This window comes from Planomonospora sp. ID82291, assembly GCF_015711645.1.
In the GTDB taxonomy this organism is placed as follows: Bacteria; Actinomycetota; Actinomycetes; order Streptosporangiales; family Streptosporangiaceae; genus Planomonospora.
Window position 1 is genome coordinate 1,829,414 of the sequence record NZ_JABTEX010000001.1, and the last position, 113,580, is coordinate 1,942,993.

A 113,580-nucleotide genomic window follows, 5' to 3' on the forward strand; every position below is an offset into this window, starting at 1 on the left:
CGACCCCGTCCCATCCCCGGAACCGCGCACCGGCCCCGCCTCATCCCCCGAACCGCGCACCGGCCCCGCCTCGCCTCCGGAACCGCCCGCCATCGCCCCCTCCTCATCCCCGGAACCGTTCATCCGACCCGCCCCGGTTCGAGAGCCGCCACCCGCACTCTGAGCTTGTCGAGCGCGCGGGCGGCCTGGCTGCGCACCGTGCCCCGGGAGACGCCGAGCAGCGCGGCGATCTCCTGGTCCGGGAGGTCCTCGTAGTAGCGCAGGACCAGGACCGCCCGCTGCTTGGGCGGCAGGCCCTTCAGCTCGTTCCACAGGCCCGTGTCGTCGCCCGCGCCGTCGGTGTACGCCGCCTCGGGCACCTGCGGGACCAGCCGCTCCCGGCGCAGCCGCCGCCAGGCGCTGATGTGCAGGCGCGCCATGGTCGTGCGGGCGTACCCCTCCGGGTCGTCGCGTCTTCGCACCCGCGGCCAGGCGTCGCCCAGACGCATCAGCGCCTCCTGCGTCAGGTCGGCCGCGTCCTCGGCGTTTCCGGTGAGCACGTAGCCGTACCGGTACAGCGCGCTTCCCCGCGCGGCGACGAAATCTGCGAACTCCACAGCACCAGGGACGCGGCGGGGCCCCGTTCTGTTGCACGACATTCGGGTACGGCTCGCAAACGGACATCCGGTGTTGTCCGGCGCTTCATCCCCTACTCCTAGCGTTCCCGGCATGAAACGACGTTTTGCCACCGCGGTCGGCGCAGCCGTACTCTCTCTCGCCCTCACCGCCCCGGCCTCAGCCGACCCCGGTGCCGGCCCCGACTCCGGTGCCGATTCCGGTGCCGGTGCCGACGCGGCGGCACGCGGGCACGGCGGTTCCGGCGGGTCCGGCGGGTTCGGCCGCGCCACGCTGACCGGCTTCGCCGCGCTGCCCGCGCTGACGTTCGTGCCGGGCAGCGAGGCCTCCGGCGCCCGGCTCGGCACCGCCCCGGTCAACGGCGTCACCCCGCCGTTCACCGGGCAGCCGGTGCAGGGCTTCAGCGGCATCGTGCGGCGGCACGACGGCACCTTCGACGTGCTGTCCGACAACGGCTACGGCTCCAAGGCCAACAGCGCAGACTTCCTGCTGCGCGTGCACCGGATCAAACCGGACTTCCGGCGGGGCGCGGTCCGGGTGCTGGGCGGGTTCGACCTGAGCGACCCGGACGGCCACGTGACCTGGCCGCTGACCCGGGCGGACCGGAAGCTGACCGGCGCCGACTTCGACGTGGAGTCGATCGTGCGGACCGCCGACGGCACCTACTGGATCGGTGACGAGTTCGGTCCCTTCCTGCTGCACGTCTCGCCCTCCGGCAGGCTCCTGGAGGCGCCGGTCCCGCTGCCGGACGTCAAGGCCCCGGAGAACCCGACCCTGGAGGGCGCCGAGCCCACCCTGGGCCGGAGCAAGGGCTTCGAGGGCATGGCCCGCTCGGTCGACGGCCGCACGCTGTACCCCCTGCTGGAGGGCACCGTGGCCGGCGACCCGGCCGGGACCCTGCGGATCAACGAGTTCGACCTGCGCAGGCAGGCCTACACCGGCAGGCGCTGGAACTACACGCTGGACGGCGCCGACCACGCGATCGGCGACATGATCGCGGTGGACCGGCACCGGTTCCTGGTCATCGAGCGGGACAACCTCCAGGGCGACGCGGCGAAAACGAAGAAGATCTATCTGATCGACCTGCGGAGGCCGGACCTGGGCAAGACCCTCGTCGCGGACCTGCTCGACCTGGCGAACCCGCGCCGCCTGGGCGGCTTCGGGGAGACCTTCCGGTTCCCGTTCCAGACGATCGAGGACGTGGTGATCCTCGACGACCGGACCCTCGGCGTCCTGGACGACAACAACTTCCCGTTCTCCTCGGGCCGCACCCCGGGCGCGCCCGACGACAACGAGTTCATCACCGTACGGCTGGCGCGCCCCCTCGGCGCCGACCCGCGCGTCCACCGCTGAGGCGTCCCCTCGGCGCCGACCCGCGCGTCCACCGCCGAGGCGCCCCACCGGCGGATGCGGACCCCCGCCATCGGCGACCGGGTGGCGGATGCGGACCCCCGCCATCGGTGACCGGGTGGCGGGGCACCGATCCGGAGGGCGAGACCTGTTATTCCCCTATCGGGACCGTCCTGAAGCCGGAGACGCTTATCCTTCGGAGGAAGCTCCGGAAACCGACAAAGGGAACGCTGACCTTCATGTGGCCTCCATCATCCCCTCAGGACCCGCACGGCCAGCAGCCCTCTGCCGGGCACGGGCAACCCCCTCCCGCGGACCCCTGGCAGCAGCCCCGGCACGGCGGCCCCCAGGAGCCGCAGCCGCCGTACGGCCAGGGCGCGCAGCCGCCGTACGGCCAGGGCCAGCAGCCGCCGTACGCTCCCCAGGGCCAGCAGCCCCCCTACGGCCAGGCCCAGCAGCCGCCGTACGGCCAGGGCGCGCAGCCGCCGTACGGCCAGGGCCAGCAGCCGCCGTACGCTCCCCAGGGCCAGCAGCCCCCCTACGGCCAGGCCCCGCAGCCCCCCTACGGCCAGCCTCCCTACGGCGGGCAGCAGGCTCCCGGCGGCTGGTCCCAGCCGCCGGCGGGACCGCCCGGACGCAAGTCCCTCTGGCCCTGGACCCTGGGCGGGGCCGTCGTGGTCCTCGTCGCCCTGGCGGTGGTGTTCGCCCTGCTCCCCGACGACCCGGCCTCCACCCGCACCGCCTCGGGCCCGACGCCCCGCGCCTCCTCGTCCGCGCCGGCCACACCGCAGGCGGACCCGACCGAGGAGCCCTCGCAGGCCCCCGCCTCGGACGAACCGACCGTTCCGGCCGCCGACGGCCGGCTCGTCAAGGCCGCCGACGGCAAGAGTTCGATCACCGTCCCGAGTGACTGGAAGAAGCTGGCCCTTCTGGACAGCGCCGGGATCCAGCAGGGCAACACGGTCAAAGAGCAGTACCTGATGGTGATCAGCGAGAACAAGTCCGGCTTCGACTTCGATCTGAGCGGTTACGCCGAGGCCATCACCGGCAAGATGCAGGAGAGCCTGACCGACCCCGTCCTCGGCGAGCAGCGGTCGCTCTTCGTCAACGGCGCCCCGGCCCGCCAGTACGAGCTGCGGGGCACGACCCAGGGCCTCGACCTCGTCTACTGGGTGACGTTCGTGGAGGGCGAGCAGAGCTTCCACCAGGTCGTCGCCTGGACCCTGGCGAACCGGGGCGACGCCCACGGCCCGCTGCTCCGTCAGGTCTCGGAGACCTTCAAGGAACTCGGCGGCGCATAGCCGGACAGTCTTGACGATCTTTAAATGCTTAACTAAATTCAGGCGAGACATGGAGAACGGCTACTCCCTGCTGGACAGCACGATGTACGCGTTGATCGTGCGACTCGGCTCCCACAAGCGCCAGATCGCCGCAGGCCTGGAGAGACTGGGCCTGCGGCTGGGCCAGGAGGTCTACCTGGCCCAGCTCTGGCGCCGGGACGGGCTGTGCCAGGGCGAGCTGGCCGAGCGCACGAAGGTGACCGCGGCCAACATCACGCAGGTGCTGCGCGGCCTGGAGAAGCAGGGCCTGGTGGTGCGGCGCCGTGACGACGCGGACGCCCGGGTCCAGCGGGTCTGGCTGACCGACGCCGGGCGCGCGCTGGAGCGGCCGGTGACGGAGGTCTGGCACGACGCGGAGACCGCCTGGCTGGCGAGCCTGACCCCGACCCAGCGCAAGGCCGTCGCCCGGCTGCTCTGACCCCTGCCCCTCCATGCCGGAGCACGCCCATTAAGTTAAGCACTTAAGGAGTTTCGATGGATCTGGGACTGAAGGACCGCACCGTCGTCGTGACCGGGGCCTCCGGCGGCATCGGGCGGGAGATCGCCCGCGGCTACGCGGCCGAAGGAGCCCGCGTGGTCCTCACCTACCGGAACGCCCCCGAGGAGGCCGAGGTCCTCGCCCGGGAGCTCGGCGGACTCGCGCTGCCGTACGACCTCGGCGACCCCGGCTCGGCGGAGGCGCTGGTCGCCGAGGTGCGGGAGCGGACGGGCGGGATCGACGTGCTGGTCAACAACGCCGTGCGCTGGGGCGACCGCCCGCCGGGGCCGGACGGCTCCTTCGAGGACGTGCCCGACGCCGAGTGGACGGAGGTGCTCAGGCACAACGTCGAGGGAGCCCTGCGGCTCAGCCGCCTGGTCGCCCCCGGCATGCGGGAACGCGGCTTCGGCCGGTTCGTCCACGTCTCCTCGGGCGCCGTCGCCGAGGGCATGATCGGCGGCGAGTACTACGCGGCGGCCAAGGCCGCGCTGCACGGTTTCAGCCGTTCGGCCGCCTTCAGCCTCGGCCGTGACGGCGACATCCTGTCCAACGTCGTCATGCCGGGCTTCACCCGCACCGCCCGCAACGAGGCGATGGCCGAGGCCGTGGGCCACCATTACAGCACCCGTGCTCCGATCGGCCGCCTGCTGGACGCCGCCGAGGTCGCCAACGCCGTCGTCTACCTGGGCTCGGCCGCCAACACCGGCATCACCGGCCAGGTCATCGCGGTGACCGGCGGCGTGTGACCCGCACACCACCGAACGACGTGTGACCCGCACACCACCGAACGACGTGTGACCCGCACACCACCAAACGGCGTGTGACCCGCACACCACCGGACGCCCGCCGAGCCGCGAAAACGCTTTGCCTGGCCCGTGGAACGCTGCGAGGATGCGCGCGTGATCCGCTACACCGACGCCGTCGGCGCCGTCCGCGCCGAGCAGTTGCAGGGCTTCTTCGTCGGCTGGCCCCGGGCCGCCTCCCCCGAGCAGCATCTGGCGGTCCTCCGCGGCAGCCACCGCGCCGTCGTCGCGATCGACGACGGCACGGACCGAGTCGTCGGATTCGTCAACATGATCAGCGACGGGGTCCTGACCGCCTACATCCCCTGGCTGGAGGTCCTGCCCGCGTACCAGGGCCGGGGGATCGGCACGGAGCTGATGCGGCGGATCCTCGCGGCGGCCGACCACCTCTACTCGGTCGACCTGCTCTGCGAGGCCTCGCTCCAGCCGTACTACGAGCGGTTCGGCATGCTCCCGGTCCCGGGGATGAGCCGCCTGCGCCGCTCCGCCCTGGACGGCCCGCCCGCCTCCGATGGCGGCTCCGCCCTCGGCTGACCGGTCTCCATTCGACCGGCCTCTTACGGAGCACGGCGTACGGAGCGTCATACGTCCGCCGATGCGAACTGCCCCCCGCCGACGACGCGGAGCAGGTCGAGCCGGTCGGCGTCGGCGCTCCCCGGCGGCGGGGTGAAGACGACCAGACGCTGGTCCTCCTCCGGAGCGAGCAGGACTTCGCAGTCCAGTTCGACCGGCCCGACCAGCGGGTGGAGGAGCCGCACGCGGCTGCGGCGGCGGACGGCGACCTCGTGCAACCCCCAGAGCGCGCGGAACTCCTCGCTGGCCTCACCGAGCCGCCGGACCAGGCGGGCCGCCACGGGGTCGCCCGGCCTGCGGGCGACGGCTGCGCGCAGGTCCGCGACGTGCATCCGGCCGTAGTGCTCGTGCTCGTCCGCCGGGTACGGCGTGCGCGCCCCGGGATCGGTGAACCAGCGCCAGACCAGGTTGCGGCCGTGCTCCGAGACCGTGCACACCCCGCCGAGCAGGGCCCGGGCCATCGCGTTCTGGGCGAGCACGTCTCCCAGGTCACCGACCACCTGCGCCGGGGTGTCGGTGAGCCGGTCGAGCAGGCGGAGGAGCCCCGGCCGGACGTGCTCACCCGCATGGCGGCCGGCCGGCGGGCGGTGCCCCGCCAGCAGGTAGAGATGATCCCCCTCGTCGGCGTCCAGCCGGAGCGCGCGGGCGAGCGCGGCCAGCGTCTGCACCGACGGCTGCGGGCTGCGGCTCTGCTCCATGCGGACGTAGTAGTCGACCGACATCCCGGCCAGCTGCGCCACCTCCTCGCGCCGCAGGCCGGGCGTGCGGCGCCTGGGGCCACGGGGCAGTCCGGCCTCCTCCGGCCGCAGCCTCTCGCGCGAGCGACGCAGGAACCCGGCGAGTTCCCGGCGGTTCATGGACATGCAGCGATCATCCCAAATCGGACAGGCCTCAGCCAGGGACCGCCGATCCCCCGGAAAGACGGTCCTCTTCTCAACCCGCTCCGGCCGCGGCAGTGTCTGCGGCGTCCCCGGTGTTCCGGGTGCGGAGCCGCCTCTCGGCCGACCCTCGTCCGGGTCCTCGTCCGGGTCCCGTCCGGGTCCTCGACCGGTCCCGGCCGGGCCCCGGCCTGACCTCGGCCGGGCCCGGCCTGACCTCGGCCGGGCCCGCCGGTCCTCGGCCGCCTCCGCATCGGAACCCCCGAACCGCGCACAAGGAGTCGATCAGCATGCCCGTCGTCACCGTCGGAAACGCCCAGGTCCACTACACCCGTACCGGCACCGGCCCGATCCTCGTCCTGGTGCACGGCACCGGGTCCGCAGGTGCCGAGCTGACGTGGGGCGGGATCGCCCACCGGTTCGCCGACCGGCACACGGTGATCACGCCCGACCTGTCCGGAACCGACCGCACCTCCGACGACGGGGCGCCGCTCACCGTCGAGGGCCTGGCCGAGCAGGTCGCGGCCGTCATCGAGGACGCCGCGCACGCCCCGGACACCGCGCACGCCACGGGCACCGGAGCGGGCCCGGCGGCCGACGTCCTCGGCTTCTCGATGGGCGCGCCGGTGGCCGCCGCACTCGCCGCCTCCCGCCCCGACCTGGTGCGCCGGTTGATCCTGGTCGCCGGCTGGATCCGTACGGACGCCGACGAGTACCTGCGGAACCTGTTCACCCTGTGGCGGCGGCTGGGGGCCGTGGACGCCGAGGCGTTCGGCCGGAGCGTCACGATGACGGGCTTCAGCCGGGACTTCCTCAACGCACTCGGCAGGGACGAGGTCGAGAAGCTGGTGCCCAACCTGCCGCCGACACCCGGAACCCTGCGCCACGTCGACCTGGACGCACGCGTGGACATCCGCCGCCTGCTGCCCCTGGTCCAGGCGGAGACCCTGGTCGTGGGCTGCTCCCAGGACGCCACCGTCCCGGTGGGCAACAGCCGGGACCTGCACGCGGCGATCCCGGGCAGCGCCTACGCCGAGATCGACGCGGGGCACGTCGTCTTCTTCGAGAAGCCGGACGAGTTCGTCGGACTCGTCCGGGACTTCGTCTCCGCGCCATGACTCCGGCCCGGCCCCGCGACCTCCGTCCCCGCCCCGTGACCCCGACCCGGCCCCGTGACCTCCGTCCCCGCCCCGTGACCCCGACCCGGCCCCGTGACCTCCGTCCCCGCCCCGTGACCCCGACCCGGCCCCGTGACCTCCGTCCCCGCCCCGTGACCCCGACCCGGCCCCGTGACCTCCGTCCCCGCCCCGTGACCCCGACCCGGCCCCGTGACCTCCGTCCCCGCCCCGTGACCCCGACCCGGCCCCGTGACCTCCGTCCCCGCCCCGTGACCCCGTCCCGGCCGCCCCGCCCGCCGGATGTCCCTAGACTCCCGCCATGGACTTGCGGCAGCTCACGGACGAGGTCGAGGCGGTCTCCGATGCCTACGCGCTCAGACACGGCATCACCCGGGACGCCACCTGGTTCCTGCTGAAGCTCCAGGAGGAGGTGGGCGAGCTGACGCAGGTCTTCCTCATGCGCGCCGGCCAGGCCCGGGACAAGGGGTACTCCCGGGAGGAACTGGAGTCCGGCTTCCGCTCCGAGCTCGCCGACGTCCTCGCCCACGTCCTGCTGCTGGCCCGGCACCACGGCGTCGAGCTGGAGGCCGAGGTCGCCCGCAAGTGGCTGTCCCGGCTCCCGGGCCGTCACTCCCCGCAGGACGGGAGCGGGGAGTGACGGCTGGCCGTACGGCGTTCACGCTCCGAGCCGGCGTCCGCCACCCGCTTTCCGGCGAGGCCACCCGGCCGCCTCTCGGTGATCACTGAACCGGGAGGGCGCCGCCTCCCGGAGCGCGCCGGGCGCGATGGTCAGGCGACGGCGGCGCGGGTCACGTCGTACGGGTCCCAGTCGAGGTCCCAGAAGGCGTCGAGGCCGTTGTCCTGGATGAAGCGGCGCTCGCTGGAGTGGATGGGGTAGCAACCGGTGATGCTGACGGGCAGGTCGTCACCGACGTCGATGCTGGCGAAGTCCTCCCGGTCGAGCCCGGGGGGAGTGAAGAGCAGGAAGGCGTCCATGTCGCTCTCCCGGGAGACGCGCTCCCCGAAACCGAGGGTGTCGCCGTAGGCGAAGTGGCAGTCGCCGCCGCGAAGCCGCTCGGCGAGGTAGGCGACCGCCCAGGCCCAGGCCTCGTCGGTGGAGCGCACGCTGATGCACAGCTCCGGTGTGCTGCGGGTCCAGGAGGGGTGGCCGGACAGCGACAACCCGTAGGTCAGGCCGGTGACGAACCCGGGTTCCGGAAGATCGCGGTAGACGATCGCGGTGACGTCGCGCATTCCCGGCGTGGTCGAACGGAACGGGGTGAACTTCGGTTCCCGTCCTCCGGAGAGGCGGTCCAGATGCGCCAGGTAGCGCTCGACACGGGTCTGCATATGCTGATTCTGCCGCGAGATCACCGTTCCGAATGATTCCGCACCCCTGTCGGGAACAGGTCCGGGAAAGGGGGGACGGAGCGGGGAGGCGCCGCCGGGACCGGCCCGGTACGGCGTGGGCCCTTGCCGGATCACCGGTGCTCCTCCGGCCCGCGGTGAGGTCGTACGGCCGGCGACAGCGCGCCTTCATCGGAACCGGGAGTTCCGATCGGTTCAACCTGGACCAACGGGCGCGGCCGTCGCTCGTACCGGTCGGCATCCTCCTTGAGCCATGGCAGGCGTGCTGCCTCGACCAGCGGATCCCGGAACTCGGGCGGCTGCGGGTGAGCACCGCCGAGATCTCCGAAGAATCACCGTCTCCCAGCCGTCGTCCAGGCACTCCATGACCTCGGCGGCCCTGGCAGCGACCTCCTCGGTGCGGGTGCCGGCGAGATAGAGGCGGGCGGCCTTGTGAAGCGGGGAGTCCTGGGGAGTCACGGCCTGATTGTGGCAGCTCTCGAACCCGAAGCCACGGGTTGAAAGAGGAGGGCTTCCTATGCGGTGCCTGGTGCCGTGACCTGAAGTTTCGCACCGCATCGGACATGGCGGGCCGGGATCGTTCCGCGCATGTTCCAGATCTTCATGAGCCGAGGGCGTCAGCGGCCATGAGGTAGATATGGTCGGTGGATCCGATCAGAGCCGGACCGGTGAACCGGGCCGCAGACAGGCGGACGCCTGTGGCGCGTTCGGCAAGGGCCAGAGCGCTGGAGACGGGATCGTCGGAGAACCCGAGCTGGTCGCCGTCGATGTCCATGCCGAGGTCTTCGACATCCGCCTGGAGCCGGTCGGGATCGAAGCCCTTCCGCAGAGAATAGGCGTACAGGCTGAACGTGGTGATCCGGCGGCCATCGACGCAGTAGGTGAAGCCGTCGTTGTTGATGTTCACGTACACCGCTGCCGCGGTGGTGCCCGCTGACAGCAGATGGGCCTTGTCGTAGACGGTTCTCGGCGAGCCGTATTCGATCAGGACGGTTCCACCGCCGGCCGCGTAGGCCGCGACGCCCTGTCCCGACTCGCCCAGAGAGCCCGGGGTGACGTGGATCCGCCGCAGGGCTTCCCGAGGGGACAGGTCCCGCACGAAGCCGGCGCAGAGCCAGGTCTCATCGGCGCCGTCGGTGAACTCCGCGCAGAGCCACTCATAGGTCGCAGCCGTGGCGCTGCCCATTCGCCTGCCTTCCTGGAAGCCGTATCGCGGTGATCATGGCAGAGAGGGCCGACAACTTCACTCGTTGTCTGTGCACTGTCAGATTGGGGACCATCTACTGATCTTGCCGTGCTGAGCCGGGAAAACGGGGTGCAGGCCAGAGCGGGTCGAACGATCGTGAGTATCCGTGACGGACCTCGGCCGACCGTCCGTTCTGACACGGATCCGCCACGTGGATCATGCTGTTTCAGCGAAGAGGGAGCGCGCGGACGCGGATACCTCCGGTGGCGAAAGCCACGATTGCGCCTGTCTGCAGATGCTGTTCGAGAACCTCGAGATTAGCCACGATGGTGTTGACCAGGTCGGGTGGACGAAGCTCCACCAGCTCTCGTACGAGGATTACGGAGGATTCGGTCGCGCGGGCGTGGGCCGGCCCTCTGCGTCAAGCTCACCAGCCCGCTGATCGAGGTCCTCGCCGAGGGCATCAAGACCGTGGCGTCCATGCACGACTTCACCTGCGACCTGACGCACGCGGGCTCACCCTCGGCCACCGTCGTCATGCTGCGCCACAACGCCGACACCCTGGACTGGCTGATCCTCGCCGACTCCGCCCTCGTCCTGGACACGGCCGACACGACAGAACCCATGGTCATCTGCGACGACCGGGAAGCCCTCGTCGGCGCGGCCCACCGCACGACCATGGACGCCCTGCCCTCCGGCAGCCCCGAACACGTCGCCGCCCACCGGGCGTACGTGGAGACCCTGCGCGGCCACCGCAACCGCGACGGCGGCTTCTGGGTCGCCTCCGCCGACCCCCTCGCCGCCGACCAGGCCCTCACCGGCACCGTCCCCGCCCACCAGGTCCGCGCCGCCGCCCTGCTCAGCGACGGCGCCTCCCGCCTGGTCGACCGCTTCGCCCTGACCACCTGGCGGCAGACCCTCGACCTCCTCGACCAGCACGGCCCCGCCGAACTGATCCGCCGGGTCCGCGAAGCCGAGCACTCCGACTCGCACGGCGAACGCTGGCCACGCGGCAAGGCCCTCGACGACGCCACAGCCGCCTACTGCCTCCTGCCTGCGACCTCCTGATCCACGCTCCCGCTTCACGTCCTGCCTCGAACCCGAGAGACGGGCGTCTTGGCGTACCGCCACGTCGTTCAGGAGGTCCCCGACCACCGAGGGTCACCACGACCGAGCGGTACACCCACGTGTCCACCCCCCTCATGCGCGACGCCGGCGAACGGCCCGCCTCGGCGCTGTGGGGAGACTCCTGGGTCCTCACCGGGTACCCGTTGCAACGGGAACGGCGACCACGAGCCCTCCGAAGATCAGAAAAGGCCCTCTCCCCGAACTCGGGAGAGGGCCTCTGACCTGCGGAGGCTCGGGGATTTGAACCCCGGATGGGCGGTAAACCCAAACCGCATTAGCAGTGCGGCGCCATAGACCTGACTAGGCGAAGCCTCCTGGTAGCCGTGTGGCTCAGCACAGAGTACCGGCGATCGGGCAGGGCGGCAAAGCGATTGCCTGGCGCGTCGGCCAGTCCTCCCTGGGCCGGTTATCCACCTTATGTGGATAACTTCGTCCACGCCTGTGGACGGAGTCGTGAACGAGCAGATGAGATCCAGGACAAACCTGTGGATTCTCTATATATGAGACAAGAAGTCTCGCCTGCCGAACATGCAGAGGGCTCCTCGCCGACACGGGAGGAGCCCTCCACGGATCACGGATCACAGAGATCGGATCACGGAGATCAGGCGGCGGGGTTGGCCTCGCCCTCGATCTCGATCTTGATCTTCTTGCCGACGAGCACGCCGCCGGTCTCCAGCGCCTGGTTCCAGGTGAGGCCGAACTCCTCACGGTCGATCTCGGTCGTGATGGAGAAGCCCCAGACCTCCTGGCCCCACGGGTTGGTGCCGGCGCCGCCGTACTCGACGGTGAGCTCGACCGGCCGGGTGACGTCGCGGATCGTCAGGTCGCCGGAGAGGGTGAACTCGTCACCGGAGTGGCCGACGACGCGCGTGCTGCGGAAGGTCAGCTCGGGGAACTTCTCGACGGCGAGGAAGTCGTCGCTGCGCAGGTGGCCGTCGCGGTCGGCCACGCCGGTGCTGATGCTCGCGGTCTTGATCGTGAGCTCGGCGGAGGACTCCAGGGGGTTCTCCGCGATCGTCACGGTGCCGGCGAAGTCGCCGAAGCCGCCGCGGACCTTGCTCACCATCATGTGCTTGACGACGAAGCCGACGGTGGTGTGGGCGGTGTCGAGCGTGTAGGTGCCGGCGGCGGGGATCTGGAGGTTCTCCCAGGTGCGCGTGCTCATCATGTTCTCCCGAGGGGGTGCTTGCTGCGTGGACGTTTGCGTAAACATATTTCTACACGAGGAATATTCCTCTCGTCAACTATCGTCGGATACAGTGGGAACGTGCTTCCCCTAGACGACCCCCGGCTGACCGCGATGGGCCTCCTCGCCGAGGTCTCCACCGGACTGTCGGCCAAGACGCTCCCCACCCTCGCGGCGGCGGGGCTCTCCGAGATCGACTTCGAGACCCTGATCCGCCTGGCGCGCTCACCCGGGCAACGCCTGCGGATGAGCGACCTGGCCGCGCAGACCACCCTCTCCACCAGCGGCGTGACCAGGGTCGTGGACCGGCTGGAACGCGAGGGCCTGGTCGCGCGGGAGGCGTGCGCCACGGACCGCCGGACGTCGTACGCGGTGATCACCGAGACGGGCCTGGCGCGGCTCGGCGAGGTCCTGCCGCAGCACCTGGCGGACATCGAGACCTGGCTCACCGGCCTGCTCTCCTCCGAACGCCTCTCGGCCCTCCTCGACGCCCTCAGAACCGTCCGCGACGCCGTACGGCCCTGCGCCACGGCGGGCGCCCAGACCCGATCCCCCGGGGAACCGGGGTCCTGCGGGCGCCCTTCCCCACGGCCACCCTCCGAACAGGCGTCTCCTGACCGGCCGCCCTCCGCCCGGCCGCCCTCCCGACGCCCTCCCGACGGGTTCGGCCGATGACCCGGAACGCTCCAGGAGAGGCGCGGAGGACGGTCAGGGCTGGGGTTCGAGTCGCCGCTCCGGGGCCTCCAGGGCGCAGCGGAGCTTGGCCATCCCGCGGGAGACCGTGCTCTTGACCGTGCCGACGCTGACGCCCAGGGCCCGGGCGACCTCCGGCTCGGTCATGTCCTCGTAGTACCGCAGCACGATCGCGGCCCGCATCCGGGCGGGCAGCCCGTCGAGCGCCTGCTCCACCCGCTCGGGGAGCTGCCGCCGGCCGCTGGGGACGATCGGCTCGGGAACCTGCTCCGACGGATACTCCTGCAGCTTGCGCCGCCGCCACCACGAGATGTTGATGTTGACCATCGTCCGGCGCACGTAGCCGTCCAGGGCCGCGCGGTCCTCGATGCGCTCCCAGGCCAGGTAGGTCCTGGCCAGCGCCGCCTGGAGCAGGTCCTCGGCGTCGTCCGGGTTCCCGGCGACCTGTCGGGCGGCGCGCAGCAGCGCCGGTCCGCGAGCAACGACGTACTCGCGGAACTCGTCGTGGGTCCCCCCGGTCACCGCGATCACCCGCCCTGTGGTCAAGGTGTCTCCCGTGGCCAGAATCGCAGCCGGAGCCCCTGATCCGGCTGAACCGCCATCCAGGTTTCATCCCGCCGGCCGTAAAGATCGTTCCAACCTCCCCGTCGGCTCCGGAAAGACCGTTAGGCGCTGTTTTGCCCAGTCATGGGGGAGAGGGGTTCCACTGGGGAGGGAAATCCTGATACCTGGTCGGATACCTGACGGGATTATCGGGGGAAGCCGAGCACGGGACGCCTCCGAGCATGTGACGCTGGCGGGACGTCCCGCCGAGAAGCCGAGAACAGGAGAACCACGATGCCCCAGCGGAGCATCGCCCGCCGCCGGGCGCTGGCCTCGGCCGCGCTCGGCCGTCCCCTCGCGGCCCCCGGTCCCGCTCCCGGGAACGGAACAGGGAACGGGCCCGGCGACGGATCCGGCGACGGATCCGGGGACGGGCCCGGCGGCGGTGAGCTCCTGCACGCCGTCACCGGCACGGTCATGGACGCCAGCCCGCACCTGCTCGTCATCGAGACCCCGGACGGCAGGGAGGAACGGCTCGTCATCGCCCCCTGGGCGACCGCCTGGCGCGGCGACGCCGTCGCCCCGGCGGACCTGCCGCCGGGCGCCAACGTGGTCGTCAGGGCATTGAGGGCCGGCCGGGTCGTCGACCGGATCTGGGCGGACACCACCCGGATCACCGGGGTGATCCAGGAGGTCGGCCCCGGCACCGGGGACCGCACGATCGAGCTCTACTGCGGACCGCACCGGGGCCGGCGGACGGTCGTCATCCCCTACGCGGTCTCGGGGCGGCTCCGGGTCCGGCACCCCAAGCTCGAACCCGGCTACCTGTTCGACGCCGTCGGCGTCGTCGAGGACGGCCTGGCCCACGTCCGGCTGCCCACGACCTCGCAGCCGCCCTACCGGTGGACGTCCGTGCCCGAGCCGCCCCTGGCCTACGGCGGCGCGCAGGCGCACGTCTCGGGGGCCGCGAGCTGGTCCGACGGCTTCGACTTCGGCGAGCGGGGAGCCGCCTATCCGATGCTGGAGTCCTCCGACGCCGAGTGCGACGAGGTGGGGAGATCGTGTGCGCGGCTGCCGTACCTCGCCCTGGGGTCGGTGCTCGACGTGCGCAACGTGTGCTCCGGCCGTACCGCGGTCGTACCGGTCGTGACCTGCGGCTGCCTCGCCGGCCGGTTCTGCGACCGGTGCCTGGAGTGCGGCACCTCCCCGCGCGGCCGGATCGTGGAACTGTCGCCGGCCTCTTTCGTGGAACTCGGCGGGGAGCTGACCAAGGGTTGCTTCAACGCCCGGATCGCTTTGGGATGACACAGGTGACGACGCAGACGGCTTCGGGATGACACAGGTGACGACGCAGATGGCAGAGACGTTGAGGACGATCGCCGCCGCCCAGCTCCCGGTGCTGGGCGTGCTGCTGGCCCTCGGTACGGTGGCCAAGTTCCGGACCGCCCGAGGCGACAAAGGGCTGGACGGGATGAGCGGGCTGGGACCGGCCGTGCTGGTGCCCGAGCAGTGGCGCGCGCCGGTGATGCTCGGTTGCGCGGTCGGGGAGGCGATGCTGCTGGTCGGGCTGATGGCCACCGGTCATCCCGTCTTCCGGTGGGGGACGACCGCGTTCTTCGCGGTGGCCACCTACGTCCTGTGGGAACTGCGCCGTCGCCGTCCCGACGTGGGCTGCGGCTGCTTCGGCGAGGCCAGCACGGTGCCGGTGGGCTTCCGCTCGTTCGCCCGCACCGTCGTCCTGACGGCCATGGCGGCCGGGACCGTGTGGGCCGGAACGGTACCGGGGTGGTCCGTGCTGTCCGGGATCTCCTGGACCGAGGCGCTGGCGGTGGCCGGAGGGCTGCTGCTGGTCGCCGCCTTCTCCCCCGAAATCGAGGAGACCGCCGCCCGGCTCCGGCACCGCGCACCGTGCGAGGAGCGTCCCGCGGACGCGGCGACGGCCGCCGCCCGGCTCCGTTCCAGTACGGCCTGGCGGACCCACGCGGCGTCGCTGACGAGCACCGAGCCGGTCGACAGCTGGCGGGAGCTCTGCTGGCGGTTCTTCGTCCACGAGGGGCGGGGCCCGGACGGCGAGCCGGTGGACGTGGTCTTCGCCGTCTACCTGAGCGGTCGCAAGCCCGCGGTCCGGGTGGCGCTGGTCGGCCCGGACGGGCGGGCCGTCGGAGCCGTCCCGGTGCCGGAGCCCGTGGCGGTCCCGGACGGGGCCGGCGGCTCCCCCGCGCTCGCGACGCGCGATCTCTGATCTCCGTACGGCCGTCCAGGGCAGGCGCCGGAGAGCCCGGTAAAGGCCGGGACGGGGCCGGGCTCCGATGGACCGGACCCGGCCGCCGCCGCGGGACCTCTGCCCGCCGGATCCGCACGCCCCGTCACGTGGACTCCACCAGGGGGAGCCGCGCGCCCCGTCACGTGGGCTCCACCAGGGGGAGCCGCGCGCCCGGGTCGGCCGCCGCCACCGCGGAGAGCCGCTGACGGGAGAGGGCGGGCCAGGCCTGGACGGCGCAGAACGGGGCGCACTGGTCCTGGTCCGCACGGGTGCCGACGTGCACGCAGCACTGGACCAGGCGCTCCTCCAGCATCGTCGCCATGTCCATGAACGGCTTCACGGTGATCCGGACCACGCGCTCGCCGAGCATCCGGCGGAGCCTCTCGCGCCGGCCGGGCAGCGCCGAGGAGGCCAGCGCCAGCAGGGTGGACACGCCCAGGTCGCAGTTCTCGCCGATGTTCCGCCACAGGTCGCCGATCTGCGGGTGCGAGAGGGACGACTGCTCCGACAGCAGTCCGAGCAGCGACTCCTGTACGGCCCGGCGCAGCTCGCGGGGGATCTCCCGGTCGGCGATCCGGTTGGCCACCAGGCCGAGGTGCTCCTTGAGCCGGTCGTGGCCGATCAGGGCCGTCAGCGACCGCCACGCGCCGGAGTCGTCGCGGATCATGTAACCGACCGAGCAGCAGTGCGGGTGCGAGCACGGCAGCGCCGTCAGGTCGCGCCAGGTGACGGTGCCGCCGGTCTGCGGTCCGAGGCGGGCGAGCACCCCGGTGTGGGTCAGCCGGTCGAGCGGGTCGATCGCCGCCGACCGGCCGGAGCCGAACTGCGGCTGCAGGGAGACGCCGCCCACGTAGGGGGTGTCGAGCGCGAGCCGTACCACGTCGCCGATCTCGCCGTCGTTGACGCCGAGGGCCGCGGTCATGACCAGGGTCGTGAAGATCCCCCGCTCCGACAGCCGCCGTACGGCCTCCGCCTTGAGGGCGCGCAGGTCCCCGCCCCGGTGGTGGCGCGAGGCCGCGGCGGAGGTCCCGTCGTACTGCAGGTAGACCTCCACCCGCTCGCGGTGCGCGGTGAGCAGGTCGAGCAGCGCGTCGTCGCGGGCCACGGCGAGGCCGTTGGTGTTGACCAGGATCCGGGTGACCGGCCGGGCGGCGAGCCCGGCCAGGAGCGTCCCCAGCTCCGGGTGGAGGGTGGGCTCGCCGCCGCTCAGCATGAGCACGTCCAGGCGGCCGTTCTCCCTGGCCAGGCGCTGGTCGACGTTGGCCAGGACGTCGGCGACCGGGACCACCCCGCGCAGGTCGGGCGAGGAGCCGGCGAAGCAGGTCGGGCAGCGCAGGTTGCAGGTCTCGGCGATGTCCTCCAGCAGGATGCAGGTGTGCTGGGTCTGCGTCTCCGGGAGCCCCCGCAGGTACGCCGCGGGGACCGGGTCGAAGTTCCCGGGGGTGTCGGGGACGTGGGCCTTGGTGGGGGCGGTCCACTCCTCCAGGTAGGCGAGGATCTCGGGGTCCTCGTCGTAGAGGGTGCGCACCAGGCCGTGCACGCGGCAGCCGCGCTCCAGGAACACCCGGCCGTCGCGGGCGGCGAGGTAGCCGGTCAGGCGGGGTACGTCGTGCAGCGGGCGCTCGGGGTCCCCGTCGTGGCAGTGCGGGCAGAAGGCGTTGACGTAGCGGAGGATGCGGTCGCCCCGCAGCCCCATCCCGCCGGTCCCGGTCACGGGTAGAGCCCGGGGTTGAGGCCGGTGCAGAACCCGGCGCTGAAGATCGAGACCAGTGCCCAGCCGAGCATGAGGCCGATCCCCAGTCCTTTGGACCACGCCTCTCTCCTGCGGACCAGCGCGACCCCGGTGCCGAAGGTCCCCAGCGCCAGGATCACCGCCGCCACGCCGATGCCCACGGACGATTCGGTCGAGATCGCCAGGAGCCCGATCAGCACGTCGAGGGCGACGAAGGCGAGGATGCCGACGAACGTCAGCCCCACGACCACTCCCGTGGAGCCGCCGGATGGGGGCCGCCCGCTCCACTGCGGCGGCGGACCCGGCGGACCGGACGGGGCGCCGTACGGTCCCCGGGGCGGTTCCCCCGGCGGACCCGGAGGCCCCGGCGGACCGGGCGGGCCGGGCGGTCCCTGGGGCGGTTCCCCCGGCGGACCCGGCGGGCCGGGCGGTCCCTGGGGCGGCGGCGTGGTCATGCGCGGGCCTCCTGCCTGCGGACGAGCGCGTCGTAGAAGCCCCGGCGGTAGCCGTACCGGAGCCTGAGGGCGACCAGCAGCAGGCCCGGGACGAGGAACCACTGCGGGCGGGTGAGGTCCAGCCAGACCGTCTCGTTGGCCCGGGTGAACTCCACGAGGAACCGGAAGACGGCGTAGGCCGCGACGTAGAGGGTGAACAGCTCGCCCGGCCGGGTGATCCGGCTCCGCAGCCACCAGAGCGCACCGAAGGCCGCCAGCTGGAAGGCGGCCTCGTACAGGAACGACGGGTGCATGGCCTGCCCGGCCAGGCAGCCGGGGCAGGCGGGCGTGGCGGCGGGGGCGTGCACGCCCCACGGCAGGTCCGTGGGACGGCCGGGGGCCTCGGTGAGGTGGCAGCCGATCCGGCCGACCGCCATGCCGAGCGCGACCGCGGGCGCGAACAGGTCGCCGGTCCGCTCCCGGTACCCGATCAGCCGCTTGGCGAGGAGCACGCCCGCGTAGGCGCCGGTCAGCCCACCCAGGATGCTCCGGGAGCCGAACATCCAGGCTTCCAGCAGGCTCGGGTTGAGCGCCGGGTCGAGGTGCTCGGCCCAGCCGGACAGCCGCATGCCGACCGCCCCGCCGACCAGTGCCCCGGTGACCGCCACCAGCGACTGCTCGGCCGGCGCGCCCCGGCGGCGGGCCTCGGCGACGAAGACCGCCGCGGCGGCCAGCACCCCCAGGACGACGAAGAGGCCGTGCACCGGCACGGACCGCCCCCCGACCCCGATCACCGGCTCCATCCCGCCACAGTAGATGCGGGAGCGCCTCCGGACCATCACCTCCGCCCGGCCGGAGACCGTTGCCGGGCACGGGCCCGGAAGGGACGCCCGCGAGGACTGCCGCCACCCGGCGCGTCCGGTCGGCCACGCGGATGACGTACCGTGTCGGCCCGTTGTGAGACGGCTGCAGGTGGGAAGCTCCCTTCCATGACACGCGTCCGGACCGTCCTCGCCATGACCGTCGTCTACCTCGCGGTGAGCGCCTGCGGCGGTTCCGAGCCCGTCACCGCACCCACGACACCGCCCGTGCCGCCCGGCCCGCGCTCCCCGTCCCCGTCCCCGTCCCCGTCTCCGACGGGCTCGCCGTCCGCGGTCCCGTCGGCCTCCCCGTTCCCCTCACCCGAGGGGACGGACGGGCCGGGCGAAACGGCCTCTCCGGAGGCCTCGCCGTCCGCCGAGGCCGCATCGCCCCTCCCGTCGCAGACGCGGCCCCCGGCCGCGCCTCCCGAGTTCGCCGCGAAGGTCTCCCGCGTCACCCGTGAGCGCCTGCCGTACTCCTGGCGCAGGGGCTGCCCCGTCCCGGTCCGGGACCTGCGGTTGATCACGATGACCTACTGGGGCTTCGACGACCGGCCGCACACCGGCGAACTGGTCGTGCACGAGGACGTCACCGACGACGTCGTCACGGTCTTCGGCCGACTGTACGACCGGCGCTGGCCGATCTACCGGATGGTGCTCGTCGACGTCTACAAGGGCGACGACTTCGACTCGATCGAGGCCGACAACACCTCGGCCTTCAACTGCCGCCCGGCGACCGGCTCCAGCAGCTGGTCCCGGCACGCGTACGGCAAGGCCATCGACATCAACCCCCGGGAGAACCCCTACGTCTCCGCGGACGGCTCGATCGCCCACAAGAACGCCCGCAGGTTCGCCGAGCGCCCGGTGAAGGCCCCCGGCGTGATCAACCCCGGCGACAAGGTGGTCCGGGCCTTCGAGGCGCTCGGCTGGGAGTGGGGCGGATCGTGGTCCGGCGTCAAGGACTACCAGCACTTCAGCAAGGGCGGCGGCTGAGACCTGGGCCGGTCATCGCGCCGATCCCGGGTGGGATCCGTGCCAGGGGCCTGACGCTGTCGTCAGCATCGTCGTCAGCCCGCACCGTGCGTGCAGGCGGCGCTCAAGCCGCCGGTAAGCGGCATGCCGTACCACTGAGGCACCGGCGATACGCCGGGTCCCGCCCTCCAGGAGGCCGTCATGAGCCGTCGCACGATCCTCCCGGTCACCGCCGCCCTCGCCTCGGCCGCGGTCCTGTCCCTCACCGTCCTGCCCGCCCATGCCGTCACCACCGTCGCGAGCGGCTGCGCCATCCGGCCGTACGGCCTCATCGGCGCCCGCTGGGTCCAGCTCGGCGGCGCGGACGGCAAGCTGGGTTGCCCGACCACGACCGAGCGGGACGTCCACCAGAACGGCGTCGGCTGGGCCGGCCGCCGCCAGACGTTCGCCCGCGGCCAGATCGCCTGGTCCCCCAAGAACGGTTCCACGATGGTGGTGGCCGCCTGGTCGGAGAAGGGCCGCGCCTACTTCGACTGGCATCGGACCGAACGCGCCTTCGACACGTTCATCGTCCTGCAGACCAGCGCCGCCGACCCGGGCGGTGACCAGGTGGACTTCCGCGGCGGTTTCCGAGGCCGCGCATACACCCCCATGCGCACCAACGGCGGCTACCGCTGGAACGTCAAGGGCTGCGACACCGGCGTCTTCGGCTCCCGCTGCCAGAAGACCTGGACCGTCTCCGTGACCGGCTGACCTTTGCGCGGACCGCGCAGCGGAGACGTTCCGTCTCGTCGCACCTGAGGCAATGCGTGTCTCTCACCTGCGACGCCTCGGATCGGACGAGACGGCGCCGAGCGAGAAACGCCCTTCGCCGCACCCGTACGGCCGCCGTGCTCCAGTGCCCGCCAGTGGATCTCCAGGGAAAAGCAAGTCGTCGAGGCCATCGTCTGTCCAGGGCCTTGAACTCCTCTCCGGCCTGAAGGCCGGAGATTCTCCCGTCACGTCGCGGTCAAGCGGCGCGCGGGGGTTGACGCTTCGCAGACCGGGTGACCCCTGAGTCTCCACGTCCTGCCACCACAGTTCCTGCGGCGGTTTCGATATTGATCGCGGCGTTGGTGTCGGCGTGACCGGTCCACCCGCATGCGTGGTCGGTGCAGGAGAACCTGATCCCGTCGCGGGCGGCCGGGTCGCGGTGACGGCATCGGTGGCAGGTCTGCGACGTGCCTGCCGCCGGGACTTTCACCACCCGGCCGCCGCGATCAGCGGTCTTGTACTCCAGCATGGTGACGGTTCGGCCCCAGGCTTGGCCGCTGATCGCCCGGTTCAGCCCGGCTTTCTGCGCGACGTTACGGCCGGGCTGCTCGGTGGTGCCGCGTGCTGAGCGGATCATGTTGGTGATCTGCAGGTCTTCCACCCCGATCTCGCTGAACGCTTCGGCGAGTTCGGTGCTGGTCCGGTGCTGCCAGCAGACGGCCCGGCGCTTGGCTGTCGCGCGGAGCCTGCCGATCTGGCGGTAGGTGCGGGCCTGCCGGTTCGAGATCGGCCGGCCCTTGCGATGGGCGGCCCGCTGCCGGGCGGCCTTCTTCTCCAACCGGCGCAGCCGTTCCTTCTCCCCCTCGCTCAGCCACGGCCCGTGTTCACGGGTGGTGCCGTCCGACAGGGCCAGGGCGACGTTGATGCCCCGGTCGATACCGATCCTGCCACCCGGATGCGGTGGCGGGATCACGGCTGGGGTTTCGGTACGGAAGACGATCTGCCAGCCGTAGGCGTCCTTGACCAGCCGGGCCCCGGTGATCCGCCCGGCCGGCCCGCCTCGGGTGACGCCGGGCAGGTCTTTGGTCCACCGGAACCGGACCCGGCCGGCTTTGGGCAGGTTGACCGCTCCCCACCGCCGGTTGATCCTCCCGATGTGCAGGTCACGGGCTTGGGGGACGTCCACCGCCATCCGGGAGCGCCGGGACTTGAACGTCGGACGCATCGCCGGATGGTCGGGGTTGAAGAAGTTCGCCCATGCTTGCCGGTAGGTCTTCAGCACCGCCTGGGCGGCCTGGGCGGGAAGCCGGGCCATCCAGTCGATCTGGTGGCGGGCGGCCCGGATCGCCTCGTCGCACGCTTTCAGCGGAGCCAGGCGGCCCTGGCGGAACGTGGTGTACTCGTGCAGCAGGTTCCATAGCGCGCGGGCGGTGTGCGCCTGGCCGTCCAGCAGCGCGCTTTGCGCGGCGGTCAGGTCGAGACGCGCCACGTGCGCCCGGGCCCGCTTCTGCTGTTTCACCCGCTGATCGTATCATTTGGTTTATGTCACCGCGATGGGAACCGAATCCCGAGGTCCGTACCGGGCGCCATGTCGTCTACAGCCTTCACGCTCATTTGGTGTTCGTCACAAAATACCGGCGTGGGGTGTTCACCGACGCGATGCTGACCCGCTGCGAGGAGATCATGCGGGAGGTGTGTGCGGACTTCGAGACCGAACTGCGCGAGTTCAACGGCGAACACGACCATGTCCACCTGCTCATCCACTACCCGCCCAAGGTGGCCCTCTCGAAACTGGTCAACAGCCTCAAAGGCGTCTCGGCGCGCCTGCTCCGCAAGGAATACGCCTGCCACGTCCGCCGATATCTGTGGGGCGGACATTTCTGGTCCGGCTCCTACTTCGCCGGGTCGGTGGGTGGAGCACCGCTGACGGTCCTGCGCCAGTACATCGAGCAGCAGCAACGACCACTCTGAGCAAGGCGGACGCCGGTTCGCCTGGCGGCGAATCGGCTGTTCCTGCCCCGCTATGCGGGGCGGTCGGCTTCACCCCGGCCTGAAGGCCGGAGCACTGCCGACGAACCCGGTAGATCGCGGTCCTGCACGACCAGAGGGGAGGAATGCCATGCGCGGCATTCTCACGATCGAAGATCTTCCTGCGGGCGTCTCCGAGCTCGCGGGCGAGGAACTGGAGACCGTCGCCGGCATCGACATCGTCCTGGACGACGGCACCGTGATCCAGGCGGGCATGAACCCCGGATCGGGCTACGTCTGCACCGCCAGCGCGGCAGGCGACTGCCGCCAGGCCTGATCGCCGCGGTGACCCGGCCGCGCTGACCGCGGCCGGGTTCCGGCGGTGGCCGGGGCCGGGCGTGGGGAAGCGTTGTGCCCGGCCCCGGTCGCGGAGCGGACAGCGGGGGGTCGGCGTCCGCGGGCGCCGACCCCCCGCGTATGACGGCGAAGGAGCACCTGACCGTGTTATTGATCATCAGCAGTGCCCGCGACGACTTGGTGCACGCCGTACTGCCGCGGTTGAGGGAGCGCGGCGTGCCGCTGCTGTGGTGGGACGAGGCCGACTACCCCGGGGCCTCCACCCTCACCACCGGCTTCGTCGACGGCCGCTGGCGCCAGACGCTGACCTGCCGGAGCGGGACATACGACCTGTCGGAGATCACCGCGGTCTGGCACCGCCGCCCCGACCGGCCGTCCGCCCCCGGGGTCCGCGAACCGTCGCAGCGGGAGTTCGCCGAACACGCGGCCCGGGCCGCGCTCACCGGAGCGTACGACCTGATGGCGGGGGCCCGGTGGATGCCGGCGACGCCGCAGCACGCCCTGGCGGTCGACAACAAGCTGCTGCACCTGTACCGGGCCACCGGGCTCGGCTTCACCGTGGCCGACACGGTCGTGACGAACGATCCCGGCGAGCTCGTCCCGGCCTGGAACCGCTCCGGCGGCCGGCTCATCACCAAGGCGCTCGGCTACCGCGCGTTCACCGTCGACGGCGAGGCCCGTCATCTCTTCACCGCGACGGTGCCCCGGCGGCGGCTGTCCGGCCGGCACCGGCTCCGGTACGGCCCGGCGATGCTGCAGCCCAATGTGCCCAAGGCGTACGAGCTGCGGGTGACGGTCGTCGGCGAGCGGGTGTTCGCCGCCCGCATCGACTCCCAGGCCTCCCGGCTGACCGCCGTCGACTGGCGGCACTACGAGGATCCCAAGGTGGGCTACACCCCCTACGACCTGCCGCGGGACGTCACCGAGCGGTGCGTGCGGCTGGTCGCGGGACTCGGCCTGAGTTACGGCGCGCTGGACTTCATCGTGACGCCGGACGGCCGGTACGTCTTCCTGGAGCTCAACGTCGACGGCCAGTGGGCCTTCGTCGAGCTGCTGACCGGCATGCCCATCGGTGACGCGATCGCCGACTGGCTCGCCGACGCCACCACCCGTTCCCACCCCGAGGGTCCCGTCGATGTCCGCTGACCGGAGCACGCGTTCCGCCACCCCCGCCTCCACTCCCACCCGCATCGCCGTACCCGCGCCCGTACCCGCGTCCGCACCCGCACCCGCACCCGCACCCGCACCCGCACCCGCGTCCGCCGCCTTCGCGGCGGACCTCGCCGACGCGGTCGCGCTCCTGCGCGACCTGCCCACCGCCCCAGGCGAGGTGGACCGGGCGCACCGGCGGGTGCGGGAGTGGAGCGAGCGGCGGCCGTGGCTGCGCGCCCAGCTCGCGGTCGACGAGCCGCCGGGCACGAACCGGGTCGGCTACGACCTGCTGCTGGACCATCCCGAGGGCGGGTCCGTCGCGCTGTCGGCCGAGACGGACGACGGCGTCCCCTGGCTGGTCGACCACTCCACCCACTGGGCCGCGGCGAACATCCTCAGCGTGGACGGGGTGGGACTGTCGATCGCGGCCGCGCTGTCGGCCATCCGGTCCCTCGGCGCCCGCGACCGGCGGTTGCACGAGCGGCTGATCGATTACCGCATCCTCCTCAGCGAGCTGTCGGACGCCATGCAGCCGCCGACGCCCGCGGAGATGCAGCGGGCCGCCGAGGAGTTCCGGCGCCGGCGCGGGCTCACCACCCGTGCGCAGACGCTGGACTGGCTGGCCGAGACCGGCACGTCCGAGGAGGCGTTCTGGGACCAGGTCAGGACCCGGGCGCGCATCGCCCGGATCCGCGAGCGCTTCGCCGGGGAGCCCGCCCGGCGCCACCTCGCCGAGCACCCGGAGCAGTTCACCCTGCGCCGGGCCGCCTGGGTGACCGCGGCTCGGCCGGACGCCCTGCACACCCTGCTCGACGGACCGGCGGCGGAGTTCACCGACCGGGTCACCGCGGCCCTGCTGCCCGGACGCGACGCCGACCGCGACGCCGACCGCCCGGCGGCGGCCGGGGAGAACGGGCAGAAGAGGGAGAACGGGGAGAAGGGGCGGGGACTGCGCCTGGAGGTCGCCGCGACGCTCACTCCCCGGCTGCCGGAGCCCCTGCGGACCGTGCCCGCGGGGACGGCCGTCGGACCGGTCCCCCACGACGGCGGCCATCTGGCCGGGGTCGTCTACGAGGTCGTCCCGCCCGACCCCGACGCGCCGCAGGTGCTCGACGCGGCCCGCGACGCGGCGTTCCAGGCGTGGCTGGACGAACGGCGGCGCACCTCGGAGATCCGGTGGTTCTGGCTGTGAGACGGCGCGTTCCGCTGCGGATGCAGCTCACCCGCAGTGACTGCGGCGCCGCCTGCCTGGCCATGGTCCTCGGCGGGCTGGGCCGCCGCACCGGTCTCGGTGAGGTGCGCGAGCATCTCGCCGAGGGCGTCGACGGTGTGAGCCTGCGCGAGATGATCCGGGCCGGGGCCCGCTTCGGACTGCGGCTGCGCGCCTGCCGCGCCCCGATGAGCACCGTCGCCGAGCTCCCCACGCCGTTCGTCGCCCTGTGGGAGAACAACCACTTCGTGGTGGTCGAACGGGCCACTCCTCGCGCCGTCGCCGTCCTGGACCCGGCGCGGGGCCGGCGGCGGCTGTCGCAGCGGCGGTTCCGGGCCGGTTACTCCGGCACGGTGCTGCTCGCCGACGCCCCCACCGGGCTCGTCCCGCCGGTCAGGTCCCGGCCGTGGCGGGCGCTGCGGCCGCTGATCGCGCCCGTGCTGGCCAACCGCGGGCTGATCGCCGCGGTGCTGCTGGCCTCACTAGGCGTGCAGCTCCTCGGTCTGGCCGTCCCCCTGTTCACCAAGCTCGTGGTGGACCGGCCGGCGGCGGCGGACACGGCGGCGCTCGCGGCGGCGGCCGCCTGCGTGGTGCTCACCCAGGTGCTGGTGGTGTGGACCCGCGCCCGGGTGATGATCCGGTTGCAGACCTCGGTCGCGGCCGAGGTGATGCGCGGACTCGTCGGCCACACGCTGTCCCTGCCCTACCGGTTCTTCCAGCGCCGCTCCAGAGGCGACCTGCTGAGCCGGCTCAGCGGCGTGGCGATGCTGCGCGACCTGCTCACCGAGCAGTCGCTGTCCTTCCTGCTCGACCTGTTCACCGCGGTGTCGTATCTGGCCCTGCTGACGGCGGCCTCGCCCCGGCTGGCGCTGCTGACGCTCGCGGCCGCCGCCGTCCAGGCCGTCGTGGTGCTGGCCACGACCCGCCGGGGGATGCACCTGGCCCTGGCCGCGCTGCACACCGGCGCAGCCACCCAGTCCACCCTGGTGGACAGCCTCGCCGGCATCGAGGCGATCAAGGCCTCCGGCGGCGAGCAGGCCGCCGCCGCCCGCTGGCGTGCCCACCACGACGAGGAGCTGACCACCGGGGCGGCCCGCGACCGGCACGTGGCCGGGGTGCAGGCGGTGAGCAGCGCCCTGGGGACGGCGCTGCACCTCGGACTGCTCGTCACCGTGTTCGCCGCCGCCGACACGGGCGCGACGCTGGGCGACCGGCTCGCCCTGGTGTCACTGGCCGTCGCCGCGACCGCGCCGCTGACCTCCCTGCTCGGCATCGTCTACCAGTTGCAGCTCGCAGCCGCGCACGTCGGGAGGATCACCGACCTGATGGGCGCGGAGCCGGAACGGCACGGCGGCCTCCGGCCGGCGGGCGGGCTGCGCGGCGGTATCACCGTCACCGGGCTCAGCACCGGCTACGACGCCCGCACCCCGGTGCTGCGCGACGTCTCCCTGCACATCCCGCCCGGCGCCCGGGTCGCGATCGTCGGCGCGTCCGGATCCGGCAAGACCACCCTCGGCCGCGCGCTGGTCGGGTTGGTCGAGCCGTCCACCGGGCGGATCCGCTTCGACGGCGTCCCGCTGGAGGAGTTCGACCGGCGGTGGCTGCGGCGGCAGGTCGGCGTCGTCACCCAGCAGCCGCACCTGTTCTCCGGCACCGTCAGGGCCAACATCGCGGGTTTCTCCGAGCTGAGCGGGCAGGCGGTCGAGCACGCCGCCCGGGTGGCCGAGATCCACGACGAGATCACGCGCCTGCCCCAGGGCTACGACACCGACGTCGGCGAGGGCGGCGGACGCCTGTCCGGCGGGCAGCGCCAGCGCCTGGCGCTGGCCCGCGCGCTGGCCCACCGTCCGCGGATCCTGCTGCTGGACGAGTCGACCGCCAGCCTGGACGCGGCCACCGAGGAGCGCATCCGCCGCAACCTGCTCGGGCTGGGGCAGACGCAGATCATCATCGCGCACCGGCTGTCGACCGTCCAGGACGCCGACCTGATCGTCGTGCTCGACCGGGGACGGGTCGTCGAGACCGGGACGCACCACGAGCTGACGGCCCACGGCGGCCACTACGCCGACCTGGTCCGCCACCAGCACCGTGCGCTCACCCCGCCGTGACTCCACCCACCGTGACACGGACCCCGCCATGACGCCCACCCGGCCATGACACGGACCCCGCCATGACGCCCACCCGGCCATGACACGGACACCGCCGTGACGCCCGGCCATCGGGCCGAGTGACGACGGATTCGCGGAAAATAACCCACATTCACCACGATTTCCGGCAAACTAGAGACAAGCTCATATTCGAGCGGAGGTGGACACGGGGGGAACGGGCCGCACGTGAGCGCTGAACCGGCCGGGCTGCACTTCTCCGTCCTGGGCCCGCTGACGGTGACCCGCGGGACGGAGCGGATCGACCTCGCAGGAGCCCGTGCCAGGACCCTGGTGGCGACGCTCCTCATCGCGCAGGGCACGATGGTGACGACCGACCGCATCATCGACGCGATGTGGGGAAAGCGGCCTCCGAACAGCGGGACGGCCACCCTGTACTCGTACATCACCAAGGTCAGGAAGGTCCTGGAGCCGGACCGGCCTCCCCGCGCGGCCACGGGTCTCCTCGACCGCCAGGGACCGGGCTACGTCCTGCGCGTCCGACCGGAAGCGGTGGACTCCGAGCGCTTCACCGCTCTGGCGGAGCGCGGCGCGCGGCTGCTGCCCGACGATCCGGCGGCGGCGCTGGAGAGCCTCACGGCCGCGCTGGCGCTGTGGCGCGGCCCCGCCTACGCCGACCTCGGCGACACCGACGTGGCGGCCGTGGAGATCTCCCGCCTGGAGAACGCCCGGCTGACCGCCCGCCAGGATCACGCGGCGGCCCGCCTCGCGACGGGCGCGGCCGCCCAGGCGGTGGGGGAACTGGAGCCGCTGGTCCGCGAGCACCCCCTGACCGAGCGGTCCTGGGAACTCCTCGCGCTCGCCCTGTACCGGGCCGGGCGGCAGGGGGACGCCCTGGCCGCCCTCCGCACGGCGCGCGAGCGGCTGGCGGAGGAACTCGGCGTGGACCCCGGCCCCGCGCTGCGCGCCATGGAGGCCGCGGTGCTCCGGCAGGACCCCGCCCTGGACCGGTCGCCCGGGAAGGAGCCGGCGGCGGTCGCCCGGCCCGTCGAGCCGGGGGAACCCGCCCGCCCGCGGCTTCCGGTGCCGCTGACCCGCCTCATCGGACGCGACGCCGCCGTGGACGCGATCGAGGGTCTGCTCGCCGCGCACCGGCTGGTCACGATCACCGGTCCCGCCGGAGCGGGCAAGAGCCGCACGGCCCTGGAGATCGCTCGGAGGCGCCGGGACGGGGACGGCCCCTGGCTGGCGCTCCTGGCCGACGTGACGGACGCGGAGCTGCTGCCGACCGCGGTCGGCGCGGCGATGGGCACGGCCGTCACGGCCGACGCCGACCACCTCGCCGCGTCGATCGGCGACCGGGAGACGCTGCTCGTCCTCGACAACTGCGAACACCTGGTCGACGAGGTCGCGCCGCTCGCGGAGGCGCTGCTGTCCCGCTGCCCCGGCCTGCGGCTGCTCGCCACGAGTCGCGAGCCGCTGGCCGTCGCGGGGGAGACGACCTGGGAACTGCTGCCGCTGGATCCCGATGGGGCGGCCGTCGAGCTTTTCGTGGAACGATCCGTCGCCGTCCGCCCGGGTCTGCGCCCACGGCACGACGAACGGGAGCTGATCTCCCGGATCTGCCGGGAACTGGACGGCCTCCCCCTGGCCATCGAACTCGCGGCGGCCCAGACCCGGGTCCTGTCCCTCGACCGGATCGCCGCCGGGCTCCACGACCGGTTCACCCTGCTGTCCTCCGGCCCCCGCACCGCCCCGGAACGCCATCGGAGCCTGGAGGCGGCGATCGCGTCGAGCGTGCGTCTGCTCACCCCTCCCGAGAGGGAGCTGCTCGGCGGCCTGAGCCTCTTCGAGGGCGGGTTCGACCTGGAGGCGGCCGAGCAGGTGGCGGGGTCTCCGGCGGTGACGCCCAGGCTGAGCGGTCTCGTCGCCAAGTCGCTGGTCACCGTGGACGGCGCCGCGACGCCCCGGCGCTACCGGATGCTGGAGACCATCCGGCAGTACGCCGTCCGCGACCTGCCCGCCGGCGAGCGGGACCGGTGGGCCGGCCGCCACCTCGCGTGGGCGGTGGAGCTGGCCGAGACGGCCGAACGGCGCCTGCGCACCTTCGACGGGGAACTCTGGCTGCGCAGGATCCGGCACGAGCAGGCGAACATGCGGGCCGCCCTCGGCCACGCCCTGGCCACGGGCGACGGGGACTCCGCGCTGCGCGTCGCCTCCGCGCTGTCATGGTTCTGGTACCGCGACGGCGACGTGCACGAGGGCATCGCGTGGCTGTCCGAGGCCCTCGGCCGTACGGGCGCCGACCATCCGGGGCGGGCACGGGCGCTGGTCGGGCGGGCGCTGCTCCGCTATCTCCAGGGCGACCCGTCCGCCGGGAACGACGACATCGAGCTCGCGCTGCGGCAGGCCGCGGCCACCGGTGAGGTGGAGGTCATGGCCCGCGCCCTGCCGTACCGGGCGTACTTCCTCCAGCTCAGCGGGGACCCCGGGCGGGCGCGGATCGCGCTCGCCGAGGGCCGCGAGCACGTGCGGACCGCGGGACTGTCCTGGATCGAGGCCGAGACGATGATGGTTCGCGGGCAGATCACCCGGGCGGCGGGTGATCCGCTGCTCGCCGTCGAACAACTCGCGCGGGCCGCCGACATCGCCGAGGCCTGCGGCCATGACTGGGCGTACTGCTCCGCGGGCTGGATCGCGGCGAAGGTCGCCATGGACCTGGGCGAGGCCGACCGGGCGGTGCAGCAGATGGCCCGCATGGTCGTGCGCCTCGACCGCATGCAGGACGTGACCTCCTGGCTCGCCTGCGCCCACGTGCTCGCCGGAGCGCTCGGCATGACGGGTCGCGCGGTGGACGGCGCGGTGCTCCTCGGCGCGGTCTCGGCCATCGGTTCCCGGGTGGGCTACTCCCCCGAGCTCATGGATCCGCTGGACGGCCCCCGGAACGTCGCCGCCGTGCGGACCGCCCTGCCGCCGGAGGCGTACGACCAGGCGACGGCCATGGGATCGAGCCTCACGAAGGAGGACGCCACCGCGATGGCGCGCCGCCTCATCGTGACCGCCCCCGGCGACCACCGGCGGACGGCCCTGCGCCGCGACCGCTCCTGAATCCGGGACCGCTCCTGAATCCGGGACCGACGGACTCCGGTTCGGTCCGAGGGCCGGCGAGGACCCCCGGCGACCCCGGTGAGGACACCCGTCGGGACGAGGTCCGAGGGTGCGGCGGGAAGCCTCCGGCGGAGGGGAGCCGAACGGATCGGCGTCGTACGGATCGACGTCGAGGTCACTTCCGCCGGATCTCCCAGACCACCTCGACGCCGCTCTCCCCGGGCGCCACCGGCTCCCGGGACACCCGCCCCACCTGGCGGTAGCCCAGGCGCCGCGGTACGGCGCCGCTCGCATGGTTCGTCGCGTCGTGCTTGATCACGATTCGCTCGATCCCGGGCAGGGCGAGCCCTTCGCCGGTGAGCGCCTCGACCGCGGCCGTCATGTGTCCCCGGCCCGTGTGACCGCCGTGCAGCCAGTACCCGATCTCCAGTGCCCCGGGGCCGACGCGGGCCATCAGGCTGACGGATCCGACGACCGTGCCGTCGGCGGCGAGCCGGATGAGGTAACCGAACACGGTGCCCCCGGCCCAGCCCTCCTCCGCGCGCCGGATCCAGTCGAGGGCGTCCTCGGTCGAGTGCCCGTCGTGGGCCCAGGGCATCCACGGCCGCAGATGCGCGATGGACTCACCGATCGCCGCCGCGACGCTCTCGGTGTCGGCCTCCCGCACCCGATGGAGCACGACGGGACCGGCGGTGATCTGCTCGGGAGGAGCGGCCTGTTCCATCGGGACATCCTGATGGAGGCGTCACCGCCGGCGCAATCGGTGATCCCGACCGGCTCGGCCCCCTGGAAAAAGATCCGAGGTGAGGCATCATGGACGCCATGACGGTGGGGGACGGCGACGGCTGGGCCCGGTGCGCCCGGGGCCACCGGCACTGGGGCCTGTACGGCGCGTCCGGGTTGCTCGCCGTCCACCACGACTCGGCGGGCGCCCCCCACGTCCTCATGCAGAAACGCTCCCCGTGGAGCCATCACGGCGGCACCTGGGGGCTGCCCGGCGGTGCCCGCGACAGCCACGAGGACGCGATCACCGGCGCCCTGCGCGAGGCCCGCGAGGAGGCGGCGCTGTACGGCGACGGCCTCCGCGTTCAGGGCGTCTACCTCGACGACCACGGGGGCTGGTCCTTCGAGACGGTGATCGCCGAGGCCGCGGAGCTGCTGCCCGCGGTCCCGGCCAACAGCGAGAGCACCGACCTGCGCTGGCTGCCCGTCGAGGAGATCACCGCCAGGCGGCTCCATCCGGGCTTCGCGGAGACCTGGCCCGCGATCAGGCCGGCCCTCGGCCCCCTGGTGCTCGTCCTCGACGCCGCCAACATCGTCGGCGCGCGCGCCGAGCACGGCTGGTGGAAGGACCGCGCCGGGGCGACCGCCAAGCTGCTCTCCGAGGTCGCGGCCCTCGCCGAGGGCGGTCTGCACGCCGTACCCGGGCACGTGCCCGTCCTGGCCCGCTGGTTCCCGCGGATCGTCACGGTCGTCGAGGGCGCCGCCCGGGAGGTGTCCGCACCGCGCGGCGTCACCGTCCTGGCCGCGCCGGGCAGCGGGGACGACACGATCGTGCGGGCCGTCCGGGAGAGCGCCGACTGGGAGCGCGTCCTCGTCGTCACCGCCGACCGCGCCCTGCGCGGCCGCGTCGCCGAACTCGGCGCCGAGGTCACCGGTCCGAGGTGGCTGCTGTCGCAGTTGTGAGCGTTCTCCCGGCGGGGAGCCGTCCGCTCCGGCATGCGGCACGGCACGGCCCGGCGGGAGCACGGGGTACGGGGTACGGGGTACGGGGTACGGGGGGAGCATGAGGTCCCGCCGGAGCATGAGGTCCCGCAGGAGCATGAGGTCCCGCAGGAGCATGAGGTCCCGCAGGAGCATCTGGCACGATGGGGGCCATGTCTCATCTCCACACCGATCAGCGACGGGCGTGGACGGATGAGGACGGACCGGTCCCCCCCGATTCCTGGGGCCGCGGCCTCTCCGCGGGGCGCGCCCTGCCCTGGGGCTTCATGCTCGTCATCGCCCTGCTCGTCGTGGGGCGGTTCGCCCTCGCCCCCCACCTGACCTCGGCGGCGCTGCGGACCTGGGCCACGATCTTCGTGGCCATCTGCGTGCAGGCCCTGCCGTTCCTGGTCTTCGGCGTCGCCCTGTCCGCCGCGATCACCGCGTTCGTCCCGGCCTCGTTCTGGACCCGGGCGCTGCCCGCGCGACCCTCGGCGGCCGTGCCCGTGGCCGGGATGGCGGGCGCGGTGCTCCCGGGCTGCGAGTGCGCGTCGGTCCCGGTCGCGTCGGGGCTGATGGCCCGGGGGGTGACCCCGGCCGCCGCGCTGGCCTTCCTGCTCGCCTCACCCGCGATCAACCCGATCGTGCTGGTCGCCACCGCCGTCGCCTTCCCCGGCCAGCCGCTCATGGTCGCCGCCAGGTTCGGCGCCTCGCTGACCGTGGCGGTGCTCGTCGGCTGGCTCTGGCTGCGGTTCGGCCGGAGCGAGTGGCTGCGGATCCCGTCCCGCCCGCACGGCGGGGGCTCGAAGCTCGCCGCGTTCGGCGAGGCCATGCGGCACGACCTGCTGCACGCCGGCGGGTTCCTCATCGTCGGCGGCCTGGCCGCCGCCACGCTCAACGTGCTCGTCCCCCGCGAGTGGCTGACCGCCGTGGCCCGGATCCCCTGGCTGGCGGTGCTGGTCATGGCCCTGCTCGCCGTACTGCTGTCGATCTGCTCGGAGGCCGACGCGTTCGTGGCCGCCTCGATGACGGCGTTCTCCCCGACCGCGAAGCTCGCCTTCCTGGTGGTCGGGCCGATGGTCGACCTCAAGCTGATCGCGCTGCAGATCGGCACCTTCGGCCGCGCGTTCGCGGTCAGGTTCGTCCCGCTGACCTTCGTGCTCGCCGTACTGGTGAGCGCCCTGTCCGGATGGCTGCTGCTGTGAACCGCCTGTCCCAGAACCTGGTCCTGGCCCTGCTGGGCGGCGCCGTGCTGCGGATCTCGGCGTTCTCCACGACCTACCTGAACTACGTCAAGCCCGGTTTCCGGCCGTTCCTGATCGGCGCCGGGGCGGGGCTGCTGATCCTCGGCCTCACCGGCCTGGTCCAGGCCTGGCGGGTGGGGGAGGAGCACGGGGACGGGCCCGTGCAGGGGCGTGCGGCCGAGGGCGGGGACACGGACGGGAGCGGTACCGACCACGCACACGGGCACGGGCACGCAAACGGGCACGGGCACGGGCACGCAAACGGGCACGGGCACGGCGGTCCGCGGGTCGCCTGGTTGCTGTGCCTGCCGGTGTTCGCCATCTTCCTGATCGCGCCGCCCGCCCTGGGCTCGTTCGCCGCCGCCCGTTCCGACGACACGCCCCGGCCGCGCTCGCAGGCGCTCAGCGCCTTCACCCCGCTGACCGGAGACGGCCCGGTGGACATGAAGATCGGCGAGTTCATCGGCCGGGCCTGGGACGACGAGAAGAAGTCCCTGACCGGCCGCCGGGTCCGGCTGACCGGTTTCGCCGTACCGTCCAAGAAGCGGGGCCAGTGGTATCTGACGCGGATGCAGCTGGCCTGCTGCGCCGCGGACGCCTTCCCGCTGAAGGTCGCGATCAAGGGGGTTCCCGCGCCGCCCGCCGACACCTGGGTCGAGGTGACCGGCACCTGGATCCCCCCGACGTTCGAGAAGATGCCCAACGGGGTGGTCCATCCGGAGTTGTCCGCCACGGATCTGGTGAAGATCGACGCCCCCGCCGAGCCGTACGAGGACTGAACCCCCGGAGGGACCCGTGGATCTCGGTCTGGCCCTGGCCCAGTACGGCCCGCCGTCCAGGGGCGAGACGGGCCGCGGCCTGACCGTGATCGTCCTCATGGTCGCCGGCCTGATCATCGGAACGGTGATCGCCGTGCTCACCGTGCTGGACCCGACCGCGGCGCAGGATTCTCCGCCGGCCTCCGCCGGCGCCTCGGACGCTCCGGGCGACGCCCGGTCGGAGGAGGCCGTACGGCAGGCCGCCCAGGACGCGTTCGACGCCTACGCGGGCGGGCGGTCCGGCGACTTCTGGGACCTGTGGAGCACCCGGGCCCGGTCGTCGATCACCCGTGAGGAGTACGTGCGCCTGTTCCGGCTCTGCCCCCAGCTCGTCGCCGACGCGGCGTTCACCGTCACCGACGTCCACGTCATGGGAGACACCGCCCTGGTGACGGCGAGCCGCACCGGCGACCCGACCCCCTACGACTACGACTTCGTCCGGGAGGACGGCGCGTGGCGGCACGTCCCGCCGCCGGAGGAGCAGGAGGAGTACCGGGCCAAGGGCGTCGACCGGATCGCCGCGGAACGCCGGACCGCCGGCGCCTGCGGCACCCCCGCCGCCCCCTCCGTCCCGATCGCGCCCTCCGTTTTCCCGACCGCCCCCTCCGTCCCGATCGCGCCCTCCGTTTTCCCGACCGGTTGAATCCGGGACGCCCCCGCCTCCTGCGGACGGGAACCGGTCGCCGTCTCACCGGCGCCGCTTCACCACCGTGGTGGCGATGATCTTCTTGGCGGAGGCGACGCCGTTGGTCACGGTGCCGGTCACCTGGACCTGAGCACCGGCCGGGAGGGCGGCCGGCGTGGAGACGGTCCGGTTCAGAGTGACGACCGCCCCATCGGCCACGGGGATCGTGGTCTGCGCGAGACCGGTCCTGGCCAGGTGGGTCACGGTCACGGTGGCGGCGTCGGCGTCCACCGCGGCGATCATGCCGTCCTGACGGAAGCTCCAGGTCGTCGTCACCACCAGCCGGGTGGCGGAGCCGACGCTGTTGGTCACGGTGCCGGTCACCTTGATACGGGCGCCGACCGGCACCTCGGCGAGCGTCGCGGCGACACCGTCGACCAGCACCACCGCCTCTTCGGCCACCGGAATCGCGCTCTCCGCACCGTTGGCCGCCGCCACGGTGAGCGTCGCGGCATCGGCGTCCACCGCGGCCACCGTACCGTCCTGACGGAAACTCCAGGTCGTCGTCACCACCAGCCGGGTGGCGGTGCGGGTGCCGCTGATGCCGGTGCCGGTCACCTTGATGCGGGCGCCGACGGGCACCTCGGCCGTCGTCGCGGCGACACCGTCGACGGTCACGGCGGCGGTGGCGGCGACGGCGAGGGAGACCTGGGCGGTGGCACCGCCGGCGGCCGGGACGGTGACGGTGAGGGTCGCGGCGCCGGCGTCCACCGCGGCGACGACGCCCTCGGTCCGGAACGTCACCGACTTGGCGGGGGCGGGACGCCACTTCGACGCCGTCACCACGGCGGGAGCCGCCACGGCGGACGCGGGCTGGACGGCCAGGCCGCTGAAGGCCAGGCCGGCGGCGACGGAGAAGGAGAGCAGGCGGTGCTTGCGCATGAAGACGGACTCCTCGGCTGGTGTGGCGGAACCCCGACAATGCACTCCGAACATGACCGGTCACGGTGCGAAGCGGTTGTCGTACGGTTGCCGGCGGCTTTTCCCCTCAGCTCCTCAACTCCTCGACTCCGCCGCTCGGCGTGACAGGAGGGTCCTCATCGGATTCTCAGGCTCCCGCCATCGGCGTCTCATCCGGACCGCCGAACATCGGTCCAGGTAAACGAAGCGAAACCGAACAAGGAGTGTCATGAACCGCACCAAGCGCCTGGTCGTCGTCGCCGGTCTCGGCACCGCTCTCGCCGGAGGTCTGGTCGTGCCGGTGGCGGCCTGGGCCGCCGAACCGACCCCCGCTTCCTCGTCGACGGCCTCCGGCCCCACGACCGGCACCACGACCGGGGACGGACGGCGCGGCGGGCACGGCGGGCACGGCGACCGCGGCCAGAAGGCCGCCGAGCTCGCCGAACTCCTCGGCGTCGACGAGGCCAAGGTCACCGCGGCGCTGGAGGAGATCCGCGGAGCCCGCGGCACCGGCAAGGACTTCCAGCCGGGCGACCGTACCGCGATGGCCGAGGCCCTGGCCGCCGAGCTCGGCGTGAGCGCCGACAAGGTGACCGCGGCGCTGGACACGTTGCGGCAGAAGCGCACCGCCGCGGCCGAGACCGCACTGACCGAGCGGCTCAAGACCGCCGTCACCGCGGGCACGATCACCCAGGCCGAGGCCGACGCCGTCCTCAAGGCGCACCGCGCCGGCCTGCTGGGCGGCGGCCCCCGCGGCGGAGGGAAGGCCGCCGACACCGCCACCGCGACCGAGTAGGGATCGATCCGGTCAGCGATCCTGATCAGAGAGCACCGGCCGGGGCGCGAGCCGCCCCGGCCGATACCGCGTTCCCGTGTTCCCGTGTTCCCGTGTTCCCGTGTTCCCGTGTTCCCGCCCGAACCCACGCTCCCGCCGGGTACGGCTCCGCACCCGGGCCCCGGTCCGACCGGCTGCGTCCGGATACCGACGCGACCGGCTGTGGTCCGCACGTCGGCCGGCCGGTCCTCGGCTTCTCCACCGATCGTCTGCCCCATATTTCCTACGACAGGCGAATCGCTCGGAATCTAGGATGTCGCGCGTTCCGACGACGCCAAGAACCGACATCAGGAGCCGACATGCAGCCACGACACGAAGAGCCTCCCGCACGGCCCTCGGTGGTCCGCCCGGCGACTCCCGGAGACGCGGCGCTGCTCGCGGAGCTGAACCGCCACGTGCACGACATCCACGTGGCGCACCGGCCGGACCTCTTCCGCGAGAACCCGTCCGCCGAGGATCTGACGGCGGGCTTCAGGGAGCGGATCGACGACGGGTCGTTCAGGATCTTCATCGCCGAGCTCCCCGACGTGCCGGCCGCCGGGTACGCGATGGCGGCCGTCCACCGCCGTGCCGCCGGCGTCCTCACCGCCGAGGACGCGTTCATCGTCCTGGAACACCTGGCCGTGGCACCGCAGGCGACCCGTCGCGGCGTCGGGACCGCGCTGCTCGACGCCGTCCGCGAGGCGGGCCGGGAGGCCGGGTGCAGGCGTTTCGTCACCGAGGTCTGGGACTTCAACACCGAGGCGCTGGCCTTCTACGAGGCGGCCGGATTCTCTCCGATGAGACGCCTGTTCGACCAGCTCCTGTAGGAGACCGGCCGGGACGATGGGGCCGGTCACGTCGGTGGGAACGGCGGGGAGGACACCCGACGCCGTACGGTGACCGGCCCGGATGTCCGGCGCGTTTCACAATCTAAAACTTTGCATGACCTGAAATTTTTTGGGCACCCCACTCGTTCTGCCCATCGTGGACAGCAACGACGAGCTCGGCCGGAGAGACCGGAAGAAGCTCGAAACCCGTGCGGCGCTGGAGCGGGCCGCCCTCAGGCTGGTCGCCGAACGCGGTCTCGCCGACGTCACCGTCGAGGACATCGCCGGAGCGGTGGACGTCTCCTCCCGCACGTTCTTCAACTACTTCCCCACCAAGGAGGACGCCCTCATCGGAGGGGACCCGACGGCTGCCGCCGACCTGTGCGGGAAGCTGACGGCCGTCCCCGCCGCCGTGCCCGCGCTGGAGGCGTTGCGACTGGTGCTGCGGGAGGCGGCCGTGAGCATCCAGGAGCAGCGCGAGCAGTGGCTGCTCCGGCTCAAGGTCTTCGAGCAGAACCCGTCGCTGCTGCCCCGCCTCGTCGCAGGCGGGACCGAGACCGAGCGGTCCCTGACGGCCGTCGTCGCCGGTAGGTTCGGTGCCGGTCGGTTCGGTGCCGGTCCCGACGCCACGGAGCAGGCCGGCGCGGGTCCGGCCGCTGAGACCGACGACGGCCCCACCGGTGACGGTCACGCCGAGCTCGTCACCGCCGTGGCCCTGACGGCCTTCCGGGTGGCGATGATGCGGTGGAGCGCCGCGGCCGGCGACCCGCTCCTGGTCGACCTGCTCGATGACGCCTTCTCCCGGCTGTCCACCGGACTGCCCGATCCCGGGCCGTCGGTCACCTGACCGCCCCGCTCCGCCGTTCCTCCCCCTTCTTCTCCCGGACTCCTGCTCCTCTCCGGATCCCCTCCGCCCTCTTCCCGCACCGCCCCGTCCCCCTCCTGAACCGCCCCGGCGCCCCGCCGGGGGACCGCGGACGTCCCGGACGCCGTACCGACCCCGACCCCTCCCTGAAAGATCGAGGAAGCATGACCGCCACCAGTGCGCAGCCCGAATCCTCGGCCGCACCCCCCGGGCCCACCTCTCGCCGGAAGGTCCTGCAAGCACTGTCCGGGCTGATGATGGGCATGTTCGTGTCCATCCTGGCCTCGACCGTCGTGGCCAACGCCCTGCCGCGCATCATCACCGACCTGCAGGGCTCGCAGACCGTCTACACCTGGATCGTCACCTCGGAGCTGCTGGCCATGACGGCCACCGTGCCGCTCTGGGGCAAGCTGGCCGACCTCTACAGCAAGAAGCTGCTGATCCAGCTCTCCCTCGGCCTGTTCGTGGTGGGCTCGCTGATCGCGGGTCTCACCCCGAACGTGGAGATCCTCATCGTCAGCCGCGTCGTGCAGGGCCTCGGCGCGGGCGGCATGACCGCGCTGGCCATGATCGTGATGGCGGCCATGATCCCGCCGCGCGAGCTCGGCCGCTACGCCGGTATCTTCGGCGCCGTGTTCGGCGTCGGCACCGTCGCCGGGCCGCTCATCGGCGGCCTGCTCGTCGACACCTCGTGGCTCGGCTGGCGCTGGTGCTTCCTGATCGGCGTGCCGTTCACGGTCCTGGCCATCGTGCTGCTGCAGCGCACGCTCGACCTGCCGGTGGTGCGCAAGGAGGTCAAGGTCGACTACCTGGGCGCCTTCCTGATCACGCTGGGCGTCTGCACCCTGCTGGTGTGGTCGTCGCTGGCGGGCAACCAGTTCGAGTGGGCCTCCTGGTGGACCGCGGGCCTGGTCGGCGGCGGCCTGGCCGTCCTGGCGGTGGCGCTCTGGGTGGAGTCGCGCGCGGCCGAGCCGATCATCCCGCTCTCGCTGTTCCGGAACCGTACGGTCACCCTGGCCACCGTGGCCAGCGTGCTGGTCGGCGTGGCGATGTTCGGCGGCACGGTGTTCCTGTCGCAGTACTTCCAGATCGCGCTCGGCAAGTCCCCGACGGTCGCGGGTCTGATGAGCCTGCCGATGGTCTTCGGCCTGCTGGTCTCCTCCACCGTCGCCGGCCAGCTCATCACCAAGTGGGGCCGGTGGAAGGGCTTCCTGGTGGCCGGCGGCGTCGTCATGCTCGCCGGCATGGGCCTGCTGTCCACCATCGACGGGCAGACCGGCACGCTGCTGCTCTCGGTCTACATGGCGGTGCTCGGCGTCGGCGTCGGCATGCTCATGCAGAACCTGGTGCTGGCGGCGCAGAACGACGTGCCCGCGCACGACCTGGGCGTCACCACCTCGACGCTGACCTTCTTCCGCAGCATGGGCGGTGCGGTCGGTGTCAGCGTCCTGGGCGCGGTGCTCGCCAACCGGATCACCACGCTGATGACCGAGAAGCTCGGCCCGCTGGCCGCCGCCGCCGGTGGCGGCGGCTCGGGCGGGGAGGGCCAGGCCGTACCGGACGTCTCCCAGTTGCCCGCGCCCGTGGTCCGCATCGTCCAGGACGTGTACGCCACGGCCACCGCCGAGCTGTTCCTCATCGGCGTGCCGCTGACCGCGCTCGCGCTGGTGGCGGTGCTGTTCATCAAGGAGAAGCCGCTCAACACGCTGTCCGGCACGGAGCGGCTGGCCCAGGAGGAGGCGGTGCAGCTCCCGGCTCACTGACCCGGGTGCCGGGGGCGGAGGACCGCTCCGCCCCCGGCCTCCCGCCGATACGCCGCTTTCCTCTAATCTGCTGATTCGTGCGTAAATCTCTCTCGCTCCTGGCCGCGAGCCTGCTCACCGCCGTTCTCATCCCCGGTACGGCCGGCGCCCTCGCCCACCCCGTCCGGGACACCCCCGAACTGACCGGCAACAGCCTCTACGGGAGCGGGAAGCTCACGTCCTCCGCCTGCTCCGGCGGCGCTCTCAGCACCGAGAGCAGCGCGGACGCCAAGCGCACGCTCCACGCCCTCTGGCAGTGCATGAACACCTCGTGGTCACGGCACTTCGCACGGGCCGGACTGCGTTTCGAACCCGCCCGGCTCGTCGTCCTCACCAAGCCGGCCCGGTTCTGCGACTCGGACTGGGAGAAGGGCACCCACTCCTCCTACTGCGCCGAGACGAAGACCGCGGTGGTCCTGGTGGACAAGAAGTACTACCTGCGGACCCGCGAGATCTACCACGTGCAGTTCGTCGCCGGACTCCATTCCAGGCACCTGCAGGAGCTGACCGGCATCGCGGCGGCCTTCGACGCGTTGCCGTCCGGCGGCAAATCCGAGCTGTCCGAGCAGTACCGGCGCTATTCGCTGCAGCAGGACTGCCTGGCGGGGGCCTTCCTGGGCAGCGTGTGGAAGACCGTGGGCCGGGGCGGCGAAGGCTGGCCGGCCCTGCTGGACCTCATGAAGGCGAACGGCGACGAGGTGCGCGAGGGCCGATACAACGGCAAGGGCAAGAACATCGCCCACTGGCTCGACCGGGGCTTCAAGAGCGGCGACCCCGGCTCCTGCAACACCTGGAAGGCGTCCTCCGCGCGCGTCGCCTGACGCTCGGTCTCGCCCGGCTGGACCGGCACGCGGAAGGTCTCCGGCGGGGCCGCGTCGCACTCGGCGACCTCCTGGAAGACCCGGCGCCGGATCACCTCGCGCAGCGTGATCCGCTCCTCGAAGATCTCCAGATGCCAGGCCTCGCGCCGCTCACCCGAGGTCGTCTCATCGACGAAGCTCACTCTCACCATGCCTGCGCAGCGTAGAGAGCCCGTCCGGATCACCGAGGGCGACAGGGTCGTCAGCGAGGAGGAGATCACCGGGCACGCCTACCGCCCCGGATGGGACGTGACCGAGGGGGAGCTGACCGGGGCGGGTCTCGTCCAGGCCGACGCGCCCGAGGGGTTCCTCGCCTGGCGGCTCGCCTGAGGGTTTCTCCGCCCGGCGGGCCCACCAGAGCGTTTCCTCACCCGGCGGGCCCGCCCGAGGCCGAGCTCACCCCTGCTGCGGCCTGATCCGGGAGGACCGCAGTTCGAGCGCCTCACCGAAGACGGGGAAACGCATCCCGCTCCCCTCCGGGGAGAAACGCTCGGCGAACTCCACGCTCAGGGGGCGTCCGGAGACGCCCTCCAGCGAGACGGCACAACCCAGGAAGACATCGATGACCCCGTCCGGGTCATCGGTGACGGCGAAGACCCCGCCGTTCAGGTGAACTGAGCGCATGACCGACCTGGGTGCCACGATTTCCCCGCCGCGGGCATCCGGCGGCACCCGCACGGCCTGGTCATCCGCAGACGCCGCGGATCCCGCAGACCTTCACGGCCATCTTCTTCGCCGGTCCGGTGAGCGATCCGGTCGTGTAGCTCCCGCCGTCCGTGGTGTAGAGGATCAGAGCCTTGCCCCGGCGGGCGACCACGGCGAAGCGGTCGTAGAGCTCGGACCTCCCCTCCTTCTTGGAGTGCTTCACCCACACGGCGTCGTTCCCGACGCGCAACGGCTTGGCCGAGTAGCGGTAGCCGTCCCGGTCCTCGGTGCAACGCCGTACGTCGGCGCGGAGCCTGTCCAGCGCGGCCGCGGCGGCTCGGGCGCTCCGGTAGAGGACCAGCTGCTCACTCGACGAGGAGGGGGCCGACGTCTTCAGCGTGATCGTGCGCATCGCCGTACGGCCGTCGCGGTACCTCTTCGAGCCGCAGGGGTCCACCTCCAGCGGCCGGGCGGTCCGATCGTCGACCTTCCACCACAGCTCGTCGCGGTCGATCTCGTTCGGCGGGGCCGTCGCCTCGGCCTCGTTCAGCAGGAACCCCCTGGGGATACCCGTGGCGGCCGACGCGGGCCCGGTGCCGGCCCCGATCAGCAGCGCGAGCGTGATCGCACCGGCACGCACACTCCAACGGAGCACCGGCCTCACCCCTTCTTCGTCCTGCTCATACCGGGTCTCGCACGACGAGCGATCGAGAGCGTGAAACCGGCACGCGAATCGCACATTTTGCCATAAAAATAGCCATAAAGCCTCGATTTGTGATCGCCTATGGAAGCACCCCGCAGACGGCCCGTTCCGGCACACCGGCTGGCTGCTCACCCACGAATTCGCGCGGACGCTCCTGCCCGGGCGGGTCCGGCGGCCGAGAGGTGGTGTGGTGGGCGGCGAGCTCACCTGGCCGCAGACGGCCCGCGCCACGGGACGGCGGCCCACCGGGAATCGGACGGCCGGCGTCGGAGGCCGGGTGGGGCGGACGGGAGCGGACGGTCGCCGCCCGGGCTCGGGCCCGCTGCAGGGCGGCCGGGACACGGGCCCGAGCCAGCCGTACCGCGCGCGCCTCCCGCGACTCGACCGGGCGCAACACCGGTCCAACCGGGACGGGCGGCCGGAACGTCGCCTGCGACTCGATCTGGTGCCACACCGGCTCACCATGGACGGGTGGCCGGGGCACCGCCTGCGGTTCGACCGGGACGGACGGCAGGGGTGCCGCCTGCGGGGCGGGCTCGGCCGTACGGGGCACGGGCACGGCCGACACCTCCTCGACCGGCATCTCTTTGACCGGCGCTTCCTCGACCGGCGTCTCCTCGGCGGCCACCGGCGCGCACACGCTCGGCCGCACCCACGCGGTCGCGGGCATGCCCTGCTCGTCCAGCCGGGCGGCGCGGATCAGGTGCTGGCGGGCGCGTATCTGCGCGCCGGAGGGCGCCCGGTAGTCGTGCGCGTCGACGCGCAGGCACCCGTGGTCGTACGGCGGGTGCCCGCAGACCGCGCACCCCATCGGCAGCGGCGGCCGGAAAGTGGAGAAGCAGGGCCCGTAGACGGGCTCTCCCTCGGCGTCCGGAGGGTTAAGGTGTCGCATGGGTCAGGACCTCGATTCCTGATCAAGGGCCCGGTACGGCGTTGCGAGCGCCTGCCGGGCCCGTTTTATGCGGGGGTGGAGCTCAGGCCTCCGGCTCGGCGACCGCCGGTCCGGCAGCCCTTCCCTCCGCCTGGTCGAGCAGGGCGGCGACCGACTCGTGAGCGTGCAGCCGAGTCACCGTCCCGGATACCGGTAAGGAAAAGGACCAGCGGGTAGTTCACGGCCACGGCCAGGGACGCCTGAGCTGTCATGGCGAATCAACAGCTGTCATGGCAGCTTGCCTCTGTTGTGCGTGAGTGGTCAAGCTGTTCGGGCATTTTCGGGAACGAACCCTGGGGCGTGGGATGGCGTATCTGTACATTCAGGTCGCCGATGACCTGCGGCAGCGCATCCAGTCTGGAGAGTTCCCTCCGGGGGCCCAGATCCCGACCCGGGAGCAGATCAACAAGCAGTACAAGGTGTCGGCCGCTGTCGCGATCAAGGCGTTGAGCGTCCTTGTCGCCGAGGGCCTGGTGGAATCCCGCCCAGGGGCCGGAGCGTATGTGCTGCCGCCCCGCCAGCGGCTGCAGCTGTCACGTGCCTGGCATCGGGAGGTGCGCGGCGGCTCGCCGTTCGCCGGTGACATGGAGACCCAGGGCAAGACGCCGAGGTGGCGCGCTCACAGCCGGTCCGACGCGGCGACGGCCGAGGTGGCGCGGCGACTCGGCATCGCCGAGGGCGACCCGGTCATGCGGACCGTGTACGTCTACACCGCCGACGACGAGCCGGTGCAGCGCGCCGTCTCCTGGGAGCCGTACGGGCTGACCGGGGGGACGCCGATCGCCTTCCCCGAGGACGGCCCCCACGGCGGCCGCGAGGTGAGGGACCGGATGGCCGTGATCGGCATCACCGTGACGCACCGCCGGGAGGCGCTGTCCTCCCGGGGCGCGACGGTGGAGGAGGCCCGGGATCTCGGCATCGCGACCGGCGCGGTCGTGACCGTGCTGCGCCGGACGCACCTCGCCGACGACCGGCCGGTGGAGACGGCCGACATCGTCGCCGCCGGGGACCGCGCCGAGTTCGTCTACGTTCTGCCCATCGGCTGAGCCCCGGCCATCGCGCCCGCGCCGCCGGTGCGCCCACTGCCCACCGCCGGGCGGCGAGCGGCGTGGCGGCGCCCGTTCAGGACCCCTTCGTGCAGGTGAGCACGATGGTGCTACCGATCTTGACCTTGCTGCCCGGGCGGTGCGACTGCTTGGTCACTGTCCAGTTCTCCGGGAGGAGCACCATCGTGTCGAAGGAGTCCTGCGAGCCGAGCTTGATGTTCTTGAACTCGTTCCAGCCCTGGTCGACCAGCCACTGCTTCGCGACCGCCGCGTTCTGGCCCTTGAAGTCGGGCAGTTTGATGTATTCCGGCTTGTCCGGTCCGGCTTCCGGCAGGCCGGTGTCCTCCGGCGCCGCCTGCGCGGCCTTGGCGCCGACCGTCCGACTCGGAGCCGCCGTGTCCGTCGTGCCGCCCGCGCTGCCCACGGCCACACCGCCGAGGCAGCCGGCACCCAGAGCGAGGACGGCGATCAGCGCGACGGCCGCGCCGGAGAAACCGTGCCGCGCGGGCGGCGGCACGGAGGGCTGATAGGTCACGAGGAGTCCTCAGGGATCAGGCGGCCGGAGCCGCGTCCAGGCAGGCGATGTCGCCGACCGCGGCATGGAGGCGGCGACCGGATCGCATCACGGCCCGCCTCGCCCCTGCCGCATTGATAGAAGAAGAGTAAAGACTGTGAACACTGTATGCAAGTGTTTCTATCGTGACAGCTCTATCAACAGTCGATCTGCGGACGGACGGTCCGCGGCGCTCTTCCGCAGGGAGGCGGCGACGGCCTCCCTGAGCGGCACGGGGAGCATCCGGAGGTCGGGGTGGTGGTTGACGATCTGATCGGCGACGGCCCAGCTGGACCGGCCCCCGAAGGGCAGGCGTCCGGTGGCGGCGAAGTACATGGTGACGCCCCAGCTGAAGATGTCCGAGGCGGGACCCACCCGGCGGCCTTCGACCTGCTCGGGCGACATGAACGCGGGGGTGCCCGCCACCCCGCGCGAGACGGTGAGCCGGTCGATGGCCCGGGCGATGCCGAAGTCGATCACACGGGGGCCGTCCTGCGCCACCAGGACGTTGGCCGGCTTGAAGTCCCGGTGGACCACACCGGCCCCGTGGATCCCGTTGAGCGCCGCGGCCGTCGCGATGGAGAGCCGGATCATGCTGTCCGGGGGACGCGGCCCCTCCCGGCGGACGAGTTGTTCAAGCGAGGGGCCCGGCACGTATTCGCTGACGATGTAGGGCATGCCGTCATGGATGCCGAGATCGAGCACCCGGGCCGTGGCGAACCCCGGGACCCGCCGGGCGGAATCGGCCTCGGCCAGGAAGCCCTTCTCCTCTCCGAAGGCCACCGGGGTGTGCAGGAGCTTGAGCGCGACCTGCCGGCCGTCGGGCGATCGAGCGAGGTAAACCGCTCCTTGGCCTCCTTCGCCGAGCTTGACCAGGAGGGCGTACGCGCCGACCCAGCGCAGCACGGAAGAGCCTCCACCGACGGACGGACCCCTACCACCGGACGGGCCCCCACTGACAGACGGACCTCCACCGACGGACGGACCCCTGCCGACAGATGGGCCCGCACCGGCGGGCGAGGCCGTACCGCCGGACGAGGTGTGGCCGAGATGAGGAGGAGGAGGCGGGGGCGCGGTTGGTGCGGCATGCATCCGCGGCTGTCCGGGCGCCGTCTTGTTCCGCAGGATGAGGAGTTGGATCGTTCCGGCCACGCAGGTGCCGAACCAGATGAAGGACGTGATCGTCCAGCGCCCGTCCTCCTTGGGGACGTTCTCCAGCGCCGAGGAAGCCGCCAGGACGCCTGCTTCGACCGCGAGGTAACCGCCCGCGATGATCCACAGGGTACGGCTGCGCAGCCGGTGGGCCAGGTAGGCGATCACGAACGGGATCGGCGCTCCGCCGCAGCAGAAGAAGGGCGCCAGCACCCAGCCCAGGCTCAGGCTCGGGGCCGGGGCCTGCCTGGTCCGGCGAGCGATCCGGTCCGAGCCGAAGGTCATGATCCGCATGATAGGCAGCGATCAGTGGTAAATCGCGGCTTTAGTCGGATCGAGAGGCCGGACCCGTTCCCTTGAGCCGGGACCCGGGGAGCGAAGCCGGGCGGCGGCGCGGGCGCACGGCCTCACCGTGCCGGGACGCGGCCCGCCCATGAAGGATCCCATCGACTTTTGTGAACATGTGCCACAAGAAGAATCGACGGTGTATACATAACCAAGAACGACTGTTAGCGTGGCCGTCAACGGCGTGCGCCACTGATACTGAAGAAGCGCAGGCCCGTCAATGAGACGCCTGCGAGACCGGGCGGGATGTCCCGCCGACCGAGGGAGAAGGGCCACCACGTGGCGAAGCTGACGTTGCCGCAGCTCGAACGGCACCTGTTCGGGGCTGCCGACATCCTCCGCGGCAAGATGGACGCCTCGGAGTTCAAGGAGTACATCTTCGGGATGCTCTTCCTGAAGCGGGCCTCCGACCAGTTCGAGGTGGTCCGCGACGAGCTGATCAAGAAGTGGGTCGCCGGGGGCAGGTCGCAGCAGGACGCCGAGCGGATGGCCGCCGCGCCCAGCTTCTACCGGGGCGAGAGCTTCTACGTCCCGCAGGAGGCGAGCTGGCCGTACATCAAGGACCACTCGCGCCGGAAGAACGTCGGCGACCTGCTCAACAAGGCGCTGGAGGCGCTGCAGAACTCCAACACCGCCGCGCTCGAAGGCGTCCTGGAGCACATCGACTTCACCCGCAAGGTCGGCCAGTCCACCATCCCGGACAAGCGCCTGCAGCAGCTCATCGACCACTTCTCCCGGGTACGGCTGCGCAACGAGGACTTCGAGTTCCCCGACCTGCTCGGCGCCGCCTACGAGTACCTGATCGGCCAGTTCGCCGACTCGGCCGGCAAGAAGGGCGGCGAGTTCTACACGCCGCGCGGTGTGGTCCGGATGATGGTCCGCCTGGTCGCTCCCCGGCCCGGCATGGCCGTCTACGACCCGTGCGCGGGCTCGGGCGGAATGCTCATCCACGCCAAGGAGTACATCGACGAGCACGGCCTGGACTCCCGCGACCTGACCCTGGCCGGGCAGGAGTACAACGGCGGCACCTGGGCCGTCTCGAAGATGAACATGATCCTGCACGGGGTGCTCAACGCCGACCTGCAGAACGACGACACCCTGGCCGAGCCCAAGCACCTCCAGGACGGGGAGCTCGCCCGCTTCGACCGGGTGCTCACCAACCCCCCGTTCTCGCTGAACTACTCCTTCGCCGACCTGAAGCACACCGAGCGCTTCCGGTACGGCTACGCCCCGGAGACCGGGAAGAAAGCGGACCTCATGTTCGCCCAGCACGTGCTGGCGGTGCTCACCCCGGACGGCGTCGGCGCCACCGTCATGCCGCACGGCGTGCTCTTCCGCGGCGGCAAGGAGAAGGAGATCCGCAAGGGCGTCATCGAGGACGACCGCCTGGAGGCGGTGATCGGCTTGGCCCCCAACCTGTTCTACGGCACCGGCATCCCGGCCTGCATCCTCATCCTCCGCGGGACCGCCCCCCGGCCCGCCGACAAGCGGGGCAAGGTGCTGTTCATCAACGCCGACCGCGAGTTCACCGCCGGCCGCGCGCAGAACCACCTCGAACCGCAGCACGCCGAGAAGATCGTCGCCGCCTTCGAGGAGTACCGGAACATCCCCGGCTTCGCCCGGGTCGTCGACGTCGAGGAGCTGGCCGCGAACGATTTCAACCTCAACATCCGCCGCTACGTCGACAACACGCCCCCGCCGGAGCCCCAGGACGTCCGCGCCCACCTGCACGGCGGCGTGCCCAAGTCCGAGGTCGAGGCCAAGGCCGGGCTCTTCCACGCGTTCGGCGTCGACCCGGCGGCGCTCTTCGCGGAGCGGAGCGACGAACACGGTGCCGAGCGCGACGCCGACTACTACGACTTCCTGCCGGAGGGGTGGAAGGCGACCGCCGAGCGCCTCCCCGCGCTCGCCGCGCCCGCCGAGGCCCGGCTGCGTGAGGCGTTCTCCGACTGGTGGGGGCGGCACAGCAAGCGGCTGGTCGAGCTGCCCGACACGCACAAGGTGATGGAGGTCCGGGCCGAGCTCCTCGACTCCTTCGTCGCCGAGCTCCTCCCGCTCGGCCTGCTGGACCGCTTCGCCCTGGCCGGGGTGGTCGCCGCCTGGTGGGGCGAGGCGCAGTACGACATCAAGGCCCTCGGGCTCAACGGCTTCGAGGGCGTGGTGGAGGGCTGGCTGACCACCATCGAGTCGGCGTTCGAGCTGGACGAGGAGGAGCTCGAATACTGGGACAAGCAGAAGGTCGCCGCCGAGAAGCGCAAGGCCCGCGACCACCGCGTCGTCCCGGCGCTGATCCCCGACTACCTCGCCGAGCTGGAGGACGCTGAGGCTGCGTACGCCGAGCTGAACGCCCAGCTCAAGGCGGCCACGGCCAAGCCCGCCGAGGAGGACGAGGAGGCCGACGAGCCCGCCGAGGACCAGCTCTCCGAGGCCGAGCTGAAGGACCTGAAGTCCCGTACGGCCGCCGCCCGCAAGAAGGTCGGCACTCTGGAAGGCCACTTCCTGCCCCGCCTCCGGATGGCCGTCGCCGCCCTCGACGCCGACTCCCGCCGCGACCTCGTCCTCGACGTCCTCCGCTCGCAACTCACCTCCCGCCTGGACTCCCGTACGGCCGCCGCCCGCCGGCTCTTCGAGGGCGCCTTCCGCACCTGGGGCGAGAAGTACGCGGTGACCCTGCGCGACCTCGAAACCCAGCGCGAGGCCGCCGCCGCCCGCCTGGACGCCTACCTCAAGGAGCTCGGCTATGCGTGACCACTCCATGGGGGTGCCCAACAACGCCGGCTGGCCGGAGGAGTCACTGCAGAGCCTCTGCAAAGTGATCTCGCGCGGGACCGCGCCTTCTTACGTGGACGCAAGCCCGGTTCTCGCCATCGGCCAGCGGTGTGTCCAGCACTCAGGATTCGACGCCAGCGCGGCACGGCCCCACGACAAACGGTTCAAGCGTGTGCTGTCGGCCTCCCCCGGGGACGTGCTCCTCAACTCCACCGGCACGGGCACGATCGGACGTAGCTGTGTCTTCGACCAGCCGGGCGATTTCATGGTGGACAGCCACGTGACCGTCCTCCGTGGTGACCGCGCCAAGGTCGATCCGCGATGGGTCGAGGCTCTGCTTCGATCACAGTGGGGACAGAAACATCTGGAGTCCCACTGCTACACGGGATCGACCAATCAAATTGAGCTCTCCCGCAATGAGTTACTGCGAACAAATGTTCTCATGCCACCAATTGAAGAACAGGGGCAAATCGCAGATATACTCGACACCGTCGATACCTACGTCGACGCATCCAATAAACTGATCGCCAAACTCTCGCATCTAGGGATAGCTCTTCAGGACCACCTCTTCGAATCGCAGGAATGGCCTACGGTCCGCCTGGATGAGATCTGCAGAATCACTTCAGGGACAACCCCCTTGCGCGCCGAGGGCGAAAAGTATTTCACGTCCAAAGGGGTTCCATGGGTGAAGACGCTCGACTTGAACGAGAGTACCGTCATCGACACCAATGAGAAGGTTACACCCGAGGCCATCCGTGCTTTGAAGTTGAGAATCCTGCCACCCGGAACTGTCTTGGTCGCCATGTACGGAGGATGGGAGCAGATCGGTCGTACTGCACTGCTGGGCGTATCAGCTACCATCAACCAGGCGATATGCGCCTTGGAGGCAGATGACAGGCTGCTTCCGGAGTTTCTCCTTCGAGTGCTGCAGCAGCGGCGTGGACAATGGCGGAAGATGGCCGCGAGCACCCGCAAGGACCCGAACATCACCAAGAGCGACGTCCACGCTTTCCAGGTTCCAATGCCACCAATTCAAAATCAAGAATACATCGTGAAATCCTACGCATCTCATCTAGGTCGGGTCGCGAATGAAATCCGATCGAAGAATCGCCTTGAGATTTTCAAGCAAGGCCTCATGAACGACCTCCTGACCGGACGGGTCCGGGTTTCGGAGGCGGAAGCCGTACTGGAAGAGCTTTAGCCCTCGCCGGGGCGGCCGTGTGCCGCCCCGGCATCGGGGTGATCTGTGCAGAGATGACGTTGTTCGGGGGCTTGGCGAGGGGAGTCGGACGGTGAGCGACTACGAGTACGAGCTGGTCGAGCGGCCGTTGGTCGAGCAGTTGAAGGGCATGGGCTGGCGGCATCTCGCCGGGGCCGAGCACGGGGCGGTGATCCCGATGCTGGCGAAGATGTCGGGGCGGCGGTCCTTCGACGAGGTGGTCCTCGAAGACCTGCTCCGGGACGCGATCGAGAAGATCAACGGGGACTGGCTGGACGACCGGGGGGTCAGCCAGGCGTTCAACGCCCTGACCCGGGTGCCGCCGACGAACCTGCTGGAGGCCAACAAGCAGGTCACCGAGCTGCTGCTGAACGGCGTACCGATCGAGGACCCCGCGACCGGCAAGGCGCGGACCGTGCACTTCATCGACTGGCGGAACCCGGAGAACAACGACTTCCTGGTGATCAACCAGTTCCGGGTGGACATCCCCGGGACCGGCGGCCACAAGCAGATCGTCCCGGACGCCGTGCTCTTCGTGAACGGCATCCCGCTGGTCGTCGTCGAGTGCAAGAAGACCACCGAGAGCGACCTGGGCAAGGCGGTCGCCCAGCTCCGGCGGTACAGCACCAGGGGCACCGGGAACCCGAAGCTCTTCCAGCCGGTCCAGCTCACCGTGGTCACCAGCGGGGAGGACGCCCGGCTGGGGACGTTCACCGCCAAGCTGGAGCACTACGTGCCCTGGCGCGACCCCCACCCGCTCACCGCGGCGCGGCTCGCTGAGAAGCTGGGCAAGACCGAGGCGCAGCTGAGCAGGCAGGAGATCCTGGCGGCCGGCGTGCTGGAGCCGGCCAACCTGCTCAACATCGTCCACAACTTCGTCACCTTCATGACCACCGACGAGGGCATCACGGTCAAGGTCGCCCCGCGCTACCAGCAGTTCCGCGCGGTGGAGCGGACCGTCCACCGGCTGCTGCACGGTGAGCCCGGCCGCAGGGGCGGGATCATCTGGCACACCCAGGGCTCGGGCAAGAGCCTGACCATGACCTTCCTGGTCCGGCGGCTCCGCTCGATCACCGAGCTGGCGCACTACAAGGTCGTGGTCGTCACCGACCGGACCCAGCTCCAGACACAGCTCAGCGGGACCATGCGGCTCAGCGGCGAGAAGGTGGACACCGCCAGGAGCAGTGCCCGGGCCAGGACCCTGCTCGGCCGCAGCGGGCCGGGCCTGGTCTTCGTGATGATCCAGAAGAGCCAGAGCGGCGCGCCCAAGGACCGGTTCGACCTGGGCGAGGTCAACACCGACGAGTCCATCGTGGTGCTGATCGACGAGGTGCACCGCTCGCACACCTCCTCGCTCGGCGCCAACCTCCGCCAGGCGCTGCCGAACGCGGCCCGGATCGGCTTCACCGGCACGCCGATCATGACGAAGAAGGGGCAGCGCAAGACCAGCGTCGAGCTCTTCGGTCCCTTCATCGACACCTACCGCCTCCGGGACGCCGAGCAGGACGGCGTGATCGTGCCGATCCTCTACGAGGGCTTCAAGGTCAAGGGCGCGCTCCAGGACGGCCAGGACCTGGACGAGCTCTTCGAGGAGGAGTTCGAGGACCTGACCGACGAGGAGCGCAAGCAGCTCCAGCAGCGCTGGGCCACCAAGGGGACCGTCTCGACCGCGCAGAGGCTGGTCGACGTCAAGGCCAAGCACATGCTCCGGCACTACGTGGGCAAGGTGCTGCCCGAGGGGTTCAAGGCCCAGGTGGTCGCGCACGACCGGGAGACCACCGTGCGCTATCGGGAGGCATTCCTGGCGGCCCGCGACGAGCTGGTCCGCGACGTCGAGAAGCTGCCGCCGAACCTGCTCACCCGGAACCTGGAAGAGCTCAAGCCGCGGCAGGCGCAGCTCGTCCGGGCGCACGGGAAACTCGACCTCATCAAGCGGATGGACTTCGTCCCGGTGATCTCCAAGGGGGACACCGAGCACGAGGACCGCTACGCCGAGTGGACCGACGAGGCCAAGCAGAAGCAGCGGGTCGAGGGCTTCGTCCGCCCGTTCGGCGAGAACGACATCGCCTTCGTCATCGTCAAGTCGATGCTGCTCACCGGGTTCGACGCGCCCATCGAGCAGGTGATGTACCTCGACCGCAGGCTGGAGATGCACGACCTGCTCCAGGCCGTCGCCCGGGTGAACCGGACCGCGGACGGCAAGCCGTACGGGTATGTGGTCGACTACCGCGGGGTGGCGCAGAACCTGGTGGACGCGCTCCGGGTCTACGCCGACGAGGAGTTCGAGTCCGGCGAGGGCGCCGACGTGGCCGGCGCGCTCCGTGACCTCGCGGCGGAGGTCGCCAAGCTGGAGCCGCGGCGGCAGCGCCTCCGGCAGATGTTCCGGGACCGCACGGACGTCGAGGGTTGCGTGCAGGAGCTGGCCGACCCGGCGCTGCGGGACCGGTTCGCCGTGGAGTTCGCCCGGTTCGCCCGGACGGTCAACACCGTGCTGCCCGACCCGGCGGCCACGCCGTACCTGGCCGACGTCAAGCTGTTCTCGGTGATCAAGCTGACCGCGGACCGGCGCTACCGGGTGGACGGCGGGGAGTTCGACCCGGGCGCCTACGGCCAGAAGATCAAGCTGCTCATCGACGAGCACGTGACCTCGCTCGGCATCGAGCAGCAGCTCCCGCCGATCGAGCTGACCGCGGCCAACTTCGCCACCAGGGTCGAGGCGATGACGGGCGGTTCGCGGGCCCGGGCCTCGGAGATGGAGAACGCCCTCCGGCACCACATCACCGTGCACGCCGGCCAGGACCCGGCCCGCTACCAGCTGCTCAGCGAGCGCCTGGAGCGGATCCTGACCGAGCTCAAGGACGACTGGGACGCCCAGCTGGAGGCCTTCAGGGAGCTGATGGCCGATGTCGTGGAGGACCGTCGGGACAACCCGCACGGCTTCAGCCCGGTCGAGTTCGCCGTCTTCGGCCTCCTGGTCCAGGAGCTGGCCACCTCCGCCGAGGACGTCGAGGAGGCGCGGTTCGTCGACGCGGCCCGGAAGATCGTGGAGCTCGCGAGCAAGACGATCCACCGGCACCGCTTCTGGAACAAGGGCCCGGACGTGAAGGATTTCCGCAACGAGATCTTCGACATCCTGGTCCAGCACGTCATGCGCGACCTCGACGACCTGCCCCGGCTGGAGCAGGTCGCCGACAAGGCCCGGGACGCCGTCAGCGAGAACCGCTCAGCCGTACCCCGGGGGTGAGCTGGCATGCTGGTGACCGTGAGTGATTTCCCCGGGATCGTCAGGGTCGGTGACCTCGAGGTCGCCGTCTCGGTGAGCGACCGCCGCAGGAGCGTCCGCCTCACCGTGGAGCGGGACGCCTCGATCACCGCGGTCGTGCCGCCCCGGGTCTCGGCGACCGAGCTGACCACCCTGGTGGAGGCCAAACGGTCCTGGCTGTACGGCAAGCTCGCCGAGAAGCGGGAGCTGGGCGAGGCGCCTCCGGAGAAGGCTTTCGTCTCCGGCGAGGGCTTCCGCTACCTGGGCCGCTCCCACCGGCTCCGCCTGGTCCAGGGGGGTGAGGTCCGGCTGATCCGCGGCCGGATCGAGCTCCCGGAGGGCGGCGGGGTCAAGGAGCTGGTCGGCTGGTACCGCCGGGTCGGCCATCCGTGGCTGACCCGGCGCATGGGACCGTGGGCGGCGCGGATGGGCGTCGAACCGGCCGGGCTGCGGGTGCGGCCCCTGGGCTACCGCTGGGGCTCGTGCTCGCAGGACGGCCACGTCAACATCCACTGGGCGACCATGCAGCTGCCGCCCAGCCTGATCGACTACGTGCTGGTGCACGAGCTCGCGCATCTCCACCGGGCCGACCACGGCGCGGAGTTCTGGCGGATCGTCGAGCGGGCGCTCCCCGGGCACGAGGGGCATCGGGAGCGGCTCCGCCGTACCGGGAATGATCTCTGGCTGCCGGAGGAAGGGCTGTAGATGCGAGACGACGTCCTGGTCAACGCCGCGGACATCGCGCGGCTGGCCGACGTCGGCCGGGCCGCGGTGAGCAACTGGCGCAAGCGGTTCGACGACTTCCCCCCGCCGGTGGGCGGCACCGCCTCCAGCCCGGCCTTCTCCCTGGCCGAGGTGGAGCGGTGGCTGCGCAGGCACGACCGGTACGTCGAGGTCGCGCCGCTGGAGCGGCTCTGGCAGCGGTTGCGCGGCAGCACCGACGACCTGCGGCTGGGCGAGGCGGTGGCGGACGCCGGCGCGGTCCTGCTGGGGGAGGACTCCGGCCTCGACGAGGCCCTGGTGCGGGAGATCCGGCAGGTCGGCCGGGCGGAGGGGGCGGTCGCCGCCTTCGACGGGATCTGCCGACGCTACCTCGACCTGCACTCCCGCCGGCTCCTGGCCACCCCGCCCGACGTGGCCGGGCTGATGGTCGGGATCGCCGCGACCGCGGGCGGCACGGTCCTCGACCCGTCGTGCGGGATCGGCACCCTGCTGCTGGCCTCCGGCGGAAGCCGCGTGCTCGGCCAGGAGCTCAACGAGACCACCGCCCGGCTCGCGGGCGTCCGGCTCCGCCTCCACGGCCGCCGCGCGCGGATCGAGGCGGGCGACTCGCTCCGCGCCGACGCCTTCGCGGGCACGCGGGTCGACGCGGTGGTGTGCAACCCGCCCTTCAACGAACGCGGCTGGGGCTACGACGAGCTGACCAGTGACCCGCGCTGGGAGTACGGCCTGCCGCCGCGCGGTGAGTCCGAGCTCGCCTGGGTGCAGCACTGCCTGGCCCACGTCCGGCCCGGCGGACTCGTCGTGATCATGATGCCGGGCACGGCGGCCGGCCGGCGTCCGGGCCGCCGGGTGCGGGGGAACCTGCTGCGGGCGGGCGTGCTCCGGGCGATCATCAGCCTGTCCGCCGGAGCCACCCCCGCCTCCAGCGGCGCGCCGGACCTGTGGGTGCTCCGCAGACCGGAACCGGGCGACGAGCCGCCGTCCCAGGTGCTGATGGTCGGCGCGGGCGAGGACACGGCGCTGGCCGAGAGGGCGTGGCGGGCCTTCGACGGAGGCGGTGAGCCGCCCGCCGGCAGCCGGGTGGTGCGCATCATCGACCTGCTCGACGACGAGGTCGATCTGACCACGGGTCACCGCCTGGCGGCGCGGGAACCCTCGTCCGGGTTCGCCGTGATGAGCGATCGCCTGGCGGCGCTGACGAGAGCGCTGACGCCGCCCCGGCTGGACGCGCGCCCGCGGCGGGACGCGGCGACGACCACCGTCGGCGAACTGGTCCGCGCCGGGGTCGTCGCCGTCCTGCAAGGACCGATCAAGCTGCCGGACGGGGACGACCTTCCCGTGCTGACCGCCAAGGATCTACTGCTCGACCGGGCGCCCAGCGGCCGGACCGCCGACTCCCCCGGGTCGGTGCGCGTCGAGGCGGGTGACGTGGTCGCCCCGCTGCTCACCGGCGGCGGCTCGGTGCCAAGGGTGATGAGCCGGGCGGGAGCCGTACTCGGGCCCCAGCTGCTGCTCTTCCGGGTCGACCCCGAACGGCTCGACCCCCATTTCCTGGTCGGCTGCCTGCGCGCCGGAGGCGCCGCGGGCGCCCGGACCGGCTCCGCCACCCGGCTGGAGCCCCGGCGGACACCGCTGCCCAGGCTGCCGATCGAGGAGCAGCGCAGGTACGGCGAGGCGTTCCGGCGGCTGCTCGCCTTCGAGGACGCCGCCAGGGAGCTGCGGGAGATCAGCGATAATCTTGTCGCCGCCGGGATCGACGGACTTCTCGACGGGAGCCTGACCCCCGAGTGATCCCCTGGAGGCATCGTTGTCCCTCTTCCTCGGTCGCTACCGATTCGACCCGATCCCGCTGGGCCGCGGCGGCATGGGGGAGGTCTGGAGCGCCGTGGACACGACGCTCCAACGCCGGGTGGCGATCAAGTTCGTCCGGCTCCCGGACGCCGAGCTGGACAAGCGGTTCTCCCGGGAGGCCAGGGCCCTGTCCAGGCTGTCGCACCCCGGTGTGCCGGCCCTCTACGATTTCGGGTCCGAGAACGACCGCCACTACATGATCATGCAGTTCGTCCCCGGGACCGGGCTGCACGACGTCATCGCCGAGCACGCCCCGCTCTCCATCGGCTGGGTGGCCTCGATCGGGGCCCAGATCGCGTCGGTGCTGGAGGCCGCCCACGAGCAGAAGATCCTGCACCGGGACCTGAAGCCGTCCAACCTCGTGCTGGGCCGGGACGGCTCGGTCAGCGTCCTCGACTTCGGCCTGGCCTTCATGCGCGAGGCGGAGCGGACCCGGCTCACCCGGACGGGGCAGCAGCTCGGCACCGCCGCCTACATGTCGCCCGAGCAGGTCGAGTGCGATCCGCCCACCGAGCGCAGCGACGTCTACGCCCTGGGCTGCGTGCTCTACGAGCTGGCCACCGGTCACCCGCTGTTCGCCGGGCCGAGCGAGTTCAGCGTCATGAGCCAGCACGTGCGGACACCGGCGACCCCCGCCGGGCGGCATCGGGCCGACATCCCCAGGAACCTGGACGAGCTGCTGATGGCGATGGTGGAGAAGTCCCCCGAGGACCGGCCCGCCGGCGTGCGCGATGTGCACGAGCGGCTCATGCCGTACCTGTCGGGGACGAGCCCGCTGGGGGACATGACGGACGCCGTCGAGAGCCCGTTGACGCTCTACGCCCGCGCGCTGAGCCGGACGGTCGTCTCCGGCCCCGCCGGGCCGTCTTCCGCGCCGCCGTCCGGGACGCTTTCCGGGTCGCCGTCCGGGTCGCCGTCCGGGACGGCCGCGGTCCGGCCCGACTTCAGCCGGGGCGACGTCCGGCGCGCCCGGCGGGAGGCGCAGTCACTGGTCCGGGAGTCCCGGTACGGCGAGGCCGCGGCCCTGCTGGAGGAGGCCGCCGCGTACGCGCCGGGGGAACCGGGGTTGCGGGAGCAGCTTGCGGAGATCTGGATGACGGCGGGCGACCACCGCCGGGCCGCCCAGGAGTTCCGGGCCCTGGCGGCGGTGACGCCCCCGGAGCAGGCGTTCCAGTACCGGCTCCAGGAGGCGGTCTGCCACGTGCACCTCGGAGACAGCGGGCTCGCGCTGCGGCTCATGACCTCACTGCTCGCCGACACCGCGGCGGACGACGACCCCCGGGCGTTGGAGCTCCGCCGTCAGATCGGCGAACTGGAGCTGAGCGCGGGCCTCCGGGAGCGGGCCGAACGGACCCTCACGGCGCTCCTCTCCGACCTGGGCCGGATCTACGGCGCCGACCACGCCGCGACGGAGCGGGTCCGTCGCCTGCTCGCCTCCTTGTGATCCCGCCCGGCGGCGGGGGACATATGCACATCACAGCCGCCGCTCCACACCCTTCTGGATAGTGTTGGATCATGCCGTCTACGTGCGGCGAATGGCTCAGCTCAGGGAAGGGTCGGCGCGATCGGCGTGAGCAAGGAAGAGCAGCTCGACTTAATACCGGTGGAATACGATTTCAGGGGTTTCAGCACGGGCGTCGAGGCCGAGGAGGAATCCCCGGACGACCTGATCCACGACCCGTTCGATCCCGCCGAGATCGATGTCCAGACGCGGACGATGACAGTCGGCCTGCTGTTGGCGCGGCTCCGGCGAGGCGTCCTCGATCTCGCGCCCGATTTCCAGCGTTTCGCCGGTATATGGAGCGAGACCGCGCAGAGCAAGCTCATCGAATCACTGCTGCTCCGCATTCCGCTGCCCACCCTTTACGCGGCCGAGAGCGGCGAGGACGGCTGGGTGATCGTCGATGGGATCCAGCGGCTCACCACCATCGCCCGCTTCGTCGCCCCGGAGGTGATCGACGCCGAGCCGTTGACGCTCCGCGGCCTGGAGTACCTGCAGCGGTACAACGGCCACACGTACGCCCAACTCCCCGGCGGGCTTCAGACCAGGATCGACGAGACCGAACTGATCATCCATCTCATCCGGGCGGGGACGCCCGAACCGGTGAAGTTCAACATCTTCGCCCGCATCAACACGGGCGGCAGGGCCCTCACGCTTCAGGAGCTCAGGCACGCCCTGATCCCGGGGCAGGCGCGCAAGCTGCTGGCGGAGCTCGCCGACAGCGAGCCGTTCCTCCAGGCGACGCTCCGCAGCGTCAAGAAGGACCGGATGGCGGACCGCGAGATGGTCCTGCGATTCCTGGCCTTCCGCCTCACCGAGCCCGCCGATTACCCCCGGGGAGACCTCGACGTCTTCCTCCGCCAGGCGATGAAGCGGATCAACACGCTCAGCGGCGCGTCGGTCGTCCGGCTCATCCGGGATTTCGAGCGGGCGATGCACGCCGCCCGGGACATCTTCCAGGAACACGCCTTCCGTAAGCGGTTCCCCGGCCAGGAAAGACGCCTCCCGATCAACAAGGCGCTCTTCGAGGCCGTCTCGGTGAACCTCGCGAAGATGACACCCGATGAGATCGCCACGTTGGCAGGCAACCGGGAGAAGGTGCAAGCCGGCCTCATGGCGCTCATGGAGGACGGCGAGTTCCAGCAGGCCATCTCGGTCGCCACCGGTGACGCGGAGAAGGTACGGCGGCGCTTCGGCGCCGTGGAGAAGCTGCTGAGGGAGATGGCCAGGTGATCGACAGGCTCGTCATCAGCAATTTCAAGGCCTTCGACTCCGTCGGCATCCCACTGGCCCCGTACACCCTCCTGTCCGGCCTGAACTCGTCAGGAAAGAGCACGGTGCTGCAGGCATTGGCCCTCCTCCGCCAGGCGAACGCCTCCGGACTGCTCGCGGACTACAGCGAGTACGTCGAGGACGGCGCCGTGGGCGGATTCCCGCTCAACGGCGAACTCGTCGAGCTCGGCACCGGTCAGGACATCCTGCACGAGGACTACATAGCCGAACAGGGGAAGGCCCCCGAGATCGGATTCGAGCTGACGGCGGGCTCTGCGGCGCCGTTGAGATTCCGTGCCCGATACGGCCGGGAGGACGACCTCCTCCCGCTGACCGTGTGCGAGCCCTCGGTCTACCTCCACCCGGACCATCGCGAGGGCGAAGCCGCCTACACCCTGTTCAATCACGGGTTCCAGTACCTGCGGGCGGACCGGATCAACCCGGCGGTGACCTATCCGCGATCTCACGAGATGGCGGTCAGGCGCGGGTTTCTCGGCACCCGCGGTGAGTTCACGATCGACTTCCTCCGGCACAACCAAGACGAGATCGTGCCCGCCAAGGCCCTCCACCATCCGGAGGCGTCCTCCCGGTTGCTCGACCAGGTCGAGGCGTGGATGGGTGAGATCTGCCCGGGAGTGAAGATCGAGACATCCGCGATCGAGCAGACCGATCTCGTCCGACTCGGGTTCCAGTTCACCCGGGCCGGACAACTGACCACCAATCCCCGGCGACCGACCAACGTCGGGTTCGGGCTCACCTACGTGCTGCCCGTGGTCGTCGCCTGTCTGACGGCCCGGCCAGGGGCCATGATCCTGCTGGAGAACCCCGAGGCGCACGTCCATCCCCAGGGCCAGAGCGCCATGGCACGACTCACCTGTGCCGCCGCCTCCGCCGGCGCGCAGCTCATCGTCGAGACGCACAGCGACCACATCCTCAACGGCGTCCGGCTGGCGGTGAAGCGCGAGCAGCTCTCAGCGGGGGACGTCCTCCTGCACTACTTCCAGCGGAACGCCGAAGGGGTCGTCGACGTCGTCAGCCCTTCCATCGGGCCCGACGGCATGCTCTCGCAGTGGCCGTCGGGCTTCTTCGACGAATGGGACCGATCACTTGATCAGCTTCTCGACTGAGGGTCTTCCGTATCCCCCGTAGCGAAGGAGATCTCGTGCACGTTCTGCTGTTCTTCAACGAGTTGTCCTGCGCGTCTCCGCAACCGAGAGAACGGGTGGACGAGGCGATGAGGAGGTTCGTCCGCGTACTGCGCGGGATAGCCGCCCAGCGCCCGGACACCGCCCTCGTCTCCGATGTGGTTTTGAAAGAACTGGAACTCGCGCCGGGCTACTATCTCGCCGAGTGGGCCGGACAGCCCGCCAACGTCGACCTGTGGCGCTGGATCCGCCGTATGCAGAATCGCGCGCCGTTCAGTGATGTCCTTCCCCTCGGCGTCGCAGCGGGCGTCGACTACTTCTGGAACGGCCGCGCCGCCGAGGCGCTGAGGGCCGCGCATCTCCTGGACGGCATCTCGGTGAGCCTCCTCGTCGACCCGGCCTGGGACGCGCCCTGGATCCAGGCCGAACGCAGGGTTCTGACCGAGGACCCGGGAGGCGAACCGTTCCTCCTCGAAGAACCGGTCGAAGTCCGGCATGCGGCGACGCCCGACCACGCCGAGGCCCACATGGAGTGGATCAAGCAGGTCGGCATACCTCATCTGAGGGTCGGCTCCGAGGTCTGGGAGGCACGCGGCAGCCTCTACCCGAACCTGCTGTTCCTGCCTCATACCGAGCAGCACTTCGCGGAGCTCCGCATGGACTGGGTGGTCCCGGCGGCTCGGGAGCTCCAGAGGATAGACCACGCGATCAGGAACTGGGATCCCCGGCAGACCCGGGAGCCGATGTGGAGATCCCGCGTGACGCCCGAGGGCGAGACACGCAAACGGCTCTGCAGGTTCAAGGACTTCGACGGCACCGTGCGCGTGTTCGACCTCCATGGCCGGTTCACCCCGGGTGAGGGCCGTGTCTATTTCCGGCTCGTCCCGGGGGAGGGGAAAGCGATCATCGCGCACGTCGGACTGAAACTGGGCATCTGACCTCGATGGGCCGCACAACCCGGAAACGGTCGGCGACGCCTCACCGCCGCGCGGCCGGGGGTCGGGTCGCGCTCTCGGGGACGGCCCGCAGTTCGTCCTCCAGTTCCTCGACGATCCGCTGGGTGAGCGTCCGCAGCCGTGCCCGGCGCCCGGCCAGCTCCTCGGTGAAGTCCCGCGCCGTCGGACCGGTCCAGACCGCCTTGCCGGTGAACGCCGCGTGCGCGGGGTCCAGGGCCGCTTCCAGTCGCGCCGCGTGCATGCGCACCTTCGTCAGCGCCCGCAGCAATTCCTCTCTGCGGCGATCGGAGACCATATCCGACGGTTCGGGGGCCAAACGCTTCCCCTTTCTCCTTGGAACGGCTTGCGCGCTCTCCCGGACGATATGAGATGGTGCGCTCAGACGGCCAGCTCTTTGGAGGGTATCCAATGCCCCGTTCCAACCGACGCCCTGTCGTACGGCTCGGCGCGACACTCCTGGTGGCCGCTCTGTCCGTGGCCGGCTGCGGGGAGAAGGAGCCGACGGCTGCCGAGGCCGGCGCGACCCTCAAGACGCACATCATGAAGCTTCTCGACGAGGTGAGCGCCCGAAACATCCAGGTCACCGACCCCGGCGGCAAGGACATCCCCTGCGGCGACGGCAAGGCCAAACGCACCTTCGCCGCAACGGCACCGGATTCCTCTCCGGAACGAGTACCCGACATTCTTAACAACATCATGATAAGCGCTTTAGATCGAGTTGCCGATTACAAAATCGCTGGCAGCTCAGGCGGATCGATACGCATGACGAACGAGCCGACAAAGACGATCATGTTATTGGAGTCGACGGTGAATGGCAGATACTCCGTGCGAGGCGAGACCCAGTGCCTCAATCGGACGTGAGCTGCACACTCTCGTAAACACCTCTCCGATTGTATGCATTCCCCTTAGCGCCGTTGAAAACATCAGCCTGTTTAGCGGCCAGCTCCCCCAGGGAAATATCATTACCTTTTCCCAAGCCGTTGTCGACCAACCACTGGTCGAGGGCCCTCACCCCCGCCGTGCCCTGCTTGAGAATCTCCTCGAACGGGCGCAGGCCGCCCTTCGGATCGGCGATGGCCCCGGCCGGGGGAACCTCCGGGACGAACCCCTGCCGTATGAGGATCTGAACCGTCTCGTGACGTCGCCCCAGCGTCTTCGCCTCATCCGACTCCAAGAGCTTCTTCACCTGCTCCTCCGGCCCCCGACCGTAGGTGTAGTAGCCGGAGACCCCGGTGGACAAGGCCGTCCAGGTCTTGGGGATGGCGGAGAACGGAGAGAGCAGCCCGACGACGCCCATGACACCGCCCGCCAGGAAGCTCTCGGCGTCCTCCGCGGTCTCGGAGCCGTCGTCTCCGGGCTTGAGCACCCGCACGGCAGCGGCCAGTTCGGTGCCCCGGACGTTGCCCAGGGCCGTGAACAGGTTGTCCAGGGGAACCGGGGCTCCGCTGCTCTTCGCGGCATTCGCCGCATACGGGAGAACCCTGTGGAGAAACTTCTCCATGCCCTCGCCGAAGCGGAGTCGCGCGCCGGCGTCACCCGCGAAGGTGGTCATGAAGCGGAAGGTGTCCTCCGGGCTCAGCCGGAAGGCGCCGCGCAACCCGGGAGGCGGTGTCCACTCGAACAGGCCGGGAGTCGTCTGCGGGGCGCTGTCCTTGGCCACGTCGGCGTCGTTGAGGTTGGCGCCCAGGGTGATCTCCGTGGCGTACGAGCCCCCGATCTCCGCCAGGTGGATCCGGGTCGCGTCGTTCAGCCGCCACCCGTCCGCCGTGGTCATCACGGTGTAGGCGAAGAACGCCGCCTCCTGGCCGTGCTTTCCGTCCTGCTCGTCATAGGCGCCGGAGGCCGCGGCCAGGAGCCGCCCGAAGGCGCCCGCCGTCTCCGGGATCCCCATCGTCCGCTCGTTGAGATCCTTCAGGAACGCGGCCAGCTCCGGCCGGTCGTCCCACTTCTCCGGGGACCCCGGAAGCCGTCCGAAGGGCCGGGCGATGTCCGGCGGGGCCGGGTCGGCCCCGAACCGGGCCGCCGAGCCGATCGCCAGGCGGGCCGCGGCGGGGTTGTTCCCCAGCGCGTCGAGCAGACCCGCCAGGGCCGAACCGCCGATCCGGCTGCCGGACCGCAGCGCGGGCGCGGCCAGTCCGGCCAGCCACACATCCGGGTGGTCCCCGTGGCTCAGCAGCGCCGCGACCGCCTCCACATCCTCGGCGTCCCCGGCGCTCCCGGTCATCGTCTTCTCCACGGCCTTCATCACCGCGGCGAATCCGGGCACCTTCGCCCCGCCACCGACCGCGGTGGCGAAAGCCGTACCGGCCGTGCGGAGCGCGTCGGGCCGCTCGTCGTCGGGCAGCCGGCGCAGCGCGGCGTCCACCCGGCGGATCCCGGCCGGGCCCAGAGCGGCGAAGAACGCGGCGGTGAAACCGGCGTCGTGCTGGTGCCCCTTCAGCGCCGCGAACACCGCGGCGATCTCCTCGGAGGCGTACGGCCCGGTGAACCGGAACTCGTCCGGATCGATGGCGGCGAACCGCTCTCCCAGGTCGGTGCCCCGGCGCCGCGCCTCGGCGGGGGAGAGCAGCGACGCCTCCCGGTACGGCCGCAGGCCCGTGCCGATCATTCCGAGCAGCTCGGGCCCGGGGGCGGTGATGGTCGCCACCCGCCGGCGGAGCTTCGGCACCTGCTGTTCCGTCCAGCCGCCGATCTCCCGGATGGGGGCGAGCCCGGCGGCGGGCAGGTCGACGGCGGCCAGTTCCCGGCGGATGCTCTCGGCCTGCTCGGCGATCACCTGCCCGGCCCGCTCCAGCTCGGTGATGAAGCCGTTCATCAGCGCCGGGTCGATCCCGGAGAACTCCGGCGCGAGCGGCCCGGTCCCCGGCGGTACAGAGGGGGTCTCCGTCATGCCGTCCATCATCGGCGACAGGAGATCGCGGCGCGAGAGATCAGGAGCAGATCCCCGACAGCTTGGAGCCTCGCGTCCCTGGCTGGATGGTCGTGCCGTGGCGTCTCCTCCGATGCCACGGCGCAACGATCGCTTGCCGACCTCAGGGAAGGGGGAAACCGGTGATCGTGACCGTGGGCGCGGGAACCGCGGAGACCGTGGGCGCGGGCTCGGGCTCGGGCTCGGGCGCGGGAGCCGGCGAGACCGCAGGGGCGGGCGAAGGCGCCGACGAGGCCTCGCCTCCGATCTGCGACCCCTTCTTCACGAAGCGCTTCCGAACGTGGCCCGTGACGCCGCTCCCGCCCTTCACCTCGCGCCAGTGCTCCCGGGAACGCTCGCACGTGCCGGTGGTGGTCCGGCCGGGCAGGAGCACGTCAACCACCTTGTACTTTCTGTTCCACGCACGAGGCCGTTTGCCTGGTTTCCGGCGTACCTTGACGTAGTCGCCCGGAGAGACCTTGTGCACCCGATACAGGCAGGTGCGATCATCCTGGGCATGGACGGGCGCCGTGGTGGCGACGTCCAGGGCGACCGGACTTCCGCCGACGACGATTGCCGCGGCAAGAACGCCGATGACTCGCTTCGAGAACATTCATCACTCCCTCCCCGCTGATGCGGTGGCTACGGCCTTGATGTCCGCATCCGTACCGCGAACAACCAACACGGGGCGTTATTAATGAAATGCGTACCGTAGCCATACGGCCTCGGGAGAGGAGGACCGCGAGCCGGGGCGGCGGAGGCCGACCCGTGCCGACCGGCATGCTCCGCGCTCCGTCTCATGCCGTGCCGACCGGCATGCTCCGTGCTCGGTGCTCCGTCTCATGCCGTGCCGACTCATGCCGTGCCGACCGGCGTGCTCCGTGCTCGGTGCTCCGGCCGGAACCCCGCCGCCCCGAGCACCGTACGGCCGCGCCGACGCCCGATCAGACCATCGCGACGCCCGATAGCGTTGCCGACATGACCGACTTCATCTCCCTCCCCTTCTATGACCTGTTCCACGAGAACGGGCACATCCCGGAGGTCCGGGAGAAGCTTCCCCCGCTCCTCGCCGGGGTACGGCGGAGCATCCTGGAGATCGGTGCGGGAAGCGGTCTGGTCACCACGTCGCTGGCCGACCGGACCCCGGCGGAGATCTTCGCGCTGGAACCCTCGGCCGGTATGCGCGCGCTGCTGCTGTCCCGACTGGGCGCCCGCCCTGAACTGCTGGAGCGGGTGACCGTGCTCCCCTGCGACGCGCTGAGCGTGGACCTGGACGAGCCGGTCGAGGCCATCGTGATGATCAACGTGATGTACGCCCTGGAGCCGGACTACCGCAGGCGGCTCTGGCCGGTGCTGGCGGACCGGCTGGAGCCCGGCGGCCTGCTGGTCTTCACCTGGCGCGCCGGCGGCCCCCCGGCACCGCGCCCTCTGCAGGAGCTGGAGTCACGCCGGGTCGGCCGGCACACCTACGCGGTCCTGTCGGAGATCCTCCGGTCGGACGGGGAGGCGTGCGAGGCCCGCTACCTCTACCGGATCACCGAGGGCGACAGGGTCGTCAGCGAGGAGGAGATCACCGGGCACGCCTACCGCCCCGGATGGGACGTGATCGAGGGGGAGCTCACCGGATCGGGTTTCGTCCAGGCCGACGCGCCCGAGGGGTTCCTCGCCTGGCGGCTCGCCTGAGGGATTCCTCCTCGCCGCGACCCGGACCGGCGGCGCAGCCGTTCGAACACCTCGTCCGGCAGACGCCACCGCCTGCGCCACCGCCTGCGCCACCGCCTGCGCCACCGCCTGCGCCGATGCCGGTGCCGATGCCAGCGCCGACGCCGACGCCGACGCCGACGGCAGAAGTCCGGCAGGGCCTTTCAGACGGTGAACTGGACCACGATGCCGTGCAGCTCGGCGGCGACCTCGTCGAGCCTGCCGACGGTACGGCGGGCCTCGGCCACCCCGGCGGTGGTGGTCTGCGCGGCGTCGGCGACCCCGGTGATACCGGCGGCGATGTCGTCGGCGCCGACCGCGGCCTGGGAGATGTTGCGGCTCATCTCCCCGGAGGTGGCGCTCTGCTCCTCCACCGCGGCGGCGATGGCCGTGGAATGCTCGCTGACGGTCGTGATGATCTCGCTGATCCCGCCGATGGCCGCGATCGCCGCATCGGTGTCGGCCTGGATGGCCTCGATCCGGCGGGCGATGTCCTCGGTGGCCTTGGCCGTCTCCTGCGCCAGGTCCTTGACCTCACCCGCCACCACCGCGAACCCCTTGCCCTGCTCCCCGGCACGGGCGGCCTCGATGGTCGCGTTCAGGGCGAGCAGGTTGGTCTGCTCGGCGATCGAGGTGATCGTCTTGATCACCGAACCGATCTCCGCGCTGGAGGCGCCCAGCTTGGCGACGGTCTCACCGGCGTCGCGCACCGTCTGCACGCCGGTGCCGGCCACCCGGGCCGCCTGGCTGACGCTGCCGGCGATCTCGGCGATGGTGGTGCTCATCTCCTCGCTGGCCGCGGCGATGGTCTGCACATTGGCCGAGACCTGCTCCGCCGTGGCGGCGACCTGGTCGGAGCGGGCCGCGGTGCCGGTGGCGGCGCCGTCCATCCGGGTGGAGACGGCCGTCAGCTCCTGGGAGGCGCCGGACAGCGTCGTGCTGTGGCGGGCGAGCGTCCCGAAGGCGTCCCGCAGCACGCCCACGGTCTGGGCCAGGGCGCGGGCCATGTCGCCGAGTTCGTCGCGGCGGGTGGTGTCGATGGAGACGGTCAGGTCCTTCGCCGCGATGCCGCGCAGGGTCTGCACGGTCGCGGTCAGCGGCCGGGTGATGCTCCGGGTCACGGCCACGGCCAGCGCGACGGCCAGCAGCAGGCACGATACGCCCGCGCCCAGCATCAGCCGCAGGGCGGTGTCACTGGCGGCGCGCGCGTCGGCCGCCGCCGCCGCGGCGTTGGCCACGGCCTCGTCGGCCAGTTCGTTCACGGCGGTGGCGGCCTGGTCGAAGTGCTCCAGCGCCTCACCGGCCACCAGGTCGTTGGCCTGCCGGGTCTGGGCGGGCGTGCCGCCGCGGTAGGCGGCGATGATCTGCTCGTCGACGTTCATGAAGTCCTCGAACGCCGCCTCGGCGCGCTGCAGGTCCGCGCGCTGGGTGGCGGTCAGTCCCATGCTCTCCAGCTTGTCGAGGTCACCGCGGAAGGCTTCGGTGGAGGCCAGGAAGTTCTTGCGCTGGCCGACGGCGTCATCGGCCGCGTTCGGCACGCCGCGGATGACGTCGAAGGCGTAGCCGGTCTGCCAGCCGTTGAAGTCGGCGGTACGGAACTTGGCCGTCAGCGCCGCGCCCCGCACCGCCGTACTGGCCTCCAGGTGGTCGGTCGCCTCCCGCGCCGAGGAGATGCCGACGGCGCCCACCCCGACCGCTCCGCACAGCAGGACGCCCACCACCGCGAACGCACTCCCCAGGCGCGCGCCGACCTTCAAATCGTTGATCTTCATCATGTCCGGTTCCCCGCGCTGTCGTGTCGGTGTCGTGTCGGTGTCGTTCACCGGGCGTCGTCGACGCTCACAACCCGACCATCGACCGCACCGGTCGCGGGGTGAGTGAAATCACCGAACCGGGCGGGCACCGGTGTCCGCCGTGTCCTCGAACGAACCGAGCGTCTCCTCCGCGCCTCTCGGCCGCCCCCGGCCGACTGGGGCTGACGGACCCCGATCGGTCACCCGGCGGCGGCGGCCAGGCGGCGCCGGAGCTCCGCCTCCGAGACGTCCTCGATGTGGGTGAGGAACACCCAGATGTGACCGGAGGGGTCCTTGATGATGACGGTGCGGTCCCCGTGGAACATGTCCTTCGGCGGCTGGAGGATCTCGGCGCCGGCGGCCTCCGCGCGCTCCGCCAGACCGTCGACATCGGGCACGAAGACGTGCAGCGTGACGGACGTGCCTCCGCCGAGCGAGGTCGGCGCGGCGAAGGAACCGGCCTCCGCCTCGTCCACACTGGCGTCACCCAGCATCAGGACCGACCGCCCGACGGTGATCTCGGCGTGCAGGATCCCGCCGCCCGGAGCCTCGACCCTGAAGTCCTCCCGGGCACCGAACGCCCGCCGGTAGAAGTCGATCGCCGCGGCGGCGTCGTCGACCATGATGTGCGGGATCACCGCGTAGCGGTAGCGGTCGGGGATCTCGGGGTGAGCTGTGCGTCCGGTCATGGTCGACCTCCTCGGAAAGGTACCACCGGGTGGTTCCCGCGGTCTTGGAAGGACCGTAGAAGCTCAACTTTGGTTCAGGTCAACCGCCGCAAACCGACAAGGAGCGGACCGCGGCCGCGCAGCTTGGAGCGGGCGATGGCGATCGGCCCGCTGGTGGTCTTGATGGTGGTGGGGCAGTGGCCGCCCGAGGTGGCCGGGTCGCACGGTTGTCTCCTCGCCGACCGCTGTAGTGCGCTGGTAGCGGCCGAGGCCGAGGAAGGCGTCGACCTCGGCTTCGACGACGGTCTGGATGATCAGACGGGCGCCCGGGCGGGCGACGTCTTCGAGGACCTCGACGAGGTCGTGGCCGTTGGTGAACAGGGCGTCGATTTCGGCGCGGATGGCCTGGGTGGGGATACTCGACGGGTCACGGGCGTGGGACTCCTTCGTACGGAACTTGGCGGTTCAGCACGGAACCTACGCCCGTGATCTATTTACACCGCATCTGGGACGCGACCGCAGGTCGCTGCCCCCGATGCGGCAGAGCGGGCGGGACACGGGGTGGACGTGCTGCTCAAGGTCTACGCCAAGTGCATCGACGGCGGCGCGGAGATCGCCGACCAGCGGATCGAGGACGCATTGGCTGCATGATCCACCATTCGACGAAGGGGCTTCGGGGACACCGGAGCCCCTTCTGTCTCATCAAGGTGCACCGAAGTCATGACAAGTAACTATTGAACTCGCGCTGCATAAGGTCCCAGAACGATCTGTAGCGGACCTCGCCCGGATGCCAGGACGCGAAGTCCCATGCCTCCCACTCTCCGTCTTCCCCGACGACGTAGGGGTTGAGCAGGTACACCTGTCCCTCGATGCATTCGGAGATGCAGAGGCTGTCGGACACGGACTCCTCTCCGATACGGCTCAGGTCTTGCGGGCCCAGAGCGCTTTTTCCGTGATCCCAGATCCCGGCAAGCTCCGGGTCCACATCACGGGTCCAGCCGACTTCGGCCAGGGGCATGAGGCGAAGAGATGAATGGCTGTACTCGTCCCAGCCGTTGGCGACCTGGAGGAACTCCCTGTAGCTCGGCGGCAGGCGCATACCGAGGCGTTCCTCGTGGCGCGCGATCTCGGCCTCACCGGCACCCGGCGCGCCGAGCCAGGCAGCACGGCCGAATCCGTCGTCCGGACCCCCTCGCTGTTCGGGCGGAATGGCCCTGTACTCGGCGAAGTACTTCTGGGCCCGGTCGTTCACGGTCCGGAGAAGGTCGTCCCAGGGGTAGCGGGGGGTATCGGAGGTCGCCATGGCGGGGACCCTAACGGTCATATCCGACAGTTAAGCCGACGCAAGGCGAAGCCGTACCACCTGATCCGCTTCGGTTCCGGCCCTGTTTCCCCTGTATCAACCGGATGTCTCGCTCCAGCCCTCATCGAGCCTGGCCAGTCGCGGGAACGGCGGCCGGGTAGAGAGTGCCGGCGTGGTCGTTCGTGACCGCATACCGGAGGTCGGCCAGCGCTCGGACTGCCTGCTGAGCGTCCGCGGATCGGGTCAGTGCCTCCACAGCCGCTCGGGCTGCCTCCGGGAGATACCAACGGGGGCCGGGTACCCGTGTCCAGTCCACCTGCTCCACCGCTGTCCTCCCGCCACTCCCGGAGCGGACTTCTCAGGCGCGACCTGGGGAAACGCGACCAACATCATTCCGCGTATATTTCGCGAACACCGGCCGAGGGCCGCTCACGGCGGCACACGGCTGCACACCCCGGAAACGGTCAACGGCGCCTCACCGGGATGGAAGCCCTGGTCAGACGCCGTTTCGCGTGCTCAGCGGAGAGCGTGGGATTCGAACCCACGAGGACCGTCACCGGCCCTAGCGGTTTTCAAGACCGCCGCCATCGTCCACTAGGCGAGCTCTCCTCGCCGGCCCGTCCGACGGACGCACCGGATTGCACCCTAGTCTCTCACGACCCCGCCCCGCCGGTGTCTCGTCCGGATCACCGAGTGAGACGTGATCAGACGAGACATCGGACGGGCGAGACGCCGCCGGAGCGGGCCTCAGGACTGCGGGGCGGCGAAACCGTCGCCCACCGAGGCCGCCAGGCGGAGATAGGCGTCACGGGTGGCGGACTGGAGCCTTTCGAGGTCGATCTCGGCGCCCTCTTCGAGGTGGGGGTCGTAGGGGACCCGGATGACCGCGCGGCAGCGGGCGGCGAAGTGGGCTTCCAGGCGGTCGAGGTCGACGGTGGACTTCGACCGCGGCCGGACGCTGCACAGCACCACCGTGGCGGAGCGGACGAGGTCCTCGTAGTGGTGGGCCTCCAGCCAGTCGAGGGTGGCCGAGGCCGCCCTGGCGCCGTCCACGGACGGGGAGCTGACCAGGACGAGCTGGTCGGCCAGGCCCAGGACGCCGGACATCGCCGAGTGGAGCAGTCCGGTGCCGCAGTCGGTGATGCAGATCGAGTAGAAGTTCTCCAGGACCTGCGCCACCGCCTGGTAGTCGGACGCGCTGAAGGCCTCCGACACCGACGGGTCGCGGTCGGAGGCGAGGATCTCCAGACGCGACGGAGCCTGCGAGGTGAAGGCCCGGATGTCGACGTAGCGCTTGATCTGACCGCGCTCGTTCAGCAGGTCCCGGACGGTGGCCGCCGTCTCCAGCTCCAGCTTGTCCGACAGGGTGCCGCGGTCCGGGTTGGCGTCGACCGCGATCACCCGGTCGCCGCGGGCCTGGGCGAGGGTGGCGCCGAGGCCGACCGTCGTCGTGGTCTTGCCGACGCCGCCCTTCAGGCTGAGTACGGCGACGCGGTGGTGACCGGTGGCGACGGGGGTCCGGGCACGGGTGATCAGCTCGCGACGGCGGCGGACCTCCGGGGACTCGCCCGGCTTGATCAGTCCTGCCGAGGCCTTGAAGACCAGCTTCCGCCATCCTCCGGACGGTCCGTTGCGACGCCCCCGGAGCAGGGACTCCGGGTCCAGGCTGTCGGCCGACGGCCTGGGACCGCCCGTCGCCTGCTGCCGGGCCGGAGAGCTGAACGCGGGCGGCGGGCTCGGCTGGCGGCGGCGCGGCTGGTACGGCTCGCGCGCCGGCTCGGCCGCCTCCCGGTCGGGAGTGAATCCACGGTCGGAGGAGGCGAAGGCCGCCGTGTCCCGGTCCGGGGTGAACGCCGTCCCTCCCGCGGCCCTGAACGGCGTGTCCTGGGTGGACGCGGAGGCCTTGTCCCGGTCGGAGGCCCTGTCCCGGTCGGTGGTGAAGGGCGTTCCGCGACCGGAGACGAACGCGGTGTCGTCGTCGGATCCGGGCCGCTTCTCCGTCACCTGGCCGAACCCACCGGAGGCGCCGGACAGGTCGGAACCGAATCCACCGGACCCGAAGGCGTGTTCCCGGGGCTCCGGGACCGCGGAGTCGGAGCGGTCGGCACCGAAGGAACCGGGGGTCTGCAGGGAACCGGAGGAGTCGGAGGCCGGGAAGGAACCGGAAGGCTCGGGGGCGGGGAAGGATCCGGAGGACTCCGGCCTGAACGGCTTCATGGGCGTGAGCGGCTCGTCGACCGGCGCACCGAAACGGCCGGAGCCAGGATCGGTGTCCCCTCGGGTGAACCGGTCGCCTTCCACGTCGGCGCCGCCGAAGGCGAACCGGTCGGAGTCGGAACCCCCACCGCCCGACCCGAAGCGCCGCGTCTCGGAATCACCGCCGTCGAAAGCCGGCCGGTCGGCTTCGGCGTCCCCGCCGAACCCGAAACGCCCCGTCTCGGACGACTCACCGGCACCGAACCCGAAACGACCCGTCTCGGACGACTCACCGGCACCGAACCCGAAACGACCCGTCTCGGACTCACCGCCACCGAACCCGACGTGCCCGGTCTCGGACGCCGAGGTGTCCGCCGATCCCGGCGAGGACGGCTCAGCCGGCGCGTCGGAGCGCCGGGGCTCCTCGAAGAGCCCCCGGGACGATTCCTTCTCCGGATCGCCGAACTCCGGATCACCGAAGGCGCCCAGCGCGTACGTGTCACCGGAACCGGAACCGGAACCCGGTCCGGACACCGGAACCGGGTCGGACTCCGGGTGGGGCAGCGGCTTCAACGGGGCCAGGAAGCCGTCGTTGTCCTCGGGGGAGGGCGCGGGAGGCAACGTGAAGGAGCTCACCGCCTCGGCCGCCTCGGTCCACTCCGCGGCATCCGCCTCCTCCCCCGACCGGTCGGCCGGGACCTCCCCGGCCTTCACGGCCGGGCCGGCGGCCGAAGGGGCGTGATCCGGATCTGCGGCGGCGCGGAACAGCGGCGACGAGACCACCTCGGTCTCCGCGGGCACCAGGCTCCACGGGTCCTGCGGGTACGGCGAGATGACGGCGTCGTCCCTCGTGGCGGTGACCTGCACGGTCATCGCCACGGGCGGCGCCTCTTCCTGCTCCTTGATCGCGTCGAGCCAGGCGAGCTGTTCCTCGAGAGATTCCTCACGATCGTGTCTTGCCACCGTGTTCCCCCTCGGGATGGGCTAAAGGGGCAGCAAACACATTGAAGATTAACGCCCCGTGTTCTCTCCAATGCAGGCAACCACCGAGTTGGCTCTCCCGGTAGCGTGAGTTACATGCACGCCATCGTGATCGACAAACCTGGTGGGCCGGAAGTCCTCGCCTGGCGGCAGGTTCCGGACCCCCGACCGGAACGGGGCGATGTCATCATCGACGTGGCCGCCTCCGCGGTCAACCGCGCTGACGTCCTGCAACGGCAGGGACTCTACTCCCCTCCCCCCGGCGCCTCGCCGTATCCCGGGCTGGAATGCTCAGGAGTCGTCGCCGAGGTCGGTGCGGACGTCGAGGGGTTCAAGCCGGGCGACCGGGTGTGCGCGCTGCTGACGGGCGGCGGATACGCCGAGCGGGTGGCGGTTCCGTGGCAGCAGGTCATGCGCGTCCCGAAGGGGGTGGACCTGGTCGATGCGGCCGGGCTGCCCGAGGTGGCGTGCACGGTCTGGTCCAACGTCTTCATGACCGCGCGCCTGCGCAAGGGCGAGACGATCCTCGTCCACGGCGGCGCCAGCGGGATCGGCACGCTCGCCGTACAGCTGGCGAAGGCCTTCGGTTCGCACGTCGTCGTCACCGCGGGCTCGGCGGAGAAGGTCGCCCGCTGCCTGGAGCTCGGCGCGGACGAGGGGATCGACTACCACGCGGAGGACTTCTCGGAGAAGGTCCGGGCCGACGTGATCCTCGACATCATCGGCGGAAAGTATCTCGCTCGGAACGTGAAGGCCCTCACGACCGGCGGCCGGCTCGTGGTGATCGGGATGCAGGGCGGGACCAGGGGCGAGCTCGACCTGGGGGCGCTGCTCGCCAAGCGGGCCTCGGTGCACGGCGCCACGCTGCGGGCGCGGCCGGTCGACGAGAAGGGCGTCATCGTGCGCGGTGTCGTGGACAACGTCTGGCCCCTGCTCGACGCCGGCGCGATCCGCCCGGTGGTGCACGCGCGGGTGCCGATGAACGACGCCGCCCGGGCTCACCGGCTCCTGGAGTCCGGAGAGCACGTCGGGAAAATCCTGCTAGTAGGTTGAGAGTATGAACGCTGAGGAGAGCACTCCGCACGTGGTCGTCGTGGGTTCCCAGGGTGTCCAGCCCAAGGAGGCCGGCGGCGACGAGCGGTCGATCACCGATCTGGTCGAGCAGCCTGCCAAGGTGATGCGCATCGGCAGCATGATCCGCCAGCTCCTCGAGGAGGTCCGCGCGGCTCCGCTGGACGAGGCGAGCCGCAAGCGGCTCAAGGAGATCCACCAGAGCTCCATCAAGGAGCTCGAGGACGGCCTGGCCCCCGAGTTGGTCGAGGAGCTCGAACGGCTGTCGCTCCCGTTCACCGAGGGGAACGGGACCCCGCCGAGCGACGCCGAGCTCCGGGTCGCCCACGCGCAGTTGGTCGGCTGGCTGGAAGGCCTGTTCCACGGGATCCAGACCACGTTGTTCGCGCAGCAGATGGCCGCCCGGGCCCAGCTGGAGAACATGCGCCGGGCGCTGCCGGGAGGTCCCGGGCTCCACCAGGACGGCCCGCACCAGGCCAGCTCCGGCCCCTATCTGTGATCCCCGCTCCGATCTGATCCCCGTCGGTCTTCGGCCCTCTCCCGGTGCGCCGGAAGAGGGCCGCCCGCCGTCCTGGCCCGCCCGCCGCCTGAGAGCGCCCGCCGCCCCAGCGGTCGATCGCGGCCTGGGACCGCCCGCCGCCCCGGACCGCCCGCCGCCCCGGACTACGGGAAGAGGCCCTCCAGGACGCGCGCGACCCCGTCATCGTCGTTGGCGGACGCCACGTGGTCGACCGAGGCCAGCACCGCGGGATGGGCGTTGGCGACGGCGTAGGAAGTCCCGGCCCACCGCAGCATCGGCAGGTCGTTGGGCATGTCCCCGAAGGCGACCACCTCCGCGGCCTCGATGCCCCGTGCCCCCGCCAGTTCGGCGAGCGCCGACGCCTTCGTCACCCCGTGCGCGCTCATCTCGATCAGCGCCCGGCCGCTGGAGTGGGTGGGGGTGACCCGGTCGCCGACCAGCGCGCAGACCGCCTCGTGGAGGAGGTCGGGATCCATCCCGGGGTGCAGGGCCAGGAGTTTGGCGCACGGCCGCGAGGTGAGGGTGCCCGCGGCGACGGACAGCCCGCCGACCGCCTTCCGGTCCCAGCCGCCGAGGCGGAAGTCCGACTCGTGGGCGAACCCGCCCTCGTATTCCACGGAGAACGACAGGTCAGGCACCTTTTCCCGGAGTCGCCCGACGACCTCTTCCAGCACGTCTGGCTGGATTAGGTGTGATTTTACGATTTCCTCGGTGTGAAGGTCGTAGACCAGGGCACCGTTCGCACATATGGCCAGGCCTCGGTGCCGTACGGCTCCCGCCACGGTGTGCATCCAGCGCGGCGGGCGGCCGGTCACGAAGACGAGGGCGGCGCCCGCCTCCTCCACCCGGGCGAACGCCGCGGCGGTGCGGGGCGAGACGGTGCCGTCGGAGCGGAGGGCGGTGCCGTCGAGATCGGTGGCGACGAGCCGGGGTCTTCCCATAACAGACCCCAGTCTGCACGGTCGGCCCCGCCGCGCCGCCTCCGGGACCGCTCGGAGTGAGGAATCTTCCTGATCGCGGGAACACCCACGGCCTGGATGGTGTTAGATATGATGGCGTTGTATTAGCTGATCCCGTAGTGCATAACCAGAACTTGCAAGTCTGAGCCACCCGGGGCCCCGCTGTACGACACACTGGGGTTCACGAGGTGTGAATCCCAAAGTTTCAAATCCTGAGGGAGAGCTTTAATGGCTCAGGGAACCGTCAAGTGGTTCAACGCTGAAAAGGGCTTCGGCTTCATCGCACCGGACGGCGGTGCGCCGGACGTGTTCGTTCACTTCTCCGAGATCGTCGGCAACGGCTACCGGAGCCTCGAGGACGGCCAGCGGGTCGAGTTCGAGATCACCCAGGGTCAGAAGGGCCCGCAGGCCTCCCAGGTCCGCGCCATCTGATCCAGCAGCCGTCTGAACCACAAACTCAGACCTAGACAGCACTAGCTCCCGTTCCGGCCCCCGTCTCATCCCAGTGACGGGTCCTCCGGAGCAGGAGGTGAGGGCGAGGCCCGCCTTGCGCGGGCCTCGCCTTCGTGCTTCCCGGCGCCGGACACGACCGGGACACGGTTCGGTCAGAGCTGAGGACCCGGCAGAGCCGGGTCCTCAGCCGGTGAAGGGCCTCCGGACTACTTGGCCGGCTCCAGGACGTCCAGGCCGACATGGGGGCGCAGGGCCGCCGGGACCACGACCGAGCCGTCGGCCTGCTGGTGGTTCTCCAGGATGGCGACGATCCACCGGGTGGTGGCCAGGGTGCCGTTCAGCGTGGCGGCGTGCTGCGGCCTGCCGCCGGAGTCGCGGAAGCGCACCCCCAGGCGGCGGGCCTGGAAGTCGGTGCAGTTGGAGGTCGAGGTCAGCTCGCGGTAGCGGCCCTGGGTGGGGATCCACGCCTCGCAGTCGAACTTGCGGGCCGCTGAGGTGCCGAGGTCGCCCGCGGCCGTGTCGATGACGCGGTACGGCACCTCGATCTTGGCGAGCATCTCCTTCTCCCAGGCGAGCAGGCGCAGGTGCTCCTCGCGCGCCTCCTCCGGGCGGCAGTAGGAGAACATCTCGACCTTGTCGAACTGGTGCACGCGGATGATGCCCCGGGTGTCCTTGCCGTACGAGCCGGCCTCGCGGCGGAAGCACGACGACCAGCCGGCGTAGCGCAGCGGCAGCTCGCCCGCGTCGAGGATCTCGTCGGCGTGGTAGGCCGCCAGCGGCACCTCCGACGTGCCGACCAGGTAGAGGTCGTCGTCGGGCAGGCGGTAGATCTCCTTGTCGTGGGCCACGTGGAAGCCGGTGCCCTGCATCGCCTCGGGCTTCACCAGGACGGGCGTGATCATCGGGACGAACCCCGCCTCGACCGCCTGCTGCATGGCCATGTTGAGCAGCCCCAGCTGGAGGCGGGCGCCCACGCCCTTGAGGAAGAAGAACCGCGAGCCCGAGACCTTGGCCCCGCGCTCCATGTCGATGGCGCCGAGCAGCTCGCCCAGCTCCAGGTGGTCCTTGGGCTCGAAGTCGAACGTGCGCCGCTCGCCGATCTCCTCCAGCACGACGTAGTCGTCCTCGCCGCCGTGCGGGGCGTCCTCGTCGACGATGTTCGGCACCGTCTGCAGGACCGCGTCGAGCTCGCCGGCCAGCTTCTCGGCCTCGGCCTCCAGGGACTTGACCTGCGCGGCGAGGTCCTTGGCGCGGCCCAGCAGCTCCGCCTTCTCCTCGCCGGAGGCCTTGGACACCAGCTTGCCCAGGTTCTTCTGCTCGGCGCGCAGCGACTCGAACGACGCCAGCGCGGAGCGGCGGCGGCCGTCGAGGTCGAGCAGCGTGTCGACGACGGAGTCGTCCTCGCCGCGGGCACGCTGCGACGCCCGCAGCCGGTCGGGATCCTCACGAAGGGTACGCAGGTCAATCACAGACCCAGGCTACAGATCCGGGGTTCCGGCCCGCACACGGATAAGGGGTGTCCCGCGGATCTTTCAGAACCGTGAGGACGCCGGGAGCGCGGGCCCGCTAGACCTGCCCGCTCCTGATCCTGGACAGCCAGCCCGCCGCCTCGTCGAAGTCGGTGTCGGCCGTACCGCGCCTGATCTGCGGCGCGAGGCCGTCGGCGCGCGGGTAGCTGCCGAGGAAGCGCACGCCCGCGCAGATCCGGCGGAGGCCGGAGACCGCCTCGCCGACCCGGGCGTCGGCGATGTGGCCCTCGAAGTCGAAGTGGAAGAAGTAGCGTCCGATGCCGTCGCCGGTGGGCCGCGACTCGATCCGGGTCAGGTTGACCCCGCGCACGGAGAACTCCGTCAGCATCTCCAGCAGCGCGCCCGGATGGTCGTCGGACAGGAAGGCCACCAGGGAGGTGCGGTCGGAGCCGGTGGGCGCGGGCGGCGGGGTGGGCCGGGCGACCCGGATGAAACGGGTCACGGTGTCGGAGCGGTCGCCGATCCGCCCGGCGAGCTCGACCAGGCCGTAGTGCTCCCCGGCGATGCGCGCGGCGATGGCCGCGTCGTACGGCGAGCCGGGCAGCGCGACCTCCTGGGCCGCGCCGGCGGTGGAGGAGGCGGAGACGACCACCGCGTCGGGCAGTTCGCGGGCGATGTAGCCGCGGCACTGGGTCAGGGCCGCGGGATGGGAGATGATCCGCTTGATGTCGCCGATCTCCTTGCCGGGCCTGGCCAGCAGGGAGAACTCGACGGGCAGCAGCAGCTCGGCGGTGATGAGCAGCGGATCGCCCCAGGCGAGCTCGTCCAGGGTGGTCGCGATGCCGCCCTCCAGGGAGTTCTCCAGCGGGACGACGGCGCCGTCGGCCTCGCCCCGCCGGGCGGCGTCGAGCGCCGCGCTGACGTTCGCGCTCGGCAGGCGCTCGGCGTCCGGCGCCAGGATCCGCAGGGCCTCCTCGGTGAAGGTGCCCTCGGGCCCCAGGTAGGCGAGTTTCAGCATGCCCCCAGGCTATCCGGCGGTCGTCCGGAACCGCGTGGATAATTCCACATCCGATGTCCGGAAAGGGAGGGAATCCGCACGCCGACCCGGCAGCCAGGAGCCGAGCAGCCAGACCAGGCCCAGCGCGCCGAGCCCGAACGCGTTCTGCACGAGCTTGCCCAGCACCGGGCTGAGCACCGGGATCTCCGCCGCCTTCAGCGCCACCCCCCACCAGGGGATCGGCACCACGTAGAAGAGCCAGACCCCGGCCGCCGCCCGGACCCGGACCGGGTCCCGGCCGTCGCCGGCGAGCGCGCCGAGCACCACGACGACCCAGGCGAGGTGGTGGATCCAGGCGACCGGGGAGAGCAGCACGGCCATCAGGCCGGTCAGGGCGACGGCGCTCATCGCGTCGCCGTCCAGCAGCGCCGCGCGCGCCCGGCGGAAGCCGTACCAGCCGACCAGCGCCACGAGCGCCAGCCAGAGCAGGCTCGTCGGCGTGTCGGGCAGGTAGAGCCGGATGAGCATGCCGCGCATCGACTGGTTGGTGGTCGCCGCGTTGGCGCCGAGCCGCTCGGGGTCGAGCAGCGCGCGGAACCAGAAGTCGGCGGCGTCGGCCGGGATCACCGCGAACGGCAGCAGGGTCAGCAGCCCGGCGGTGAACGCGGCCATGAAGAGGGCCCGGCGCTGCTCGGGACGGGCGCCGGGGCCGAATCCGGTGACCAGCAGGTAGATCAGGAAGACGCCGGGGGTGAGCTTGACCGCGGTGGCCAGGCCGATGAGCAGGCCGCGCGGCCAGACCGGCCGCCGCGCCGCGCAGTCGGCCAGGCAGAGCGCGACCAGCAGGATGTCCACCTGGCCGAACCGGACCTGGTCCCTGATCGGCATCAGGTAGGTGCAGGCGACCGTCAGGAACGCGAACGCCAGCGGCGTCCAGAGCGACCGCGGCGGTGTCAGGCGGGCGCCGGGGACGGGCCGGGCGCGGTCCAGGCGCTCCCACACGGCGCGGAAGCCGTACCAGACGGTGACCATGAGGGTGGCGAAGATCCCGGCCGTCCAGACCCACTGCGCCGCCGTCCACGACATCGCCGCCAGCGGCGTGGCCAGCAGCGCCGCGATCGGCGGGTAGGTGAACGGGAGCAGCTGCGGCGCGGGCGTGGCGAAGTCGTAGACCGGCCGCCCGGCCAGCACCATCTCCCCGCCGGTACGGTAAACGTCCAGATCGACCAGGCGCTGGTCGTCGACGTTTCCCAGCCAGTGGAGCACCAGCGGGGCCACCGCCAGCGCGATGAGCGCCGGCACCGGCAGCCACGCCCGGATCGGCCGCCTGGTCTCGGTCGCCTCGTCGGTCCTCACGACCAGGCAGGCTACCGTGGCGCGGGAACCGGCCGCCGACGGAGAAGGAACGAGGGGGAGACCGGATGGGTCCAGCACGGGGACGCCGCGCACCGCACCGGACCGCGCGGTCGCGGAGATCGCTCCTCGCCTTCCTGCTCCTCGCCTCGGTCCTCACGGTCCTGCCGGGAGCGGGTACGGCCGGGGCGGCCTCGGGGGACGGGCCGGCCGGAGTCGTGGTCGTCGGGGTGCCGGGGCTGCTCTGGGGCGATCTGGACCCGGTGCGGACGCCGAACCTGTGGCGGCTGACCGGCTCCGGCGGGGCGGCCTCGCTGTCCACCCGGGCCGACCCGCCCAGGGGGCGGGGCTTCATCTGCCCGGTGGAGGGCTGGCTGACGGCCTCGGCGGGGCAGCGGGCGGGCACGTCCGCCCCGGGCTGCTCCCCGCCTCCGGTCCCGCAGGTCTCCGGTGCGGGCGCGAGCGCGCCGGGCTGGGCCGAGCTGGTGGCCTTCAACGCCGGAACCTCCTACAAGCCGGTGCTCGGACAGCTCGGGCAGCTCGTCGCCGACGCCGGGGGGAAGGTGGCGGCGGTCGGGCCGGGGGCCGTCCTCGGCGCCGCCGACAAGTCCGGAAAAGTAGCCAAATATGCGGAGACCGTGGAGCAGCTGGGTGAGCTGACCCCGTACCGGCTCGTCGTCGTCGAGGCCGGAGACCTCACCCGCGCCTGGCTGAAGGACGGCGACGGCGCCGGTCGCGACGTGCCCGCCGCGCCGGCGGACGAGGTCCGGCACGCGGCCGTGGCCGGGATCGACCGGCAGGTCGGGACCGTCCTCGACCGCCTCCCGCCGGACTCCACACTCCTGCTCGGCGGCCTGTCCGACGCCTCCGACGTGGCCCACCTGCACGTGGCGATCGCCTCCGGCCCGTCGCCGGACGGCTCGCCGTACCCCCGCGGCTACCTCACCGCCGCCTCCACCCGCCAGAACGGCCTGGTCACCACCACCGACCTGACCGCCACCGCGATCGCCCTGCTGGGCCTGGAGGCGCCGAAGACGGTCGTCGGCCGCCCCTGGACCGGCGAGGACCCTGCCCCGGGCGCCGGCGGAGACGGAGACGGACCGGAGGACGCCACCGAGGCCGTCGTGGCGGACCTGACCCGCGAGAACCTGGCCAGCCGGGTGGTGAACCGGGTCCGCGGACCGTTCTTCGGCGGCTTCGTGGCCGTGCAGATCCTCTTCTACCTGCTGGCCGCCGCGGCGATCCGCCGGGGCTGGGGCGGCGTGCGGGCGCTGAGGGCGGTCCAGGCCGTCGCGGCGGTCAGCGGGTCGATCGCGGTCGCCACGTTCCTCGCCCAGCTGGTGCCCTGGTGGGCGTTCCCGGTCCCGATGGCCGGGGTCGTGCTGACCATCCTCGGCATCGCCTGCGCCGTCGCCGCGCTCGCGTTCGCCGGACCCTGGCGGTCGCACGTGCTGGGCCCGCCCTCCGTGGTCGCCGGGATCACCTCGCTCACCCTGCTGGCCGACGTGATGACCGGTTCGACGCTCCAGGTCAACGCCGTCACCGGGTACGAACCGGTCGCCGGCGGGCGCTTCTACGGGTTCGGCAACATCGCCTTCGCCGTCTACTCCGCCGGGACGATCCTGGCCCTGGCCGGGGTCGCCCAGTGGCTGACGTCCCGGGGACGCCGCGGGCTCGCCCTGGCGGTCTGCGCACTGTACGGCGGGCTGGCGGTCTTCGCGGACGGCTGGCCGGGCTGGGGGGCCGACTTCGGCGGGGTCCCGGCGTTCCTGACCGGGCTGGCGGTCTTCCTGATCCTGCTCTCGGGCCGCCGGGTCTCGGCGCTCCGGCTCGGACTGGTCGGCCTGGCCGGGATCGGCCTGATCACCGCGATCGCCGTCGCCGACCGGCTCCGCCCCGCCGGGCAGCGCACCCACCTCGGCGCGTTCGTCCAGCAGGTGCTGGACGGCGAGGCCGGGACGGTGATCGCCCGCAAGTTCACCGCGATGGTCGGGATCACGGTCGGCAACTGGTCGCTGACCCTGCTCACCCTGGTCGCGCTGGCCTTCCTCTTCCTGGTGCTGGACCGCCCCTCCCGCTGGGGCGCGCCCGCGCTGGGACGGGCCTACGCCCTCGCCCCGGCGCTGCGGGCCGGGCTGATCGGCGCGCTGACGTGCGCGCTCCTCGGGTTCCTGATGAACGACTCCGGCATCGCCATCCCGGCCATGGCCCTCACCGTCGCCGTGCCGCTCACGCTGGCCGCCTGCGTGCGCGCGCTCCGGCTCTCACCGCCCACCACGCCAGAGCGGCCGTCAGCGCCAGCAGCGACCACGGCACCGCCTGCTGCCTGACGACGGTCTTCAGCCAGAGCAGGTCGTCGGGGCGGAGCGCCTCCCGGGCCGGGAGGTAGCCGAGCGAGAGGATCGTCGTCCTGGCCACCACGAACCCCTCCAGGACCGGCCAGGCGGGCGCCGCGGCCAGCAGCGCGAAGGCCAGGCCGTCGTACCAGGGCAGCGCGTACGGCGCGGCGAACAGCCAGGCGACGACGACCACCGCGGACACCAGCGGGGCCGGGACCTCCGGTGAGCCCGGCCACGGGGCGGCCCGGACCACCGGCCAGGCACGGAACACCAGCCAGGCCAGGACCGCCAGCAGCAGCACGGATCCGGCCTGGATCCAGACCGCGTACGCGCCCGGCCCGAACAGCGACTGGAGAGTGAACTTCACCGGCTGCCACGGGGTGGCGAGGGAGACCTTCCGGCCGGCCGCGCTCACCTGGTCGAGTACGTGCGGCCCGGCGATCCCGTAGACCGCCGCCACCGTGGCCGTCGCCGTACCGGCGACCAGCGCGAGCCTGCCGGGTCGGCGGCGCAGCTCCCAGGCGGGCCCGAGCGCGACCAGGCCGGCGTTGAGCTTGACCCCGATCCCCAGTCCCAGCAGCAGCCCCGACGCCGTGCCCCCGGCCGTGCCCCCGGTCGCGCCGCGCGCGGACGAGAAGGCGCACAGGGCGGCGACCATGCAGGCCACCGCCATGGTGTCGACGTGCATCCCGGCGGACAGGTGGTAGATCACCAGCGGGTTGGCCGTCCAGAGCAGCGCCGCCCGCCGCTGGAGGTCCGCGTCGGCGGCGGTCAGGCGGTGCAGCAGCAACCCGGTCCCGGCGAAGGCCGCGGCGTTGAACAGCGCCATGCCGAAGACGGTCAGCCGGACCGAATCGCCTCCGGCCAGGCTCGCCAGCGCCTGCACGGCCGTCGCGACCGGACCGTAGACGCTCGTCACCCCGGTCCACTCCTCGACGGCCCCGGCCACCGGGTCTCCGGGGAGCGCGGCGGGCGCGACCGCGTACGGATCGTGGCCCAGGGCGGCCAGCCGCCCGTAGGCGGCGTAGTTGAGGTGGTCGGCCGAGCCCGACGGCGGCAGGAGGGCCAGCAGGGCGGCCACGGCGGACCCGGCCCCGAGCAGCAGCCGCGGATCCGGCCGCCACCGCGACCGCAGGGCCGCCGCCAGACCCGACCCGCCCAGCGCGATCGCCACCGCGGCCAGGGCGATCACCAGGTGGCCGTCCGGCCCGGCGCCCAGGGAGTACGGCGGCTGCCAGGAGGGGCCGGGCAGGTCCGGCACCATGGCCGAGGGCCCCAGCAGGCCGATCAGGACGGTCGACGCGGCCGAGAGCCCGATCGCCACCGCGGCGAACACGCCCAGAGCGTCACGCGGGCCGCGCCGCACGGGTCCGCCGGCCACCGCCGTGTCCTGAGTCACCCGCAAATTCCAGCACACCCGGCGCAGTGCCCGCGGCCGTCCCCGCCGCCGGGACTCAGACGTGCAGCGCCCGCGGCCGTCCGCCGCCGGGACTCAGACGTGCAGCGCCCTGCGGGCCAGGAGGGCGCGGGCGACGTCGCGGAACTGCCGGGTCCGGTGGAGCTGGGCCCGCCAGTCGGTGCCGGTGGCCCGGTGGGACATCTCCACCTCGACCTCGCGGACCCGGAAGCCCCGGCGGAGCAGGTCGATCGTGAGCCCCGTCTCCACGCCGAAGCCGTGCGCCAGCGGCCGGGCGGCGTCGAAGGCGGCCCGGGTCAGGCAGCGCTGGCCGTTGAGCGGCTGGGCGGGCGTCCAGCCGGTGGCGCGCTCGATGCCCTCACGCGCCAGCCGGACCACGAACCCGTGGCCCCCCAGCTTGACCCGGGTGACGAAGACGGCGATGGTCATGTCCGCCTCACCCGCCGCGACCGGCTCGATCAGGGGCGCGGCCGTGTGCGCGGTCTCGCCCAGGTCGGCGTCCAGGAACAGCAGGTGCCGCGGCGGCCCGCCCCGCTCCTCGTCGAACAGGCGCACGACCTCCGCACCGCTCTCCATCGCGGCGGCCTTGCCCCGGTTTCGGCTGTGCCGTACGACGCGGGCCCCGGCGGCCCTGGCCACCCTGCCGGTCGGATCGGCCGAGCCGTCGTCCACCACGACGACGAGGTCCACCCCGGGCAGCGCTCGGGCGGCGGCCACGGTGGCACCGATCCGGTCGGCCTCGTCCTTCGCCGGAATGATCACTGCTGTGCCGGTCATGCCGCTCTCTTCCGAAGGTCGCCTCGTCCGCCGGACGGCTCGTCCGGAGGCCGCCGCGTGCGCGCCGCCCTCCGACCCGGGCCCGTGGGGCGGCTCACGCCTTGGGCTCGGCCGCCAGCAGGCCCTCGGGCACCGCCTCGTGGACGGTGAACACCGAGTCGAGACCGGTGACCTGAAGAATCTTACGGACGGCGGGGCGGGGCCCGGCCATCTCCAGGGCCCCTCCCTGCTCGCGCAACCGTTTGAAGGCGGACAGCAGGACGTTCATGCCGGTGGAGTCGCAGAACTCCACGCCGGACATGTCGACGACCATGAAGGTCGCGGTGCTCTCGTCCAGCAGCCGATCGAGCTCGGACTGCAGGCGAGGCGCGGTATATAGGTCGATTTCTCCAACAATGGTCACGATTGTGTGGCCACCATGAGATCGAGTTGAGACTTTTAGCTCCACAGCGGGCACACTAGCGGCGACAGGGCCCCGGGTCACGTTCTACGGCCCAAGGGGGTGTCCTGGTCGAGGTTTTGCCTGTCGGGACTACCGGTCCCGGCTCTTTGTCGTCCGTTCTCCCCTCATGCGAACCCCCGGTGCGCGAAACTTGACGCTGTGCAACACCGGCTCAGCCGGAAAGGGGGGAGGCCCGGAACCTCCCGACCGTCGCTGCACCGAGTCGACGACGGACGACGAGTAGAAACGGGCCCAGTGTCTTCGATGAACAACGATCTTCCTGAGGACCCCCAGCGCCAACTGCTCCGCACGCGCCTGGAGTCCATCATCACGCGCGCCACCAGGTCCACCTCCTGGCAGGACGCCACCCACTCCCTCCGCGGCCTGGTGAACCGCGAGGGCTTCGTCCCCATCCGGACCCGCCTGACGAGCGACGACCTCGACTTCCTGGAGGGAGCCCGCCAGGAACTGCTCGACTTCGCCGAACTCGGGATCCGGCTCCTCGATCTGCACCAGCCCCGGGACGCGGGCGGCATCACCAGTGACGCGGCGAACCCGATCCTGCGCTGCCGGAGCTGCATGTGGCGCTGGCCGTGCCCGACCTTCCGGGCGATGTCGGAGAGCTTCGGCGCGCTCCGGGACCCCTTCTCCCGCGTGCCCGCCGACCCCGCCCCCGGCGGCGGTCCCGTCTCCGACGACGTCCAGGTGACCCTCATGGTCCCGGCCCAGCCGGAGGGCCAGGCCGCCGCCCTGACCGGGGCGCCCCGGAGGGTCGTCGGAGACCTGCCGGTCTGACCGGGCCGGCCTCACGACGACAGGGGGAGACGGATCTCGAAGCGGCAGCCGGGTCCGGTGTTGACGACGCCGATGGCGCCCTCGTGGGCCTCCACGATGCCTCGGGCGATCGCCAGGCCGAGCCCGGCTCCCGCGCCGTCCCCGCGCGGGCTCCGGGCCGCCTCCCCCCGGAAGGCCACGTCGAACACCCGGGGCAGGTCCTGCTCCGGGATCCCGCCGCAGCAGTCGGCCACCGACAGGCGGGCGAGCCCGCCCTCCGCCGTCGCGCGGACCGAGACCGTGCCGTCGGCCGGGGTGTGCCGGATCGCGTTGACCACCAGGTTGCGCAGGGCCCGGGAGAGCTCCCCCGCGTCCGCCTGGACGGGCACCGCCGGGTCGACGGCGCCCGTCAGCCGCACCCCTTTGGCCCGGGCCAGCGGCTCCACCGCCGCCAGCGCGTCGGCGACCAGGTCGCCGAGACCGATCCGGCGACGGGACAGGCGCAGTGCGCCCGCGTGGATCCGGGACAACTCGAACAGGTCGTCGACCATCCCGGAGAGGCGGTCCACCTCCAGCCGGATCTGGGCGTGGTAGCGGTTCACCGTCTCCGGATCGGCGACCACGCCGTCCTCCAGCGCCTCGGCCATGGCGCGCATCCCGGCCAGCGGGGTGCGCAGGTCGTGGCTGACCCAGGCGACGAGCTCGCGGCGGGCACCCTCCAGCGCGCGCTCGCGCTCCCGGCCGGTGCGGATCCGCCGGTAGGCCTCATCGAGTGCGGCGGCGATCGTGCCCAGCTCGACGGGGAGGCCGCGGGGCGGGGTGAACTCCCCCGAGTCGGGCACCTCGTGCACGGCGGCGACGAGCCGGCGGCTGGCTGCCACGACGCGCCGGGCGAGCACCGCCGCCACGCCCAGGCCGGTCAGGCCCCCGATCACGACCACGCTGAGCACGATGTCCCGGGAGTCGCCCTCGATGATCATCCTCATGGTGATCGCCGCGACGCCCGCCACCGTCACCGCGACGGGGACCGCGGCGAGCACCGCGAGCATCGTCCCGATCGACCGCTCCCGGAGCAGGTGCATGGCGCCCAGCCCGGCGAGCGCGACCGGCAGGCCGAGGCCGGCGGTGACCGCGGCGATCTCCACGATCTCGGGGATCACGACGGCTCCGCGGGCTCGTAGCGGTATCCGACGCCCCAGACCGTGACGATGCGGCGGGGTGCGGTCGGGTCCGGTTCGATCTTCTCCCGGAGCCGGCGGACGTGCACGGTCACCGTGGAGGAGTCGCCGAAGGACCAGCCCCAGACCTGGTCGAGCAGGGTGGAGCGGCTGAACGCCTGGCGGGGGTTGCGCATCAGGTGGGCCAGGAGGTCGAACTCGCGGGCGGTCAGCGTGACCTGCTCGCCGTCGAGCCGTACCTCGTGCGCGCCCACGTCGACCAGCAGGCCGCCGTCCCGCAGCACGCCGGTGCCCCCCGGCATCGACGCGCCGCGCGCCCGCCGCAGCACCGACTGGACGCGCAGCGCCAGCTCGCGGGGGCTGAACGGCTTGGTGACGTAGTCGTCGGCGCCCGTCTCCAGGCCCGCGACCCGGTCGATCTCCTCGCCCAGCGCGGTCAGCATGATCACCGGGACCGGCCAGCGCTCCCTGAGCTTCCGGCAGACCGTCAGGCCGTCCAGCCCGGGCAGCATCAGATCGAGCACGAGCAGGTCCGGCGGGTCCGGCAGCGCCCGCCTGAGCGCCTCGGCCCCGTCGCCGACGCACTCGACGCGATGCCCGTCGCGTTCGAGGTAGCGGGCCACGACCTCGGCCACCGTCGGATCGTCCTCGACCACCAGAATCCGCGCGCTCATGGCCTCCACGGTAGGCCCGCGCGGCCTCTCCCAGAGAGAACCGTCACCGGCCCGTAAGACCTCGGCGCACCGCCCGCCGCCGTCGTGCACCCCGCACCGCGCACCCCGCACCGCGCGCCCTCGTCATGCGCCCTCGTCATGCGCCCTCGTCATGCGCCCTCGTTATGCGCATCGTTATACGGCCCGCTCCGCGCCGGGCCGATCTCCGGCGTACGGTGGACCCATGGGTCGTATCGTGATGGCAGTCCTGGGCGTCCTCCTCGCGCTCTACGTGGTGTTCGGGCTCGTGCTGCCCGCCGTGTTCGGGCTCTTCAAGCTCCTGCTGGTGCTGGGCTTCGTGGCCTTCGTGGTGGTCGCCCTGGTCACGGTCGTCGCCAAGTTCAAGTGACCCCAGCGGCCCTGGCGACCCTCCGGTGAACCCCCTGCTCGTCCTCCAGACGCTGTTCGTCTGGCTGCCCGACGGCGGCGCCCTGACGGTGACCGCCGTGGCCGGGCTGGGCGTGCTCCTCCTCGTATGGGCGCTGCGCACGGCGCCCACCGCCGCCGCGTCCCGGCCGGGCCTGCGTCCGCCGGGACGGGGCCGCGCCGCGTCACCGGTCTTCGTACGGCAGTGCGATCCCGGCGCGCCCGGGCGCTCCCGTCCCCGAGCGCCTTCCGCGGGCCCGGCGCCCGCGTGACCCTCTGAGAGGCCGCCTTCCCCGAGCGGGGAGGGCGGGTCGCGGGTGCCTTCTGCGTCGGTTCCACTCCGTTCAGAAGGGCTCCCCGTGTTCGATTCCGTCCTCGGCCTCACCGCCGACCTCATCGCCGCGCTCGCCGGTCCGCTGGGCTCCGCCGCGCCGGCGATCGTCCTGTTCACCGTCGCGGTCCGGCTCCTGCTCCTCCCGCTCAGCGTCATGCAGGCCCGGGGGGAGCGGGTGCGCAGGCGGCTCGCCCCCCGGGTCAGGAAGCTCAAGGACCGGCACGGCCGCGACCCCGAGCGGCTCCGGCGGGAGCTGGCCGCCCTCTACGCCGGGGAGAACGCCTCGCCCGTGGCGGGGTGCCTGCCGGGCCTGGCCCAGCTCCCGTTCTTCACGGTCATGTACCAGGTCTTCGTCTCGTCGACCATCGCCGGGCAGGCGAACGTGCTGCTCACCCACGGCCTGTTCGGTGTGCCGCTGGGACAGCAGTTCGCGGGCACGGTGGCCGGGTTCGGGCTGATCAGCGGGCCGTCCCTGGTGTTCGCCGGGCTCTTCCTGCTGCTGCTGGCCGTGGCGGCGATCACTTCGCGGCGGATCCGGCGCACGATGGCCGAGGGGGACCAGGAGGTCCAGCCGGAGGTCCTGCGCAGGCTGATGCCGCTGCTCCCGTTCGGAACGCTGCTGGCCGCGGCCGTGCTGCCGCTCGCGGCGGGGATCTACCTGCTCGTCACGACGGCCTGGACGGCGGGGGAGCGGGCGGTCCTGCACCGTTCCACCCTCTCCCCCGCCTGATCAGATGCACTCCCGGAGAGCGGGGGAGGGAACGGCGACCTGACCGTTGCCCATCGTGTGGGCGGTCGCGACGGCCGCCCACACGGTGGTGACGTCCCCCTCGTGTCTGACCCCCCAGTTCTCGGCCAGATATTCGACGATGCCGAGCCCCCGGCCCCCCAGCGAGGAGAGGGCGGCCCTCCCCGCGCGGGGCTCGGTGGCCGAACCTCCGTCACTCACAGCTACCTCGACATATCCGTCAGTGCACTGCCATGCCACTTTGATCTGCCCGGACGGCAGGGGGTGCGCATGCCGGAGCGCGTTACTCAGCAGCTCGCTCACCACCAGCACGGCGTCATCTATCACGGTCGCGTAGACGCCCCATTCCTGCAGGTCAGAGCTGAGGTACTGACGTGCGACGGCGACGCTGGACGGTGCATACGGCAACAAGACGACGCTCGACGGACCCACCTCCCCCTATCCCTGTTCCCCCTGAGGAGCACACCCCAGTACGACCGAAATGCCCCGTTAGATAGTCATAGAAACCGCAGACCGGTTACAGCTTGTACACGCTCGACAATAGATCGGCGCTTCCATTGCCGCCCCGTTACCGCCCCGGCGTGTCCCCGCCGGTGACCGGAGCCCGTCGTGCCGGAGCCCGTCGCACCGGAGCCGGCCCGTCGCGTCGGATCCGGCCCGGTGAGCCGTCCGATACGCTGCCGTCACCACGCGCCTGGACGGGAAGGGGGGGACATGTCATCCGGGTCATCCGGTGATCTCGACGCGCTGCTGCGGGTGACCTCGCCCACGTACGTCGGGGATCGGCATCCCGACGTCGCGTTCGGCGTCCACGACGGCCCGGTGGGGCGGCTGATCCTGGCCGTGTCCGGCCGGGGGGTGGCGGCCTGCAGCTACGAGGACGAGAACGTCGTCTTCGAGCGCGTCGCCCGGGAGGTCAGCTCGTTCATCGGGCCCGACCCCCGGCGGCTCGACCCCGTCCGCCGGGAACTGGACGCCTACTTCTCCGGGCGGCTGCGCGCCTTCACCACCACGGTCGACCTCCGGCTCGCCACGCCGTTCGCCAGGACCGTGCTGCAGATGATGCTCGCCGTGCCGTACGGGGCGACGACCACGTACCGGGAGATCGCCGAGCGGATCGGCCGGCCGAGGGCGCTGCGCGCGGTCGGCAACGCGCTCGGCGCCAACCCGGTGTGCGTGATCGTGCCCTGCCACCGGGTCGTCGAGAGCGCGGACGCGCTCGGCGGCTACGCCGGCGGCACGACCGCCAAGGAGCGGCTGCTCCGCGTCGAGGGGCGCAACCGCCCCCCGGTAGCCCCCCGGTAGCCCTCCGGGGGGCCGGTGCGGCCTCGACGGCGCGTCAGCCGCGGCCCTTCAGTCGGCGGCCGAGGACGCCGGTGGCCAGAGTGATCAGGCCCGAGACGAGGAAGGCGGCGAGGGAGGCGCTCATCCACGGCTGCGGGACGAGCCCGACCGCGTCCCGTGCGCCCGTCCAGAACGCCGTCCACCAGGCCAGCTCCGGCGCCGTCGGCAGTGCGGCGAGCATCCACCAGGCCGCGAAGCCGAGCACCCACGGCAGGACCATGAGCCAGCGCGAGGGCGCGGTCTCCGAGGTGTCCCAGCGGCTCCTGCCGCCGAGCAGGAAGTAGTCCACCGCCAGGACGGCGAACATCGGGACGAAGACCGCGCCGATCAGGCCCAGGAAGGCGGTGTAGGTCTCGGCCTTGACGTAGATCGCGAGCAGCGTGACCACCACGCCGGTGCCGACCGAGATGACCCGGCGGTCCAGCCGGGGCAGCAGGTTCTGCAGGGACATCGCGGTGGAGTAGACGTTGACGAACGACTGGTCGGTCTCGCGCAGCACCAGGATGCCGAAGAACAGCCAGCCGAGCGAGGCCGCCACGAACGGCTCCCAGACCTTGCCGGCGTCGTTGCCCACCAGCGCCAGAGCGGCGATGCCCAGGGTCAGGCAGGCCACCTGCGCGACGGTGTAGCCGCCGACCACGCCGGTGAACGCGGCCCGGCCGGAGCGGGAGAAGCGGGCGAAGTCCGCGGCGACCGGCACCCACGAGACCGAGAGTGCGATCACGTAGTCGACGGACGGCGCGAACGCCTCCCAGGTGCCCGCACCGATCGCCGGATCCTGGCTGAAGAGCGCGTAGGCGAACCAGACCATCGAGACGATCACGCCGGCGGTGACGAAGCGGCGCAGCAGCCGGACCGCGCCCAGCGGCCGGATGGTCAGCGCGGTGGTGATCGCCCCGCCGAGCACCACCCAGACCGCGTAGGGCACCTCCACCCCGAAGGACCCGGCGATGGCCTGGGCGCCCTGGGCGATGACCCAGAGCTCGAAGGCCCCCCAGCCGAGCATCTGGATGATGTTGAGCACGGTCGGCACGTACGACAGCCGCGCTCCGAACAGGCCCCGCAGCAGCACCATCGCCGGGGCGCCGGTCTGCTGGCCCGGGATGGCGGCCAGCGCCACCATCGCGGTGCCGACGAGGCTGCCGACGACCGCGGCCGTCACGGCCGCCAGGAAGCTCAGCGGCCGGTCGCCCAGCGGGTCGATCAGCGCGATCGCGCCGGAGAACCCGAGCAGGCTGACGCCCAGGTTGGCCCAGAGCGCGCCCTGGTCGAGCACGCCCAGGGCCTTGGGCGGGGCCTCGTCGAGGGTGAGGGGGGCCTCCGCGCGCCTGGCGGCGGCCCCGGAAGCGGCTTCGGTGGCGTCGACGTCGGACGTCATCACATGCTCCCTACGCCGGCATTACCCGGACAGGTTCATGCGGTCGGCGGCGCGCGGGAGGCCCTGTCCGGGCCTCCATGGGGTTCCGCCCTCTCAGCCCGGCTTCGCCCGAGCTCCCGCGGTAACTATTTCGCCCCGGATTATGCCATCCGTACCGTTCGACGCAAGAGACCGGCCCCTCCCCCCTCGAACCACGAACGGGTCCTGGCCGGTCTCGCACACCATCGGACGGGTCCTGGCCGGTCTCGCTCAGGCCACGAACGGGTCCTGGCCGGTCTCGCTCACCATCGGACGGCCCGCGAAGGCCCAGGACTGCATGCCGCCTCCGACGTTGACCGCGTCCCGGCCCACGTGGTTGAGCCAGGCCGCGGCGTGCGCGGAGCGCCCGCCCACCCGGCAGACCACGTAGACGGGGACGTCGCCGGGGACCTCCTCCACCCGCGCCTGCAGCTCCCCCAGCGGGATGTGCACGGCCGCGGGCGCGTGCCCCGCCCGCCACTCGTCGTCCTCACGCACGTCCAGCAGGAACGCCTCATCGGGTACGGCCTGCGCGTCGACCTCGGGAACACTCATGGCCCCCATGATGCCCGCTCGGCGGACCGCCCCGCCCGCCCCGGAGGGAATCCCCCACAGGTCAGGGCACGTCCCAGAAGGCGAGCTCGTGGGCCATCCCCTCGGCGAACAGCTCCCGGGCCCGCCGCGGGTCGGGAGCCGCCTCGTCGATCATCACGGCGATGCGCCCGGTCAGCTCCGCGAAGCCGGGGTGGGCGTAGGTGTCGACCCAGGCGCGGTAGCGCGGCTCGGCGGGCGGGTTCTCGGCCAGGATGCGGCCCAGCGTCGAGTAACCCCACATGCAGGGGTAGAGCGCCGCCAGCCCTTCGGCGTAGGTCGCGGCCGAGTCGAGCAGGAACGCGGTGTAGGCCGCGCACGCCGGCCCCTTGCGCGCCCCCTCCAGATCGGCCCCGAACTCCGCGGACAGGGAGCGGTGCAGGTCCAGCTCCTCGTGGAAGGTCGCGTGGGCCAGGTCCACCAGGTCGCCGAGGTGCCCGTCGGGCGCCTGCCAGGCCAGCCGGGAGAACACCCGGACGTAGTCCAGCAGGAAGAGGTAGTCCTGCTCCAGCCATGACCGGAACACCGGTTCGGCCAGGTCGCCCCGGGCGATCCCGGCCACCGTCGGGTGGGCGAGCTGCGCGTCGAGCAGGGGGCGGCCGACGGCGTGCAGTTCCGCAGAGATGCTCATAGGCCGGGGATTGTCGCAGACCCCGGCCCGTCCGGCGGACCGGGGTACGGCGCAGCCGGACGATACGGCTGGACGGCCCGGCGACGGCACGGATGGCACGGCCCGGACCGGACCGGCGGCGGGGCGGCCCGGACGACACGGCCCGGACCGGGGCAGCGGCCGGACCGGGCCGGATCGGGCCGGGTCAGGTCAGCGCGGCGGCGCCGAAGGAGACGCTGAACCGCCTGCACCAGATGGTCACGGTCCGCAGGTCGTCCAGGTCGGCCCCGGCGGGGATGGCGTAGTTCGCGTCGCCCTTGTTGCCCTTGAGCTCGCCCAGCTCCAGGTGTTCTCCGTCGTCGAGGTTGAACCACCCGTCCCGGCCCTCCTTGACCGGCTGGTCGCTCAGCCAGACCCGCAGGTCCGGCCCGTCGGAGGTGTCCAGGTCCTCGATCCTCAGCACCCGGCCGCCGTCGGCCAGCTCCAGGACCTCGGCGGTGCCCGCCGTATCGTGCTCGTGGGAGACGAACCTGCCGGTCGCCAGGGTCTTCGGCCAGGTGGCGGGCCTCGCGGACGCACCCGGCGCGGACGACGCGGACGAGGCGGGTGCGGTGACCGCCACCGGCGGCGCCTCGTTCACCTCCACGGTGGTGAACAGCCGCCACGGCTGGAACAGGTACAGGGCGACGGCGAGCCCGGCGGCGCCGAGCGCCAGGACCGCCCGGACGACGGGGCGGCGGAACGGTCTCTTCATCCTCACGGGCCCTCCCGGCGTGCTGTCGGCTTCGCCCCGAAGGTACGCCCGCGTTCCCGTCCCGGCGGTTACGTGGTTCTTACGGCCCGGCGCCCGGCGGTGCGGCAGGACGACGATACGGGGACACGGGCCTGCGGGCGTGCCGCACTAAGGTCGGGGCATGACCACCATCGCCGAAGAAGTCCTCCTCCTCGCCCACGAGGAGACCGAGGGCAAGCCACTGGTCGGGGCGACGCAGCTGGACTCCGCGCTCGGCGGCGCGCTGCTGGCGGAGCTCGCCGTGAACGGCCGCATCGACCTCGACGGGAAGAAGGTCGCGGTCAAGGACACGACCCCGCTGGGGGACGGGGAACTGGACGCGGTGCTCACCCGGATCGCCGGGGAGGCCAAGGAGCGCAAGCCCGACTGGTGGGTCTACCGGCTCTCCTCGGCCAAGCTCCGCAAGCGCCTGCTCGTCGGGCTGGCCGAGCGCGGAGTCCTGAACGAGGAGCACCGCAGGATCCTGGGGATCTTCCCCGTCGCCCGCTATCCGGAGCGCGATCCGCGCGTGGAGCGGGACATCCGCGAGCGGGTGCAGAGCGTGCTGGACGGAGCGGACCCGGACGAGCGGGTGGCCGTGCTGATCGCCATCCTGCACGCGGCCAAGATCGATCGCAAGGCGTTCCCCGGCGTGCGCAAGGAGCGCGTCAAGGAGATCACCGAGAGCGAGTGGGTGGGCCGGGCCGTGGCCAAGACCATCGACTCCGTCAACTCCGCCATCGCGGCCGGGGCCGCGGCCGCCGCCGCGGCGTCCTGAAGCCCGGGCCGGGGACGGTCCCGCTACTTGCCGAGCACGTCCTTGGGGACCGGCTTGTCCTCGGCCAGGGCCTTGAACATGCGCAGGGCCTTCTCGCGGTCCCACTTGACGACCGACTGGCCGCCGATGGTGGGCAGCGAGCCGATCGGCACGACCGTGGTGACGGGGTTGTCGCCCATCGCCAGGGCGAGGGAGAGCAGGTCGAACGAGCCGGTCTCGGTCCCGACGGCCACCGAGTCGGTGGCGCTGAGCGCCAACGGGATGGACGTGAAGGGGTTGAGCAGGACGCCCGGGCCGGCGGCCTTCTTCACCACGGCGGAGAAGAACTGGCGCTGGCGCTGGGTCCGGTCGAAGTCGGGGATGGCCCCGGTGGCGCGGGTGCGGACGTAGCCGAGGGCGGTGCCGCCGTCGAGCGTCTGCACGCCCTTCTTCAGGTCGATCCCGGCCTTGGGGTCCTTGATGTTCTGCTTGACGTCGATCTCGACGCCGCCGATGGCGTCCACGATGCCCACGAAGCCGCCGAAGCCGATCTCCATGTAGTTGTCGATCCGCAGCCCGCTGACCTGCTCGACCGTCTTGGCCAGCAGTTTCGGCCCGCCGTCGGAGTAGGCGTAGGCCGCGTTGAGCTTGTCGCTGCCGTGGCCCTCGATCGGGACGTAGGAGTCGCGCGGCAGGCTGACCAGGGTCGGGCGGCCGTCGCCGTCCGGGATGTGCAGCAGCATCATCGTGTCGGTGCGGCGGCCCACGGAGCTGCCGGTGGCGAGCTTGCGGCGCTGGGCCTTGGTCAGGCCCTCCCGGCTGTCGGAGCCGACCAGCAGCCAGTTCGTGCCGGGGGTGTCGGCGGGACGCCCCTCGTAGTCGCCGAGCGCCTCGATCCGCTTCAGCCGCGAGTCGATCGTGAGGTATCCGCCGACGGCGAGCACCAGCAGCAGGACGACCAGGCCCGCCAGGATCCGCAGGAACCACCGGCCCGGCCGCCTCGGCCCCCCGGCGCCCTTCGGCCGCGGGCCCGCGTTCGGCATGCGGAAGCCGCCTTTCCCGCCGGAGGAGCCGGAGGAGCCGGAGGAGCCGGAGGAGGGAGCGCCGGGCGGAGGGCCGGGCGGACTCCCCGCGGGTCCGGCGAAGGACCCGGGCGAGCCGGGGAGGGGCCGGACGGGGGCGCTGCCCGGCCGCGCCTTGCCGTACACCCGGGAGACCGCCCGGGGGGTGGTCTCGTCCCGCGCCACGGGTGTGGGCACGGGCGACCGCAGCGCACGGGTGCGGTCGTCGTCGTCCTGCCGGTCACCCACGTCGAATCTCCGCCACTTCTCGAAGCCGCTTCCAGCCCTGCGTTTCCAGCCGGCGGCGGGAACGAGGGGATCGTCACCATCGACGCTACGTCGCGGCTCTCGTCCGCGTAGAGACGTCGTCAAGGTTTCCCTGTGGAAAAGTACTCAGAAGGGTACTGGACGGTCGAGAACCTGATCGTCGCCCTATCCGGAAACATCGATCACCGTCCCGATCGTTACCGTAGAGGACGACAACCGCTCGAAAGGATGATCGTGTCCACTCCGGACTCGTGGAGTACCTGCCCGTGCGCGTGCACGGGCCCCGCTGACCTGATCGGGAGAGCCGCCCGGTGACCACGGCTCTCGGCCTGCTGGCCGTACTGCTCCTCACCGCCGCCACCGGTTACTTCGTCGCCCAGGAGTTCGCCTTCGTCGCCGCCGACCGCGGCGTGCTGCGCGAACAGGCCGACGCCGGTGACGCCGCCGCCCGGCGCGCGCTGGAGGTGACGGGCCGGCTGTCCTTCATGCTCTCCGGCGCCCAGCTCGGCATCACCGTCACGGCCCTGCTGGTCGGCTTCATCGCCGAACCCGCCATCGCCACCGTGATCCGCCCCGGCCTGGAGGCCGCCGGGCTGCCCGCGGGCGCGGTGCCCGGCGTGGCGATCGCGCTGGCCGTCGCGGTGGCGACGGTCGTCCAGATGGTCCTCGGCGAGCTCGCCCCCAAGAACCTCGGCATCGCCCGCCCCGAGCCGGTGGCCAAGTTCCTGGCCCGCTCGACCCTGGTCTACCTCAAGGTCGCCGGGCCGGTCATCCGGCTGTTCGACTCCGCCGCCACCGGCCTGCTCCGCAGGGTCGGGGTGGAGCCGGTCGAGGAGATCGAGCACGGCGCGAGCCCCGAGGAGCTGTCCCGGATCATCGCCGAGTCGGGCGCGACCGGCGACCTGCCGCCGCGCCTGTCCGAGCTGCTGGAGCGCGCGCTGGAGTTCGGCGACCGCACGGCCGAGGACGTCATGGTCCCGCGCCCCCGCCTGGTGCTGCTCCGCGACGACCGCCCGATCTCCGACCTGCTCGACGCGGTCCGCGAACACGGCCACTCCCGCTACCCGGTGCTCTGCCGGCGCAGTGGCGAGGACGTCGTCGGCGTCACCGGCGTGCGCGAGCTGCTCCGCTCGGGCCTGACCGACGGCCCGCTGGAGCTGATCACCCGCCCGGCGCTGCTGGTCCCCGACTCCCTGCCGCTCCCGGTCGTGCTGGAGCGCATGCGCGCCGCCCGCGACGACCTCGCCTGCGTCATCGACGAGTTCGGCGGGCTGGCCGGCGTGGTCACCATCGAGGACCTCGCCGAGGAGCTCGTCGGCGAGCTGGTGGACGAGAACGACCCCGAACCGGCCGGTGTCGTGGCGGGCGACGACGGCACCTGGGACGTGCCCGGCACGCTCCGCCTCGACGAGGTCGAGCGGGCGACCGGCCTGTCCCTGCCCGAGAGCGACGGCTACGACACCGTCGCCGGGCTGGTCCTGTCCGTGCTCGGCCGGATGGCGGAGCCCGGTGACGCGGTGCCCGTCACCCTGACCGTGGAGGGCGACCCGCTGGAGGCCGACGGACCGGACGAGGCCGAGGCGGTCCTGACCGTCCTGTCGGTGCACCGCAGGGTCCCCGAGTGGGTACGGCTCGCACCCGCCGGCCACGCCGCACCCGCCCCGTCCGGGGCGGAGGCGGCCGGGCACGCGGCGGCGGAGCCGGGATCACCCGGGCGGGCGGCCCCCGCTGAGGGCTCCCACGAGGGCTCCGACGCGGACCCCGACGCGGACCCCGACTCCGGCGAGAAGCCAGGTCGAAGGTCCGGCCAGGGGTCCGGCGAGCGATCCATGGTCCGGAGCGGGCGGGTGAGCGGCCGATGAGCACCACCGGAGCGCTGCTGCTCGGCGTCGCCCTGCTGATCGGGAACGCCTTCTTCGTCGCCGCCGAGTTCGCGGTCATCTCGGCCCGCAGGCACCGTCTGGAGGATCTCGCGGGCAAGGGCGGCCGGTTGACCCGGATCGCCGCCCGCGCCGCCGTACGCGGCGGCAGGGAGCTCTCCCTGATGCTCGCCGGGGCGCAGCTCGGCATCACCCTGTGCTCGCTCGGCCTGGGCATGGTGACCGAGCCGGCCATCGAACATCTCCTGGAGCCGGTCTTCGGCGCGATCGGGGTCCCCGAGTCGTTCCGGGTCCCCATCGCACTGGTGATCGCGCTGGCCCTGGTGACCTTCCTGCACATGGTGGTCGGCGAGATGGCGCCCAAGTCCTGGGCGCTGACCCATCCGGAGGTCGCGGCGATGGGCCTGGCCCTGCCGTTCCGCGGCTTCACCCGGGTGGTCCGGCCGGTGCTGGCCTCCCTCAACGGCCTCACCAACGCCGCGCTGCGGCTGTTCGGCGTGCACGCCAGGGACGAGCTGGCCACCACCAGGACCCCGGTCCAGCTGGCCATGCTGGTCGGCGAGTCGGGCCGGATGGGACTGCTGGACCGCGACGAGCACGACCTGCTGACCCGGGCCCTGCGGGTCCACCAGCAGCCGATCGAGCGGTTGATGCTGCCCCTCGCCGAAGCCGTCCGGGTCCCCGCCGACGCCACCGCCGCCCAGGTACGGCGGGCCGCCGCCGACAGCGGCCACCTGCGCCTGCTGGTGGGTTCCGACGCTCCCGGTGACGTCGGCGGCATCGGCGTCGGCGGCATCGGCGGCGTCGGCGGCGTCGGCGGCGTCGGCGGTGACATCCTGGGCGTCCTGCACGTCCGGGACGTCCTGATCCGGCCGGAGGCGAGCCCCGCGGAGCTGGCCCGCCCCGTCCCCCGCCTGGAGAGGACCACGACCGTCTCGGAGGCCGTCGCCACCCTTCAGGAGGCCCGCGCGCACGTGGGCCTCGTCAGGGACGCGGACGAGGTGGTCGGCATGGTGAGCCTCACCGACCTGCTCGGCGAGCTGCTGGACGTCCGGGTGCCGGTCGCCCACTGAACCGGGAGTTACAGACGGGCCGGGTAAACCGCGAACCCCCGGCTCAGCTGCTCCCTCAGCGCGAGCTGCACCCTGCGGGTATCAGGCCTTGATGGCGGTGAACAGCAGGGGCGTGTGCACACCCTGGCGGGCTGCGGCTTCGGAGAGGAAGGCGGCCTGAACCGCCCCGGGTTTGATGGAGACATTGAACACCCGGAAGGATGCCGATCATGGCTGCTCCCCGTAAGTACCCCGACGAGTTGCGCGAACGCGCGACCCGACTGGCCGTCGAGGCCCGCAAGAACCCCGCGGCACGCGACGGCGCGATCCGGCGCATCGCCGATCAGCTCGACGTCCACCCCGAGGCCCTGCGGACCTGGGTCAAGCGGGCCGAGACCGACGAGGGCCTACGGCCCGGGACCACCAGCCAGGACGCGGCCCGGATCGCCGAACTGGAGCGCGAGGTGAAGGAGCTGAGGCGGGCAAACGCGATCTTGAAGTCCGCGTCGGCTTTCTTCGCGGCGGAGCTGGACCGTCCACTGCGATGAAGGTCGCCTACATCGAGCAGCACAAGGAGAGGTTCGGCGTCCAGCCGATCTGCGAGGCGTTGAAGGACACCGACGCCGAGATCGCGCCGAGCACCTACTACGCCGCCGCCTCGCGCCCGCCCTCGGCCCGCGCCCTGCGCGATGAGGAGCTGACCGAGGAGATCACCATGATCCACGCGGGCAACTACGGCGTCTACGGGGCCAGGAAGATCCACGCGGCGCTCCTGAGAAGCGGCCGCGCGGTGGCCCGCTGCACCGTGGAACGCCTCATGCGCGCCGCCGGCCTGCGCGGGGTGATCCGGGCCAAAGGCCCGCGCACCACCCGCCCCGCCCCCGAAACCGACCGGCCCGCCGACCTGGTCGAGCGGCGGTTCACCGCGACCGCGCCGAACCAGCTGTGGGTGGCCGACATCACCTACATCCGCACCTTCTCCGGCTGGGTCTACGCCGCCTTCGTCATCGACGTCTTCTCCCGCACGGTCGTCGGCTGGCAGGTCGCCACCTCCCTCTACACCGATCTGGCCCTGGACGCCCTGGAGATGGCCCTATGGAAGCGCCGGCACACCGGCGGCGACCTGTCCGGTCTGGTCCACCACTCCGACCGCGGGGTGCAATACCGAGCCGTCCGCTACACCGACCGCCTCGCCGAGGCCGACGCGGTCGCCTCCGTCGGCTCCCGGGGCGACTCCTACGACAACGCCCTGGCCGAGGCGTTCAACAGCCTGTTCAAGGCCGAACTGATCCGCAACAAGGGCCCATGGACCGGCATCAACGACGTCGAGATCGCCGTCGCCGAGTACATCGACTGGTTCAACCAGCGCCGCCTCCACGGCGAGCTCGGCCACGTTCCACCCGCCGAGTTCGAAGCTCTCCACGCGACAACCACTGCACCACAAGCACCCCTGAAAACCAGCTAACCCACTCTCCACGAAACCCGGGGCTTGACACTGAACCTGAAACCACGCGATCTGCGGCAGCCAGGCGCTCGGGTCCTCGGGCTGGCCCGCGTCGTTCATCCACCAGCTGCCCTGTGGGGCGCAGTCATCACCTGATGTGAGCCATCCCAACGCCTGCGACCTATCGTAGAAGAGCCCGTACGCATCAGCGGCTTCCGATGGGGTCCGCCAGGGATGCGGTTCCAGCTCACCATGCAGCACCGCCAGCATGGGGCCCTCGAGTTGGAAATCGGCAGGCCCGGTCCATGCGCTCATGTCGTTCTCACCACCTGCATGAGAAGGTGTTCTGCGGGCCCCGGCACTCGCCCGGACTGTCGGCCAGGCCGACCAGGTATAAATCAACGGTGGAACGCCAGGATGTGTTCCACTCCTTGCTGCATGGTGCTTCCGCCGCCGCGTGCGCCGCCGCCCCACCGAACCCCTGACCGTCTGGGCGCCGTAGACGACCGCGGATCGGCATCGCAGGCGGAGTGGTCGGTTCCTACGGCGCAGCAACCGGTAAAAAGTGGTGCAAGTGGGGCGAAAGCGGCTCGCAAGCCGGGCAGGGTAGACATCTCTCCGTGCCCGAACACCGCGCGGGATCCGCAGAAAGCACTCGGCCCCGGCTCTTGCGAGCCGGGGCCGAGTTCCGTCACTGTCGGACCACCGATTTCATCGGCGGCCCAGAGTGGGGCACCGACGAAACCCTGTGGACAGCATCAACAACCATGATCCATTAGCTGGATCCCAGGCTGCTGAAGATCGGTTTCCACTCGCACCTGCCGCCGATGCCATACCGAGCCATGTAAGCGGGGACCTCACGTTGCCCAGCGGCACGCACCTGAACCCGGGCGGGGTGGTCATCGCCTCCACCGACGCCGCCAACTACGACCCGCGGGCGTTCACCGACCCCCACACGATGGACTTCGCCCGCTTCACCCGCACCGCGACCGACACCGCCACCGAGCGGCACCTGTCGTTCGGCTACGGCATCCACCACTGCATCGGCCGCCACCTCCGCCACACCGAGGTCGTCACCGCGATCGCTCTGCTGCTGCGCGAGCTGCCTGCGCTGCGCCTGGCGGCGGACGCCGCCGACATCCCCCGCAAGATCGGCCACGCCATCGCCGGCCCCACCCACCTGCCGGTGGCCTGGAGCTGACCGCTGGCCTCGGCTATTCAGCCGGAATTTCTTCTTGAAGATCGACAATAGAGAAAGGTGCCTCCGACCTGCGATGATCGGATTGCTGAGATCACGACATCGCACAGAACGGACGCACCTTTCGGGTGAACGCTACGGCATGGGACTGCCGCTTGTCTGTCCAGGGGGACGGCAAAGGGCTCATCGGACACGCCGGAGCCGTACTCCTGCGCAAAAGCGCTGATCAGACGGGACTGACCGGCGCGCTCGGCGGAGCGTTCGCCCGACTGGGCACCTCGCCGGTGTGGGACCGGGGCGTACTGCTCATCCAGCTCGCGGTGGCGATCGCGCTAGGCGCCAGGAGCATGCGGCAGATCGCCCTGCTGTCCCATCACGAGCACCTGTTCGGCGCTCCGCCCTCGGACTCCACCATCCGGCGGGCGCTGGAACCGATCGGACGCGACGAGCGGCTGCAGCGCAGGATCGCCCGGGCCAGAGCGCGGGTGCGACGGCACGTATGGGACCTGATCGCCGCCACCGAGACGGGCTTTCCCTGGCCGCGCGTGGCCGGCAAGACGCTGACCGGGTGGACCGTGATCGACCTGGACGCCACGCTGATCACCGCCCACAGCGATAAGGAAGGCGCCTCGGCCACGTTCAAGAAGGGCTGGGGCTTCCACCCGCTGGCCGCCTGGTGCGCCAACACCTGCGAGTGCCTGGCGATGCTGCTGCGGGAAGGGTCGGCCGGCTCCAACACCGCCACCGACCACGTGCGCGTCCTGACCGAGGCCATCGCTCAGATCCCCGAGACCTTCCGCGCGAAGATCTGGATCCGCCTCGACGCCGCGGGCGCCACCCACAACCTGGTCGACCACATGCAAGGGCTGACCACCACCCGGCGCACCGTCCGCTTCACCGTCGGCTGGAAGATCACCGGGACGGACGAGGCGGCCATCGCCAAGCTGCCCGCCACCGCCTGGCAGGCCGCCGTCCGCCAGGACGGCGAGGTCCACGCGCACGCCCAGGTCGCCGAACTGACGCATCTGGACGAACGCGCCGCACTGTGGGGCGTTCGGCTGCTGGTCCGCCGGGTGCGCCCCTCGGCCCGGGACGCAGGCCGGCTGACCGACCTGGAGAAGAAGACCGGCTGGAAATACGCGATCATCGCCACCAACCTCGGCCCGCGCGGTCTGCGCGGCATCGCCGGCAGCCACCAGCTCGCTTTCATCGACGCCGCCCACCGTGATCACGCCGAGGTCGAGGACCGGGTGCGCACCAACAAGGCGATGGGGCTGCGCAACCTGCCGTCCAAGACATGGAACGTCAACGTCGGATGGGTACTCGCGGCCAACCTGGCCGCCGATCTCGATGCCTGGACCCGGCTCCTGGGACTGCACGACGATGCGGGGCTTGCCCGAGCAGAGCCGCAGACCCTGCGCTACTGCCTGTGGCACCTGCCCGCCCGCCTCATCTCGCACGCCCGCCGACGAACCCTGAAGATCAGCGCCACCTGGCCCTGGAAGAACGCCTTCCTGACCTGCTGGCAGCGCCTGAGCACCTTGCCGGCGCCCACTTGACCAGCATGAACGCATCCCATCGATCCCGAGAGGAGTAACCCCGGTCCCATCGCGGCCGTGGAACCGCCGTCCGCCCGAGCGTATCGGGCAGGCCGCTGTGCCACCCGCCCGCAGCGAACGGGACGATCAGGCGGAAACCTCCACCAGCCGAAACGATCAGGAGGGACGTCCACCCCGTGAGTCATCGAGATCGAGGGCGACTTTGGCTCTGTTCTGAATCGTTGCGAACTCCGCCTTGAGGCTTCAAAAGTAGCCCCAAATGCTCTCCTGCTAATTATCTTTCCTTCGAAAGAGGCGCTGAAGGAGCCACGCCTGGAAGAGTCCTATCAATAGGAATGGAATCCAGATAATATATGGGGTTGCCCACAGGAGCTGTTCGGGCATGCTCTCGAGTGAGACGTTCTGGAACACTATCATCGGGATGATGCTCATCGGGAGGGTAATCAGCCAGAGCGGCCATATGGCGACACTGTCTTTTCCTGCGATCAGGGTTATAAGCGTAACTATCCCCACGATAACCACTAGAGTCGCGTAGATTGCGGCGGCCTTCTGGGTAGCAGTGAGCCGGTGGATTCGACTGTGCAGGCGATGGAGCATGTTTCCTCCGCGAGGGCGGCGTTGCCGGAACAAAGATCCGGCAACGCCGTATGGCAATGTGTGGGCTATCGGAACATTTGGCAGTCTGTGCTATGGGATATTACATACCCCATCCACCAAGGTTGCGCACGCCCAGGTAGTAATCATAGGCGCGCCCTTTACACTTCTGCTTTTCCGTGTAGGCGTTGCAGACGTAATCTCGCAAGGTCGTATAGAAGACGTTGTCGACCTGACTTTTGTGGCTTTTTTTCCAAGAATCATCTGGGCTCTTGTAGATGATCCCGTAGCCGTAATCATGCATGTCGCAGGCGACGCGGAAGTCGAATCCTCTGGGCTGGTCCGCGATGCCCGTGCAGTGGTCGTGGGTCACGCCGACCACCGACTTACTTACCCCCTTGCCGCCCGGGGTCCTCCTCCATGTAGGCTTGTATCCTTTGCCGCCGTATTCCATGGGTACAGGGCTGACCCAGCAGGTATTTTTCCCGTCGCCCCACAGGAACTGCGACATGTATTTGCAATTGCGATTGGTCGCCGACGTCGATGCAGAGCTGCTTGCCATAAAACTATCGGATGTCAGTCCGACTTTTTCCTGTCTCACCATGCGGCCGTCACTATCATAAGTGAAAGACCAGTCCGCCACATCGTCGATCAGCTGGGTGAGATATCCGCCATCGTCGTAGACATAGCTTGTCTGGGACGCGCTCTCTTCATCGGTAACGGTGCGGAGCTGACCAGAGACATCGTAACGGTACTGATGGACGATCCGAGGATCGAGTCCTTCATCGGCAGTGTAAGTGATGTTTTTCAGACGACCAGAATGATCGCCGAAGGCTTCGTCTGTAGCTGTTGTTATGTTTGCGTACGTTAGGACGATCGAAGCACACCCTGGACCGGGGCAAATCGTCGGAGTTGATATGCCCTCCTTGGGGCCGGAGAGACCGACAACTCGGTCGTGCTGATCGTAGGAGACAACGATCATGCCGGCGTCTGCATCTCCGACAGCAGTGGCAAACCACCTGGCTCCATTGCCGAGATCCTGATAAACCCATTCGATCTCGATTCCTATCGCACGGTGCTCGATATAGCGCTCGGGGGTCTGCATCACCAGGGTGGAACCGTCGGCCGCGACGTAGGTCATACCCGCCGAGTCGTCCGCATCCAGCGTGTAAGTCGTTGTTTCACCGCTAGGTGCGGTGAGCCGGAAAAACGACGGCTCTCCTGTGGAGGATTCGAGGCGCGAATCGATCATTCCGCCCAGGATCTCAGCTTGCCACCCAGATCCGAAGATCTTCTGGTGTGGCGAATCCTTGGAGCTGGTGGAAACACTGTGACTACGGGTGATCAATAGCCCGTCCTGCGAGAAGTCGGTAGAGGTAACGATGAACGCTCCACTTGCCGCGTCGATTCGCCCAGGCCCGTTGACGTCGAGCAGGATCGTGAGCGGCTCTTCCTGTGCATCGAAAGTGGCGCTGACGTCGTAAGTTCCCGGTTTGATGCCGTTCATGATCATGGCGGTCCCGCTCAGGGATTCTTCAGCGTTGCCACGCATCAGCGTGATCGGACCATCGGCAAAAGCGGAGGAGGTCACTGTTGCGGATGTGACATTGTCTGGCGCATTAGCAACAGTGACGATGAGCTCCTCGCCTGGCTCACTGGCCAGCGCGCTTAAATCAAGCACCGGAGTTGGTTCAGTGCCGACCCCGAACGAGTAGACGGTCGTCTCGGAGGTCTGCAGGGCCACGTCCCGGCTCTTGGCGTAGAGGATGTGCTGACCGTCTTCGGGGTCGATGGTGATGGTGAGCGGGTCGCCGCCCTTGCCGTCGGGGTCGGCGGCTAGCGTGGTGGGGTTGTCGTCGTCCAGGGCCCAGTAGTAGCCCGAGCCGTCGGCGCTGGTGGTGTCCAGGGTGCAGGTCACCTCGCCGCCGGTGCTGGGAGTCCAGGCGTCGGCCGGGTAGTCCGGGCAGTCGATGGTGGGCGCGGCGGGCACTTCGGCATCGACGGTGTAGGACAGGTAGCCGGACCAGGGGCCGTAGTCGAGGCCGTCGAAGCCGCGGGCGCGCCAGCGCCATTTCTGGCCGTGGGCGAGCTTGCCGGCCGGGACCGTCACCGCGCCCTGGGTTCCGGCGACCAGGCCGGACACCGAACCGGTCCACAAGACGGTACCGGCGGTGTCGGAGACTTCGAAGTAGACGCGGCTGACGCCGCCGTCGGCGTCCTTGGCCGCCCCGTACAGTCGCGGGGTGGCGGTGGAGTAGGCGACGCCGTCGGTGCCGGTGGAAACACCGACGGTCTTGGTGGTGGCGGTGGCGGGGTAGGAGTTGTAGGTGACCACCAGCGCAGGCGGGTGCGCCGTGCCGCCGGCGCTGTAGTTGGCCGAGTGGAACCAGCGGGCCGAGCGGATGTCGGTCTCACTAGCACCCACCACGTGCACCCCGTAGTTGGGCGAGCCGGCCGCCCAGGCCTGGGCGATCGTGGTGATGGGGAACTTCATCCAGGTGGAGTCGTAGGCGCTTTTGACGGTGACCGCGCCGGTGGCGTAGGCCCCCGGCTGCTGGCCCCAGTGGGTGGTGGCCGTGCTCCAGTTCGCCGACAGGCGGCGCGCGATGACGCCCGGTCCGTTCTGGTCGGTCGTCCAGAGGTTGGCGGTCCACAGCCGCATCTCGGCGGCGGTGACGTGCTTGCCGGCCAGGGAGGCGACGTTGAATTTGATCAGGGAGCGCTGCTTGGTGTCCCCGCCGTCGGAGGAGCCGACTTTGAGGTAGTCGCCGTTGGCCATGTCGGCGATGTGGCTGCGGACGAAGCCGTCGGTGGTGACGCCGAGGGTGGTGGTGGGGTCGACGACCACCGGGTACTGGGTGTCCGGGTCGGACAGGAAGGCCGGGTCGGGTTTGAGGACCAGCAGCTGCCGGCCGTTCTCGGTCGCCACGCGGGTGTCGATCTCTGAGGGGGCTGCGGCGTCGGCTGTCGTCTCAGCCGTGGCGTCGGGCTGTTCGGCGGCGGCCTCGTACATGACCGGCTGCGGCGCCGAGGCGACGGTCTTGCCGTCCTCGTCGGTCAGGGTGAGGCTGCCGGTCTTGGTCTCGGCCAGCTTCAGGCCGTCGGTGTCGACCTCCAGCTTGTACTCCACCGGCCCGGCCGGGCGCTCGCGCAGCACCACGTCGTGACGGAACCCGGTGGGCAGCGCGGTGACGACCAGGTCGGCGCCGGGCCCGGCCGCGTCGGTGTAGGTGGCTTTGTTGCCCTCGACCTTCGGGGTGGGCAGCGCCTTCGGCCAGGACAGGGCGAACGATGCGTCACCGGCGTGCTCGATCCGGGCCATCGGTGCCTCGTCGCCGCCGGCGGAGATCTCCACCTCGCCCTTGGCCATCTTCGGCACCAGCACCCCGTCGCGCTCGACCAGCGTGGTGTCGATGGCGTGCCAGTCGCCACCCTGCTGCACGCGCACCGGAGACGGGTTGGTCTCCATGGTGAAGCTGCCGTCGGGGTTGGCGTAGGTGAGGCTGGTCTCGGTGGTCTCACCGGCGATCAGCACCCGGCTCTTCTGCCGGTAGGCCGCCAGCGCGGCGGTGTGCCGATCGGGCTGCTCGGTCACCGGCGGCGCGGTGACCGCCGCGGTGGCGGCCACCGCCTGAACGCGTGGCGCCGCGCCGGGCAGGGCCGCGACCTCGGCCAGGGAAGTGGAGGTGACGGCGACCAGGGCAAGGAGGCCGACCGCGACGGTTCGCGTCGCGGAGCGCCGCCACCGGGTGGAGCGCGGTAGAGCGGGAAGGGGTTGACCCACGACAGGCTCACAAACAGGTAGGAGGGGTAGACGTGGGGTAACCGTACGCACGGCCGCTCGATGCCTTATGTCGGCTTTACGCCTGTTGGCTGCGATCTACTTCCGCTTGGCCCGACGTCACGGGGCATGTTCATCGGCGTGGTGCGGTCCGGTTGCCGGCCGGGTGCGGTGCAGGCCCTCGGCGGGAGCGCGCTCGGTGTGTCATCGGCCGTATTCCCGCACCTCATCGCCGGTGACGTGCGTCACGGCCGGGCTGGAGTCCCCGTCTCAGCGGAGGTCGAAGAAACTTTGCCAGGCTTTACCTCATTTGCCGTTTGCGGTTACACCCATTCGCCGCTCTTTGTGTTCGTGTCATCACCATATGTATCGATCGAGGGATGGACGATCTCGCCCTCTCGTGGTCACCAATCGCGTGATCCGGGCCCCGGCGATCTCAGGGTCGAGCACGAGCCCCTTCAGCGGAGTGCGCTCACGGCACACGCACCACAGGCCGAAGGCCGCATCCGCGAGGCGGATCATCCGCCACGCCGCGCGGCGCCGCGGTCCCGCCGGGCAGAGCATCGCAGGCTTTCCCGTCGATGCTTTCCATACGCGTGGCTTCCTCGCAGATCCGGCTTTCATCCCTCACCGGATCACGTCGCCGAACACCACGACCGGGTCCTCGTAACGTCAGTCGCAGACAAAGTGAGGGGCGGCTAATAATTAGCGCCTGCAAAAACCTCCTCCGAACGCGGAGCGGAAATCCGACAGCACGAAACACGCATGCTGGGAGGCGACACGCTGCCATGCATCCGTCCTGCGCCCGGGCAGCCAATGTAGTGTCGGCTCATGCGGGATCAGTACTGCGAGGAAGCCACTCCTGTCTTTTCTCATGTACTTCTTCATGCACACGACTGCCTGGAGAAGGCCCGGAACGAAGCAGCCGCACTCGAAGCCGAACTCGACCGTATCCGCAGGGAGATCGCCGAGCTGGAGACCACCATGCACGTCCTGAAAAGCTGGGAGAACACGGCGACCTTCCATCCGCCCTCCCTGCAGGTCGCTCGCGCGGACACCGACACGGACACGGCCTCACCGAGGCGGAAGGCGACCGAGTCGCCGCTGCCGGCCCGGAGGGGAAGGCCCGCCAGCCCGCGGATGGCCAACGTCATGAACCTGCTCGCCCAGGATCCTCACCGATGGTGGAAGAACCGCGAGATCGCCGATGCCATCGGCGAGGACCCCCGCCTGCTGAGAATGACGCTCAGCTACATGGTGGACGACGGCCGCCTCGTCAAGAACGCGGACGCCCGCTATCGATACGGCTGTGAAACCCTGCCACAACCCGCGAGTCCGGAGACAGCGGCAGCCATATAGCCGCTATTCGTCTCCCTGAACGGAGAATTCGAAGAAGGCCGCCGTCGAGTTGCACCTCGACGACGGCCGAAACGACAATCCCACACACTCATCTGATGGTTCGTCGTGCCTGCGACCTTACCGCCGTTCGAGCGGTGAGGCCGGTATCCGGCGTGCTGTCATGACGGCGTGTCCCCCCGTAAAAGGGAGATACGCGCCAGGATGGCCATGAACGTCTTCTCCGCCGAGCGCGAGACGGAATTCCCACCGCGAACCCACCCGCGGCAGCCGCTCCCGGCTCATGACCGTCAGCAGCCACGGCCGGCACCCGGCCGTCGCAAAGGAACCGGGCCGGACGGTGCGCGGACCGTCACCGGGCAGGAGCTCCACTGCGACGGGTCCCCGATACCATCACGGTCGGCCACTGACAGTGACGCCAGGGCGTGCTATAGCGGGAATAGGAGCCCTGCGGGCGTCTACCTGTGGCAGGTGAGCGTGGCACAGCGCATCGACACCTACATCCCGGCAGGCTCGCCCCCGGGCTGGAGCCGCGTGGCCGGCCAGGTGCGCCGCACCGTCGCCACCGCTGAGCCGCTCACCCCGTATTCGGCCGCGGAGCTGCTCAGCGTGCTGACCCGGCTCGCGCTGTTCGCCGACGCCGAGGGCCTGCCCGCCCGGCCCGAGGTGTGGCTGTCGCGGGAGGTGATCGAGCGGTTCATCACGGCAGGCTGCCTGCATCTGGCCTCCGGTACCCGGGCCACCTACCGCAGCAGGCTGCTGCGGCTGCGCGAGGCCGTCCTCGGCGGCGAGTGCGCCACCGGCAGGCCGGTCAAGCTGTCGGCCTCGACCGCCTCGCGCCCGTATGCGCCCACCGAGCTGGCCGCGTTGTGGGCGTGGGCGGGCGGGCAGCCCACCGCGCAGCTGCGCCAGGGCTGTCAGGTGCTGCTGGCGCTGGGGCGGGGCTGCGGCCTGGACACCCCGGAGATCGTCCCGTTGCGGGCCCATGACGTCCGCCGCCCCGGCAGCGGCGCGGTCGTGGTCGCCGTGCGCGGTCGGCGCAGCCGCCTGGTGGTGTGCCGCCGCGCCTGGGAGCCCGTCCTGGCCGAGGCCGCCCGCCTGGACGGTCAGACCGCCTACCTGTTCCGGCCCGGCCACCACGCCCGAGGCAAGAACACCGTCACGGGCTTCCTGGCCCGCACCCACCCCGCCCCTGCCGCCCCGGCGCTGAAGATGAGCCGGTTGCGGGCCGGCTGGCTGGTGGAGCTGATGGAGACCGGCGTGCCGCTGCCGGTGATCGTCGCCGCCGCCGGACTCGACTCCCTGCACGCCCTGTCGCGGCTGCTACCGTTCCTGCGCGGCACCGAAGCCACCCAGGCGGCCGAGCACCTGCGAGGCCGGCCGTGAGCCGCCTCACGCGGGAGGCGCAGCTGGCGGTGCTGCGCAGCCGACGCCACCCCTACACCGACGCCGACCTGGAGTACGCCGTGCACCTGGTCGCCGTCTCCGGCGCGGCGGCGCTGCTGGCGCCGCCGCTCGCCAAGCCCTGCGGCCGCCCCCGGCTGCTCACAGTGGAAGGCCTGCTGACCGGGTTGTTCCTGTGCGCGCTGGAACACCCGGACGCCATGCACCTGTCCACGGTCACCGACATCCTGCACTTCGCCGTTCCCGGCCCCTGGCGGCGGCGCTTCGGCGTCAAGGACCGCGCCGACGACTGCCGCGGGTTCGAGGCCGCCTACGCCGTGGTGCGCCGCCTGTTCGACGCCGTCCTCGCTCTCCTCGACCCTTCCCCGCTGCCCCGCAACACCCGGCTGTCCACCGAGACCGCCGCCGCGCTGCGCGCCCAGGCCGACCCCGCCGACCTGGCAGGCAGGGCCGAGCGGCTGCGCGCCGTCGTCAACGGCATCGTCGAATCCTCCCTGGACGCGATCCGCGACACCCTCGACCGGCACTGGGACGGCTCGATCGGCATCGACGCCACCCCCGTCGCCACCTACGCCCAAGGCGTCGGCACCGGCGGGACGCACACCGCCACCGACCCCGACGCCGGCTGGTACATCCGCCAAGGCGACCACCGCGACCCCGACACCGGTCCCGACGGGTCCGTCGCGGCTCGCGCCGAACGCCCCTCCTCCGCCGCACGCCGTACGGCAGGCAAGCCCGGCAAGCACACCACCGGCGCGAAGCGGCCCGGGTTCCTCAAGCACCTGTTCGGCTACGACGCCACCCTGGCCATCGCCCGCAACCCGCACACCGACCCCGACGACGCCGCGCCCGGGTGCGGCAACCCGGCCCTTCCGCCCGCGCTGGTGGTCGGCTTCACCCTGGACCGGCCCGGCGCCGCCCCGGGGCGCAACGCCGTCGCCGTCCTGGCCGACGTCCGCCGCCGCGGCCACGCCGCCGGCTACCTCGCCGGTGACCGGGCCTACAACAACGCCGACCCCGATACCTTCCAGCTGCCCGCCCGCGCCCTGGGCTACCGGCTCGTCTTCGACTACCGCGACGACCAGCTCGGCATCCAGTCCGGCGCGCACGGCGCCCTGCAGGTCGAAGGCCGCTGGTACTGCCCCGCCCTCCCCCAGGCGCTGATCGACGCCACCCGCGCCTTCCGAACCGCAACCCCCGACGATGCCGGCCAGGCCGCCGCTGCCGCCGAGCTGTACCGGCGGCACCTCACCGCCCGCACCGCCTACGCCCTCGCCCCCAAAGGCCGGCCCGACGGCGAAGGTCACCAGCGACTGTCGTGCCCGGCCACCGCCGGTAGGCTCCAGTGCCCGCTCAAACCCGCCAGCATGGGCACCGGCGTGCGCCTGCCCCTGGCCGACCCCGCGCCCAACCCGGCCGGTCCGCCGACGATCTGCCGCCAGCACAGCATCACCCTGGCCCCCGAGCACGGCGCCAAGCACGCCCAGGCCCTGCCGTACGGCTCGGCCGACCACCAGCGGGTCTATGCCCGCCTCCGCAACGGTTCGGAGGGGTTTCACGCCTACGCCAAGGACGACGCCTGCGAGGCGATCCAGCGCTCCCAGGGCCGCCGCATCCGCGGCATCGCCGCCCAGAGCCTGCTGCTGGCCTTCCAGCTCGCCCACGCCAACCTCAGGAAGATCTCCCGCTGGCTGGACTCCCTGCCCGGCCCCGGCGGCCGTCCCCGCCGCCGCGTGCGCCGCCGCCCCACCGAACCCCTGGCCACCTGGGTGCCGTAGACGGCTGCGGACCGGCACCGAAGACAAGGGGGATCGGTTCCTGCCGGAGCGGCAACCGGTAAAAAGTGGTGCAAGTGGGGCGAAAGCGGCTCGCAAGCCGGGCCGGGTAGACATCTCTCCATGCCCGAACACCGCGCGGGATCCGCAGAAAGCACTCGGCCCCGGCTCTTGCGAGCCGGGGCCGAGTTCCGTCACTGTCGGACCACCGATTTCGTCGGCGGCCCAGAGTGGGCGAGGAGGGATTTGAACCCTCACGTCCTTTCGGACACACGGACCTGAACCGTGCGCGTCTGCCGTTCCGCCACCCGCCCTTGTTTGGGTGCGCTCGAAACATTAGCACGGATCAGCCGGTACCCACGAACCCGGATACGATCCCTGTAGATGACGGAGGAAGGGAGGTACCCGGTGGGAGTCCTTCAGCGCTTCGAGCGGAGGCTCGAAGGCTTGGTTGAGGGGGCCTTTGCGCGGGCGTTCAAGTCTGACCTTCAGCCGGTCGAGGTCGCCAGCGCGGTTCAGCGGGAGATGGACGAGCGGGCCGCGATCGTCGCCCAGGGACGGACCCTCGTCCCGAACGACTTCGTGGTCGAGCTGTCCACGACCGACAGCGAACGCCTGCAGGTGTACGCCGACAGCATCAGCCACGAGCTGGCCAACCTCGCCCGCGAGTACGCCAAGGAGCAGGGCTACTCGTTCGTGGGACCCGTCCGGGTGCGTTTCGAGACGGCGGACGACCTCGCGGTCGGCCTGTTCCGGATCCGCTCCGGAGTGATCCGCGGGGCCACGGTCGAGCAGGACGAGATCCGCAAGCCCGTGACCGACGTGCCCGCCGGTCGCTCGCATGCGTTCGAGGGCAGGCCCCGGCTGCTGGTCTCCACTCAGGATGACCCGCAGGGCCAGCGGTCCTACGATCTCACCACACCGGTGACCCTGCTGGGCAGGGGCACCGACTGCGATCTCCGGCTCGTGGATCCGGGTGTGTCCCGGCACCACGCCGAGCTGCGAGTGGAGGGGCCGCAGGTCATGCTCGTCGACCTCGGCTCCACGAACGGCACTTTCGTCAACGGCCAGCCGGTTCGCCGGATCGAGCTCCAGAACGGCACTCGCGTGACGCTCGGGCGCACGACCCTGGTTTTCCGGCGCGATTAAAGGTAAACAGACGGTCCATGTCCGAGCTCACGCTGCTGCTGATCCGCCTCGCGTTCCTCGCGGTGCTGTGGTTCTTCGTGATTGCCGCGGTCGGTGTGATCCGGACAGACTTGTTCGGGTCCCGCACGGCCGCCGCCGCTCCCGCGCGCAAGGCTCCCAAGCCGGCCAAACCCGCAGCCAAGTCCAAGAAGGGGGAGCCTCGGCAGATGGTCGTCACCGGCGGCCCTCTCCAGGGCACCACCATCACCCTCTCGGAGACGCCCATCACGATCGGCCGGGCGAACGACGCCACCCTGGTAGTCAGCGACGACTACGCCTCCAGCCGGCACGCCCGGCTCTTCCCCCAGGACGGTCAGTGGATCGTGGAAGATCTCGGATCGACCAACGGCACCTACCTCGACCGCTCCAAAGTCACCCGTCCGACTCCGGTGCCGCTCGGCGTTCCGATCCGCATCGGTAAGACCGTCATCGAATTGCGCAAATGACCATCGCACTCCGTTACGCCGCCCGCTCGGACGTCGGCCTCCTCCGCGAAGGCAACGAGGACTCGGCGTACGCCAGCGGCCGCCTGCTCGCCGTCGCGGACGGCATGGGCGGACACGCACACGGCGAGGTGGCCAGCTCGGTCGCCATCGCCGCCATGTCGTCCCTCGAAGAGGACGCACTCGGGGGTGACCTGCTCAGCGCCATCGAGGCGGCCGTCCGCGACGCCAACCGCCGTCTCCACGAGATGGTGGGCCGGGACCCCAGCCTCAAGGGCATGGGCACCACCCTGACGGCCATGCTCTGGTCGGGCACCAGGGTCGCCCTGGTCCACGTCGGCGACTCGCGCGCCTACCTGCTGCGCGCCGGGGAGCTCTACCAGATCACGCACGACCACACCCTCGTGCAGTCGCTGGTGGACGACGGCCGGATCACCCAGGAGGAGGCCGCCACCCACCCCCAGCGCTCGATCCTGCTGCGTGCGCTGGACGGCAGCGGCGAGGTCGACCCCGACCTGTCGCTCCGCGAGGCCCAGGTCGGCGACCGCTACCTGCTCTGCTCCGACGGTCTGTCCGGGGTCGTGAGCGCCGAGACGCTGCACCACACGCTCTCCACGATCGACGATCCCGAGACGGTGGTCCGCACGCTGATCGACCTGGCCAACCGCGGCGGCGGCCCGGACAACATCACCTGCGTGGTCGCCGACGTGCTGGAGCTGGACGAGGGGTTCCCCTCCCCGTCCACCGAGGCGGCCGTGGTGGGCGCCGCGGGCTCCACCCTCGGCCGCGCGCAGCCGTCACCGGAGGCGCCGGGCGCGCCCGGGGCCGGGGTCGGGGCGGTCACCATGCCCCAGCCGATCATCATGGACGACGACCTCGA

General features: G+C 71.4%; 104 protein-coding genes, 3 tRNA genes, 1 riboswitch and 1 other annotated feature (1 of these 109 running past the window's edge). Of the genes, 63 read left to right on the plus strand and 44 right to left on the minus strand.

What is annotated here, in order from left to right:
- Positions 1-119 precede the first annotated feature (119 nt).
- A complete protein-coding gene (locus HS045_RS08120) occupies positions 120-596 on the minus strand; it encodes a SigE family RNA polymerase sigma factor (protein WP_307827417.1) in 477 nt (158 codons plus the stop codon).
- 112 nt (positions 597-708) lie between these two features.
- On the opposite strand from HS045_RS08120, the gene HS045_RS08125 reads away from it, so the two are divergent.
- The 5 genes from HS045_RS08125 to HS045_RS08145 all read left to right on the plus strand — a co-directional run bounded on the left by HS045_RS08125 (position 709) and on the right by HS045_RS08145 (position 5,120).
- Positions 709-1,968 (plus strand): esterase-like activity of phytase family protein, encoded by a 1,260-nt coding sequence (locus tag HS045_RS08125; RefSeq protein WP_196450503.1) that lies wholly within the window; start codon positions 709-711, stop codon positions 1,966-1,968.
- Positions 1,969-2,204: 236 nt separating this feature from the next.
- Positions 2,205-3,266, plus strand: coding sequence for a hypothetical protein (locus tag HS045_RS08130; RefSeq protein WP_196450504.1), 1,062 nt, complete (start codon positions 2,205-2,207; stop codon positions 3,264-3,266).
- A gap of 49 nt (positions 3,267-3,315) precedes the next feature.
- Entirely contained in the window at positions 3,316-3,723 is a 408-nt protein-coding gene (locus HS045_RS08135; protein WP_196450505.1) for a MarR family winged helix-turn-helix transcriptional regulator, read from the plus strand.
- Between the two features lie 56 nt (positions 3,724-3,779).
- A complete protein-coding gene (locus HS045_RS08140; protein WP_196450506.1) occupies positions 3,780-4,529 on the plus strand; it encodes an SDR family NAD(P)-dependent oxidoreductase in 750 nt (249 codons plus the stop codon).
- A gap of 153 nt (positions 4,530-4,682) precedes the next feature.
- A complete protein-coding gene (locus HS045_RS08145; RefSeq protein WP_196450507.1) occupies positions 4,683-5,120 on the plus strand; it encodes a GNAT family N-acetyltransferase in 438 nt (145 codons plus the stop codon).
- A 47-nt stretch (positions 5,121-5,167) separates the two neighbouring features.
- On the opposite strand, the gene HS045_RS08150 is transcribed toward HS045_RS08145, so the two are convergent.
- Positions 5,168-6,022, minus strand: coding sequence for a helix-turn-helix transcriptional regulator (locus HS045_RS08150; protein WP_307827418.1), 855 nt, complete (start codon positions 6,020-6,022; stop codon positions 5,168-5,170).
- Positions 6,023-6,327: 305 nt separating this feature from the next.
- Here HS045_RS08150 and HS045_RS08155 point away from each other — a divergent pair, with 305 nt between their 5' ends.
- Together HS045_RS08155 and HS045_RS08160 are read left to right on the plus strand one after the other, a co-directional pair.
- Positions 6,328-7,155 carry an alpha/beta fold hydrolase gene (locus tag HS045_RS08155; protein ID WP_196450508.1) on the plus strand — a complete coding sequence of 276 codons (828 nt, stop codon included), beginning with the start codon at positions 6,328-6,330 and terminating at the stop codon, positions 7,153-7,155.
- 319 nt (positions 7,156-7,474) lie between these two features.
- Positions 7,475-7,813, plus strand: coding sequence for a MazG nucleotide pyrophosphohydrolase domain-containing protein (locus tag HS045_RS08160; RefSeq protein WP_196450509.1), 339 nt, complete (start codon positions 7,475-7,477; stop codon positions 7,811-7,813).
- A gap of 131 nt (positions 7,814-7,944) precedes the next feature.
- On the opposite strand, the gene HS045_RS08165 is transcribed toward HS045_RS08160, so the two are convergent.
- Both HS045_RS08165 and HS045_RS08170 read right to left on the minus strand, forming a co-directional pair.
- Positions 7,945-8,505, minus strand: a complete 561-nt coding sequence (locus HS045_RS08165) for a suppressor of fused domain protein (RefSeq protein WP_196450510.1) — start codon at positions 8,503-8,505, stop codon at positions 7,945-7,947.
- Between the two features lie 619 nt (positions 8,506-9,124).
- Positions 9,125-9,709, minus strand: coding sequence for a DUF6461 domain-containing protein (locus HS045_RS08170; RefSeq protein WP_196450511.1), 585 nt, complete (start codon positions 9,707-9,709; stop codon positions 9,125-9,127).
- 480 nt (positions 9,710-10,189) lie between these two features.
- Here HS045_RS08170 and HS045_RS08175 point away from each other — a divergent pair, with 480 nt between their 5' ends.
- A complete protein-coding gene (locus HS045_RS08175) occupies positions 10,190-10,777 on the plus strand; it encodes a hypothetical protein (protein ID WP_230883476.1) in 588 nt (195 codons plus the stop codon).
- A 285-nt stretch (positions 10,778-11,062) separates the two neighbouring features.
- Here HS045_RS08175 and HS045_RS08180 read toward each other — a convergent pair.
- Positions 11,063-11,152 (minus strand) — tRNA-Ser (locus tag HS045_RS08180).
- Between the two features lie 286 nt (positions 11,153-11,438).
- A complete protein-coding gene (locus HS045_RS08185; RefSeq protein WP_196450512.1) occupies positions 11,439-12,002 on the minus strand; it encodes a YceI family protein in 564 nt (187 codons plus the stop codon).
- A 102-nt stretch (positions 12,003-12,104) separates the two neighbouring features.
- On the opposite strand from HS045_RS08185, the gene HS045_RS08190 reads away from it, so the two are divergent.
- Positions 12,105-12,698, plus strand: a complete 594-nt coding sequence (locus HS045_RS08190) for a MarR family transcriptional regulator (RefSeq protein WP_307827419.1) — start codon at positions 12,105-12,107, stop codon at positions 12,696-12,698.
- A 33-nt stretch (positions 12,699-12,731) separates the two neighbouring features.
- On the opposite strand, the gene HS045_RS08195 is transcribed toward HS045_RS08190, so the two are convergent.
- Positions 12,732-13,262 (minus strand): SigE family RNA polymerase sigma factor, encoded by a 531-nt coding sequence (locus tag HS045_RS08195; RefSeq protein ID WP_230883477.1) that lies wholly within the window; start codon positions 13,260-13,262, stop codon positions 12,732-12,734.
- A gap of 291 nt (positions 13,263-13,553) precedes the next feature.
- Between HS045_RS08195 and HS045_RS08200 the strand changes: the two genes are divergently transcribed.
- Both HS045_RS08200 and HS045_RS08205 read left to right on the plus strand, forming a co-directional pair.
- Positions 13,554-14,564, plus strand: a complete 1,011-nt coding sequence (locus tag HS045_RS08200; RefSeq protein WP_196450513.1) for a hypothetical protein — start codon at positions 13,554-13,556, stop codon at positions 14,562-14,564.
- 49 nt (positions 14,565-14,613) lie between these two features.
- Positions 14,614-15,501, plus strand: a complete 888-nt coding sequence (locus tag HS045_RS08205; protein ID WP_196450514.1) for a MauE/DoxX family redox-associated membrane protein — start codon at positions 14,614-14,616, stop codon at positions 15,499-15,501.
- A 160-nt stretch (positions 15,502-15,661) separates the two neighbouring features.
- Here the strand turns inward: HS045_RS08205 and HS045_RS08210 are convergent, their stop codons facing one another.
- The 3 genes from HS045_RS08210 to HS045_RS08220 all read right to left on the minus strand — a co-directional run bounded on the left by HS045_RS08210 (position 15,662) and on the right by HS045_RS08220 (position 18,491).
- On the minus strand, positions 15,662-17,236 hold the full coding sequence (locus HS045_RS08210) for a radical SAM protein (RefSeq protein ID WP_307827420.1): 1,575 nt from the start codon (positions 17,234-17,236) through the stop codon (positions 15,662-15,664).
- A complete protein-coding gene (locus HS045_RS08215; protein WP_196450515.1) occupies positions 17,233-17,499 on the minus strand; it encodes a hypothetical protein in 267 nt (88 codons plus the stop codon). The genes HS045_RS08210 and HS045_RS08215 overlap by 4 nt, the downstream gene beginning before the upstream one ends.
- A gap of 206 nt (positions 17,500-17,705) precedes the next feature.
- A complete protein-coding gene (locus HS045_RS08220; RefSeq protein ID WP_196450516.1) occupies positions 17,706-18,491 on the minus strand; it encodes a prolipoprotein diacylglyceryl transferase in 786 nt (261 codons plus the stop codon).
- Between the two features lie 186 nt (positions 18,492-18,677).
- Here HS045_RS08220 and HS045_RS08225 point away from each other — a divergent pair, with 186 nt between their 5' ends.
- Both HS045_RS08225 and HS045_RS08230 read left to right on the plus strand, forming a co-directional pair.
- Positions 18,678-19,541: a M15 family metallopeptidase gene (locus tag HS045_RS08225; protein ID WP_230883478.1), complete on the plus strand. Its 864-nt coding sequence runs from the start codon at positions 18,678-18,680 to the stop codon at positions 19,539-19,541.
- 180 nt (positions 19,542-19,721) lie between these two features.
- Positions 19,722-20,273, plus strand: coding sequence for an LGFP repeat-containing protein (locus HS045_RS08230; protein ID WP_196450517.1), 552 nt, complete (start codon positions 19,722-19,724; stop codon positions 20,271-20,273).
- A 256-nt stretch (positions 20,274-20,529) separates the two neighbouring features.
- Here HS045_RS08230 and HS045_RS08235 read toward each other — a convergent pair whose 3' ends face one another.
- Positions 20,530-21,792: a transposase gene (locus HS045_RS08235; RefSeq protein WP_307827421.1), complete on the minus strand. Its 1,263-nt coding sequence runs from the start codon at positions 21,790-21,792 to the stop codon at positions 20,530-20,532.
- Positions 21,793-21,815: 23 nt separating this feature from the next.
- Between HS045_RS08235 and tnpA the strand changes: the two genes are divergently transcribed.
- The 6 genes from tnpA (at position 21,816) to HS045_RS08265 (ending at position 30,173) form a co-directional block, all read left to right on the plus strand.
- Positions 21,816-22,244: an IS200/IS605 family transposase gene (gene tnpA, locus HS045_RS08240; protein ID WP_196450518.1), complete on the plus strand. Its 429-nt coding sequence runs from the start codon at positions 21,816-21,818 to the stop codon at positions 22,242-22,244.
- 148 nt (positions 22,245-22,392) lie between these two features.
- Positions 22,393-22,578: a hypothetical protein gene (locus HS045_RS08245; protein ID WP_196450519.1), complete on the plus strand. Its 186-nt coding sequence runs from the start codon at positions 22,393-22,395 to the stop codon at positions 22,576-22,578.
- A gap of 140 nt (positions 22,579-22,718) precedes the next feature.
- On the plus strand, positions 22,719-23,744 hold the full coding sequence (locus HS045_RS08250; protein ID WP_230883479.1) for an MvdC/MvdD family ATP grasp protein: 1,026 nt from the start codon (positions 22,719-22,721) through the stop codon (positions 23,742-23,744).
- Positions 23,734-24,942: a TIGR04500 family putative peptide maturation system protein gene (locus tag HS045_RS08255; RefSeq protein ID WP_196450521.1), complete on the plus strand. Its 1,209-nt coding sequence runs from the start codon at positions 23,734-23,736 to the stop codon at positions 24,940-24,942. The genes HS045_RS08250 and HS045_RS08255 overlap by 11 nt, the downstream gene beginning before the upstream one ends.
- On the plus strand, positions 24,939-27,068 hold the full coding sequence (locus tag HS045_RS08260; protein ID WP_196450522.1) for a peptidase domain-containing ABC transporter: 2,130 nt from the start codon (positions 24,939-24,941) through the stop codon (positions 27,066-27,068). The genes HS045_RS08255 and HS045_RS08260 overlap by 4 nt, the downstream gene beginning before the upstream one ends.
- 225 nt (positions 27,069-27,293) lie before the next feature.
- Positions 27,294-30,173: a BTAD domain-containing putative transcriptional regulator gene (locus HS045_RS08265; RefSeq protein WP_196450523.1), complete on the plus strand. Its 2,880-nt coding sequence runs from the start codon at positions 27,294-27,296 to the stop codon at positions 30,171-30,173.
- Between the two features lie 175 nt (positions 30,174-30,348).
- Here the strand turns inward: HS045_RS08265 and HS045_RS08270 are convergent, their stop codons facing one another.
- A complete protein-coding gene (locus tag HS045_RS08270) occupies positions 30,349-30,897 on the minus strand; it encodes a GNAT family N-acetyltransferase (protein WP_196450524.1) in 549 nt (182 codons plus the stop codon).
- Between the two features lie 89 nt (positions 30,898-30,986).
- Between HS045_RS08270 and HS045_RS08275 the strand changes: the two genes are divergently transcribed.
- From HS045_RS08275 to HS045_RS08290, 4 genes are all read left to right on the plus strand, one after another.
- Positions 30,987-31,859, plus strand: a complete 873-nt coding sequence (locus tag HS045_RS08275; RefSeq protein WP_307827422.1) for an NUDIX hydrolase — start codon at positions 30,987-30,989, stop codon at positions 31,857-31,859.
- A 191-nt stretch (positions 31,860-32,050) separates the two neighbouring features.
- A complete protein-coding gene (locus HS045_RS08280; protein ID WP_196450525.1) occupies positions 32,051-33,082 on the plus strand; it encodes a permease in 1,032 nt (343 codons plus the stop codon).
- Positions 33,067-33,900: a TIGR03943 family protein gene (locus HS045_RS08285; RefSeq protein ID WP_196450526.1), complete on the plus strand. Its 834-nt coding sequence runs from the start codon at positions 33,067-33,069 to the stop codon at positions 33,898-33,900. Before HS045_RS08280 ends, HS045_RS08285 begins: the two co-directional genes overlap by 16 nt.
- A gap of 16 nt (positions 33,901-33,916) precedes the next feature.
- The gene (locus HS045_RS08290; protein WP_196450527.1) at positions 33,917-34,582 is read left to right on the plus strand and encodes a hypothetical protein; all 666 of its coding nucleotides are present in this window, start codon (positions 33,917-33,919) and stop codon (positions 34,580-34,582) included.
- Between the two features lie 45 nt (positions 34,583-34,627).
- Here the strand turns inward: HS045_RS08290 and HS045_RS08295 are convergent, their stop codons facing one another.
- Positions 34,628-35,506 (minus strand): hypothetical protein, encoded by an 879-nt coding sequence (locus HS045_RS08295; RefSeq protein WP_196450528.1) that lies wholly within the window; start codon positions 35,504-35,506, stop codon positions 34,628-34,630.
- 247 nt (positions 35,507-35,753) lie between these two features.
- Here HS045_RS08295 and HS045_RS08300 point away from each other — a divergent pair, with 247 nt between their 5' ends.
- The 6 genes from HS045_RS08300 to HS045_RS08325 all read left to right on the plus strand — a co-directional run bounded on the left by HS045_RS08300 (position 35,754) and on the right by HS045_RS08325 (position 41,025).
- Positions 35,754-36,320, plus strand: a complete 567-nt coding sequence (locus HS045_RS08300) for a hypothetical protein (RefSeq protein ID WP_196450529.1) — start codon at positions 35,754-35,756, stop codon at positions 36,318-36,320.
- Between the two features lie 338 nt (positions 36,321-36,658).
- The gene (locus HS045_RS08305; protein WP_196450530.1) at positions 36,659-37,168 is read left to right on the plus strand and encodes a GNAT family N-acetyltransferase; all 510 of its coding nucleotides are present in this window, start codon (positions 36,659-36,661) and stop codon (positions 37,166-37,168) included.
- Between the two features lie 157 nt (positions 37,169-37,325).
- A complete protein-coding gene (locus HS045_RS08310; RefSeq protein ID WP_196450531.1) occupies positions 37,326-38,015 on the plus strand; it encodes a TetR family transcriptional regulator in 690 nt (229 codons plus the stop codon).
- Between the two features lie 182 nt (positions 38,016-38,197).
- The gene (locus tag HS045_RS08315; RefSeq protein WP_196450532.1) at positions 38,198-39,796 is read left to right on the plus strand and encodes an MDR family MFS transporter; all 1,599 of its coding nucleotides are present in this window, start codon (positions 38,198-38,200) and stop codon (positions 39,794-39,796) included.
- Positions 39,797-39,873: 77 nt separating this feature from the next.
- Positions 39,874-40,656 carry a hypothetical protein gene (locus HS045_RS08320; protein WP_196450533.1) on the plus strand — a complete coding sequence of 261 codons (783 nt, stop codon included), beginning with the start codon at positions 39,874-39,876 and terminating at the stop codon, positions 40,654-40,656.
- Positions 40,657-40,845: 189 nt separating this feature from the next.
- Positions 40,846-41,025, plus strand: coding sequence for a hypothetical protein (locus HS045_RS08325; RefSeq protein WP_196450534.1), 180 nt, complete (start codon positions 40,846-40,848; stop codon positions 41,023-41,025).
- 66 nt (positions 41,026-41,091) lie between these two features.
- Here the strand turns inward: HS045_RS08325 and HS045_RS08330 are convergent, their stop codons facing one another.
- The 3 genes from HS045_RS08330 to HS045_RS08340 all read right to left on the minus strand — a co-directional run bounded on the left by HS045_RS08330 (position 41,092) and on the right by HS045_RS08340 (position 42,935).
- Entirely contained in the window at positions 41,092-41,319 is a 228-nt protein-coding gene (locus tag HS045_RS08330; protein WP_196450535.1) for a hypothetical protein, read from the minus strand.
- Between the two features lie 61 nt (positions 41,320-41,380).
- Positions 41,381-41,995 carry a sensor domain-containing protein gene (locus HS045_RS08335; RefSeq protein ID WP_196450536.1) on the minus strand — a complete coding sequence of 205 codons (615 nt, stop codon included), beginning with the start codon at positions 41,993-41,995 and terminating at the stop codon, positions 41,381-41,383.
- A 127-nt stretch (positions 41,996-42,122) separates the two neighbouring features.
- Positions 42,123-42,935: a hypothetical protein gene (locus tag HS045_RS08340; RefSeq protein WP_196450537.1), complete on the minus strand. Its 813-nt coding sequence runs from the start codon at positions 42,933-42,935 to the stop codon at positions 42,123-42,125.
- 344 nt (positions 42,936-43,279) lie between these two features.
- Here HS045_RS08340 and HS045_RS08345 point away from each other — a divergent pair, with 344 nt between their 5' ends.
- Positions 43,280-44,020, plus strand: coding sequence for a GntR family transcriptional regulator (locus HS045_RS08345; protein WP_196450538.1), 741 nt, complete (start codon positions 43,280-43,282; stop codon positions 44,018-44,020).
- 76 nt (positions 44,021-44,096) lie between these two features.
- Here HS045_RS08345 and HS045_RS36070 read toward each other — a convergent pair whose 3' ends face one another.
- Both HS045_RS36070 and HS045_RS08355 read right to left on the minus strand, forming a co-directional pair.
- Complete coding sequence (locus tag HS045_RS36070) at positions 44,097-44,555, minus strand: PASTA domain-containing protein (RefSeq protein WP_196450539.1); 459 nt, start codon at positions 44,553-44,555, stop codon at positions 44,097-44,099.
- Positions 44,556-44,714: 159 nt separating this feature from the next.
- Complete coding sequence (locus HS045_RS08355; RefSeq protein ID WP_196450540.1) at positions 44,715-46,010, minus strand: serine/threonine-protein kinase; 1,296 nt, start codon at positions 46,008-46,010, stop codon at positions 44,715-44,717.
- Positions 46,011-46,349: 339 nt separating this feature from the next.
- Here HS045_RS08355 and HS045_RS08360 point away from each other — a divergent pair, with 339 nt between their 5' ends.
- From HS045_RS08360 to HS045_RS08400, 9 genes are all read left to right on the plus strand, one after another.
- Positions 46,350-48,818 carry a class I SAM-dependent DNA methyltransferase gene (locus HS045_RS08360; RefSeq protein ID WP_307827423.1) on the plus strand — a complete coding sequence of 823 codons (2,469 nt, stop codon included), beginning with the start codon at positions 46,350-46,352 and terminating at the stop codon, positions 48,816-48,818.
- Positions 48,811-50,040 (plus strand): restriction endonuclease subunit S, encoded by a 1,230-nt coding sequence (locus tag HS045_RS08365; protein ID WP_196450542.1) that lies wholly within the window; start codon positions 48,811-48,813, stop codon positions 50,038-50,040. The genes HS045_RS08360 and HS045_RS08365 overlap by 8 nt, the downstream gene beginning before the upstream one ends.
- A 91-nt stretch (positions 50,041-50,131) precedes the next feature.
- Positions 50,132-53,302, plus strand: coding sequence for a type I restriction endonuclease subunit R (locus HS045_RS08370; protein WP_196450543.1), 3,171 nt, complete (start codon positions 50,132-50,134; stop codon positions 53,300-53,302).
- Positions 53,303-53,320: 18 nt separating this feature from the next.
- A complete protein-coding gene (locus HS045_RS08375) occupies positions 53,321-54,025 on the plus strand; it encodes a M48 family metallopeptidase (protein ID WP_196450544.1) in 705 nt (234 codons plus the stop codon).
- Positions 54,026-55,834 carry an N-6 DNA methylase gene (locus tag HS045_RS08380; protein WP_196450545.1) on the plus strand — a complete coding sequence of 603 codons (1,809 nt, stop codon included), beginning with the start codon at positions 54,026-54,028 and terminating at the stop codon, positions 55,832-55,834.
- A gap of 16 nt (positions 55,835-55,850) precedes the next feature.
- The gene (locus HS045_RS08385; protein ID WP_196450546.1) at positions 55,851-57,338 is read left to right on the plus strand and encodes a serine/threonine-protein kinase; all 1,488 of its coding nucleotides are present in this window, start codon (positions 55,851-55,853) and stop codon (positions 57,336-57,338) included.
- Between the two features lie 126 nt (positions 57,339-57,464).
- A complete protein-coding gene (locus HS045_RS08390; protein WP_196450547.1) occupies positions 57,465-58,628 on the plus strand; it encodes a DUF262 domain-containing protein in 1,164 nt (387 codons plus the stop codon).
- Complete coding sequence (locus HS045_RS36075) at positions 58,625-59,794, plus strand: DUF3696 domain-containing protein (RefSeq protein WP_196450548.1); 1,170 nt, start codon at positions 58,625-58,627, stop codon at positions 59,792-59,794. Before HS045_RS08390 ends, HS045_RS36075 begins: the two co-directional genes overlap by 4 nt.
- Before the next feature lie 35 nt (positions 59,795-59,829).
- The gene (locus tag HS045_RS08400; protein WP_196450549.1) at positions 59,830-60,750 is read left to right on the plus strand and encodes a hypothetical protein; all 921 of its coding nucleotides are present in this window, start codon (positions 59,830-59,832) and stop codon (positions 60,748-60,750) included.
- Between the two features lie 40 nt (positions 60,751-60,790).
- On the opposite strand, the gene HS045_RS08405 is transcribed toward HS045_RS08400, so the two are convergent.
- The gene (locus HS045_RS08405; protein ID WP_196450550.1) at positions 60,791-61,009 is read right to left on the minus strand and encodes a hypothetical protein; all 219 of its coding nucleotides are present in this window, start codon (positions 61,007-61,009) and stop codon (positions 60,791-60,793) included.
- Positions 61,010-61,176: 167 nt separating this feature from the next.
- Here HS045_RS08405 and HS045_RS08410 point away from each other — a divergent pair, with 167 nt between their 5' ends.
- Complete coding sequence (locus HS045_RS08410; RefSeq protein ID WP_230883481.1) at positions 61,177-61,629, plus strand: hypothetical protein; 453 nt, start codon at positions 61,177-61,179, stop codon at positions 61,627-61,629.
- Here HS045_RS08410 and HS045_RS08415 read toward each other — a convergent pair.
- Positions 61,616-63,658: a hypothetical protein gene (locus HS045_RS08415; protein ID WP_196450552.1), complete on the minus strand. Its 2,043-nt coding sequence runs from the start codon at positions 63,656-63,658 to the stop codon at positions 61,616-61,618. The genes HS045_RS08410 and HS045_RS08415 overlap by 14 nt on opposite strands.
- A 142-nt stretch (positions 63,659-63,800) precedes the next feature.
- Positions 63,801-64,289, minus strand: a complete 489-nt coding sequence (locus HS045_RS08420; protein ID WP_196450553.1) for a hypothetical protein — start codon at positions 64,287-64,289, stop codon at positions 63,801-63,803.
- Between the two features lie 365 nt (positions 64,290-64,654).
- Here HS045_RS08420 and HS045_RS08425 point away from each other — a divergent pair, with 365 nt between their 5' ends.
- Positions 64,655-65,359, plus strand: a complete 705-nt coding sequence (locus tag HS045_RS08425; RefSeq protein ID WP_196450554.1) for a trans-aconitate 2-methyltransferase — start codon at positions 64,655-64,657, stop codon at positions 65,357-65,359.
- A gap of 182 nt (positions 65,360-65,541) precedes the next feature.
- Here the strand turns inward: HS045_RS08425 and HS045_RS08430 are convergent, their stop codons facing one another.
- Together HS045_RS08430 and HS045_RS08435 are read right to left on the minus strand one after the other, a co-directional pair.
- The gene (locus tag HS045_RS08430; RefSeq protein ID WP_196450555.1) at positions 65,542-67,152 is read right to left on the minus strand and encodes a methyl-accepting chemotaxis protein; all 1,611 of its coding nucleotides are present in this window, start codon (positions 67,150-67,152) and stop codon (positions 65,542-65,544) included.
- Between the two features lie 218 nt (positions 67,153-67,370).
- The gene (locus HS045_RS08435; protein ID WP_196450556.1) at positions 67,371-67,859 is read right to left on the minus strand and encodes a VOC family protein; all 489 of its coding nucleotides are present in this window, start codon (positions 67,857-67,859) and stop codon (positions 67,371-67,373) included.
- A 135-nt stretch (positions 67,860-67,994) separates the two neighbouring features.
- On the opposite strand from HS045_RS08435, the gene HS045_RS08440 reads away from it, so the two are divergent.
- The gene (locus tag HS045_RS08440) at positions 67,995-68,327 is read left to right on the plus strand and encodes a hypothetical protein (RefSeq protein WP_196450557.1); all 333 of its coding nucleotides are present in this window, start codon (positions 67,995-67,997) and stop codon (positions 68,325-68,327) included.
- A 229-nt stretch (positions 68,328-68,556) separates the two neighbouring features.
- Here HS045_RS08440 and HS045_RS08450 read toward each other — a convergent pair whose 3' ends face one another.
- From HS045_RS08450 to HS045_RS34280, 3 genes are all read right to left on the minus strand, one after another.
- The gene (locus HS045_RS08450; protein WP_196450558.1) at positions 68,557-69,141 is read right to left on the minus strand and encodes an SMI1/KNR4 family protein; all 585 of its coding nucleotides are present in this window, start codon (positions 69,139-69,141) and stop codon (positions 68,557-68,559) included.
- A 520-nt stretch (positions 69,142-69,661) separates the two neighbouring features.
- Positions 69,662-69,750 (minus strand) — tRNA-Ser (locus HS045_RS08455).
- Positions 69,751-69,888: 138 nt separating this feature from the next.
- Positions 69,889-72,300, minus strand: coding sequence for an AAA family ATPase (locus HS045_RS34280; RefSeq protein WP_307827424.1), 2,412 nt, complete (start codon positions 72,298-72,300; stop codon positions 69,889-69,891).
- Between the two features lie 114 nt (positions 72,301-72,414).
- Between HS045_RS34280 and HS045_RS08465 the strand changes: the two genes are divergently transcribed.
- Both HS045_RS08465 and HS045_RS08470 read left to right on the plus strand, forming a co-directional pair.
- The gene (locus HS045_RS08465; RefSeq protein ID WP_196450559.1) at positions 72,415-73,371 is read left to right on the plus strand and encodes an NAD(P)H-quinone oxidoreductase; all 957 of its coding nucleotides are present in this window, start codon (positions 72,415-72,417) and stop codon (positions 73,369-73,371) included.
- Positions 73,372-73,375: 4 nt separating this feature from the next.
- Positions 73,376-73,888 carry a bacterial proteasome activator family protein gene (locus HS045_RS08470; RefSeq protein ID WP_196450560.1) on the plus strand — a complete coding sequence of 171 codons (513 nt, stop codon included), beginning with the start codon at positions 73,376-73,378 and terminating at the stop codon, positions 73,886-73,888.
- 164 nt (positions 73,889-74,052) lie between these two features.
- Here HS045_RS08470 and HS045_RS08475 read toward each other — a convergent pair whose 3' ends face one another.
- Complete coding sequence (locus HS045_RS08475) at positions 74,053-74,850, minus strand: HAD family hydrolase (protein WP_196450561.1); 798 nt, start codon at positions 74,848-74,850, stop codon at positions 74,053-74,055.
- Positions 74,851-75,096: 246 nt separating this feature from the next.
- Between HS045_RS08475 and HS045_RS08480 the strand changes: the two genes are divergently transcribed.
- Complete coding sequence (locus HS045_RS08480) at positions 75,097-75,300, plus strand: cold-shock protein (RefSeq protein WP_043619750.1); 204 nt, start codon at positions 75,097-75,099, stop codon at positions 75,298-75,300.
- Positions 75,301-75,527: 227 nt separating this feature from the next.
- On the opposite strand, the gene serS is transcribed toward HS045_RS08480, so the two are convergent.
- The 3 genes from serS to HS045_RS08495 all read right to left on the minus strand — a co-directional run bounded on the left by serS (position 75,528) and on the right by HS045_RS08495 (position 79,143).
- Positions 75,528-76,790 carry a serine--tRNA ligase gene (serS, locus tag HS045_RS08485; RefSeq protein ID WP_196450562.1) on the minus strand — a complete coding sequence of 421 codons (1,263 nt, stop codon included), beginning with the start codon at positions 76,788-76,790 and terminating at the stop codon, positions 75,528-75,530.
- Between the two features lie 97 nt (positions 76,791-76,887).
- Positions 76,888-77,808, minus strand: a complete 921-nt coding sequence (pheA, locus tag HS045_RS08490) for a prephenate dehydratase (protein WP_196450563.1) — start codon at positions 77,806-77,808, stop codon at positions 76,888-76,890.
- Positions 77,809-77,817: 9 nt separating this feature from the next.
- Positions 77,818-79,143, minus strand: a complete 1,326-nt coding sequence (locus tag HS045_RS08495; protein WP_196450564.1) for a glycosyltransferase 87 family protein — start codon at positions 79,141-79,143, stop codon at positions 77,818-77,820.
- Between the two features lie 65 nt (positions 79,144-79,208).
- Here HS045_RS08495 and HS045_RS08500 point away from each other — a divergent pair, with 65 nt between their 5' ends.
- A complete protein-coding gene (locus HS045_RS08500; protein ID WP_230883482.1) occupies positions 79,209-81,470 on the plus strand; it encodes a hypothetical protein in 2,262 nt (753 codons plus the stop codon).
- Here HS045_RS08500 and HS045_RS08505 read toward each other — a convergent pair.
- From HS045_RS08505 to HS045_RS08515, 3 genes are all read right to left on the minus strand, one after another.
- Positions 81,370-82,878 (minus strand): hypothetical protein, encoded by a 1,509-nt coding sequence (locus tag HS045_RS08505; protein WP_307827425.1) that lies wholly within the window; start codon positions 82,876-82,878, stop codon positions 81,370-81,372. The genes HS045_RS08500 and HS045_RS08505 overlap by 101 nt on opposite strands.
- 93 nt (positions 82,879-82,971) lie before the next feature.
- Entirely contained in the window at positions 82,972-83,673 is a 702-nt protein-coding gene (locus tag HS045_RS08510; RefSeq protein ID WP_196450565.1) for a glycosyltransferase, read from the minus strand.
- 94 nt (positions 83,674-83,767) lie between these two features.
- A complete protein-coding gene (locus tag HS045_RS08515; protein WP_196450566.1) occupies positions 83,768-84,121 on the minus strand; it encodes an STAS domain-containing protein in 354 nt (117 codons plus the stop codon).
- A gap of 258 nt (positions 84,122-84,379) precedes the next feature.
- Here HS045_RS08515 and HS045_RS08520 point away from each other — a divergent pair, with 258 nt between their 5' ends.
- On the plus strand, positions 84,380-84,910 hold the full coding sequence (locus HS045_RS08520; protein WP_230883483.1) for a hypothetical protein: 531 nt from the start codon (positions 84,380-84,382) through the stop codon (positions 84,908-84,910).
- Between the two features lie 11 nt (positions 84,911-84,921).
- Here the strand turns inward: HS045_RS08520 and HS045_RS08525 are convergent, their stop codons facing one another.
- Both HS045_RS08525 and HS045_RS08530 read right to left on the minus strand, forming a co-directional pair.
- Positions 84,922-86,049: a sensor histidine kinase KdpD gene (locus HS045_RS08525; RefSeq protein WP_196450567.1), complete on the minus strand. Its 1,128-nt coding sequence runs from the start codon at positions 86,047-86,049 to the stop codon at positions 84,922-84,924.
- Complete coding sequence (locus HS045_RS08530; protein ID WP_196450568.1) at positions 86,046-86,741, minus strand: response regulator transcription factor; 696 nt, start codon at positions 86,739-86,741, stop codon at positions 86,046-86,048. The genes HS045_RS08525 and HS045_RS08530 overlap by 4 nt, the downstream gene beginning before the upstream one ends.
- Positions 86,742-86,964: 223 nt before the next feature.
- On the opposite strand from HS045_RS08530, the gene HS045_RS08535 reads away from it, so the two are divergent.
- From HS045_RS08535 to HS045_RS08545, 3 genes are all read left to right on the plus strand, one after another.
- Positions 86,965-87,129 (plus strand): hypothetical protein, encoded by a 165-nt coding sequence (locus HS045_RS08535; protein ID WP_196451172.1) that lies wholly within the window; start codon positions 86,965-86,967, stop codon positions 87,127-87,129.
- Positions 87,130-87,154: 25 nt separating this feature from the next.
- Positions 87,155-87,418, plus strand: coding sequence for a DUF6412 domain-containing protein (locus HS045_RS08540; RefSeq protein ID WP_196450569.1), 264 nt, complete (start codon positions 87,155-87,157; stop codon positions 87,416-87,418).
- A gap of 87 nt (positions 87,419-87,505) precedes the next feature.
- On the plus strand, positions 87,506-88,210 hold the full coding sequence (locus HS045_RS08545) for a membrane protein insertase YidC (RefSeq protein ID WP_307827426.1): 705 nt from the start codon (positions 87,506-87,508) through the stop codon (positions 88,208-88,210).
- On the opposite strand, the gene HS045_RS08550 is transcribed toward HS045_RS08545, so the two are convergent.
- A complete protein-coding gene (locus HS045_RS08550) occupies positions 88,211-88,660 on the minus strand; it encodes an ATP-binding protein (RefSeq protein WP_196450571.1) in 450 nt (149 codons plus the stop codon).
- Positions 88,661-88,942: 282 nt separating this feature from the next.
- Here HS045_RS08550 and HS045_RS08555 point away from each other — a divergent pair, with 282 nt between their 5' ends.
- Complete coding sequence (locus HS045_RS08555) at positions 88,943-89,533, plus strand: methylated-DNA--[protein]-cysteine S-methyltransferase (RefSeq protein ID WP_196450572.1); 591 nt, start codon at positions 88,943-88,945, stop codon at positions 89,531-89,533.
- Positions 89,534-89,567: 34 nt separating this feature from the next.
- Here the strand turns inward: HS045_RS08555 and HS045_RS08560 are convergent, their stop codons facing one another.
- From HS045_RS08560 to HS045_RS08575, 4 genes are all read right to left on the minus strand, one after another.
- On the minus strand, positions 89,568-90,950 hold the full coding sequence (locus HS045_RS08560; RefSeq protein ID WP_196450573.1) for a cytosine permease: 1,383 nt from the start codon (positions 90,948-90,950) through the stop codon (positions 89,568-89,570).
- Positions 90,941-91,080, minus strand: a riboswitch (TPP riboswitch). Its footprint overlaps the gene before it by 10 nt.
- 119 nt (positions 91,081-91,199) lie before the next feature.
- Entirely contained in the window at positions 91,200-91,532 is a 333-nt protein-coding gene (locus tag HS045_RS08565; protein ID WP_196450574.1) for a rhodanese-like domain-containing protein, read from the minus strand.
- A gap of 52 nt (positions 91,533-91,584) precedes the next feature.
- The gene (locus HS045_RS08570; protein ID WP_196450575.1) at positions 91,585-92,190 is read right to left on the minus strand and encodes a TenA family protein; all 606 of its coding nucleotides are present in this window, start codon (positions 92,188-92,190) and stop codon (positions 91,585-91,587) included.
- A gap of 184 nt (positions 92,191-92,374) precedes the next feature.
- Positions 92,375-92,923, minus strand: a complete 549-nt coding sequence (locus HS045_RS08575) for a DM13 domain-containing protein (RefSeq protein ID WP_196450576.1) — start codon at positions 92,921-92,923, stop codon at positions 92,375-92,377.
- A 160-nt stretch (positions 92,924-93,083) separates the two neighbouring features.
- Here HS045_RS08575 and HS045_RS08580 point away from each other — a divergent pair, with 160 nt between their 5' ends.
- Complete coding sequence (locus HS045_RS08580; RefSeq protein WP_196450577.1) at positions 93,084-93,719, plus strand: GPP34 family phosphoprotein; 636 nt, start codon at positions 93,084-93,086, stop codon at positions 93,717-93,719.
- Positions 93,720-93,742: 23 nt separating this feature from the next.
- Here HS045_RS08580 and HS045_RS08585 read toward each other — a convergent pair whose 3' ends face one another.
- Positions 93,743-95,008: an LCP family protein gene (locus HS045_RS08585; protein WP_307827427.1), complete on the minus strand. Its 1,266-nt coding sequence runs from the start codon at positions 95,006-95,008 to the stop codon at positions 93,743-93,745.
- A 329-nt stretch (positions 95,009-95,337) separates the two neighbouring features.
- On the opposite strand from HS045_RS08585, the gene HS045_RS08590 reads away from it, so the two are divergent.
- The 5 genes from HS045_RS08590 to HS045_RS08610 all read left to right on the plus strand — a co-directional run bounded on the left by HS045_RS08590 (position 95,338) and on the right by HS045_RS08610 (position 102,159).
- A complete protein-coding gene (locus HS045_RS08590) occupies positions 95,338-96,888 on the plus strand; it encodes a hemolysin family protein (RefSeq protein ID WP_307827428.1) in 1,551 nt (516 codons plus the stop codon).
- Entirely contained in the window at positions 96,885-97,979 is a 1,095-nt protein-coding gene (locus HS045_RS08595) for a hemolysin family protein (protein ID WP_196450578.1), read from the plus strand. The genes HS045_RS08590 and HS045_RS08595 overlap by 4 nt, the downstream gene beginning before the upstream one ends.
- Before the next feature lie 209 nt (positions 97,980-98,188).
- A protein-coding gene (locus HS045_RS08600; RefSeq protein ID WP_230883484.1) for an IS3 family transposase occupies positions 98,189-99,423 on the plus strand; the annotation gives its coding sequence in 2 pieces (ribosomal slippage) (positions 98,189-98,468 and positions 98,468-99,423; 1,236 coding nt in all).
- Positions 98,467-98,595: a sequence feature (AL1L pseudoknot), on the plus strand. Its footprint overlaps the gene before it by 129 nt.
- 727 nt (positions 99,424-100,150) lie before the next feature.
- Entirely contained in the window at positions 100,151-100,603 is a 453-nt protein-coding gene (locus tag HS045_RS08605) for a cytochrome P450 (RefSeq protein ID WP_196450579.1), read from the plus strand.
- A 152-nt stretch (positions 100,604-100,755) separates the two neighbouring features.
- Positions 100,756-102,159, plus strand: a complete 1,404-nt coding sequence (locus HS045_RS08610; protein ID WP_196450580.1) for an IS1380 family transposase — start codon at positions 100,756-100,758, stop codon at positions 102,157-102,159.
- A 270-nt stretch (positions 102,160-102,429) separates the two neighbouring features.
- Here the strand turns inward: HS045_RS08610 and HS045_RS36405 are convergent, their stop codons facing one another.
- Complete coding sequence (locus HS045_RS36405; protein ID WP_374191364.1) at positions 102,430-102,756, minus strand: SCO4225 family membrane protein; 327 nt, start codon at positions 102,754-102,756, stop codon at positions 102,430-102,432.
- 100 nt (positions 102,757-102,856) lie between these two features.
- A complete protein-coding gene (locus tag HS045_RS08615; protein ID WP_196450581.1) occupies positions 102,857-106,537 on the minus strand; it encodes a phospholipase A2 in 3,681 nt (1,226 codons plus the stop codon).
- A gap of 828 nt (positions 106,538-107,365) precedes the next feature.
- On the opposite strand from HS045_RS08615, the gene HS045_RS08620 reads away from it, so the two are divergent.
- The 3 genes from HS045_RS08620 to HS045_RS08630 all read left to right on the plus strand — a co-directional run bounded on the left by HS045_RS08620 (position 107,366) and on the right by HS045_RS08630 (position 111,072).
- Positions 107,366-107,893, plus strand: coding sequence for a hypothetical protein (locus tag HS045_RS08620; protein ID WP_196450582.1), 528 nt, complete (start codon positions 107,366-107,368; stop codon positions 107,891-107,893).
- A gap of 468 nt (positions 107,894-108,361) precedes the next feature.
- On the plus strand, positions 108,362-109,276 hold the full coding sequence (locus tag HS045_RS08625; RefSeq protein WP_196450583.1) for a hypothetical protein: 915 nt from the start codon (positions 108,362-108,364) through the stop codon (positions 109,274-109,276).
- Complete coding sequence (locus HS045_RS08630) at positions 109,273-111,072, plus strand: hypothetical protein (protein ID WP_196450584.1); 1,800 nt, start codon at positions 109,273-109,275, stop codon at positions 111,070-111,072. The genes HS045_RS08625 and HS045_RS08630 overlap by 4 nt, the downstream gene beginning before the upstream one ends.
- Before the next feature lie 228 nt (positions 111,073-111,300).
- On the opposite strand, the gene HS045_RS08635 is transcribed toward HS045_RS08630, so the two are convergent.
- Positions 111,301-111,383: transfer RNA gene (locus HS045_RS08635), tRNA-Leu, on the minus strand.
- Positions 111,384-111,477: 94 nt separating this feature from the next.
- Between HS045_RS08635 and HS045_RS08640 the strand changes: the two genes are divergently transcribed.
- The 3 genes in view from HS045_RS08640 to HS045_RS08650 are tightly spaced (at most 17 nt apart) and all read left to right on the plus strand, a layout consistent with a single transcriptional unit that may run on beyond the window.
- Positions 111,478-112,218 carry a DUF3662 and FHA domain-containing protein gene (locus tag HS045_RS08640; protein ID WP_068900132.1) on the plus strand — a complete coding sequence of 247 codons (741 nt, stop codon included), beginning with the start codon at positions 111,478-111,480 and terminating at the stop codon, positions 112,216-112,218.
- 17 nt (positions 112,219-112,235) lie between these two features.
- A complete protein-coding gene (locus HS045_RS08645) occupies positions 112,236-112,703 on the plus strand; it encodes an FHA domain-containing protein (RefSeq protein ID WP_196450585.1) in 468 nt (155 codons plus the stop codon).
- A protein-coding gene (locus HS045_RS08650) for a Stp1/IreP family PP2C-type Ser/Thr phosphatase (RefSeq protein ID WP_196450586.1) crosses the window boundary here: on the plus strand, positions 112,700-113,580 show its 5' portion. The gene runs 493 nt beyond the window's last position; the window shows 881 of its 1,374 coding nt (coding positions 1-881); it begins with the start codon at positions 112,700-112,702; its stop codon lies beyond the right edge, outside the window. Before HS045_RS08645 ends, HS045_RS08650 begins: the two co-directional genes overlap by 4 nt.

Coding starts and splice junctions, on each gene's coding strand:
- HS045_RS08125 (WP_196450503.1), top strand. CDS start 709: ATGAAACGACGTTTTGCCACCGCGGTCGGCGCAGCCGTACTCTCTCTC.
- HS045_RS08130 (WP_196450504.1), top strand. CDS start 2,205: ATGTGGCCTCCATCATCCCCTCAGGACCCGCACGGCCAGCAGCCCTCT.
- HS045_RS08135 (WP_196450505.1), top strand. CDS start 3,316: ATGGAGAACGGCTACTCCCTGCTGGACAGCACGATGTACGCGTTGATC.
- HS045_RS08140 (WP_196450506.1), top strand. CDS start 3,780: ATGGATCTGGGACTGAAGGACCGCACCGTCGTCGTGACCGGGGCCTCC.
- HS045_RS08150 (WP_307827418.1), bottom strand. CDS start 6,022: ATGTCCATGAACCGCCGGGAACTCGCCGGGTTCCTGCGTCGCTCGCGC.
- HS045_RS08155 (WP_196450508.1), top strand. CDS start 6,328: ATGCCCGTCGTCACCGTCGGAAACGCCCAGGTCCACTACACCCGTACC.
- HS045_RS08160 (WP_196450509.1), top strand. CDS start 7,475: ATGGACTTGCGGCAGCTCACGGACGAGGTCGAGGCGGTCTCCGATGCC.
- HS045_RS08165 (WP_196450510.1), bottom strand. CDS start 8,505: ATGCAGACCCGTGTCGAGCGCTACCTGGCGCATCTGGACCGCCTCTCC.
- HS045_RS08170 (WP_196450511.1), bottom strand. CDS start 9,709: ATGGGCAGCGCCACGGCTGCGACCTATGAGTGGCTCTGCGCGGAGTTC.
- HS045_RS08175 (WP_230883476.1), top strand. CDS start 10,190: ATGCACGACTTCACCTGCGACCTGACGCACGCGGGCTCACCCTCGGCC.
- HS045_RS08185 (WP_196450512.1), bottom strand. CDS start 12,002: ATGAGCACGCGCACCTGGGAGAACCTCCAGATCCCCGCCGCCGGCACC.
- HS045_RS08200 (WP_196450513.1), top strand. CDS start 13,554: ATGCCCCAGCGGAGCATCGCCCGCCGCCGGGCGCTGGCCTCGGCCGCG.
- HS045_RS08205 (WP_196450514.1), top strand. CDS start 14,614: ATGGCAGAGACGTTGAGGACGATCGCCGCCGCCCAGCTCCCGGTGCTG.
- HS045_RS08220 (WP_196450516.1), bottom strand. CDS start 18,491: ATGGAGCCGGTGATCGGGGTCGGGGGGCGGTCCGTGCCGGTGCACGGC.
- HS045_RS08225 (WP_230883478.1), top strand. CDS start 18,678: ATGACACGCGTCCGGACCGTCCTCGCCATGACCGTCGTCTACCTCGCG.
- HS045_RS08230 (WP_196450517.1), top strand. CDS start 19,722: ATGAGCCGTCGCACGATCCTCCCGGTCACCGCCGCCCTCGCCTCGGCC.
- tnpA (WP_196450518.1), top strand. CDS start 21,816: ATGTCACCGCGATGGGAACCGAATCCCGAGGTCCGTACCGGGCGCCAT.
- HS045_RS08245 (WP_196450519.1), top strand. CDS start 22,393: ATGCGCGGCATTCTCACGATCGAAGATCTTCCTGCGGGCGTCTCCGAG.
- HS045_RS08250 (WP_230883479.1), top strand. CDS start 22,719: ATGACGGCGAAGGAGCACCTGACCGTGTTATTGATCATCAGCAGTGCC.
- HS045_RS08255 (WP_196450521.1), top strand. CDS start 23,734: ATGTCCGCTGACCGGAGCACGCGTTCCGCCACCCCCGCCTCCACTCCC.
- HS045_RS08270 (WP_196450524.1), bottom strand. CDS start 30,897: ATGGAACAGGCCGCTCCTCCCGAGCAGATCACCGCCGGTCCCGTCGTG.
- HS045_RS08275 (WP_307827422.1), top strand. CDS start 30,987: ATGGACGCCATGACGGTGGGGGACGGCGACGGCTGGGCCCGGTGCGCC.
- HS045_RS08280 (WP_196450525.1), top strand. CDS start 32,051: ATGTCTCATCTCCACACCGATCAGCGACGGGCGTGGACGGATGAGGAC.
- HS045_RS08285 (WP_196450526.1), top strand. CDS start 33,067: ATGGCTGCTGCTGTGAACCGCCTGTCCCAGAACCTGGTCCTGGCCCTG.
- HS045_RS08295 (WP_196450528.1), bottom strand. CDS start 35,506: ATGCGCAAGCACCGCCTGCTCTCCTTCTCCGTCGCCGCCGGCCTGGCC.
- HS045_RS08300 (WP_196450529.1), top strand. CDS start 35,754: ATGAACCGCACCAAGCGCCTGGTCGTCGTCGCCGGTCTCGGCACCGCT.
- HS045_RS08305 (WP_196450530.1), top strand. CDS start 36,659: ATGCAGCCACGACACGAAGAGCCTCCCGCACGGCCCTCGGTGGTCCGC.
- HS045_RS08315 (WP_196450532.1), top strand. CDS start 38,198: ATGACCGCCACCAGTGCGCAGCCCGAATCCTCGGCCGCACCCCCCGGG.
- HS045_RS08325 (WP_196450534.1), top strand. CDS start 40,846: ATGCCTGCGCAGCGTAGAGAGCCCGTCCGGATCACCGAGGGCGACAGG.
- HS045_RS08330 (WP_196450535.1), bottom strand. CDS start 41,319: ATGCGCTCAGTTCACCTGAACGGCGGGGTCTTCGCCGTCACCGATGAC.
- HS045_RS08340 (WP_196450537.1), bottom strand. CDS start 42,935: ATGCGACACCTTAACCCTCCGGACGCCGAGGGAGAGCCCGTCTACGGG.
- HS045_RS08345 (WP_196450538.1), top strand. CDS start 43,280: ATGGCGTATCTGTACATTCAGGTCGCCGATGACCTGCGGCAGCGCATC.
- HS045_RS08355 (WP_196450540.1), bottom strand. CDS start 46,010: ATGACCTTCGGCTCGGACCGGATCGCTCGCCGGACCAGGCAGGCCCCG.
- HS045_RS08365 (WP_196450542.1), top strand. CDS start 48,811: ATGCGTGACCACTCCATGGGGGTGCCCAACAACGCCGGCTGGCCGGAG.
- HS045_RS08380 (WP_196450545.1), top strand. CDS start 54,026: ATGCGAGACGACGTCCTGGTCAACGCCGCGGACATCGCGCGGCTGGCC.
- HS045_RS08405 (WP_196450550.1), bottom strand. CDS start 61,009: ATGCACGCGGCGCGACTGGAAGCGGCCCTGGACCCCGCGCACGCGGCG.
- HS045_RS08410 (WP_230883481.1), top strand. CDS start 61,177: ATGCCCCGTTCCAACCGACGCCCTGTCGTACGGCTCGGCGCGACACTC.
- HS045_RS08415 (WP_196450552.1), bottom strand. CDS start 63,658: ATGACGGAGACCCCCTCTGTACCGCCGGGGACCGGGCCGCTCGCGCCG.
- HS045_RS08420 (WP_196450553.1), bottom strand. CDS start 64,289: ATGTTCTCGAAGCGAGTCATCGGCGTTCTTGCCGCGGCAATCGTCGTC.
- HS045_RS08425 (WP_196450554.1), top strand. CDS start 64,655: ATGACCGACTTCATCTCCCTCCCCTTCTATGACCTGTTCCACGAGAAC.
- HS045_RS08430 (WP_196450555.1), bottom strand. CDS start 67,152: ATGATGAAGATCAACGATTTGAAGGTCGGCGCGCGCCTGGGGAGTGCG.
- HS045_RS08435 (WP_196450556.1), bottom strand. CDS start 67,859: ATGACCGGACGCACAGCTCACCCCGAGATCCCCGACCGCTACCGCTAC.
- HS045_RS08440 (WP_196450557.1), top strand. CDS start 67,995: ATGGCGATCGGCCCGCTGGTGGTCTTGATGGTGGTGGGGCAGTGGCCG.
- HS045_RS08450 (WP_196450558.1), bottom strand. CDS start 69,141: ATGGCGACCTCCGATACCCCCCGCTACCCCTGGGACGACCTTCTCCGG.
- HS045_RS08465 (WP_196450559.1), top strand. CDS start 72,415: ATGCACGCCATCGTGATCGACAAACCTGGTGGGCCGGAAGTCCTCGCC.
- HS045_RS08470 (WP_196450560.1), top strand. CDS start 73,376: ATGAACGCTGAGGAGAGCACTCCGCACGTGGTCGTCGTGGGTTCCCAG.
- HS045_RS08475 (WP_196450561.1), bottom strand. CDS start 74,850: ATGGGAAGACCCCGGCTCGTCGCCACCGATCTCGACGGCACCGCCCTC.
- HS045_RS08480 (WP_043619750.1), top strand. CDS start 75,097: ATGGCTCAGGGAACCGTCAAGTGGTTCAACGCTGAAAAGGGCTTCGGC.
- pheA (WP_196450563.1), bottom strand. CDS start 77,808: ATGCTGAAACTCGCCTACCTGGGGCCCGAGGGCACCTTCACCGAGGAG.
- HS045_RS08500 (WP_230883482.1), top strand. CDS start 79,209: ATGGGTCCAGCACGGGGACGCCGCGCACCGCACCGGACCGCGCGGTCG.
- HS045_RS08510 (WP_196450565.1), bottom strand. CDS start 83,673: ATGACCGGCACAGCAGTGATCATTCCGGCGAAGGACGAGGCCGACCGG.
- HS045_RS08520 (WP_230883483.1), top strand. CDS start 84,380: ATGAACAACGATCTTCCTGAGGACCCCCAGCGCCAACTGCTCCGCACG.
- HS045_RS08530 (WP_196450568.1), bottom strand. CDS start 86,741: ATGAGCGCGCGGATTCTGGTGGTCGAGGACGATCCGACGGTGGCCGAG.
- HS045_RS08535 (WP_196451172.1), top strand. CDS start 86,965: ATGGGTCGTATCGTGATGGCAGTCCTGGGCGTCCTCCTCGCGCTCTAC.
- HS045_RS08555 (WP_196450572.1), top strand. CDS start 88,943: ATGTCATCCGGGTCATCCGGTGATCTCGACGCGCTGCTGCGGGTGACC.
- HS045_RS08560 (WP_196450573.1), bottom strand. CDS start 90,950: ATGACGTCCGACGTCGACGCCACCGAAGCCGCTTCCGGGGCCGCCGCC.
- HS045_RS08565 (WP_196450574.1), bottom strand. CDS start 91,532: ATGGGGGCCATGAGTGTTCCCGAGGTCGACGCGCAGGCCGTACCCGAT.
- HS045_RS08570 (WP_196450575.1), bottom strand. CDS start 92,190: ATGAGCATCTCTGCGGAACTGCACGCCGTCGGCCGCCCCCTGCTCGAC.
- HS045_RS08575 (WP_196450576.1), bottom strand. CDS start 92,923: ATGAAGAGACCGTTCCGCCGCCCCGTCGTCCGGGCGGTCCTGGCGCTC.
- HS045_RS08580 (WP_196450577.1), top strand. CDS start 93,084: ATGACCACCATCGCCGAAGAAGTCCTCCTCCTCGCCCACGAGGAGACC.
- HS045_RS08595 (WP_196450578.1), top strand. CDS start 96,885: ATGAGCACCACCGGAGCGCTGCTGCTCGGCGTCGCCCTGCTGATCGGG.
- HS045_RS36405 (WP_374191364.1), bottom strand. CDS start 102,756: ATGCTCCATCGCCTGCACAGTCGAATCCACCGGCTCACTGCTACCCAG.
- HS045_RS08620 (WP_196450582.1), top strand. CDS start 107,366: ATGCGGGATCAGTACTGCGAGGAAGCCACTCCTGTCTTTTCTCATGTA.
- HS045_RS08645 (WP_196450585.1), top strand. CDS start 112,236: ATGTCCGAGCTCACGCTGCTGCTGATCCGCCTCGCGTTCCTCGCGGTG.